Source organism: Pelomonas sp. Root1217 (assembly GCF_001425705.1).
Classification (GTDB): domain Bacteria; phylum Pseudomonadota; class Gammaproteobacteria; order Burkholderiales; family Burkholderiaceae_C; genus Pelomonas.
This window is the reverse complement of sequence record NZ_LMDC01000030.1, coordinates 1-114,565: the sequence shown is the minus strand read 5'-3', so window position 1 is coordinate 114,565 and position 114,565 is coordinate 1. Positions and strand designations below refer to the sequence as shown.

Genomic DNA, 114,565 nt, shown 5'->3' with positions numbered 1-114,565 from the left:
CAGGGCCAGCGCCTCTTCATAATCGCGGGCTCGCAGCACGCTGACGACGGGGCCGAAGACCTCCTCGCGGTTGATGCGCATGGCCGGCGTCGTGTCGGTGATGAGCGCCGGCGTTAGGTAGAAGCCCGGCGCGCCGGCGGCATTGGTCTCGATGCGCTCGCCGCCCTGGGCCAGCTTGCCGCCCTCGGTCTTGGCGATGCCGATGTAGTCGGTGTCCTGGCCGAGCTGGCTGGCGTCGACGACGGGGCCGATGTCGGTGCCGGCCTTGCGGGCGTCGTCCACCTTCAGCGTCTTCATCTTGTCGACCATGGCGGCGACGAAGCGGTCGTGGATGCCTTCGGTGACGATGAGGCGGCTCGATGCGGTGCAGCGCTGGCCGGTGGAGAAGAAGCCGCTGTTGACGGCGGCATTGACGGCCACGCCGAGGTCGGCGTCGTCCAGCACGATCATCGGGTTCTTGCCGCCCATCTCGAGCTGGAACTTGGCCATGCGGGCGACGCAGGCCGCCGCGACCTTCTGGCCCGTGCCCACCGAGCCGGTGAAGCTGATGGCTGCCACGCGCGGGTCGTTCAGCAGCTTCTCGCCGACCACCGAACCGCGGCCCATGACGAGGTTGAAGACGCCGGCAGGCAGGCCCGAGCGCGACAGGATTTCGGCCAGCGCCCAGGCTGAGCCCGGCACGAGGTCGGCAGGCTTGAAGACGACGCAATTGCCCCAGGCCAGGGCCGGTGCGATCTTCCAGGCGGGAATGGCGATGGGGAAGTTCCACGGCGTGATGAGGCCGACGACACCGACGGCTTCGCGCGTCACTTCCACGCCGACGCCGGGGCGCACCGAGGGCAGGCTCTCGCCGCCCGGGCGCAATGCCTCGCCGGCGAAGAACTTGAAGATGTAGCCGGCGCGCCCGACCTCGCCGATGGCCTCGGGCAGGGTCTTGCCTTCCTCGCGGGCCAGCAGGTCGCCCAGCTCGGCTCGGCGCGCCAGGATCTCGGTGCCGATGGCGTCGAGGATGTCGAAGCGCTGCTGCGGTGTCGACAGGCTCCAGGCCGGGAAGGCGGCGCTGGCGGCCGTGATGGCCAGCTCGGCCTGGGCGGCATCGGCCTGGGCGTATTCGCCGACCAGGTCGCGCGTGTCCGAGGGGTTGATGTTGCGGGAGACGCCGTGGCCGTCCAGCCACTCGCCGTTGATGAGGTTCTTGAACATGAATGCTTACCGATCCAGCGCGGGGCGCTTGGGGTTGAAGGTCCAGTTGGGGATGAGGTATTGCATCGCAATCGCGTCATCGCGGGCGCCAAGCCCATGCTGTTTGTAGAGGGCATGGGCCTTTTCCACCTCAGCCATGTCGAGTTCGACGCCGAGACCCGGCTTGGCCGGCACCTTGACGTGGCCACCGATGATCTGCAGCGGTTCCTTGGTCAGGCGCTGGCCGTCCTGCCAGATCCAGTGCGTGTCGATGGCCGTGACCTTGCCCGGCGCGGCGGCGCCCACGTGGGTGAACATGGCCAGCGAGATGTCGAAGTGGTTGTTGGAGTGCGAGCCCCAGGTCAGGCCCCAGTCGCGGCAGGTCTGCGCCACGCGCACGCTGCCGGCCATGGTCCAGAAGTGCGGGTCGGCCAGCGGAATGTCCACGCTCTGCAGCGACAGCGCGTGCGAGAGTTGGCGCCAGTCGGTGGCGACCATGTTGGTGGCCGTGGGCAGGCCGGTAGCGCGGCGGAATTCGGCCATCACCTCTCGGCCCGAGAAGCCATCCTCGGCACCACAGGGATCTTCCGCATACGCGAGAACGCCCTTCATGTCGCGCATCAGGCGGATCGCGTCCTTCAGCAGCCAGCCGCCGTTGGGGTCCAGCGTCACACGGGCATCGGGGAAGCGCTCGTGCAGCGCGCGGATGGCTTCGACTTCCTCGTCGCCGCGCAGCACGCCGCCCTTGAGCTTGAAGTCGTTGAAGCCGTAGCGCTCGCGGGCGGCCTCGGCGAGCTTGACGACGGCCTCGGGAGTCAGCGCCGCTTCATGGCGCAGGCGGCTCCAGGCGTTGTCGGCGCCGGGCTCGCTGTTGTACGGCAGGTCGGTTTTCGTGCGGTCACCGACGTAGAAGAGATAGCCCAGCATCTCGACCGCATCGCGCTGCTGGCCTTCGCCTAGCAGGGCCGCGACCGGTACGCCCAGGTGCTGGCCGAGCAGGTCCAGGAAGGCCGATTCGATGGCCGTGGCGGCGTGGATGGTGGTGCGCAGGTCGAAGGTCTGCAGGCCGCGGCCACCAGCGTCGCGGTCGGCGAAGCTCTGGCTGACCTGTTGCAGCACCTTTTGGTGCGAGCCGATGGGCTGGCCGACCACCAGCTGGCGCGCGTCCTCCAGCGTCTGGCGGATCTTCTCGCCGCCCGGCACTTCGCCAACGCCGGTGTGGCCGGCGCTGTCGGTCAGGATCAGCAGATTGCGCGTGAAGAAGGGCGCGTGGGCGCCGCTGAGGTTGAGCAGCATGCTGTCGCGCCCGGCGACGGGCACGACGCGCAGCTCTTTGATGACAGGAGTGGAATTCATGATGTCCAGGGCTTAGTGGCTTCCCAAGTGGCACCCATGGAACTGTCGTTGCCAGGCCATCGGGTGCTGCCAAGGCCAGAGGCCTTGTCCTTCGCTAGGCACAAACAGTCCTCAGGACTGTTTGTGTCCGAGCTCAGCCCCCTTGAGGGGGAGGCGCGTGAGCGCCTCGGGGGTGGGCTTAGTCCGCCGTGATCTTGCGCTCTTCGATGACCTTCTTCCAACGCGCAAACTCCGAGGCTTGAAAGGCGGTGAACTGCTCGGGCGTGTTGGCGACGACCTCGAAACCCTGTTCCAGCAGCTTGGGTTTCACATCGGGCGCGTTCAGGGTCTTGACGATGGCGGCGTGCAGCTTGGCCTTGATGTCCGCGGGCAGGCCCTTCGGAGCCGCCACGCCTTGCCAGGAGTAGACCTGCAGCCCCTTGATGCCCAGCTCGTCCATGGTCGGCACGTCGGGCTGCACCGGCGAGCGCTGGGCGCTCGTGATGCTCAGCGCGCGCAGCTTGCCGGCCTTGATCTGTGGCAGCGCGGTGTTGATGTTCATGAAGCTGGCGTCCACCTGGTTGCCCAGCAGGTCGGTCATGACGGGGCCGCCGCCCTTGTAGGGGATGTGCAGGCCCGAGGTGCCGGTCTGCAGCCAGAACAGCTCGGCGGTGATGTGGTCGCTGCTGCCGTTGCCGCTGGAGCCGAAGCTCATCTTGCCGGGGTTGGCTTTCTCATAGGCCAGCACGTCGGCCATGCTCTTGTGCGGTGACGCGGCGGGCACCACCAGCACATTGGGCGCCTGCACGGCGACGGTGATGTAGTCCAGGTCCTTGGTCGGGTCGTACTGCAGGTTCTTCAACAGGTGCGGGCCGATGACCAGCGGGCCCAGCGACGAGACGAGGACGGTGTAGCCGTCCGGCGCCGCGCGCTTGACCATGCCCGTGCCGATGGTGCCGCCCGCACCGCCGCGGTTGTCAACGACGAAGCTGCCGCCGAGCGTCTCCTGCAGCTTGTTGCCCAGCAGACGGGCGATGGCGTCGGTGGAGCCACCGGGGGGAAAGGGCACCAGCAGCGTCACGGGCTTGGCGGGCCAGGTCTGTGCCAGCGCTGCGGTGGTGGCAGCGGCGCCGAGCAGCAAGGCGGTCAGCAGTTTCTTCATGGCTTGTCTCCAGTGGGTCTTGTGGGATGGCTTACTGCGGGCCGAGCTTGGAGATCAGCGCGCCGAGCGCGTCGACCTCGGCTGCAGCCAGGTCCGACAGCGGCGGACGCACCGGCCCGGCCGTGTGGCCCACCAGCGCCGCGCCGGCCTTCACGATGGACACGGCATAGCCCTCGCCCTTGTTGCGCAGCGCCACATAGGGAATGAAGAAGTCGCGCACGAGGCGGTTGCAGGTCTCGGTATCGCCCGCGGCGTGAGCGTTGTAGAACTCCATCGCCGTCTTGGGGATGAAGTTGAAGACGGCGGATGAGTAGACGGGGCAGCCCATGGCCTTGTAGGCGCCGGCGAAAAGTTCCGCCGTGGGCAGGCCACCCAGGTAGGCGAAACGGTCGCCCAAGGTCTGGCGGATGGAGACGAACTTCTCGATGTCGCCCAGGCCGTCCTTGAAGCCGATGAGGTTGGGGCAGCGGTCGGCCAGGACCTGCAGGCTCTGCGGCGTCAACTTGCAGGCACCGCGGTTGTAGACGACGACGCCGAACTTGACGCTCTTGCAGACGGCCTCGACGTGAGCGATCAGTCCTTCCTGGCTGGCTTCGGTCAGGTAGTGGGGCAGCAGCAGCACGCCTTGAGCGCCCAGGCGCTCGGCCTCCTGCGCGTACTGGATGGCCACGCGGGTGCCGCCGCCGGCACCCGCCAGGATAGGCGTGCGGCCGCGGCAGGTGTCCAGGGCGACCTTGATGATGTCGCTGTATTCGCCCGGCTCCAGCGAGAAGAACTCACCCGTGCCTCCGGCCGCGAACAACGCCGACGCGCCGTAGGGCTGCAGCCACTCCAGGCGCTCCGCGTAAGGCTTGGGCGCGAAGTTCAGCTGTGCGTCGAAGTCGGTCAGCGGGAAGGACAGCAGACCGGCTTCGAGGACGGCTTTGAGTTCTTGGGGCGACATGGGCGGATCTCCAGGAAAGGTGGATGAGCGGTGGATCGGTGCGCTCGGCTTCCGTCCAGTTGTAGGTCATCGTACAACCTGCATCAGGCTTCGGCAAGCCTAGGGTATTCGCGTAGAAATGCTCCACTTGTAAAGCATGCTTGACATCGCCTTTGCCGAGGCACCATAGTCAAGCATGCTTTACATCCAGGACCAGGAATGCCTTTGACCCGATTCAGCCGTTCCGCCCTCGGTGCGATCTTTTGGAGCCAATGGGCGTATTGGTGCACTTTGGGAATGGCCCTCTGGGCCTACTTCGTCATGCCCGGCGGAAGTGTGCGCACCGCGCTCATCCTGACGCCTGTCATGCCGGGCGTGCTCATCTTTGCCGTCTGCTACTGGTTGTACCTGTCCTGCGACGAGTACATCAGGCTGCGGACGCTGCAGGCGGCCACCCTGACCGCTTGCGCCGTCGCGCTGTTGTGCCTGGTCTATTTCCTCCTCGAACTGGCCGGCCTGCCCAAGCTGAGCATGATGTGGGTCCACGTCGTGGGCTGGAGCCTCTTCAATGCCCAGATGCTGAGGCTGGTGTTGCAAGCCCGATGAAGAACCTCCTGCCCGAATTGCGCGCTGAACGCGGCTGGACGCAGGGTGAGCTGGCGACGCGCCTGGGCGTGTCCCGGCAATCGGTGAATGCGATCGAGACCGAGCGCTACGAGCCAAGCCTGGCGCTGGCTTTCACCATCGCCGAGTTGTTTGGCCAGCCCATCGAGGCGATCTTTCTCTTCAAGCCTGGTGGCAGCCGCTGAGCTGCCCGCCGCTCAGGCGGATTGAGCCTGGGCGCGGCGGCGGCGTTCGCGGCTGTTGCTCAAGTGAGTTCGCATGGCCGCGCGGGCCGATTCGGTATCCTGGCTGGTGATGGCGTCGAGGATGCTTTCATGCTCTGCGTTCACGCGCCGCATATAGGCCAGGCGCTCGGCGCTCATGTCGACGCTCGGCTCCAGGCGGGCCCGCGGGATGATTTGGCTGCCCAGCGTCGACATCAGCTCGGCGAAGTGGCCGTTTTGCGTCGCACGGGCAATCTCGAGGTGGAACTGGAAGTCCGCTGCGACTGAGTCCTGACCGGCCTCCACCGCAGCGATCACCATATCCAGCGCCCTGCGCAAGGCGACAAGATTGGCTTCGCTGCGGCGCTGGGCAGCCAGACCCGCGGCCTCGGTCTCCAGGCCGATACGCAGCTCCAGCACGGCGATCACATCTTGCAGCGTGCTGAACTGCTCCGGCGAAATCTTGAAGGAGGGTGCGTCGCCCGGGCCGATGACGAAGGTGCCGATGCCATGGCGCGTCTCGACCAAGCCAGCCGCCTGCAGCTTGGAGATGGCCTCGCGGACGACGGTGCGGCTCACCTCGAACTCGTCCATGATGGCCGCCTCGGTGGGCAGCTTGTCACCCGCTTTGAGCTGACCGGCCCGGATGCGATCCCCCAGCGAGTCGACCAGTTCAAGGGCCAGCGTGCGGGGCCGGCGGCGGGCGAGAGGGGCGTGCATTCGCGGGTTTTCCCGGAGTTTTGAAATGATCGCGCCATCTAAAGTGACGTAAGTTGTACGACAACTAGACGACATACAACATCAACTGTAGCTCCTGCACGGCCCACCATGACTGCTGTTTCCACCCGTCCACCCCTGACCATCCGTATGCGTGCCGAGGACAACGTCGCCATCGTGGCCAACGACGGCGGGCTGCCAGAAGGCACGAGCCTGCCCGAGGGCGTGCCAGGCGCTGGCCTGGTGCTACGCGACAAGGTGCCGCAGGGCCACAAGGTCGCGCTGCGCGACATCGCCGAGGGCGAGGTGGTGCTGCGCTATGGGGTGCCGATCGGCTACGCGGTCAAGCCCATCCCGGCTGGCAGCTGGGTGCACGAGCGCTTGCTGCAGATGCCGGCCGCCCGGGCACTGGAAGGACTGCCCATCGCCACCGTCAAGCCGCCCGTTGCCGAGCCGCTGGAAGGCTTCACCTTCGAGGGCTATCGCAACAAGGACGGTTCCGTCGGCACACGCAACATCCTGGCCATCACTACGACGGTGCAATGTGTCGCCGGTGTCGTCGCCCAGGCCGTGGCGCGCATCAAAGCCGAGCTGCTGCCGCGCTACCGCAACGTGGACGACGTCATCGGCCTGGAGCACAGCTATGGCTGTGGTGTGGCCATAGACGCGCCGGATGCCGTCATCCCCATCCGCACCCTCAAGAACATCTCGCTGAACCCCAACTTCGGCGGCGAGGTGATGGTGGTCAGCCTGGGCTGCGAAAAGCTGCAGCCCGCGCGCCTGCTACCGCCGGGGTCTTTCCCGATCACCGACGAGCGCGACCCGGCGAGCGGCCCCGAGACCATCTGCCTGCAGGATGACGTGCATGTGGGCTTCATGTCCATGCTCGACGACATCGTGCAGAGCGCGCGGCCGCACCTGGAGCGCCTCAACGCCCGCAAGCGCGAGACCGTGCCGGCCAGCGAGCTGGTCGTCGGCGTGCAGTGCGGCGGCAGCGACGCCTTCTCCGGCGTGACCGCCAATCCGGCGGTGGGCTTCTGCGCCGACCTGCTGGTGCGCGCCGGCGCCACCATCATGTTCAGCGAGAACACCGAGGTGCGCGACGCGGTGGAGCAGCTCACCAGCCGCGCCGCCACGCCCGAGGTGGCGGACGCGATCATTCGCGAGTTGGGTTGGTACGACCGCTACCTCGACCGCGGCCGCGTCGACCGCTCCGCCAACACGACGCCGGGCAACAAGGCCGGCGGCCTGTCTAACATCGCCGAGAAGGCGATGGGCTCCATTATCAAGAGCGGTAGCTCGGCCATCTCGCATGTGCTGGCTCCCGGCGACAAGCTGCGGCTCGACCAGCGCGGCCTCGTCTACGCCGCCACGCCCGCCAGCGACTTCATCTGCGGCACGCTGCAACTCGCCGCCGGCATGAATCTGCACATCTTCACCACCGGCCGCGGCACGCCCTACGGCCTGGCCGAATGCCCGGTCGTCAAGGTCGCCACGCGCACGGACCTGGCCCGCCGCTGGCACGACCTGATGGACGTCAACGCCGGCCGCATCGCCGACGGCGAGGCGACGATTGAAGAGACCGGCTGGGAGATGTTCCACCTGCTGCTCGACGTCGCCAGCGGTCGCAAGAAGACCTGGGCCGAGCACTGGAAGCTGCACAACAGCCTCGTGCTGTTCAACCCCGCACCGGTCACCTGAAATAACGCTGCCCCTCGCCCAGTCTTGCCCTGCTAAACGCGGGCAAGCCCAGTCGGTCTTGCAGACCGCGCTGCGGCTCGCGCCGCAGCTCTTCGGCAGGCACATGCCGCCCACTGGGCGCCATGTGTCCGGCCTCAGCCCCCGAGGGGACGGCGATGCTCGCGGCATCGAGCCGCGAGCACATCGCCAACCGGGCCGGCTAGAACCGCGCCGTCCACGATGTGCACCCTCTCGTTCTATGCTTGGTCGCCATGACGACCCAGCAGCAACCGACAGTGGACCCAGCCGAACCTGGAACCGCGCTTGACGACGTCACGCAAGTCGTCGCCGAGCCCTTGCGCTTCAAGGCCAGGCTGGCCATCGGCGAGAACGCCTACAAGTCCCTGCGCATGATCAACCGCACCCGCGAGGTCTGGGACGTGCTGGGTGCCGCGGGCGCGGGCGCCGCCGTCGTGAAATCGGGTGTGCTGGGCATCGGTGCCGCCACCACACCCATCGGCTGGGTGGCGCTGGCCGCACTGGCCTCGGGTGGCGCCTGCTACGGCCTGTACCGATGGCTGGGCGACACCAAGGGCTCGCGCATCATCGAGATTCCCAAGTTCCTGAACACGCCGCTGGACACCCTGGGCCTGGCTCTCTTCGACCTGATCGCGCCGCTGGCGCTGCGGCTGGCCGCGGTGGACGGCCGCATCGAACCCGCCGAGCGGCGGGCGCTGGTGCAGCATCTGGTGGACGACTGGGGGCTGGATGCCAGCTTCGTCGCGCAGGCCATCGCGCAGATCGAGCCGGGCGTGATGCAAGGCTCGGTCGAGGAGATGGCCGCTGAGCTGTCGGCCTTCCTGCATGCCAACCCCGACTGCAACCACAAGGCCATCGCCACCGATCTCGGCCAGTTCCTGCGCCGGCTGCTGGAAGCCGGCGGGCCGCTGTCCGAGGCCGAGGAGGCGGCATTGGCAGCCAGCCTGACGCTGTTGCTGCAAGAGCCTGACGGCCCGCTCACCAAGGCCTGGGTCACCGCCAGATCGGGCGCGGGCAAGGCGGCCGAACAGCTGGGCGCTTCGGCCAAGGAGGCAGCCGGCTGGACGCGCGAGCGCCTGCCTTCGCCCGAGCAGCTGCAGGCCGCGGCCGGCACCGCAGCGACCAAGGCGTGGCATGGCACCAGGTCGGGTGCCGAGCAATTGGGCGCGTCGGCCAAGGACGCCGCTGACTGGACACGTGAGCGCTTGCCCTCGCCCGAGCAGTTGCAGGCCGCGGCCGGCACGGCCGCGACGCAGGTCCAAAAGTCCGTGCAAAAGGCTGCCTCATGGGCTCAGGACAAGCTGCCCGCCGCAGCCCAAGTCCAGGATGCGGCCAAGCGCTCGGTGAGTTTTGCCAAGACCGGCATTGGGCGAATCAAGAAACGGTCTGGCCGTTGAGACGCCGCGCGCCAGTTGAGTTGCCTGTAGGTCGGGGCCTGCAAGCCTGTGTGCCGATGTCCGGCATCGTGGTCACGCCATGCTGGCAGTATGGTCTCACCGAAGAACGGGAGAGCCCCGAACGATGAGTGCTGAACGCCACCCCCTTGCCGGCAAGCCCGCGCCACCCGATGTCCTCATCGACGTCGAGGCCTTGCGCGAAGCCTATTTTTCGCGCCAGCCCGACCCGAGCTGTGTCGAACAGCAGGTCAGCTTCGGCACCTCGGGCCACAGGGGCTCGGCGCTGGATGGCTCGTTCAATGAATGGCATGTGCTGGCCATCACGCAGGCCATCTGCGATCACAGAAAGCGGAGCGACATCGCAGGCCCATTGTTTCTAGGCGCCGACACGCATGCGCTGTCGGAACCCGCCGTGGTCAGTGCGCTGGAGGTGCTGGTCGCCAATGGCGTAGACGTGATGCTGGCGCCGGCGGGGCAGTTCACGCCGACCCCGGCCGTGTCCCTGTCCATCCTCGAATACAACCGCGGCCGCCAAGGCTGGCAGCGGGCCGACGGCATCGTCGTCACGCCGTCGCACAACCCGCCGCGTGACGGCGGCTTCAAATACAACCCGCCACATGGTGGCCCGGCGGGCAGTGATGTCACGGCGGGCATCCAGGCGGCTGCCAACGAGCATCTGAAGCAGTCGCTCAAGGGGGTGCTGCGCAAGGACGCCGAGCGGGCGTTCGCGACATCGGCCTGCCACGAGTACGACTTCCTTGGCGGCTATGTGGCGGCGCTGGGGCAGGTCATCGATTTCGAGCTGATCCGCGCGGCCGGCCTGCAACTGGGCGTGGACCCGCTGGGAGGCGCGGGCGTGGCCTACTGGCCCGCGATCGCCGAGAAGTACGGCCTGCCGCTGACGGTTGTCAGCAACGAGGTGGATCCGCGGTTCGCCTTCATGACGCTGGACTGGGACGGCCAGATCCGCATGGACCCTTCATCGCCCTGGGCCATGCAAAGGCTGACGAGCCTGCGCGATCGCTTCGACGTGGCCTTTGCCTGTGACACCGACCATGACCGCCACGGCATCGTCACGCGCAGCGCCGGGCTGATGTCGCCCAACCACTATCTCAGCGTCGCGGCGGACTATCTGTTCCGCCACCGGCCCGGCTGGCGTGCGGACGCGGCCATCGGCAAGACCGTTGTCACGACCGCGCTTATCGACCGCATCGCGCGCCGTCTGGGCTGCCCGCTGTTTGAGGCGCCCGTCGGCTTCAAATGGTTTGCGCCGGGTTTGGCTGAAGGCAGCCTGGGCCTGGGCTGCGAGGAGAGCGCGGGCGCATCCTTGCTGCGCCGCGACGGCCGCGTTTGGACGACTGACAAGGACGGTATCGCCGCTGCGCTCTTGGCGGCTGAGATCACGGCGCGCACCGGCAGCGACCCGGCGGTGTACTACCAGGGCCTGACGGCGGCCCTTGGTACACCGCATTCCGACCGCGTCGAGGGCCCCGCCACGCGCGAGCAGAAAGCCCGCCTGGCCGCGCTGACGGCAGCGAATGTCCAGGCGACGTCGCTGGCCGGCGAGGCGATCACGGCCGTGCTGACCCAGGCGCCAGGCAATGGCAGTCCAATAGGTGGCATCAAGGTGACGACGGCCAGCGGCTGGTTCGCCGCACGGCCGTCGGGCACCGAGAACATCTACAAGGTCTACGCGGAGAGTTTTCGCGACGAGGCGCATCTGCAGCAGTTGCTGCAGGAGGCGCGCAGCCTCGTGGACGAGGCCTTAAGCGGCGGCTAGGGCAGCGACGCCTTCGCTGACGAACACGCAGTCGCCGCCTTCGAACACCCGTACCTCGCCGGCGGAGAAAGCCTGCCAGTCCTCGCCGTGGGTCAAGGGCTCGGTGGAGACGAGGGCCATGCGGTCGGCCGGGTTGTTGACGGTGGCGAGGTCCACGCTGAGGTCACCGTCGCGCAAGGACACATGGCCGAAGGGCGGGCGGCGCTGCAGCCAGTGCAGCTTGGTGCTGGCATGCGCCAGCATGGCGCGGCCATCGGTCAGCAGCAGGTTGAAGCGGCCGTGCTCGGCGACTTCGTGGATCCAGGGCGTCAGCGTGGCGGCCAGCTCGGGCCAGGCGGGCAGGCGGTTGCCGAAGTGCTGCTCAAGCCGCTGCATCAGCCAGCAGAAGGCGCGTTCGCTGTCGGTCTGGCCGGTCGGCGTGAAGCTGCCGTTCAGGCTGGGATGGAAGTCCTTCAGGTCGCCGTTGTGGGCGAAGACCCAGGTGCGGCCGGCCCAATCACGGCGAAACGGGTGGCAGTTTTCCAGGGTGCGGGCGCCCTGGGTGGCTTTGCGGATGTGGGCGAGGATGTTGCGCGCCTGCACCGGATGGTGGCCGAAATGACGCGCCAGCTCCGATTCGGCGGCGGGGCTGTCCTCGACCGTCACCTCGCAACGCTCGCCATCGTGGAAGGCCACGCCCCAGCCGTCGACATGGTCTGCGGTGCGCCCGCCGCGGGCGGCGAAGCCGCTCAGGGAGAAGGTGGCGGCGGCCGGCTGGCGGCTGTTGAGGGCGAAGAGCTCACACATCGGTGGGGCGGAAAGCTGTCGGTGAGGTGGGGAACGCCGCCAGTCTGCCGGCGGATGACAGAAAGCCCAACAAAGCTTTTGTCATGAGCTCATGCCTGTGCGGGTTCTCACGTTCCGCCGACCTCCAGTGGGCGTTAGGCTTGGCCGCTGACACCTTCAGGAGACGCCCGTGCGCAAATGCCTTCTTCCCGCTGCAGCCCTGCTGCTCACCTTGGCTGCCCAGGCGCAGGACACCTGGCCGAGCAAGCCGCTGCACTTCGTCGTGCCCTTCGGCCCGGGCGGGGCGAATGACATCGTGGCGCGCACGGTGGCCGAAGCGACGGCCAAGCAGCTGGGCCAGCCCATCATCATCGAGAACAAGCCCGGCGCCGGCTCCATGATCGGCGCGGCGTATGTGGCCAAGGCGGCGCCGGACGGCTACACCTTCCTGACGCCGGCGGCCGGCGTCATCACCAATGCGCTGATCAAGACGCGCATGCCCTATGCCGAGGACGACCTCGTGCCCGTCGTCATGATGGCCGTCAGCCCCTCCGTCATCGTCGTGCCGGGCGACTCGGCCATCAAGGATATGAAAGGCCTGATCGCGGCGTCCAGGAAGGGCCAGGGGCTGAACTTCGCGACGGCCGGCACCGGCAGCACGCCGCATTTCGTGGCCGAGATGCTCAAGCTCAAGGCCGGCGCCAAGCTGCAGATCGTGCCCTTCAAGAGTGGCTCCGAGGGCATGGCCGCGGTCGTGGGCAAGCAGGTCGACGCGACCTCGGAGGCCAGCCCGGTCGTGATGTCCATGGTCAAGGCGGGCAAGCTCAAGGCCATCGCCTCGACCTGGAACCGCCGCATCGCCGCGCTGCCGGACCTGCCCACCGCCCAGGAGCAGGGCTTCAGCGACGTCTTCATCGGCCACTGGTCGGGCGTGTTCGCACCCAAGGGCACGCCCGAGGCCATCCTCGACAAGCTCAACGCCGCCGTCAACGCGGCGTTGAAGTCGAGCGAGCTGCGCGCCAAGCTGATCCCGCTGGCCATCGATCCGACGGGCGGCAGCCGCGAGGATTTCCGCAAGTTTCTGGCTGCCGAGAAGGCCCGCCTCGCGCCCGTGGCCAAGGCGGCGCAGATGAAGGAAGACTAGCCAGCGGCCGCGACAAGGGCGCGCATCGCGCCCAGCAGCACGTCCGTGGCTTCATCTGGCGTCAGCAGCTCGGCGCTGACGAAGGCGCCGTTGACGAGCAGGGCCAGCTGGGCAGCGAGCGCAGTCGGCTCGCGTGCGTTCAGGCGTTGGGCGATCGTCGTGAGGCGGGACCGCAGCGCGCGCATGTGGGCGCGCGCCACGCCACGGGCCGGGTGGTCCTGCTCGGCGAATTCGGCCGCCACGTTGATCTGCGGGCAGCCCCGGTAGTTGGCGCGTCCCAGGCGCTCGCCGATCCAGTGCATCTGCGCGTCCAGCTCGGCCATCGCGTCGCCCGCGTTCTCTGCAGCAACCCGGTCCCAGGTCGCCCAGAAGTCCACGTCCTCCCTTTCCAGGAAGGCCACGATCAGGTCGTCCTTGGTTCGGAAATGGCGGTACAGGCTGCTCTTGGCGACGCCAGCCCGCTCGATGACGAGGTCGATGCCCACGGCCCGGACGCCGTTCTTGTAGAACAGCTCGGAGGCAACGCCCAGTAGGCGCTCGCGGACGTTCTGTGCTTCGGGGGCAGTTTCGGCAGGCATGTTCATCACGGCGGTCGATTCGGTGTTGACACGATACAGACCATTCTGTATCGTTCAAAGAACAGACAGGTCTGTCTCGTTCAAAAAGGATGATCATGGCGAAGCGAAATGGCAAGGCGATTGCGGTCTACGGCGCGGGTGGGCACACCGGGCGCTTTGTCGTCAAGGAAGCGTTGAGGCGCGGTTTGACGGTGGTCGCCATCGGCCGTGATGCGTCCCGCCTCCCGGCCGGCGTTCAGGCGCGGGTGGCGGCCATCGACGACGCAGGTGCGCTGGACGAGGCGCTCCAGGACTGCGGTGTGGTCATCAATTGCGCCGGGCCGTTTCTGGACACGGCCGCACCGGTCATCGAGGCGGCGCTGCGGGCCGGCTGCGGCTATATCGACGTGACGGCGGAGCAGGCCAGTGCCGAGGCGGTCTTCGAGAGGTTCGATGCGCGCGCCCGCGAAGCCGGCGTTGCCGTCATCCCGGCGGCAGGCTTCTATGGCGGCCTGGCCGACCTGCTCGCCAGCGCGCTGGCTAGTGACGGCCTGGTGGCCGACCTGGCGGTTGCCATCGCGCTGGACCACTGGTGGCCGACCGAGGGCACCCGCAAGACCGGCGAGCGCAACCAGGTGCCGCGCGTCGTGCTGCAGGAGGGCCAGCTGGTGCGCATGCCGACGCCCGCGGCCCAGCGCGACTGGGCGTTCAGCACCGAACATGGCGCTCAGGCGGTGGTCGAGCTGCCTTTCAGCGAGGTCATCACCATCGCTCGCCATCTGCCCGTGCGCAACCTGCGCTCATGGCTGACGCTGTCGTCTCTGCAGGAGATTCGCGACGCAACCACCCCGCCGCCCGTGGCCAGCGATGCGCAGGGGCGCTCGGCGCAACGCTTCGAGATGGTCGTGCAGGCGGGCGATGGCAGAAGCGCTGTTGCCCGCGGTCAGGACATCTATGCGGTGTCCGCCCCGTTGGTCGTCGAAGCCGCCGAGCGCATGCTGCAGCCGTCTTTCAATCGCAGCGGCGCGCTGGCCCTGGGCGAGGCTTTCAACGCCAAGGACTTCCTGAACGCCATCAAGGACGTCGAACTGCAGTGGGGCTGAGGAAGGGCTCCAGCCAGCGCATCTGCGGCTTGTCCTTGCCGTCTGACGCCGGCTCCAGCGACAGGAAATAGTCGCCCCAGGTCGGGCCGCCGGCCCACCACAGCCAGCCGTCCCAGACGTCCGCGTTCGCCCGCAGATGCTTGAGTGCGCCGGCTACCGCCTGCTCGCAAACGGCGTTGGCGCCGCCGCCTAGCTCGCCCAGGATGGCGCGGCGCTTGTTGGCCTTGAGCCAGGCGGTGAAACGCTTCAGGCGCTCGACGCCGATCTCGGGGCTGACGCATTCGGCATTCGTGCCCGAACCGTCCTTGTCGAAGTACTGGTGCACCTCGAACACCATGTGGTCCAGTGGGTCCCGCACCTTGCCCATCACCTCGGCGTTGGGGGTGCCGTACCAGCTGCTCTCGAACCAGCTCCAGGCGCCGGTGTAGCCATTGCCCGGCACGGTGACGAGGTTGGTCGCGCCAGTCTTGCGGATGGCGTCGATGGCGGCCTGGGCAGCCTGGCCCCAGGTCTCGGTGGGCATGTTGCGCGGCTCGTTGACGAGGCCGAACTGGACTTTCGGGTTGTCCTTGAACTGCAGCGACAGCCGGCGCCAAAAGTCGGCGAAGGCAGCGATGGGTACTTCCGGTTTGCCGACATGCACCTCCTTGTAGGCGGCGTAGTTGTGCGGGTCCAGCAGCACATGCAGGCCGCGGGCGGTCGCGCCGTCGACAAACTCACGCAGGCGGGCCAGCTCGGCCGCGTCGAACTCGCCGTTCAGCACGGGCTGCAGGCGCTCCCAGCGGAAGGCAATGCGCATGAGGTTCATGCCCTTGGCCTGGTAGTAGGCCGTGCTGGCCACCGTCGGGTAGACGAAGTCCTTGCCGTAGACGCCGGGGAAGGGCAGCTTCTCGCCCCATTCGGCGCTGGACAGGCTGATGCCGCGCCAGGGCAGCGGCTCGGCGGCGGCGACCGCGGGCAAGAGGACCGCCAGCAGGGCGGCGGCGGCGAGGGAGGGCAGCTTCATCGGGTCAGGTCTTTCGTCAGAGCGTGTTGCCGTACAGCGCCTGGACCAGGTCGGTCCGCCAGGCGTGGGTCTGCGGGTCGTAGAGGCCGAAGCCCGAGGCCAGCTCCCAGTACATCCAGGGCAGTTGCCGCGCGGCCATCTCGGAGCGCATCGCCTTCAGGTAGCGCACCCGGGCGCCGAGCGCCGCGCGGCTGTAGGCGCCGAACTCGCCGACGACGACCGGGTAGCCCAGGCTCTTGCCCGCGTTAGCAGCGAGGTCCAAGCCCTCGCGGATCTTGGCCAGCTGGGTGGCGTCGCAGCAGTCCACGCCCACGGGCGGCGAGGGGCTGATCCATTCGGCGCCCTGGTGCGTGAAGGTGAAGGGCTCGTAGTGGTGGACGGTCAGCAGCAGGTTGGCGTCCGCTGGCAGCTGCAGCTTGGCCAAGGCGTAGGGACTGTTCCACTGCACCGGCCCGATCATGACGACGCGGTTCGCGTTGCTGGCGCGCACCACGCGCAGGGCGCGCGAGGCCAGCGTGTTCCAGTCGGCCTCGAGCTTGTTGTGCGGCTCGTTGTAGAGCTCGAACACCAGGCCTGGCCCAGCAGCCGCGAAGCGTTCGGCGATCTGCTTCCACATCGCCAGGAAGCGCAGCTGCACCACGTCGGCCGCAACGCTGGCCTCGCCCGCCTCGACGGCGTCGCCGTCGAGCTGGTGGTAGTGGTGCATGTTCAGCACGACGGTGACCTTGCGCGCCAGCAGCTTGTTGACGATGCCCTCGACGCGGGTCATGAAGGCCGCGTCGATGGTGGCCGTCGCGTCGACGCTGGCGTGGTTGCTCCAGCGCACCGGCAGGCGCACCGCGTTGCTGTAGCCGGCGCCCTGGCCGAAGAGCTGGATGAACTCGTCCTCGACCTTCAACCCCCAGGCGCCTTCGCTGGGCGCCTCCAGCATGTTGCCAAAGTTGATGCCGCCGCCCAGCGCCGCGGCGGCAGTGCGGGCCTGCGCCGAGGCGCCGGGCGGTGTTCCGGACGGCATGGTCGGGTAGGCGGCCCAGGGGTCGACGGGCGGGGTCGGCGTCGGTTCGGCGGCGGCGCCGCCCCCGCCACCACAAGCGGCGAGCAACGCGATCAGCAGGGCAGTGGCAAGGCGGCCCATGGCGTCAGCTCCGCGCCGGCGGTTGCACACCGAGCGCGGCCAGCACGTCCTGGCAGGCCCCCATGGTGTGGTAATCGGTCTTGCCGGCGGGACTCTTCTCGTCGGTGACCTTGCGGTTGTCGGGCGCCAGGATGCGGTACCAGGCGCCGTGCTCGTGGTCGACGAAGTGCTGCCAGGCGTAGGCCCAGAGCCGGTCGTACCAGGCCCAGTAGGCGTCGTCGCCGGTGCGCACGGCCAGCCAGGCGGCGGCGGCGAGGCTTTCGGCCTGGACCCAGAAGTATTTGTCGCCATCGCAGACCTCGCCCTCAGGGGCGAAGCCGTAGACCAGGCCGCCGTGGGTGGTGTCCCAGCCGCGCTGCATGGCGGTGTCGAAGAAGTGGCGCGCCGTCGGCACAAGCCACCCGGGTGCCGCATCGCCCAGGCGCCGCTCCAGCATCAGCAACAGCTTGGCCCACTCGGTGAGGTGGCCGGTCTGGAAACCCCAGGGGCGGAAGATGTTGGTCTTGTCGTCGCGGTTGTAGTCCCAGTCGGGCGTCCAGTCGGTCTTGTAGTGCTCCCAGACCAAGCCGCCGGCCAGCGCAGCCTGGCGTTGGGCGATGGACGTTGCCAGCGTCAGTGCGCGGTCCAGGTAGCGGGCCTCGCCGGTGGCGCCGTGGGCGGCCAGCATCGCTTCGCAGGCATGCATGTTGGCGTTCTGGCCACGGTAGGAGCCGACCTGCCAGTCAGGCGTCGCCTCGTCGGCGTAGAGGCCGTGGGCGGGCTCCCAGAAGTGCTGCTCCATCAGCTCGAAGGTGGTGGCGATGCCTTCGCGGCCACTCGGCACGCCGGCCTCGGCGGCATGCGAGTTCGCCAGCAGCACGAAGGCCAGGCCGTAGCAGTGGTTGGTGCCGTCGGTGACGGTGGCACGGCCGTCTTGCCAGTCCAGCACCCAGGCATAGCCGCCCTGGGGTTGCGCGTGCGCTTGGTTCACGAAGGCCAGCGCATGCGCAACGTCGGCGACCGGCCCGCCGAACCAGCGCCAGGCCAGCGCATGGTTGAAGACGAAGCGCGTGCTGCTGACCAGGTGGCGGGTGCGGCGGTCGTAGACGGTGCCGTCGTCCTTGAAGAACTGGAAGCAGCCGCCGCTCGGGTCTTTCACGTGCGGGGCGTAGAAGGCGAGGGTGTGGCGCATGTGCGCCCACAGCGACTCGGGCAGGCGCATGTCGGGAATGGTCTTCATTTCAGGACCTCGGTCTGCAGGAAACGGGTCAGCTCGTCGGCCATCAGTGCGTGCACGTCGATGCGCGGGTGCGCCCAGGAGAAGGCCTCGAAGCGGTAGCTCCACACCCGGCTGTCGCCCTCGCCGTGCAGCGTCTGCACGGCGCCTAGCACGGCGCGCGGAATGGCCGGCTGTTCGCGCGGCGCTGACATGCCGCCCATCAGCAGCACGATCTTGGCGTACGGGTAGCGGCCGCGCAGCTGACGTACGAAGGCGAGGTAGCGGGGGCCGAAGTCCGCCGCGATCGGCTGGCCCTTGGACGCGGGGAAGCCATGGTCGTTCTGGCCGAGGTTGAGCAGCACGACGTCGGGCGCGCGCGGGTCCGGCGGCGCGACCGGCGCGTCCAGGCGCGGCGCAAAACGGTTCCACACCTCGGGCATCAGCAGCTGGTCCCAGGTGGCGGTGATGCCGATGCCGCTGATGGCGATGCCGACATAGTCCGCGCCCAGCTTCGCGGCCGTCACGGCGCCATAGGCCCGCGTACCGTCGTGGCTGGACAGGTCGGCGTACTGGTCCTCGCCGATGTCGCCATTGCAGGCGCCGGCGGTGATGGAGTCGCCGTAGAACTCCAGCTTCAACGGGCGCGGCGGTGGCGGGTCGAGCAGCTGACCGCCTTTGGCCAGGCGCAGGCCGAGGAAGACGCTTTCCGCCTGCGACGCCTCGGTGCGCTTGACGAGGCGCAGCTCGTGGGTGCCGGCCGGCAAGGGCAGCCGCCAGTCGGCCGGGCCGGCGCTGCGCAGCGCGAGCGCGTGGCGACGGCCGTCAACCTCGACGGTGAAATGGTTGATGCCGCCGCGCGAGGGCGCCAGGCGCAGCGCGAGCTGGTCACCGGTGAAGCGGGCGCGCAGCTCGCTGCCGCTCCAGGCCAGCAGCCTGCCACCGGGCGCGGCGCCGATGCGGCCGATCCAGCGCAGCTTGGGGTCGTCGGCGCTGATCAGCCCGGCCTGGCTCGACGGCGCCTCGCGAATGAAGTCGCTCGGGTGCGACTCGGGCGGGAAGATGCCGGCCGACATGACGGCCAGCAGGCTCGCCGGGCGGCCGCTGCCGGTCCATTCGTCCTTCTTCACCCGCACATGTAGCAGGTGAGCGCCGGGCTCGAGGTCGCGGCCGACGACGCTGTAGTGCCAGCCCAGATAGCCCTGGCGCTCGGGCACCTGGCCGCGCAGCGTAACGACGGGGCCGTCGTCCACCCAGGCCTCGAGGTTGCGGTAGCCCGCGCTTTCGGCATGGAAGACGGCGATCTCCCGGCCCCAGACGAGGAAGTGCGCTTCGGCATCGTCGGCGGTCGTTACCCAGCCGGGCTGCTGGCCTGTCCACTCGGGGTGCACCTCGCCGCCGCGCGCGAAGCCGTGCAGCTGGTAGGGCTTGAGGGTCTCGCCGGCCAGCATGCGCGTGAACTCGTGGGCACGGCCGTAGACGGGCTCTGGCAGGGCGCCGCCCTTGCCGGGCGTGGTGGCCCGCAGCGTCTCGGCCAGTGCGACCGCGATGCGTTGATGTCCGGTCGAGTTGGGATGCACGGGCTCGTCGTAAAGCGCCGCCCAGCGGTCCTGACCGGCATCGACGCGCGCCTGCATCCAGTGGCCGAAGTCCAGCGCTGTGAGACCGTAGTGGGCCGCCAGTTTCAATTGAATGTCGACCGCGTCACGCGCCTGGTTGCCCTGCTGCGTCAGGCCGAGCACCACGACTGCGGGCGGCTTCCTGGCGGTGAGCAGCTTGCGCAAGATGGCCTCGTAGCTGCTGTCGCGCACGGCAGGGTCCAGCCATTGGTCGTTGACGCCGAACTCGATGATGACGAGGTCGGGCGACTTGTCCAGCACCTGGGCCTGCAGCCGGTGCACGCCGGCGGCCGAGTCGGTGCCGCTGACGCCGGCGTTGACCAGCTTGACCTTGGGGCCGAGCGACCTGGCCAGCAGCGCCGCCCAGCCGCGCTCGCGCGGCGGCTGGGCAGCGTAGCCGGTCGTGATGGAGCCACCGATCGTGGCCAGGGTGATCGGCTCACCGGCATCCAGCTTCTGCATGACGGCTTGCAGCCGCGCATCCGCGTGGCCCAGCGTCGGGAGCGTCAAAGACAGCGCCAACATCAATCCTTTCAACAGCGACCTCATATCAACCTTTGGTGGCCCCGGCCTGCAGCCCGGCGACGAACTGCTTCTGGAAGATCAGGAACAGCACGACGGCCGGCAGCGACGCGAGCAGCGAGCCCGCCATCAGCACCGCGGCCGACTGCGGGTTGAAGCTCAGGTCGCCCGCCATCTTGCCGAGTTGCAGCGGTAGGGTCAGCGTGGCCGCGTCGTTGACGACGAGCAGCGGCCACAGGAAGTTGTTCCACTCGCCCACCGCCACGGGAATGGCGATGGCGGCGAGCGCCGGGCGCAGCATGGGCAGCACGACGCTCCACCAGATGCGCAGCGTGCCGGCGCCATCCAGCGTGGCGGCGCTGATGAGTTCGTCGGGCACGCTCAGCATGGCCTGGCGGAAATAGAAGACGACGAAGGCCTTAGCCAGGCCCGGCACCAGCAGGGCGGCGTAGGTGTTGATCCAGCCCAGCTGCGCCACGGTGACGAAGTTGGGCACGATGGTCACCTCCCAGGGCAGCATCATCGACACCAGCAACGCACGGAACAGCCAGCGGCTGCCGGGGAAGGGCTTCTTGGTCAGCACGAAGGCGACGAGGGACGCGGCCAGCAGGCTGACGACCGTGACGACGACGGTCACGAGCAGGCTGTTGGCATAGAAGCGCAGGAAACCATGGCCTTCGACCTGCACCTGCAGGATGCCGGCGAGCTTGTCCGGGTCGGCCGTGGTGCCCGTCCAGTCGGGGTTGAAGAAGTTGCGCGTGGTGGGGACCTGGGGCAGCAGCGTGGGCGGCTGGCGCAGCAGCTCGGCCACGCTCTTGAAGGCGCCGATGGCCATCCAGTAATAGGGCAGCAGCATGGCCGGCACCAGCAGCCACAGGGGCAGGCGAAGCCACTTCATCTTTCGCGCCCCACGAGCTTGAGGTTCAACCAGGTCAGGCCGAACAGCAGCGTCGTCAGTACCCAGGCGGCCGCCGAGGCCAGGCCGAGGTCGAGCTGGCGAAAGCCCCGGTCGAACAGGTAGGTGACCAGCATCAGCGCCGAGTCCAGCGGGCCACCCAGCGTCTCGACCGCGCCGTAGAGAAGATAGGGTTCGTAGAAGACCTGGAAGCTGGCGATCATGCCGGTCACGCTCACGTAGACCAGCGTGGGACGCAGGTTGGGCAGCGTGATGTGCAGCAGCTGTTGCCAGCGTGAGGCGCCGTCCAGCCGCGCGGCCTGGTAGAGCTCTTCGGGGATGGCGCGCAGGCCGGCGACGAAGATGACGAGGTTGTAGCCCAGCACCGACCACACGCCGACGAGCACGAGCACGGGCATCGTCCATTGCGGGTCGCCGAGGAAGCGCGCCGGCTCCAGGCCGACGGCCGCGCGGATGCTGTTGAACAAGCCATAGGCCTCGGAGTTGGCCAGCCACTTCCAGGCCGAGATGGCGCCCACGCCGCCGGCCACGGCCGGCAGGAAGAAGGCCACGCGCACGGCCTGGTGCAGGCGCGAGTTGCTGCCGAAACTTAGTGCCAGCAGCAGGCCCAGCAGCACGGCGATGACCGACACCGAGGCCATGTAGGTGGCGGTGTTGGCGAGCGCCGTCCAGAACCGTTCGTCGGCGAAGAGCTCTGCGTAGTTGCGCAGGCCGATCCAGTTCGGCGCGTCGGTGGCGTGGTAGTCGGTGAAGCTCAGCCAGGCGGAGCGCAACACGGGCCAGACGCCGAACAGGCCGAACAGGGCGAAGAAGGGCGCGACGAGCAGGATGTCGCGGCCATGGCGGCGCCAGATCATGGTTGCGCTTCCAAGGCCGCCAGCGCGCGGTTCATGACGGCGGCGGCGCGGCTCAGCTCCGCCTGCGGGTCGCCGCCGGCCAGCACGACGCGCTGCACGGCGCGCGTGACGATGTAGTCCTGGCGCATCCACGCGGGGCAGGGCGGCGGGCCCTCGGCGTCGGCGAGCTGCGTCAGCAGCGCCTCGCGGTTGGGCAGGGGCAGGCTGGCGATCTGGTCCTGCCGGCCGGACGGCAGCCACATGCCGCCGTAGGCCAGCGCCGCCTCGGCCATGCGCCGCGTGACCTCGGGCTGGTAGACGGTGCGCATGAAGTCCAGCGCCAGCGCGCGGTTGGGCGAGAAGCGCGTGATGGCCAGCACCGTGCCGCCCAGCACGGCGGTGCGCTTGCCCGTCGGCCCGACAGGCAGCGGCGCCGCCGCCCATTTGCCGACCAGGCCCTTGTGCACCATGTCCATGCGCGACAGCAGCCAGGTGCCGGACTGCATCAGCCCGTAGGCGCCGCTCTCCAGGCCACCGTCGGCATCGGGCCAGCCGTCGGTGGGCGCCTGCAGCTCGCGGTACAGGCGTGCGTAGTAGGTCAGGGCACGCACGGCCTGCGGGCTGTCGATGACGGCGCGCTGGCATCGCGCGTCGTAGACCGTGCCGCCAGCCTGGCGCAGATAGGGATAGAAGCCCAGCCAGCTGGTGTTGCCCCACTGCTGCGCAAAGCCGTGGCCCTGGGCGCGCAGCGTGCGGGCGGCGGTGATGAAGCCCTCCCAGTCGGCCGGCGCCCCGGTAGCCAGATCGCTGCGGTAGTACTGCAGCTGCACATGCATGTCGAAGGGGGCGCCGTAGAGCCGGCCGTCCGGGCGGCGGATGGCGCGCAGCGCACCAGGGTTGGCGTGCTGTTCAAGCTGGCGGGCCAGGTCGGGCGCCGCCTGGTTCAGGTCGACCAGCGCGCCCTTGGCGCCCAACGCAATCGCGTAGGAGGTGCTGCCGGTGACGAGATCGGGCCCGCGCCGGCTGGCCAGCGCCGCGGAGTACTTGGTCATGGCGTCGGCCCAAGGCACGTCGCGCACTTCCACGGCGACATCCGGGTGGGCGGCGCGGAAGGCGGCGACCGCCGGCTGCATCACCTGGGGTGTCTTGTCGTCGCCCACCATCCAGATGACCAGGCGAGCGGCATGGGCGAGCGGCGCGCCGGCCGCGAGACCGAGGACCAGCGCCGCCTGGGTGAGCAGGGCTTTCATTGCGGGAACGCATGGCCGGCGGGCCATCATGTCTCTTTGTTGTTTACTAAACGGCGAGGATTATGTGCGTCGGTTGAGCGTCTGTGTTGACTGTCTCTTCCAGAAAACATCAGGAATATCCCCGAGTGCTCGCTTTGTCGTAGAGAAACAGAATGCGCAACAAAACAATGTTTAGCTTTGCTTGTGGCGAAGCTGGAGACAGGCCGCAGCCGCATTGAGGCGCGGCGCAGGGGCGGATCGGCGATGCGTGCCGGTCGGCCCAGGGGTCTCCCGCCGCGGGCTGATGTGCAACGCAACCGCAACGACTCCAACACGTGAGCCCTGAACGACTGATCAATCTGCACGACGGCTGGCTGCTGGCCGAGGCGCCCGAGGGCCTGAGCGGGCCGGCGCTGTCGGCGCTGCCCGCCGATGACTGGCTGCCGGCCGCCGTGCCCGGCACGGCCCATGGCGCGCTGCTGGCGGCCGGTCGCATCCCCGATCCTTTCTACGGCATGAATGAGGCCGAAGTGCGCTGGGTCGGCGAGCGCCGCTGGGCGTGGCGGCTGGACTTCGAGGCCGGCGCACTGGCCGACCACGAGGACCTGGTCTTCGAGGGCCTGGACACCTATTGCAGCGTCTGGCTCAACGGCGAAAAGCTGCTGGCATCGGACAACATGTTCGTGCCGCGTCGTGTCGACGTGCGCCGGCGCCTGCAGCCCGGCCGCAACGAACTGCTGCTGTGCTTTGAGCCGCCGCTGCGCCGAGCCCGCGAGGTGGAGGCCGTGCATGGCAAGCGCCAGCTCTGGAACGGCGACAGCGCCCGTCTGCATGCCCGCAAGGCGCAGTACCACTTTGGCTGGGACTGGGGCCCCGAGCTGCTCGTCAGCGGCCCTTGGCGCGCCGTGCGCCGGCATAGCTGGTCGGCGCGCCTGGACGATCTGCATTGCCGCAGCGAGGTGGACGTGGCCGGGCGGCGCGCGACGCTGCAGGTCTCGGCGCGGCCCGCCGGTGCCGCTGGCTTGCGCTGCGCCTTCGAACTGCTGGACGCCGACGGCCGCAGCGTGGCCCGCCAGGTCGTGCCAGCCGATGCGGCGTGTGCGACGCTGAATGTCAGCCAGGCCCAGCTGTGGTGGCCGCGCGGGCTGGGCGGGCAACCGCTGTACACGCTGGTGGCCCAGTTGCTGGACGGCGATCAGGTCGTAGCGCAGGACAGGCGCCGCATTGGCCTGCGCACACTGCGCCTGGTGCAGGCGCCCGTCGAAGGCGAGGCGGGCAGCAGCTTTCATTTCGAGGTCAACGGCCAGGCCTTCTTCGCCGGCGGCGCGAACTGGATTCCCGACGACAACCTGCTGGAGCGCATCACGCCGGCGCGCTACCGCGAACGCGTGGCCCAGGCGGCCGCCGCCAACATGAACATGCTGCGCGTGTGGGGCGGCGGCGTCTATGAGCACGAGGCTTTCTACGAGGCCTGCGACGAACTCGGCCTGCTGGTCTGGCAGGACTTCCTGTTCGCCTGTGGCCTCTACCCCGCCAACGCTGACTACCTGGCCAGCGTGCGCGCGGAGGCTGAAAGCGCCGTGAAGCGCCTGCGCCACCACGCCTGCATGGCGCTTTGGTGTGGCAACAACGAGGACTACATGCTGGCCGAGTCCGTCGGCCTGGCCGGCCCGGGCGTGCCGGCCGAACGCTTCGAGGCGCGGGCGATCTACGAGGGCTTGCTGCCGGAGGTCTGCGCGGCGCTGGACCCGGACACCGTCTACTGGCCGGGCAGTCCTTTCACGCCAGGCGATGGCGTCAAGTCCTCCGACGCGACCGTGGGTGACCGCCACAGCTGGGAGGTCTGGCACCAGCAGATGCTGCCCTACCAACGCTATGGCGACGTGCAGGCGCGCTTCGTCAGCGAATTCGGCATGCAGTCGCATCCCTCGCTGGCGCTATTTGAATCGGTGCTGCCCAAAGCCGAGCGCTTCCCGGAGAGCCGCACGGTGCAGTGGCACAACAAGGCCGGCTCGGCAGCGGGGCCGGACGGGCATCGGCGCCTGTCGGTCTATCTGGCCGACAACTTGCGCGTGGGCGGCACGCTGGCGGATCACGTCTACGCAACGCAATTCGTGCAGGCCGAGGCCATGCGGGTGGCCTACCAGGACTTCCGCCGCCGCTGGCAGCGGCCTGGCGCGCGCGCCGTGGGCGGCGCCCTGGTCTGGCAGCTCAACGACTGCTGGCCGGTGACGAGCTGGGCCCTCATCGACTCATCGGGCACCGTCAAGCCCGCCTGGCACGCCGTGCGTCGTGCCTTGGCGCCGCTGGCCGTGGCCGTGCGGCTGGAGGCAGGGCAGGCGCGGCTGTCCGTCATGAACGGCGAGGCTCAGCCCCGTGAACTGGCGCTTCAGCTGCGCCTGTTCACGATGGACGGGCGCCAGCTTGCCAGCACCCGCGTCTTGCAAGCGGTTCCAGCGTCGACCAGCGTCGAGATGACCCAGCCTCTGCCGGGCTTTGACGAGCCCGTCGTTGCCGAGCTGTGTGCCTTTGGTACGGACGACCGCGAGCTGGCGCGGGATTGCGCGTGGACCGAGCCCTTCAAGTTCTACCGCCTGGCCGGCGCGCGCATCGCCATCGAGGCCGAGGGCCAGGCCTTGCGGCTGAGCTGCGACCGACCTGTCAAAGGCCTTTGGCTCCAGCACCCGGGCCTGGATCTGGCGGACAACTTCATCGATCTGGTGCCTGGCGCCGAGCGCCTCGTTGGCTCAAGGATGGCGCTACCGACATCCTTGGAAACCGTGGCACTCGAGCTGCCAGCACAGCACATCCATCTACGGAGAAAGGAGGGTTGAATGCAGGAGCCATGCGTATATCCCCTATCCCTTGTAGTCCGGATGTCCGATTTTTTGGACATCGTTAGCGTTACCAAATACCTGCGGCATAGAAACCAGCAGGACCGGCACGAGGCCTTCAGGGGCTGAGTGTTTCCCACCGAAGAGGAGCAAAGAGGATGAGACATTTCAAGAGGACAACGCTGTCCCTGGCGGCCGTACAGGCGCTGGTTTGGGCAGCCACACCGGCGCTGGCGCAGAACACGCCAGCGTCAGCCCCGGCCGCAAATGCGCCACAAGCATTGGAGACAGTCGTTGTGTCGGGGCAGCGCGCCGCGTTGCAGTCAGCTCAGAAGATCAAGCAGAACTCTGACGAGATCGTTGACTCCATCGTCGCCGACGACATTGGCAAGCTTCCGGACCGCTCCGTCAGCGAAGTGCTGCAGCGCATCGTCGGCGTGACGATGGACCGAGTGATGGCTCGCGGCGATCCGGGGCGCTTCTCGGCCGAAGGCTCGGGCGTGATCATCCGCGGCCTGACCTATGTGTCGTCGCAACTGAACGGCCGGGAGACCTTCTCGGCCAACGGCGGCCGCGGCCTTAGCTTCGAGGACGTGCCGCCCGAACTGATGGCCGGTGTGGACGTCTACAAGAACCCCTCGGCCGAGCAGATCGAAGGCGCCATCGGCGGCCTGGTGAACCTGCGCACGGCGCTGCCGTTCGACTACAACGGCTTCAAGGCCGGGGTCAGCGTTTCAATCACCAACAACCAGCTCGGCAACAAGAGGAAGCCTTCGGTCTCGGCGCTGCTGTCCAACACCTGGAACACCGACATCGGCAAGCTCGGCCTGTTGATCGACGTGGCCCACTCGGAAAGCGCCACGCGCACCGACGGCATGTTCGTCGACCCGTATTTCCAAACCGTTCAGAAATCGACCAAGACGGACGCCGACAACAACACTTATTACGAGCCGCTGCCCGGCAACCATTGGTTCCCGAAGGCCGTGGGCTGGCGCTCGCTCGAGTTCGATCGCACGCGCCAGGGCACCTATATCGCCGGCCAGTGGAAAAACGACACCCTGGCGGCTTCGCTGACGCATTTCAGTTCCAAGTACAACAACTTCTGGGACGAAAGCTCGATCGACAGCCAGGCCGATCCGTACACCTCGATCGTGGCGGCAGACGCGAAATGGGGTCCCAGCGGGGCCCTGCAGACCGGCACGATCACGGACCCGGGACACGGCGGCATTCCCTTCAACGCGAACACGCGCTTCTCCAAGCGCAATTCGCTCACGAAGGAAACCACCTTCAACCTGGTCTGGACGCCGACTCCCGCTCTGCGCGTGTCCAACGACTTCCAGTTCATCGAGTCCACCACGAGCAACTTCGACTCCACCGTGGCCACCGGCATCAACATGCCGAAGGAAACCGTGGACCTGTCGGGGAACATGCCGCGGCTGATCCTGGATGACACGGACAAGGCCTTCCTGCAAGACCCCTCCAAGTACTACTGGGGTTTCACGATGGAGCACCTGGACAGGAGCCGGGCGACCCAGAAGGCGTGGAAGGGCGACATTCGCTATGTGTTCGACCATCCGGTGCTGCACGACCTGCGCGTCGGCCTGCGCCTGACGGACCGTGACACGAACAACGTCGTCAGCAACCCCGGCTACAACTGGAAGGCCGTCACGCAGAGCTGGCAGTCGGCCGAGTTTGATGCCGGCGCCCGGGACCAGTCCTGGGATTGGCACCCGATCAGAAGCCTGGCCTACCTGTCTCGCTTTGGAGGCGAGACCCAGGTCAAGAACTTCAACAACTTCATGAACGGCAAGAACTCGGTGGCGTCGCTGGTGCTGCCGAAGATGGCCGTCGCGTCGAACTACCCGGAGTCCTACGCAACGCTGCACAGCTACTACGACACCCTGTGTACCGAGTACCGGCGGCAGCTGCAGGGCCCGAATGCTGCGGCCTGCCCGGTGTCCTGGCAGCCGGCGGACTTCGGTGAGAACTCGCCCAACAGCAACAAGCAGCACGAGAACACCAAGACGGCCTACGCCCAACTGCGCTTCGGCCTGGAAGAGCACGGCGTGCCGATCGACGGCAACGTCGGTCTGCGCGTGGTGGAAACCAAGTACGACACCACCGGGTACCAGACGCTGGTTTTCAACTCGACAGCTGCGGCAACGGCTCCGAATCTCAGCCGTCCCATCCCGACGTTCACGCCGTTCCTGACGCCGGTCGTCGTTGAAAACAAATATGTCAATGTGTTGCCGAGCTTGAACCTGCGCTGGAAGGCCAACGAACAGATGCAGTTGCGCTTTGCCTATGCCAAGGCGGTGGCGCGGCCTGACTTCAGCGACCTGCAGCCCAACCTGCAGCTGACGGCGGGTGCAGCACAGACGCGTACGGTGGTCAATGCAGACTCGTCGCGCACGATCTTCGTCGACGATCTGCGCAACGTCGGCTCGGCGCTGGGCAACCCGATCCTCAAGCCGGTCAAGTCGGATCAGTTCGACCTGTCCGGTGAGTGGTACATCGACCGCGCCAGTTCCATCACGGTGGCCGCCTTCAACAAGCGGCTCAAGGATGTGATCGTCAACCAGACAGGCGTGGCGACGGCGGCCGACACGACGGGCAAGTCCTACGACTTCGCCTACTCGACCAAGGTCAACGGAGCCAAGGGTTGGGCACGCGGCGTGGAGGTCGCGGTGCAGCACTATTTCAATGGGCTGCCGGGCTTGCTCGCTGGCCTGGGTGTGCAGGCCAACGCCACGTATGTGGACAGCCGCCAGACGCGCTACAACTCGGTGGGTGCGGCCTGGTGCAGCAGCAATGCGGACGGCACCAACCTGAACCTGTTCGTCAACGGTTGCGACACCAACGGCCAGTCCTACGGGGACATGCCGCTGCCCAACCTGTCGCGCAAGGCGTTCAACCTGGCACTGCTGTATGACCATGGTCCGTTCTCGGCGCGCGTGGCCTATGCCTGGCGCGGCAAGTACCTCAACGGTGTCGCCTTCCCCGACAACACCGGCCCGAACCAGACGAACGGCTTGAACGGCAACCCGGATAGCCCGCAACAAGGCCGCAACAACATGCCGTTGGGCCTGCCGATCTGGACGGACAACTACGGCCAGCTCGATGTCGGTGTGCACTACAAGGTCACCGAGAGCCTGCAACTGGGTCTGGAAGGTCAGAACCTGACCGACTCGATCTACAAGCAGCTCATGCAGCAGCACGTCGGCTTGATGGGGCGCACCTGGTTCGCGTCGGGTCCGCGCTACACCATGACGGCGCGCTACACCTTCTGATCGAACGGCCGGGTTTGTCCCGGCTCCAGACAGGCCTGGCGCTCCCGCGCCGGGCCTTTTTTTTGGGGTAGCGTCGTGAGACAACACATCAACGCCCAGGGCCACCGGCGCTCCCGGGCGCCAAGAGGAGATTGACAGCATGCGTGACGACCAAGCCATCCGCCGCATCGTGATCGTGGGCGGCGGTACGGCCGGGTGGATGACCGCGGCGCCGCTGGGCCAGTTGATGGGCCGAGGCGAGCACGCGGCCAGCTGCGAGATCGTGCTGATCGAGTCGCCCGAGATCGGCACCGTGGGCGTGGGCGAGGCCACGCTCCCCACCATCCGCTTCTACAACCGCACGCTGCAGCTGGACAACGTGGAGTTCATCCGCAAGACGCAGGCGAGTTTCAAGCTGGGCATCGAGTTCAAGGACTGGGGGCACCTCGGCAACCGGTTCTTCCACGGCTTCGGCGAGTTCGGGCCGGCCGTCTTCAACCGCTCATCGGTGATGCACTGGCTCAGGCTGCACCAACAGGGCGGCATGGACAGCCACGAGGAATGGTCGACCGCCACCGTGATGGCGCAGCGCAACCGCTTCGTGCCGCCCGAGGGCGATCTGCCGTCGGCGGCCAATGCCTATTCCTACGCTTTTCACTTCGACGCCGGCCTGTACGCGGCTTTCCTGCGCGAGTACGCGATGGAGCGTGGCGTCAAGCGCGAGGAGGGCACCATCGTCGACGTGTCGCTGCGCCCCGGCGACGGCTTCGTGACCGCCGTGACCCTGGCCGACGGCCGGCGCATCGAAGGCGATCTCTTCATCGACTGCTCGGGCTTTCGCGCGCTGCTGATCGAGGGTGTCATGAAAGCCGGGTATCACGACTGGACGCACTGGCTGCCCTGCGACAGTGCCCAGGCCGTGCCCTGCGACAAGGTGCAGCCGCTGACGCCCTACACCACGTCCACGGCGCGCAGCGCCGGCTGGCAGTGGCGCATCCCGCTGCAGCACCGCACCGGCAACGGTCATGTCTACTGCAGCGGCTACATGAGCGACGAGGCCGCCGGGCAGATGCTGATGCAGAACCTGGACGGCGCGCCCCAGTCCGACCCGCGCCAGCTGCGCTTCAAGACCGGCATGCGCAAGAAGGCCTGGGACAAGAACGTCGTCGCCATCGGCCTGTCGTCGGGCTTCCTGGAGCCGCTGGAATCCACCAGCATCCAGCTCATCATGGATGGCGTCGGTCGCCTGATCGAACTCTTCCCCGACAAGCGCTGCGACCGCTACCTCGCCGACGAATACAACCGCCGCATGACGCAGCAATACGAGTCCATCCGCGACTTCATCGTGCTGCACTACAAGCTGACGAAGCGCGACGACAGCGAGTTCTGGCGCTACTGCGCGGCCATGTCGATCCCGGACGCTTTGAGCCACCAGATCGAACTCTTCCGCCGCAGTGGCCGTGTCGCCATCCTCGACCCGGACAGCTTCGCCGAGCCTTCCTGGGTGTCGCTGTTCCTGGGCCTCGGCTGCTGGCCGGAGCGCCACGACCCGTTGCTGCGACAGGTGGACGAACAAGCGCTACGCGCGCACTTCCAGCGACTTCGCGCGGCCATCTCGCAGACCGTGGACGGCATGCCTGACCACGGCGCCTTCATCGATCGGCACGTCCGTGCCCCAGCCATGGAGGCAGTCAAGCCATGAACGACCAAGCCATTCGCCGCATCGTCATCGTCGGCGGCGGCAGCGCCGGCTGGATGGCTGCCGCGCCGCTCAGCCAGGTGTTCGGCACGCTGCCGGGCGGTCCGGCCAACCCGGTCGGTTGCGAGATCGTGCTGATCGAGTCACCCGAGATCGGCACCGTGGGCGTGGGCGAGGCCACGCTGCCCAGCATCCGCTACTACAACGACGCGCTGGAGCTCGACAACGCCGAGTTCATGCGCAGGACCCAGGCAAGTTTCAAGCTGGGCATCGAGTTCAAGGACTGGGGTCACGTCGGCAACCGCTTCTTCCACGGCTTCGGCGGCTTCGGGCCGCCCATTGTCAACCGCTCGTCGGTGGCGCATTGGCTGAGGCTCGACCGCGCGGGCGCCATGCCCAGCTACGAGGAGTGGTCCACCGCGGCGGTGATGGCGCAGCGCAACCGCTTCGTGCCGCCGGAGGGTGGGCCGCCGTCGGCCGCCAATTCCTACTCCTACGCCTTCCATTTCGACGCCGGCCTTTACGCGGCTTTCCTGCGCGAGTACGCGATGGCGCGCGGCGTGAAGCGCGAGGAGGGCACCATCGTCGACGTGTCGCTGCGCCCCGGCGACGGCTTCGTGACCGCCGTGACGCTGGCCGACGGCCGGCGCATCGAGGGCGATCTCTTCGTCGACTGCTCGGGCTTTCGCGCGCTGCTGATCGAGGGCGTCATGAAGGCCGGGTATCACGACTGGACGCACTGGCTGCCCTGCGACAGCGCCCAAGCCGTGCCCTGCAGTCACGCCAGCCCCCACGCAGCCGCTGCGCAGCTGCTGCCCGCCGAGGGGGACGGGCAGGCTAGGGGCGGCCCGTCGCCCTCCCGGGTGCCGCCGCTGACGCCGTACACCACGTCCACGGCACGCAGCGCGGGCTGGCAGTGGCGCATCCCGCTGCAGCACCGCACCGGCAATGGCCATGTCTACTGCAGCAGCTACATCAGCGACGAGGCAGCCGGCCGCGTGCTGATGAGCAACCTCGACGGCGCGCCCCAGGGCGAGCCGCGCCAGCTGCGCTTCAAGACTGGCATGCGCAAGCGCATCTGGGAGAAGAACGTCGTCGCGGTGGGCCTGTCGTCGGGTTTCCTGGAGCCGCTGGAGTCCACCAGCCTGTCGCTCGTCATCCATGGCATCAGCAGCCTGGTGGAGCTATTCCCCGACCGCAAGTGCGAACCGCATCTGGTGGACGAATACAACCGCCGCATGACGCGGCAGTACGAGTCCATCCGTGACTTCATCATCCTGCATTACAAGCAGACGCAGCGTGACGACAGCGAGTTCTGGCGCTACTGCGCGGCCATGCCCATCCCCGACACGCTGGCGCACCAGATCGAAACCTTTCGACGCAACGGTCGCGTCGTCATCCTGGACCGCGACAGCTTCGGCGAGGACTCGTGGTACTCGCTCTACCTCGGCCTGGGCCTGAAGCCCGAGGGCCTGGACCCACTGTTGAAGCAGGTGAACGAGGTGACGCTGAGGGAGCACTTCCAGCGTCTGCACACTGCCGTAGCCCGGACGGTGGACGGCATGCCAGACCACGCGGCTTATCTCGACCGCCTCGTCAGTGCGAGCTGAGTTTTAGCGCCCAGCGCGTTTCCGCAGGAAGTCCGCATACGCCAGCGCGCTGCGCTTGAGCGTGCGCTGCTGGGTCTCGAAGTCCACATGCACGAGGCCGAAGCGGCGCTCGTAGCCGAAGGCCCATTCGAAGTTGTCCAACAGCGACCAGATGAAATAGCCGTGCACATCCACGCCGTTGTCCATGGCCCGGGAGCATGCCGCGAAATGCGCCTTGATATAGGCCTGGCGTTGCAGGTCGTCGACCTCGCCGGCGCTGACCTGGTCGTCGCTCGACATGCCGTTTTCGGTGATGTAGAGGGGCGGCAGGTTGGCGTAGTCGCGCTTGAAGGCTTCAAACAGGTCCTGCAAGCCTTGCGGATAGACCTCCCAGTCCATGGTCGTGCGCTCGACCTCGGGGTGGCGCACCCAGTCGATGGTGTCGGGGCCCTTGGAGCGCAGCACGGCGCGGCTGTAGAAGTTGATGCCCAGGTAGTCGATGGGCTGCTTGATGAGGTCCATGTCGCCGGGCAGCACCAGGGGCTCGCAGCCCTTCCACAGCCGCCACAGGTCGGCCGGGTATTCGCCCTTGAGCAGCGGGTCCAGCACCCAGCGGTTCTGGTAGGTCTCGAACAGCGAAGCGGCGTCGCGGTCTTCGGCTGTGTCGGTGTCGGCATAGCCCGGCGCGCAGTTGGCGACGATGCCGTGCAAGGCCGCAGGGTCGTTGGCGCGCAGGATGGGCAACGCCAGGCCGTGACCCAGCAGCAGATGGTGCATGGCCTGGGCGGCCCAGCGGTTGGACTTGAGGCCGGGCGCGTGGTGCCCGTCGCCGTAACCGAGATAGGCCGAGCACCAAGGCTCGTTGTGCGTCGTCCAGGCCGCCACGCGGCCGCCGCCGAGTTCGCGGCTCATCAGGTCGGCGTAGTCGGCAAAGCGGTAGGCGGTCTCGCGGTTCAGCCAGCCGCCGCGGTCTTCGAGGTGCTGGGGCAGGTCCCAGTGATACAGCGTGACGAAGGCGCGGATGCCGCGTTCGGCCAGGCCGTCGAGCAGGCGCTTGTAGAAGTCGATGCCCTTTGCATTCGGCCGGCCGGCCGCGTCCATCACGCGAGGCCAGGCGATGGAGAAGCGGTAGGCATCCACGCCCAGGCGCTTCAGGATGTCCAGGTCTTCCTCGAAGCGGTGGTAGTGGTCGCATGCCACGTCGCCGTTCTCACCGCGCAGCACCTTGCCGGGCGTCGCGCAAAAGCGGTCCCAGATGGATTCGAGGCGACCGTCCTCGTGTGCCGCGCCCTCGATCTGATAGGACGACGTGCCGGCGCCGAAGATGAAGCCGGGGCGGCGCATGGGCGAGCCCTGCGGCGGCGCGACAAGGTCGGCCAGGGAGGTGGGAGGCGGAGTCAGGTCCATGTCGGGCAGTCGTTCAGGCAGAGGTCGGCAGCGCATGCAAGGCGGTGCGCCAGGGTTGCAGGGCAAGGGGTTCAGCGGGCAGCGGGCCCCGCACGCCGCAGATGAAGGAGGCGTAGCGATTGGCCAGGGCCAGCGTGGCGGTCAGGTCACGGCCCAGCGACAGGCCGGCCAGCAGCAGTGCGGTGAAGGCATCGCCGGCGCCGACGGTGTCGACCATGTGCGGCTGGATGACGCCAGCCCCCTGTGCCAGCAGCACGCCGCCCGGCGCGTAGAAGCGCCAGCCTCTGGCGCCGCAGGTCAGCACCAGGCGCTGCAGCGCAAAGCGTGCCATCAATGCGCTGGCCCGGCCGGCGTCGTCCGGTGCGGCGGCATCGAACCAGCCGGCCAACTGGGCCAGTTCCTCGTCGTTGACCTTGACCCAGTCGGCCAGCATCAGCGACTCGGCGGCCAGCAATCGGGTTTCGGCGCCGGCCCGCAGATTCAAGTCCAGGAAGCGAGTGCCGGTGAAGGGCTTGGCGAGGGCGCGCAAGGCCGAGCGGGACTGCGGTTCACGCTGGGCGAGGCTGCCGAAATAGAGCCACGCCGGGGCGGCCTCGGTCAGATGCGGCAGGGCGGCTGCGGCGTCGATATGGTCCCAGGCGGCGTCGCCATGGATCTCGAAGCGGTGGCCGCCCGCGCCCTCGTGCACGCTGACACGGCCGGTGGCATGCCGCGGGTCGCGCTGCACGCCTGCGCTGTCCAGGCCGTAGGCACGTGCGCTGTCGAGCACGAGGCGGCCGTTGTCGTCGTCCACTCCGATGCGGCTGATGAACAGGGCCGGTGCACCCACGGCCGCGAGCGAGCGTGCCACGTTGAAGGGTGCGCCGCCTGCGACGGGCCCGTCATGGAATTCGTCGACCAGGGCTTCGCCGAGGACGGCAATGGGGCAGAAGGGCATCTCAGCGGCGCTCGGTGCGTAGTTTGGAAATATTCTATGCAACACCGATTGTTTAGTGAACAATCCTCAAACTAGGTTTTGCCCCCGATCCAGGGTGTACCCGGGGGCGCTGGGGTGCCGATGACACAATCGCGCCCGGTGCGGCGGTGCTAAACAACAGCGGGAGCTCGGGTGATGGCCGACAAGGCAGTGACGATTCGCGAATTGGCCGAGGCCGCAGGCGTGTCCATCGGCACGGTGTCGCGCGCACTGAAGGGCCAGCCCGGCCTGTCCGAGCAGACCCGCGCCCAGGTGCTCGGCGTGGCCCAACAGATGGGTTACGACGTTGGCAAACTGCGCACCGGCAAGCCACGCCGCATGCTCTTCCTGTACAGCCGCAGCCTCGGCTCGCTGGCCAACAACCCCTTCTATTCCTATGTGCTGCATGGCGCAGAGACGGCCTGCCGCGAGGCGGGCGTGCCGCTGAGCATCATGTCGGTGCTGGCGGGCGACGACGTGGCCGGCCAGGTGCGCCGCCACGAGGCCGAGGCACTGCTGGGTGCCGGCTATTTCGACCCCGAGGCGATGGAGTCCATCCGCCGCTGCGAACTGCCGCTGGTGCTGGTGGATCACTTCTACCCTGGTGTGCGCTGCGTCAATGACGACAACCAGCTTGGCGCGTGGCTGGCGACTCGCCATCTGCTGGAAGGCCAATCCCAGCGCATCGCCGCCATATTCGGGCCGCTGGCGCATTACTCGACGTCGCTGCGCGCCAAGGGCTTCCGTCGCGCCTTGTTCGAGGCTGGCCGCCTGTTCGACCCCGACTACGAAGTCACGCTGGACCCGGCGCTGGAATACGGCGACGCCGGTCGTGATGCGATGAGCCGCCTGCTGGCCCTGCCCAACCCCCCGGACGCGGTCTTCGCGTACAACGACTCGACGGCCATGTTCGCCATCGAGGTCTGCCTTGAGCGAGGCCTGCGGGTGCCGGAGGACATCCGCTTCATCGGCTACGACGATATCGAGGAGGCCGCACGCAACAAGCCGCCACTGTCGACGGTGAAGATGGACAAGGAGGCGCTGGGTAACGTCGCCGCGCGGGCGCTCATCGAGGGCGATATTGCGCCCAATGACGCGTCGCTGCCGGTGGAGCTGGTCGTGCGCGAGAGTTCGCGTTTCGTCGCGGCGCCTGACGCCGAGGCTGCGCCGCGCAAGGCCAAGCGCAAGACCGCAGCTGTCTAGAGGGCTGCCTAGGTAGTTGCACCGCCTTTCGTTTGTGTGATCGACGAACGAAAATAGGGCTGTTTACTAAAATACCGCCTCGCTCAGTGCCAGGCGAAGGAGACAGTCTTGATCGCCGATCCCGAAGGGGCCGCCATGCCGCCCGTGCAGCGCCCGTCCGCCTCCGCGCCGCCGGCGGCCACACTTGCGGCCGACCACGTGCCCGTGCCGCAGAAGATCGGCTTCGGCCTCGGCTCCTTCCACGACATGTGGGGCCACTGGCTCTACCAGTCCCTGGTCTTCCACGTCTTCAACATCGGCCTGGGTGTGGCGCCGCAGCTGATCTCGATGGCCATGGGCATCAAGATCTTTGCGGACGCGGTGTCCGACGCGACGTTCGGCTGGATCTCCGACAACACCCGCAGCCGCTGGGGGCGCCGGCGCCCCTTCATCCTGGTCGGCGGCATCCTGACGGGCATCGGTCTGCCGCTGCTGTTTGCCGTCGGGCGGGGCTGGAGTGATACCGAGTACTTCATCTTCCTCCTCGTCTCGACCTGCCTCTACGCGCCGGTCATGAGCTGCTTCGCGATGCCCTGGAACAGCCTAGCTGCCGAGCTGACGCCGGGCTACCACGAGCGCACGCGCGTGATGTCCATCAAGAACGCGATCCAGAAGATTCCCGAGCTGGGCATGTTCGTCGCTGCGCAGTTCACGACGCTTTACTTCTTCCACGACGCCAGCGGTAAGCCCGACATCCTGCTGGGTGCCCAGGTCTACACCGCCATCCTGGGCGGCATCCTGGTGGTGCTGGCCATTGTGATTTTCTCGCTGACGCGCGAGCGCTATTACGAGAGCTTCGTCGCCCAGAGCCGTCAGCGCGTGCCCTTCAAGGACACCCTCTACCGCACGCTGAAGAACAAGCCCTTCCGGCTGATGCTCGGCACCATGCTGACCTACAACATGGCAACGGCCATGGTGGGCCTGCTGGGCTACTACGCCACCGTTTACTACGTCTGCGGCGGCAACGTCGTGGAGGCCACGAAGTGGAACTCGCTGATGGGCGTGGCCGGCCTCATCAGCGGCCTGGTCGGCATCGCCTTCGCGGGCTGGGTGGCCAGGCGCTGGGGAAAGCGCAACGCGCTGATGACCGTGCTCTGGCTGGGCATCGCCGCCTTCATCGGCGACTGGTTCTTCTACAACCCGCAGCTGCCCTGGCTGCAGCTGTTCGCCAGCGGCGGCGTGGCCTTCATCGGCGCCGGCTTCTGGACGATCTACGGCTCGGCCATGGCCGACGTCATCGACCACGACGAACTCTCCAGCGGCCAGCGCCGTGAAGGTTCGTTCGCCGCCTGCGGATCCTGGATCTCCAAGGTCGGCCTGGCCCTTGGCAACAGCGCCTCGGGCTGGGTGCTGGCCTTCACGGGCTTCAACGCCAAGCTGCCCGTCCAGGGCGAAGACGCCATTTTTCTGATCCGTCTCTGCCTCTCGAGCATCCCCATTGTGGGCCTGCTGATCGCGCTGGTCGTCGTGTCACGCTACTTCCTGACCGAGCAGCGCATGAACGAGATCCGCGCCGAACTGGAAGCCCGCCGCGGCACCGTCTAACACCAACGGAGATTTTTCATGACCTCAACCTGGTTGCGCCGCGTATTGCTGGCCGTGTCGGCCTGCGTCGCAGCGGCTGGCGCGGTGGCCGCCCCGCACGAAACCCTCAAGCTCGACGCCCGCAAGCCCAACCTCGCGCCGACGCCGCCGATGGGCTGGAACTCGTGGAACAAGTTCGCCTGCAACGTCAGCGAGAAGCTGATCCGCGAACAGGCGGACGCGATGGTCGCCTCCGGCATGAAGGACGCGGGCTACCGCTACATCGTCATCGATGACTGCTGGCAAAAGAGCCGCGATGCGGACGGCAACATCCAGGCCGACCCCGAGCGCTTCCCGAGCGGCATCAAGGCGCTGGCCGACTATGTCCACTCCAAGGGCCTGAAGTTCGGCCTTTATTCCGATGCCGGTGCTGCAACCTGCGGCGGCCGCCCGGGCAGTGCCGGCCACGAGTTCCAGGACGCGCGCCAATACGCCAAATGGGGCGTGGACTGGCTGAAGTACGACTGGTGCTACACCGGCCCGCGCAACCCCGAGGCGGCCTACACCATCATGGCCAAGGCGCTGCGCGAATCGGGCCGTGACATCGTGCTGTCCATCTGCGAATGGGGCGGCAGCCAGCCGGGCCGCTGGGCCCATCCCGTCGGCCATCTGTGGCGCACGACCGGCGACATCTGGGATGCCTGGAAGGGCAAGAAGGAGTGGTCGCACGGCCTGCTGGACATCATCGACATGAATGCCGACCTGTGGGCCGACGCCGCGCCCAACGGCTGGAACGACCCCGACATGCTCGAGGTCGGCAACGGCGGCATGACGACGACCGAGTACGAGAGCCATTTCTCGATCTGGGCCATGCTGGCTGCGCCGCTGGTGGCGGGCAACGACATGGCCAAGATGGATGCGGACACCCGCCGCATCCTGACCAACGCCGAGGTCATCAGGGTCGACCAGGACCCGCTAGGCCGGCAGGGCCGGCGCGTCTGGCGTCAGGGCAACCTGGAAGTCTGGGTGCGCACCTTGGCCGGTGGCGAACGCGCGGCGGTGCTGTTCAACCGCGGCGAAACCGCGGCCGACATCAAGGTGACGTGGGAGCAGCTGGACCTCGCGCCGCGCATCAAGGCTGAGGTCCACGACTTGTGGTCGGGCAAGAAGACCCGCGGCGCGTCGGGCGAGGTCGGCGGCAGCGTGAAGCCTCACGGCGTGTTGATGCTGCGCGTTACGCCCTCGCCCTAGCCGCAGGAGATCAGGCGGCCTTGACCCGCTCGGCCACGAAGGCCTGGTAGGTCCGCAGCGGGCGGCCCAGGATCTTTTCCAGCGTGCGGGTGGCGCCGGCGGCGGGAATCTGGCCGAGCTGCTGGATGCGGCTCATCATCAGGCGCAGGTCGTAGGCCATCCAGGCGGGCACGTGCTGTGCTGTCAGTTGGGCCTCGAAGGCCTGCACGTCGTCGCCGCCGTAGCGGATCTCGCGATTCAGCGCCTGGGCCCAGACGGCGGCAGCCGCCTCGCCGGTGAAGACCTCGTTGCCGGCCACTTCCAGCGTCAGGCGGGGCAGGGGCTCGGCTGAGCGGTCGCGACGCAGCAGCTCGGCCACGGCGATGTCGGCGATGTCGCGCACATCCACCATGGCGCAGCCCTTGGCGCCGATGGGCATCGGGAAGACGCCATACCCTTCGATGACCGACTGGATGGCGGCGTCGTTCTGCATGAAATAGGCCGGCCGCAGGATCGTCGCCGGCAGGTCCAGGCTTTCGATCATGCGCTCCACCGTGTGCTTGCCGGTGAAGTGGGGCACGTCGGTGTAGAGATCGGCGTGGATGACCGAAAGGTAGACGATGCGCTGGATGCCGGCTTCGCGGGCGACGCTGAGCGCCTGCAGCGACTGCGTGACCTCGTCGGGAGCGAGGGCGTTCAGCAGGAACAGCGTGCGCACGCCGCTCATCGCCAGGCGCAGGGAGTTCACGTCGCCGAGGTCGGCGACGACGCCGTCGACGCCGGCGGGCAGGGACAGAGTGCCGGTGCGGCGGACCATCGCCTTGACCTGGGCGCCTTGCTTGGCCAGACCTTGGACGACGAGGGAACCGACGGTGCCGGTGGAACCGATGACGAGGATGCTCATGATGGACTCTCTTGAAAACGGGTTGAGGGGAGGGATCAGGGGCCGCGCGTTCGTTTCGCTTGGCTTGGACGAAAGATAGATCGTTGCAATCCATAAACACAGACGCCAAAATCAGGACAATGTGTCTTCGAATCGAGACGATATGGACCTGAACGCCCTGACCGACTTCAACCTCGTGGCCACCCACGGTGGCTTTGGCCGAGCCAGCCGGGCCAGCCGGCGCTCCAAGGCCACGCTGTCCAGGCGGGTGGCCGACCTGGAGGAGCAACTGGGCGTTCGCCTCATCGAACGCGGCGGCAAGGGTCTGGAGCTGACCGAGGCCGGTCAGCTGCTGCTCAGCCGCACCGAAGGCCCCATGCACGAGGTGGCCGATGCCATCGGCGCGGCGCGGGAAGGCAGCGGCAAGGTGGCCGGGCGCCTGCGCGTGGCGGCGCCCATCCTGTTTTCACAGCTGGCGATGGGGCGGCTGTGCGCGGAGTTCCGCCGGCTCTATCCCGACGTCACGCTGGAGGTGGTGGCGGAGGACCGGGTCGTCGATCTCGTCGACGAGCAGTTCGACGTCGCCATCCGTCCCAACCCGCGGGTGGACACGGCGCTGGTGGGCCGCTGTTTCGCGAAGGACCGCCTCGTGGTCGTCGCCGCGCCGTCCATCGCCAGGCCCGCACCTGGCGCTGCGGCCGTGCGCGTGCCCGCCGTCGTCAGCGCCTATCGGGACGGCGAGACCTGGTCTGTCGACGAGGGCCGCTTGCTGATCGAGCCCGTGCCGGTGCTCAGGCTCACGTCGATGCTGATGCTCAGGGACGCCGCGCTGGCAGGCGCCGGTGCCGCGCTGGTGCCGCGGTCCATCGTCGGGCAGCAAGTCAATGACGGCGGACTGCTGCAGTGGGGCAGCCTGGATGGCAAGGAGGTCGAGCTGTGGGTGCTGCACACCTCCCGGCGCCTGGCCAGCCCGAAGGTGAAGGCCTTCGTGGACTTCATGGGCAGCCGCTACCCCGAGGGCGCGCTGGTGCTGGCGGGCTAGCCTCCCCGCCGCCGTTTGACCTGGCTTCGGCCTCAAAGTAAGTCGTGGTTCACCAGTGGCGGCGACGAAGGCAGGGAGCAGTGTTCGGGGCGCCCGGGCTCAATCTGGCTCAGCTCAAGAACAAGATCGCGGGTGGATTCCAGAACCTGCCTGCCATGACTGTCGACATCGGCGATCCGAAGCGCCGTGTTTATGGCCCGCAGGGTTACCCGCATCAGGCGGGATCCCACGACCTGATCATGTCCATCGCGATTGGCAACCTCCGATTCGAACTGGGCGAGCACCGGATCTATTACGACGAGATGTACTGCCCGCCGGAAGCTTCGGGCAGGTCATGTATTCCGTTCTGATCTGACAACACACGGCAAGCCCCATCAAGGAAAAGCGCCCTGGATTGCTCCAGGGCGTTTGACTGAGTCGACCGACTGCGCCGCTGGCTCGGGTCGCCGGCCATCGAACGCCGGCGAGAGCCGATCAGTGGCCGAGGCGTCGCGACAGCAGCGAGGCGGCTTCGCGAAGTGAAACGGACAAGGCGCCGTTCAGCGTCGTGTCGAAGTTCGGGCTCGGACCGATAGCGGTGAGGGCCAGCACCAGGCGGCCCGATGCGTCGAAGATGGGTGCAGCAGCCGCGCTGACGCCGGGAACCACGCCGTCGCGCGAGGTCGCAAGCCCTTGCTCGCGCACCGCGGCAGTGACGGCGGGGTCCGGCAGCGGTTCACCGAGTGTCGCGGCCTCGTCGGCGCGCCAAGTGGCGAACAGCCGCCCCGACGCCGTGCCCGCCAGGCTCATCACCGTACCGTGGCGCATGCTGATGTGCACCGGCATCGGCCCCTCGGCCACGCGCACGATGGTGGGGCCGCGCGTGCCCCAGACCGCGATGGCCACCGTGTGGCCGAGTTGCAAGGCCAGTTCCTCAATGACGGGTGTGGCCAGGCGCACCGGGTCGTACTGCTGAAGACTGATCAGACCGAGTTGCAAGGCCAGCGGCCCCAGCCCATAGGGGCCGCTGCCGCCGTCCTGCTCCACCAGGCCCAGTTTGATAAAGCTGACCAAGTAGGGATGGGCCTTGGCCGGCGTCATGCCCGCCTCGCGAGCGAGGTCCTTCAACGCCATGGGCCGACCCTGATGGGCCAGGGCCAGTAGCAACTGGCCGCCGACTTCGATGCTCTGGATGCCTCTGGGGGTCTTGGGCTCAACCATCCCGAAAATTCTATATTGATGAATTGATTCGCAATAGGATAAATTTCGGCTCTCGATGCTGGAGAGTTGCATGACGTCCAAAGCCTTTGCCTCGCAAGCCGACCTGGAAGAGAAAAAGGTCACTTTCGAGCGCCTGTCTGAGCACGCCTGGGCGTACACGGCCGAGGGCGATCCGAACACTGGCATCGTGATCGGCCGAGACGCAGCGATGGTCATCGACACCCAGGCCACGCCTGTGATGGCGGCCGACGTCATCCGTCGCATCCGCGAAGTGAGCAGCGTGCCGATCAAGTACGTGCTGCTCAGCCATTACCACGCGGTGCGGGTGCTGGGTGCGTCGGCCTTCAAGGCAGAGGGCCTTGAGCAGGTCATCGCCAGCGACGCGACACTCGCGCTCATCAAGGAGCGGGGCGAGCAGGACAAGGCCAGCGAGATTGGCCGCTTCCCACGGCTGTTCCGCAGTGTCGAGTCCGTGCCGGCTGGGCTGACCTGGCCGACGTTGACGTTCTCGGGCCGGCTGACGCTGGACCTGGGTGGCGTGAAGGTCGAGATGTTCTCGCCGGGGCGCGGGCACACGGCCGGTGACACAGTGGCGTGGTTGCCAGAGGAGCGCGTGCTGTTCAGCGGCGACCTGGTCGAGTTCGACGCGACGCCCTACTGTGGCGACGCGCACTTTGCCGACTGGCCTTCGACGCTGGACGCCATTGCTGCATTAAACGCCACCGCCCTCGTTCCCGGCCGCGGGCCGGCATTGAAGGGCGCAGAGCAGGTTGCCGCGGGCCTGGCCGGCACGCGTGCCTTCGTCAGCGAGCTGTACGGCGCCGTGCAGGCCGGCGTTGCTGCTGGCGAAGAGCTCAAGCCGGTCTATCAACGCACGATGGCCGCTCTGCGGCCCAAGTACGGCCACTGGGTCATCTTCGACCACTGCATGCCTTTCGACGTGACCCGCGCCTTTGATGAAGCCGGCGGCATCGCGCACCCGCGCATCTGGACGGCCGAGCGCGACGTCGACATGTGGAAGGCGCTTGAAGGCGCTTGAGTGGGCATGGACCTGCCGCACTACCCCTATCACCAGAGCCTCGAGCAACGCTCCGGCCAACCGCAACGGCGGCCCGTCATCATCGTCGGCGCGGGCCCGGTGGGATTGACGCTGGCGCTGGATCTCGCCAAACGCGACGTGCCGGTCGTCGTCATCGACGACAGCGACCGCATCGGCGAGGGTTCGCGCGCCGTTTGCTGGGCCAAGAAGACGCTGGAGGTATTCGACCGCCTCGGCGTCGGCGAGGCGGTCGCCCGCGAAGGCGTGCGCTGGCAGCGCGGCCGCGTCTTCCACGGCGAGCGCGAGGCTTATGCCTTTGACCTGCTGCCGGAGAGGCATCACAAGATGCCGGCGATGGTCAATCTGCAGCAGGACCTCGTCGAGGCCAAGCTGGTACGCGCCGCGCAGCTGGACCCGCGCATCGAACTGCGTGGCAGGCATGAGCTGATCGGGCTGGAGCAGGACGAAGGTGGCGTGACACTGAACGTGCGCACGCCCGGTGGCCTGTTCGACATGCGCGCCGACTGGGTCGTCGGTTGCGACGGCGCGCGCAGCCCCACGCGCACGCTGCTGGGCCTGAGCTTCCAGGGCCAGGTCTTTGAGGATCGCTTCCTGATTGCCGATGTTCGCCTCGCGCCCGATGTGCGCCCGCGTGGGCTGGACCCCGCCAAGCCCGAGCGGTGGTTCTGGTTCGATCCGCCTTTCCACCGCGGCCAGTCCGTGCTGCTGCATGCGCAGGCCGAGGGCCTGTGGCGCATCGACTTCCAGCTCGGCCGCGACGCCAACGTCGAGGCGGAGCGCGACCCGGAGCGCATCAAGGCTCGTGTGGCCGCGATGCTGGGCAGCGATGGCTTCGAGCTGGTGTGGTCGTCGATCTACCAGTTCTGCTGCCGCCGGGCCGAGCGCTTTCGCGTCGGTCGCGTGCTGCTCGCCGGCGACGCGGCCCACCAGGTTTCGCCCTTCGGCGCGCGCGGCGCCAACAGCGGTGTGCAGGACGCCGACAACCTGGGCTGGAAGCTGGCCGCTGTGCTCAAGGGGGAAGGGGGCGACATGCTGCTGGACGCCTATGAGTTCGAGCGCATCGAGGCGGCGGACGACAACATCGGCCACTCCACGCGGGCGACCGACTTCATCAGCCCCAAGAGCGCGCTCAGCTTGCGGCTGCGCAAGGCGGCGCTGGACCTGGCCGCACGCACCGACTTCGCCAAGCCCTTGGTCAACAGCGGCCGTCTGTCCGCGCCGACCGAGCATGTCGACTCGCCGCTGAGCACGCCGGACACCGAGGCCTGGGCGGGTGGTCCTGCACCGGGTTGCCCGGCGCCAGACGCACCGTTGAACGAGGGCTGGCTCAGCGAGCTGTTCGGCTCGGAGTTCGTGCTGCTGGCCTTCGGCTGGCCGGCGCCGGCAGCCGGTGTGCGTGTTGTCACGCTGCCGGCTGAGGGCGTTGCGGCCACTCGCTACGGCGCACGGCCCGGCAGCGTTCATCTGATCCGTCCCGACGCTATCGTGGCCGCGCGCTGGCACCGCTTCGATGCCGACGTGCTGCGCGCCGCGCTGGCCCGAGCTCAAGGGAAGCCCGATGCATAAATTGACACTGACCCCAAATTTCGGGGGCGAGGCGGATGTTTTCTACGCCGAGCTCATTGCCGCCCAGGCCGGCCTCACCGACGCCGCCGCGGTCGACTGGCTGGCGCGGCTTGCGTTGATCCTGTGCAACCACATTGGCGACCGTGAGGTGCTTCGGCAAGCCTTCGCGTTGGCGCACGAACACCATGACTGAACTGAGCTCCATGAAGTACCTGACGGGCTTTGGCAACCAGCACAGCAGCGAAGCCGTGCCCGGCGCACTGCCCATCGGCCGCAACAGCCCGCAGAAAGCGCCGCACGGCCTTTATGCCGAGCTGCTGTCCGGCAGCGCCTTCACCGCCCCTCGCGCGGACAACCAACGCACCTGGATGTACCGCCGTCGGCCGTCCGTCGTCGTCGGTGGTTACCAGCCGCTGGCGCATGCGCTGTGGAAGAGCGGCGCGGCGCAAGGCGAATGTGCGTCACCCGATCCGCTGCGCTGGGGGCCGACGCCGCTGGAGGGCGATGGCGACTTTATCGACGGCCTGCGCAGCTACGCCGTCAACGGCGAAGTGGGCATGACCGGCATGGGCGCGCACGCCTATGTCGCCACCCGGTCGATGGGCCGCCGCGCGCTGGTGAACGCCGACGCCGAGATGCTGATCGTGCCGCAGCAGGGCCGCCTGCTCGTGACGACCGAGCTGGGGCGCCTCGAAGTCGCCCCAGGTTCCATTGCGCTGCTGCCGCGCGGCATGGCCTTCAAGGTCGACCCGCTCGACGTGCCGGCCCGCGGCTATGTCTGCGAGAACTTCGGCGCGGCCTTCCGCCTGCCTGAACTCGGTCCCATCGGCTCCAACGGCCTGGCCAATGCGCGCGACTTCGAAGCGCCAGTCGCCTGGCACGAGCAAGAAGCGGGCGACTACGAAATCGTCAAGCGCTATGGCGGCAAGCTCTGGCGCGCAAAGCAGGCGCACAGCCCCTTCAACGTCGTCGCCTGGCACGGCAACCTCGTGCCTTATCGGTACGACACGTCACGCTTCATGACGATCAATACCGTCAGCTTCGACCATCCCGACCCCAGCATCTTCACGGTGCTCACCAGCCCCAGTGACACGCCCGGCTGGGCCAATGTCGACTTCGTCATCTTCCCGCCGCGCTGGATGGTGGCGGAGGACACCTTCCGCCCGCCCTGGTACCACCGCAACGTGATGAGCGAGTTCATGGGCCTGGTGCTGGGCCAGTACGACGCCAAGCCCGAGGGCTTCAAACCCGGCGGCGCCAGCCTGCACAACAGCTATGTGCCGCACGGCCCCGACACCGAGGCCTTCGACAAGGCCAGCAATGCCGACCTGAGGCCGCACAAGCTGGACGCCACGCTGGCCTTCATGTTCGAGACGCGTTGGCCGCTCAAGCCCACCGCCTGGGCGTTGAACGACGCGCCGCTGGAGACGACCTATGCCAACTGCTGGCAGGGCCTGAAGGACGAATTCAAAGCATGAGCAACATCGACCACACCCACGACGCCGCGGCCCTTTCCTGGGTCGCCTCCGCCAACGACCCGGCCACCGATTTCCCGCTGCAGAACCTGCCGTTCTGCAGCTTTCGCCGCGCCGGCACCCTGGAGCCCTTCCGCGTCGGCGTCGGCATCGGCGACCAGATCCTGGACCTGACCGGCTGGGGCATCGCCGACCTCAACGCCCTGATGGCCCGCCCGGGCAGCGAGCGCCGCGCGCTGCGCCATCGCCTCTTCGACACCTTGAAGGCCGGCGCCCCCGAGGTCGAGCTGGTGCCGCAGGCGCACGCCGAATACACGCTGCCCTGCCGCATCGGCGACTACACCGACTTCTACACCGGCATCCACCACGCCCGTGCCATCGGCAAGCTGTTCCGCCCCGACAACCCGCTGCTGCCCAACTACCAGTGGGTGCCCATCGGCTATCACGGCCGCAGTTCCTCCATCGTCGTCAGCGGCACGCCGCTGCGGCGCCCCAAGGGCCAGGTCAAGCCGCCGGATGCCGAGGTGCCGGTGTTCAAGGCGAGCGCCCGTATCGACTGCGAGCTGGAGCTGGGCCTCTTCGTCGGCCCCGGCAACGCGCTAGGCGAGCCTTTCGGCATCGACGAGGCGGACGAGCACGCATTTGGCCTGACGCTCCTGAACGACTGGTCGGCCCGCGACATCCAGCCCTGGGAGTACCAGCCCCTCGGCCCCTTTCTGGCCAAGAACTTCGGCACCACCATCTCGCCGTGGATCGTCACGATGGAGGCGTTGGAGCCCTTCCGCATCCCCTTCACGCGGCCCGAAGGTGATCCGCAGCCGCTGCCCTATCTCGATTCACCGGCGCACCGCGCCAACGCCAGCTTCGACATCGAGCTGGAGGTCTGGTTCAAGACACCGTCGATGAGCGAGCCGACGCGGCTGTCGCGCTCCAACCTGCGCCACGCCTACTGGTCACTGGCGCAGATGCTGACCCACCACGCCAGCAACGGCTGCAACCTGCAGCCGGGCGACCTGCTCGGCACCGGCACCATCAGCGGCCCGGCGCCCGAAGAGGCCGGCTCGCTGCTGGAGCTGACCGGCGGCGGCAAGCAGCCCATCACGCTGCCCAATGGCGAGACGCGCACCTTCGTGCTCGACGGCGACACCCTCGGCCTGCGCGCCTTTGCGGAAAAACCCGGATACCGGCGCATCGGTTTCGGGGCCTGCGACGGGCAAATCACGGCCGCGACCTGACCCAGCATTGCGCCAACGTAACGTCGGCGCAATGAAGTCCAACAAAGCGCAACGCCTTGCTCCAGGTGTGAGCGCCGCCGCTAGATTGCGGGCACTGGCCAGGGTCTGACGACAAGAGACAACGCAGCCCTGGCCTTCTGAGTTGAGCCCCACCCGATGGCACATCCGCCATGGGCGAGGCCCCTTGTTGTCCAACAAAACTCGTTGCCCAGGAGCACCTACGTGGCCAAGCCTCACTTCAAGCCCCTTCTCTTGCCCCGACTCATCGGCCTGGCACTCGGCGCGACAGCGCTTGGCGCCATGGCCCAGGACGCCGCCCAGCAGCTCGACACCGTCGAGATCCGCGGCGTGCGGGCCACGCTGAAGAAGAACCTCGCCGAGAAGCGCGAGTCGCAGAACATCGTCGACTCCATCAGCGCCGAGGACGTCGGCAAGTTCCCCGACAAGAACGTGGCCGACTCGCTGCAGCGCGTGCCCGGCATCTCGGTGGACCGGATCTGGGGCGAGGGCAAGGCCATCTTCGTGCGCGGCACGGACAAGAACCTCAACATGACGCAGCTCAACGGCCAGGCCGTCGCATCGTCGGAGTGGTGGCTGAACGAGCCGCAGACGCGCAGCTTCAACTACGACGTGCTGCCGTCCGAGATCGTCGGCAGCTTGGACGTGTTCAAGAGCCCGTCGGCCGACCTGGACGAAGGCAGCATCGGCGGCCTCGTGATCGTCAAGACGCGCAAGCCGCTGGCCTTCAAGGACCAGCTCACGCTACAGGCTTCGGCCGAGGCGATGTACAGCAAGCTGCCCGGCAAGACCGACCCGCAGGTGTCGGGCCTGTTGAACTGGAAGAGCGACGACAAGAGCTTCGGCGTGCTGCTGGCCATCAGCAGCCAGAAGCGCCACATGCGCCGCGACGGCCTGGAGCAGTTCTCCGACGGCAAGTACGACGTGAAGGACCAGAACGGCGCGGTCACCAACGCCTATGCCTCCTGGGGCGGTGGTTCGGCCATCTTCCGCCAGGAGCGCGAGCGCACGACAACCAACCTCGCCCTGCAGTTCCAGCCCAATCCGGCCACCGATCTCGTCCTGAATCTGATGGATTCGGACATGAAGATGAACAACAACAACCAGAACTACCTCTGGCAGGCCGGCGGCCTGGCGGTGGGCGGCGTCATCAGCGCTGTCGACCCGAAGTTCATCACCGTGGCCGATGGCAGCAAGGCGCTGGTTGGCGGCACGGTCGGTCCCAAGACCGGCGTGTCCTTCGAGCCCATCTATCGCGAGAGCTACATCAAGAGCCGCGTGGCGGACCTGGACGGTACTTACCAAGGCGGCAACTGGCAGCTGCACGGCCAGGTCGGCACCACCAACAGCTCGGGCGGCAGCTCGCATGACCGCCACTTCTGGATGGAGGGCGACACGCGCACGACGATCTCGCTCGGGCCGGATCACTACGGCGTGAAGTACCTCGACATCAACCCGCTGGACGCCAAGGCGCTGACACTGAAGGCTGGCGACGACCGCATCCGCCGCATGGAGGCCAAGGAGAACTACGCCCAGGGCGACGTGACCTTCGATCTCGACAGTGGCGTCATCAAGGCCGTGAAGCTGGGTATCAAGCTGCGCGACAACACGCTGAAGAACACCCGCATCCAGGGCACCGCCGGCCCAGGCTCCACGGGCTGGCAGTCCTTCAGCCTGTCTGACCTGTCCACCGGCCCCTCGCCGCTGCTGAGCCAGGCGGCGGCCACGTCCGACGCGCTGACCCAATACGCCTGGTATGACGACGCGCTGGTTGCGAGCAAGGGCATCCCGATGTTCGACAAGGCCATGACGTACAAGGATGTGCTCAACGAGAACTACCAGATCAAGGAGCGCATCAGCGCCGTCTACGCCAAGGCCGACTATGCGATGGGGCAGTTGCGCGGTGATTTCGGCCTGCGCTTCGTGCGCACGCAGCAGACCTCGGACGGCTACCTCGGCAACGCCAGCGGCGGCTTCTCGCCCACCAGCGTCGGCAACAACTACACCGATGCGCTGCCCAGCCTGAACGTCGTCTACGACCTCAGCAAGCAGCTCATCCTGCGCGGTTCGGTCTCGCGCGCCATGGCCCGCCAGACCTTCGACCTGCTCAGCCCGGGCATGCGTCGCGATGGCACCGTGCTGTCCAAGGGCTATGCCGGCAACCCGCTGCTCAAGCCGGTGCACGCCAACCAGGCCGAGATCGGCGCAGAGTGGTACTACGCCGATGCGGCGCTGATCTCGGGCACCTTCTTCATCAAGAAGCTCGACACCTTCACCTACAAGGCTTCCAAGTCCGAGCAGGTGGGCAGCGAGACCTTGACCATCGAGCGCCCCTACAACGCCGACAACGGCGCCGACATCAAGGGCTTCGAACTGCAGTGGCAGCAGCCCTTCGGCAACACAGGTTTCGGCACCGTCGTGAACTACACCTTCACCGACGCCAAGGCCGGCGCCGTGGCCGGCCAGCCGCGCCTGAAGGTGCTGGGAAATTCGCGTGACCAGTTCAACTTCAGCGGCTACTACGAGCAGGGGCCCATCACGCTGCGCGTCTCGTACAACTACCGCTCCAAGAGCTATGGCAACGTGGAGATGGGCGGCCAGGTCGTCAACAGCGCCTACGGCCAGTGGGATGCGTCGGCCAGCTGGGACGTGACGCCGAAGATCGCGTTGTATGCGAGTGCGGTGAACCTCAACAACGAGGTCATCAAGTCCAACACCGTGGATGGCATTCCTGTTGGCGTCTATGAAAACGGCGCCCGCTACAGCCTCGGTATCCGAGCCAAGTTCTAAGGTTCGACCTCTGTTGCGGTTCCCGGCGGCGGTGTACACCCACCGCTGCCAGCCCTTGCCTGACGCCTTCTCACATGCACACCAAAACCCTCACACCCACGGCAGGCCAGGGCGTGCTGCTGCCGATGATCTTCATCGGGCTGATGTTCTTCATCCTCGGCTTCGTCACCTGGTTGAATGGCTCGCTGATTCCCTTCCTGAAGATCGTCTGCGAGCTGAACAACTTCCAGGCGCTGTGGGTGGCGTTTGCCTTCTACATCGCCTACACGGTCATGGCGCTGCCGAGCGCGGCCGTCCTGGCGCGCATCGGCTACAAGAAAGGCATGACGGCTGCATTGGGCGTCATGGCCATCGGCGCACTGGCCTTCATTCCGGCGGCGCGCTCAGGCGCCTACCCAGTCTTCCTGCTGGCGCTGTTCACGTTGGCCAGCGGCATGACCTTGATGCAGACGGCCATCAACCCCTACATCGTCTGCATCGGTTCGCGCGAGAGCGCGGCCATGCGTATCTCGATCATGGGCTTGTTCAACAAGGGCGCCGGCATCGTCGTGCCGCTGGTGTTCTCGGCGCTGATCCTGTCCGGCATGGAGCGCTTCTCCGAGCCGGCCCTCGCGGCACTGGACGCCGCCGGCCGTGAGGCGCTGCGCAACGAGCTGTCGCAGCGCCTGGTCTTCCCGTACGCGGTAATGGCCGTGGGCTTGCTGGCCTTCATGGCCTTGATCCACTTTTCGTCGCTGCGCGAGCCCGAGCTGGAAGCAGCCGACGCGCCTTCGGGAACGGTCAGGCGCTGGGGCGTGTTCCAGTACCCGCAGGTGGTGCTCGGTGCCATCGCGCTGTTCGGCTACGTGGGGGTGGAGGTCATTGCCGGTGACACCATCGGCCTCTACGGCCGTCAGCTCGGCGTGGCCCACTACGGCGTGCTGACGTCCTACACCATGGGCTTCATGGTGCTGGGCTATCTGCTCGGCGTGGCGCTGATCCCGCGCTGGATGTCGCAACGGCTTGCCCTGATCTTCTCGGCAGTCAGCGGCATTGCCTTCGTGCTCGGCGTGGCCATGTCGTCGCCAACGGAATCCGGCATCTCGCAAGCTTTGCTGGGCTGGGCCGGTGTGCCTTCGGTCCCGAACACCGTCTTCTTCCTGGCGATGCTGGGCCTGTCCAACGCGCTGGTCTGGCCCTCGATCTGGCCGCTCGCGCTCGAAGGCCTGGGCAAGTACACGGCGGCCGGCTCGGCCCTGCTCATCATGGGCATCGCGGGCGGTGCGCTGATTCCCATGCTCTATGGCCACTTCGCCGATGTGTGGACGCCGCAGCGGGGCTATTGGGTCATGCTGCCCTGGTACGGGCTCATCTTGTTCTACGCGCTGTTGGGCAGCCGGCTCAGGAAGTGGTGAGGCTGTCGTCCAAGGCCCGCCGCGGCTGCTGATGTAGCCCTTGTTGGGAGAGCGAGGGCAGGGCAGCATGGCGATGGCCCTACGCTGTCGCGGTCGTCTGCTCGGCCAGATTGCGGATGACGTCCGTGAACGCCTGGACCGCCGTGCTGGGCGGCTCGTCTCGCAAAGTGATCAGGCCGAAGTCGGGCATTCGATCGGGCAGGTCGGCGGCAATCCGCGTCAGCAGACCGCGCCGCACGTACTTGTCCACCAGCGCAGCAGGCTGCAGTGACAGCATGTGGGTGCTCTGCATCAGCTCGATCGCAAACAGGAACGACGGCGTCTCGACAATGCCCGAGGTGAGTGACAGGCCCGTGCTGCTGAAGATGTCGTCCGACACCTTGCGCAGCGCCGTGGACGTTGGATAGAGGATCCACGGCCAGCGCGACAGTTCCAGCAGCCCCGGTGCCTGAACGCCGCGCAGCGGATGGTGAACGCCGGCCGTGATCTGCAATCCTTCGCCGGCCAGCCTTTCGTACTGGAACTGGTCGCTTTGGGATTTGTCGGTGAAACGGCCGATCATCACGTCGATCTTGCGCTCGGCCAGCCAGATGATCAGCTGGTCGCTGCTCTGTTCCAGGATCTTCAACACCAGCAGCGGACGCAGGCGCTGAAGCTCGGCCACCGCCGCGATCAACAGGTGCGCCGCCGAGCCCGAGATGGCGCCGATCGTCAAATGGCCGTGCCCGCCCTGCTTCAGGGTGCTGAACTCGTCGACGAACTTGCGATGGCTATCCAGCGCCGCGTGGGCGTAGCGCAGTGTGAACAGGCCCAGCTCATTGGGCCGCATGCCACGCGGCAGGCGATCGAACAGGCGCGACTCCAGCATCTCCTCGATGTCCATGAGCACCTTGGTCGCCGCCGGCTGGGTGATGTGCATCTGCTCGGCCGTCTGTCGCAGATTGCGCGTGCGTCCCAGGATGTCGAGGAAGTGCAGATGCCTGAAACGCAGCCGGGCCAGTTGCGCCACGGCCAAGGGTTTCCCAGGAGGCTTGTCGGAACTCATCAGCATTTGGAATGGATGCTAGCTAAAAAATTCAGTGGACCGGGCTCCTGGGCTCACCTAGCCTCCAGCTCCACCAAGAACCGCCCCCAGAGGGGCCGGCAGGTCGGAGCAAGGTGGCGCGCTCCGCACTTCACGATCCTGGAGACATCATGCAAATCAGATCACTTGGCCTCGCCGCAGCCCTGCTCGCGGCGCTTGCTGGCCCCGCTTCGGCGCAAATCAAGGAGCACGTGTTCAAGGTCGGCATCGGCCTCAGCGACGACCATCCTCAGGCGAAGGCGTTGAAGTTCTTCGCCGAACAGCTGGCAGCCAAGAGCGGCGGCAAGCTGGTGGCGCGTGTCTTCGCCAGCGGCGCACTGGGCAACGACATCAGCATGACGTCGGCGCTGCGCGGCGGCACCCTGGAGATGACCGTCCCCGACAGCTCGACGCTCGTGTCCCTCGTCAAGCCTTTCGGCGTGATCAACCTGCCTTTGACGTTCAACAACGAGCAGGAAGCCGATGCGGTGCTGGACGGCCCCTTTGGCCAGAAGCTGCTGGCCACGCTGCCCGAGAAAGGCCTGATTGGCCTGGGCTTCTGGGAGAACGGCTTCCGGCACGTCACCAACTCGCGCCGCCCAGTGCAGCGCGCAGACGACCTGAGCGGCCTGAAGCTTCGCGTCATCCAGAGTCCACTGTTCCTGGACACCTTCAACGCATTGGGTGCGAACGCCACGCCGATGCCCTTCACCGAGTTGTACACGGCGATGGAGCAGTCGGCGGTGGATGGCCAGGAGAACCCCGCCGCCACCATCCTGGCCAGCAAGTTCTACGAGGTGCAGAAGCACATGGTGCTGTCGCGGCACATGTACAGCGCCTGGGTGCTGCTGATGTCCAAGAAGACCTGGGACGGCCTCTCGGCGGACGAACGAAAGATCGTGCAGGACGCCGCACGCGAAGCCACGCTGTACGAGCGCAAGACCATCCGCGCGTTCTCCGAGACGGCCCTGGCCGAGCTCAAGAAGGCCGGCATGCAGATCACCGACTTGCCGGCCGCCGAGCAGGCCAAGATGCGCAGCAAGCTGCAGCCGGTGCTGGCCAAGTTCAGCAAGGAGTTCGGCGAGGACACGACGGCGGAGTTGAATGCCGAGCTGGCCAAGGTGCGCGGCGGCACTGCAGCCGCCAAGTAGTTTGTTTCGCCTGGCGGCGCAACCGCCCGCCTCGCGTTCCCCTTGTTCGCGACGGCCTGCCGACATCGCCACGCGCCCGGCATCCCACCTTTCACAACATCCGAGAAGCTGAATGACCGCGACAACGACCGCCCTGCCTGTGCGCGCTGAGGGCGTGCACCCCCTGCTGCCGCAAGACGGCCTGGCCGGCACGCTGGTAGGCCGCGTCTGGCGCGCTGGCACGCCGGGTGGCCCGGCCGTGGTGGTGCTGCGCCCGGAGGGCGTGTTCGACGTCAGCCGGCACTTCGCCACGATGAGCACGTTGCTCGAGACCGACGACCCGGCTTCGGCCGTGCGCTCGGTGGCCGGCGAGTTGCTGTGCACCATCGACGCACTGCTGGACAACAGCAAGGCCGAAGGCCGCGACGCCGCCTTGCCGTGGCTGCTGGCGCCGTGCGACCTGCAGGTGGTGAAGGCCGCCGGAGTGACCTTTGCCTCGAGCTTGATCGAGCGTGTGATCGAGGAGCAGGCGCGCGGCGACGCCAGTCGTGCCCAGGCGCTGCGCAGCCAGGTCCTGGCGCTGATCGGCGACAGCCTGGGCGACATCCGCCCCGGGTCGCCCCAGGCGCAGGCGCTGAAGACGCTGCTGCAGCAGAAGAACCTATGGTCGCAGTACCTGGAGGTCGGCATCGGGCCGGATGCCGAGGTCTTCACCAAGGCGCCGGTGCTCGCGGCCGTGGGGCATGGCCAGGACATCGGCATCCGCGCCGATTCCGCCTGGAACAACCCGGAGCCCGAGGTCGTGCTGGCTGTCAACAGCCGGGGCGTCATCGTCGGCGCGGCGCTGGGCAACGACGTGAACCTGCGCGACATCGAAGGCCGCAGCGCGCTGCTGCTCGGCAAGGCCAAGGACAACAACGCGTCGTGCGCCATCGGCCCCTTCATCCGTCTATTCGATGGTGCGTTCGGCCTGGACGAGGTACGCCGCGAGACCGTGCACCTGCACGTGAGCGGGGACGACGGCTACACGCTGCGTGGCATCAACACCATGGCAAAGATCAGCCGCGATCCGGTCGACCTGGTGGCCCAGACGATGGCCAGCCACCAATACCCAGATGGCTTCATGCTGTTCCTGGGCACGCTGTTTGCGCCCACCGAAGACCGTGACGAGCCCGGCAGCGGCTTCACCCACAAGCTGGGCGACGTGGTCACCATCCACAGCCATTGGCTGGGCAGCCTGCAAAACCGCGTGACCCATTGCGAGACGGCGCCGCCCTGGCGCTTCGGCCTGCGCGCCCTCATCGGCAACCTGGCTGAACGAGGCCTGCTGCAGGGGGCGCGGCTGTGACCGCCGGGCGTCGCACGGGGAAGGCGCCTTGATCGACGCTGCCATCCAGCGGCTTTGCCGCGCCATTGACCTGCTGATCGGCGCTGCGCTCGCCGTCATGGTGGTGCTGGTGTTCGGCAACGTCGTGCTGCGCTATGCCTTCAACTCCGGCATCGCCGTCAGCGAAGAAGTCTCGCGCTGGCTGTTCGTCTGGCTGTGCTTCATGGGCGCCGTGGTGGCGATGAAGGACGGCGCGCACCTGGGCACCGACATGCTCGTGTTGCGCCTGCCCGTGGCGGGCAAGAAGGCCTGCATGGTGCTGGGCCACGTTCTGATGCTTTACCTGACCTGGCTGTTCCTTCAGGGCAGTTGGCAGCAGGCGCGCATCAACCTGGACGTGGCAGCGCCGGTGACCGGCGCGTCCATGGCCATCTTCTATGCGCCGGGCGTGGTCTTCTCTGTCTGCGCCGGCGCCCTGCTGCTGTTGCAGCTCGCGCGCCTCTTGACCGGCAAACTCGAGGAGAGCGACCTCGTGATGGTCACGGAGTCCGAAGAGCAGGCCGAGCTCGAAGCCCTGCAGGCCGAGTTGGCGCGCAGCGAACCGCAGCGTGATCGGCCACCTGCCCACGGTGCCGGCGACACGCCCGGTCGCCCACGTCCATGACCGTCCTCATCTTCCTCGGCAGCCTGCTCGGCGCCATGGCGCTGGGCATCCCCATCGCCTATGCATTGCTGGCCAGCGGCGTCGCGTTGATGTGGCACCTGGACCTGTTCGACGCGCAGATCCTGGCGCAGAACTTCATCAACGGTGCGGACAGCTTCCCGCTGCTGGCGGTGCCGTTCTTCATGCTGGCCGGCGAGATCATGAACGTCGGCGGGCTGTCGCAGCGCATCGTCAACTTCGCGCTGGCGCTCGTGGGCCACGTCAAGGGTGGGCTGGGGTATGTCGTCATCCTCGCGGCCTGCCTGCTGTCGGCACTGTCGGGTTCGGCGGTGGCGGATGCCGCCGCGCTGACGGCGCTGCTGCTGCCGATGATGATCAAAGCCGGGCACAAGCGGGAAGTGTCCGGCGGGCTGATCGCGGCGGCGGGCGTCATCGGTCCCATCATTCCGCCGAGCATCGGCTTCGTCATCTTCGGCGTTGCTGCCAACGTGTCGATCAGCAAGCTGTTCATCGCCGGCATCGTCCCGGGCATCATGATCGGCATCGGCCTGGCGCTGACCTGGTGGTGGGTCGGCCGCAAGGAGGCGCTGGCCTTGCCGCAACGCAAGACGCGCGCGGAAGTCTGGGCCGCGGCACGGGAGTCGGTGTGGGCGCTGATGCTGCCCGTCTTCATCCTGGTGGGGCTGCGGATGGGCGTGTTCACACCTACTGAAGCGGCGGTCGTGGCCGCCGTCTACGCGCTGTTCGTCAGCACCGTGCTGTACCGCGAGCTGAAGCTGCAGGCGCTGGTGCGCATCTTCATCACGGCCGCGCGCACCACGGCGGTGGTCATGTTCCTGGTGGCGTCGGCCATGGTGTCTGCATGGCTGGTGACGGTGGCCAACCTGCCGGTGCAGATGGTGGACCTGCTTCGTCCGCTGCTGGACAACCAGACGCTGCTCCTGACCGCCATCATGGTGCTCGTGATGCTCGTGGGCACGGCCATGGACATGACGCCCACCATCCTGATCCTGACCCCGGTGCTGATGCCATTGATCAAGGCGGCCGGCATCGACCCGGTCTACTTCGGCGTGCTCTTCATCATCAACAACTCCATCGGCCTGATCACGCCGCCGGTCGGCACTGTCCTCAACGTGGTGGCCGGCGTGGGCCGCATGAAGATGGACGAGGTCACGCGCGGGGTCCTGCCCTTCATGGCCGCCCAGTTCGCGGTGATGTTCATGATGGTCCTTTTTCCGCAGACGGTGCTCGCACCTCTGCGCTGGTTCTATTGACGCCTCGGCTGCTGCCAGCTCCGTGAGCACCCAGTTTCTGATCAATTCGGCGTCGGCGTGCTTGCGGGTCAATGAACCCTCAGCACCTCGAACCGCTGTCGGATCGGAGCCACCTGTATCGATACCTCATCACCCTCAAATTTACCCAGCATGGCCCTGCCCAACGGGGATTCGCTGCTGATGACCTGAACGGGCTGAGCGTCGCTGACCAACTTCATGCTGCCTCCAGCCGGGCCGAGAAAGAGCTGTTGCTGCTTGTCGTCGGCATCGACCAGGCAAACCAGCGCGCCGAGTTGTATGCCTTTGCTGGCGTCGTATGGCTGCGGGCGGAACTGGCGCCAATTGGCCATCGCCTGGCGGATGGCTTCGGCACGACGAGCTTGGCCGGTGGCCAGGTAGGCGGCTTCGAGACCCAAGGTGTCGTATTTGTTCTCGGCGATATTTTCTTCGTGAGTTGCCGTTTCATGGGCCGCCCGCGCTGCCTGTTCGGCTTGCAGCAGGTCTTCGGCGAGCCGTTCCAACACCTGCTGCTGGAGCAGGAATTTATCCATGATGAAGATAGACATCTCGAACAAGCGGGGTCAGATTTCGATTATCAAGGGCTCGACCAATTTCGAAGCTTCTGTTGGCGCCGCCACACTTCAGCTACCCATGCACGCATCGACCCTGACACCGCCCGCACCCCTCACCACCCCCGGTCCGCTGTTGCCGCGGCTCTACACCTTTCGCCGCTGCCCCTATGCCATGCGCGCACGGATGGCGCTGCTGCACGCCGGGCGGGCCTTCGAGGCGGTGGAGGTCAGCTTGCGCGACAAGCCCGCAAGCTTGCTGGCCCTGTCGCCCAAGTCGACGGTGCCAGTGCTGCAGTTGCCCGAAGGCAGCGTGATCGAGGAGAGCTGGGACATCATGGGCTGGGCACTGGCCGCGCCCGATCCGCAGGGCTGGTGGGCGCGGGCGCAGTCGCCTGCGAACCTTGACCTGTTAAACCGGAACGACGGCGCCTTCAAGCATCACCTGGACCGCTGGAAGTACCCCCAGCGCTACGTGAGCGAGACCCTCACGCCAGACGCACACCGCGACAGGGCGCTGGATGTGCTGCTGCGACCGCTGGAGGCACGGCTGCACAGCGCGCCCTGCCTGGGCGGCGCCACGCCATGCGCCACCGACTTGGCGATCATGCCCTTCGTCCGCCAGTTCGCTTCGGTGGAGGCGGGGTGGTTTGCAACGCTGGACTTGCCATCGGTGCGGGCCTGGCTGAACGGCTGGCTCGTCAGCCCGCTGTTCGTTGCGTGCATGTACAAGCTGCCTACGGAAGGTGCGATTCGCTTTCCGCCGCTCTGAAGCTTGCTTGGCTGCCGATCGAAGCTTGGTTTACTCGCCCGCCAGGTAGCGACGGTGTGAGCGGAACTCTCGAACCATGCGGGCCAGGCTTTGTCTTGCGACCGCGGCAGTGACGGCCTGGGGTGTCGCGCGCAGCTCCGCAGGGAAGCGGCCCATGCCCGCAAACAGGCAGTACCAGGAGGGGCGCAGATACATCAGCCCGGCGCCATGGCGCTCCAGCTCCACCTCGAAGTCGCCGCCGCGGTCCCAGATGTCGAGCAGGCTGGCGAGCCGGGCAGAGATGTTCCTGTTTGCCCGGTTGGTGCGCCAGTAGTCGGTGTCGCGGCGCGTGTTGAGCTGGTAGTGGGCGACGACGTAATCACGCACGCCCTCGAACATCTCGCTGACGCGGTGGTTGAAGGTGTCTTGATGGTGGCGCTCGAAGTCGCCACTTTCCAGCGCGGCGATGAACTGCTCCACGCTGAGCTGGATCAGCATCAGCGCCGTCGCTTCCAGCGGTTCGATGAAGCCTTGCGACAGGCCGATGGCGACACAGTTCTGCCGCCAGTGCCGCTTCACGCAGCCGACGCGCATGCGCAGGCGTCGCGCGCTGGCGCCCTCAGCCGCGGCGCCGAGGTGCTCACGCAGCTCACGCTCGGCCTCGTCATCGCTGACGAAGTCCGAGCTGTAGACATAGCCATTGCCATAACGCGTCGTCAGCGGGATCTGCCAGGCCCAGCCGTGGCGCAGGGCGGTCGAGACGGTTTCGCAGGGAATGTCTTCGCCATCGACCAGCGGCGTCGGGATGGCGATGGCGCGGTCATTGAAGAGGTTGTCGCGGTAGGTGTGAAACGGCTCGCCCAGCGTCTCGGTGATCAGCAGGCCCTTGAAGCCGCTGCAGTCCACGAAGAGGTCGGCGTCGATTCGGGCGCCGCTCCTCAGGTGAAGCGCGGCGATGTCGCCGTTCTCGTGCTGCTCCACCCGCGCCACCGTGTCGACGACGTGTCTCACGCCGAGGCCCACGGCGTGGCTGCGCAGGAAGGCGCCGAGCTTGCCGGCGTCGAAGTGATAGGCGTAGTCCGTACCGACGGGCGCGCGCCGCTGCCTCGCCAGCTCGGCGGCGAGAAAGAAGTCCTGCGGGTTCGCATCCGCCGCCTGGCCGCGCCGGCGCAGGCAGGCGTTGGTGAAGAACTGGTTGCCCAGTTGACGGTCTGCTTCGCAGAAGAAGGGGTGGACGTAGCTCTCGTAGCCCGCCACGCTGCTCCAGCCGGGGAAGCGGATGCTGCTCTTGAATGTCGCGTCGCAGGCCGGCATCCAGTCGCGCTCTTCGATGCCGAGGGTGCGGAAGAAGTGGCGCAGGAAAGGGGTCGAGCCCTCGCCAACGCCGATGGTGGCGATGTCGGCCGACTCGATCAGCGTGACCTCGACGTTGAGCGTGGCCCAGCGGTGGCGCAGCAGGTTGGCCGTCATCCAGCCGGCCGTGCCGCCGCCGACGATGGCGATGTGTTTTGGGGATGTCATGTCAGCTGCAGAAATGCAACCACGGAGGCACGGAGGCACAGAGAAATTCGTTCTCTGTACGGCCTCTGTGTCTCCGTGCCTCTGTGGTTGCCTTTGAGCTTCACTTCAGCCTGCGGGTAGAGCCACGCGCACTTCGAAGCCGCCCTCGGGGTGGTTCTGGAAGCGCACCGTGCCGCCATGGTCCGCGACGATCTCGCGCACGATGGACAGGCCCAGGCCCAGCCCCTCCTTGCGCATCGCGGCGCCATGCTCCAGCCGTGTGTAGGGCTGGCCCAGCCGCGCCAGTGCGCTCTCGGGCACGCCGGGGCCGTGGTCGCGCACGGTCACGAGCACGAGGCCGTCCTCGTGGCTGCCCACGCTGACCTCCACCGGCTGCTGCTGGCTCTCGCCGTAGAACATCGCGTTGTCCAGCAGGTTGCCGATGGCCCGCTTGAGGGCCAGCGGTTTGCCGAACACGGTCAGCGCCTCGTTCTGCAGCTCGATCTTGTGGCCGCCCATGCGTGCGTCGCGCACCATCTTCTGTAGCACGAGGTCGATGCGCAGTGGCGCACGGTTCTCGTGAATGTCGGTGTCCTTCACGATCTGCAGCGCGGTCTTCACCATCATGTCCAGCTCGTCCAGGTCCTCATGGAACTCGTCCTGCACGGCGGTGTCGTCCAGCAGCTCGCTGCGCAGCCGCAGCCGCGTGATCGGCGTGCGCAGGTCGTGCGAGATGGACGCGAACAGGCGCTCACGGTCGCCGATGTAGCGGCGGATGCGCTCCTGCATGTCATTGAAAGCCTCGATGGCCTGGCGCACCTCCTGCGTGCCGCTGACCGGCAGCGGCTTGGGCGCCACGCGCCGGCCTACGCGCGCGGCCGCCTGGCTCAAGCCCGCCAGCGGCCGCGTGATGGCGCGCACGGCGACGAGCGTCAGCAGCACTGCCAGGCCGAGCGCCAGCAGCTGCGGCGTCAGGCGCTGCCAGGTGAAGAACTCCAGTTGCTCCAGGAAGTAGGGATCGGGCAGGGTGCTGCTCAGGTAGAGCCACTGGCCCGGCTCGGTCTCGGCCTGGATGACGAGGAAAGGCGCCGGCCGTTCGGCGGCGATCAGCGAGGGCTCGACCCAGCTCTCGGGCAGGTCGCTGAGCAGGGCGCCGCCGGGCGACACGGCCAGGCCGATCGGCGAGGCCAGCACCGCGCGCACCGGCGTGCCCTTGGGCAATTGGGCGCTCAGCTCCTGCATCACCTGCTGCTCCAGCATGCGCGCCATGGGCTGGCCAGGCAGCGGTGTCACCGTTACCGCGGCGTTGTTGAAGAACACCAGAAAGCGCGTGCCGCCCATGGTGCGCAGCTGCTCGATGAGCAAGGGGCGATAGGCCGCTGGCAGCTCGCGCAGGGCGCGCACCGCGCCCATGGCCCCGCTTGCCACGTGATGGGCGGCCAGCTCCGTCTGCCGCCGCACGCGTTGCTCGACCTGGCTGTACCAGACGAGGTTGACCGCCAGCTGCACCAGGGCCAGGCCGCCGAGCATGGCCAGCACGAAGCGGCCCTGCAGGCTGTCGAAGAGGAAGCTGCCGAAACGCTGGGGCCAGCTGCGCAAGCGCGCTGGCGGGCCAACGTCTTCGGCCACTTCAGAGAGCATGCCGCGGCGTCACCGTGGTCGAGAACACATAGCCCGAGCCGCGCACGGTCTTGATCAGCGCCGGCTGCTTGCCGTCGTCCTGCAGGCGCTGGCGCAGGCGGCTGACCTGCACGTCCAGCGAGCGGTCCAGCGGCCCCAGGTCGCGGCCACGCGTGACCTCCGCCAGGCGGCTGCGGTCCAGCACCTCGCCGGGGTGTTCCACCAGCAGCTTGAGCAGCTGGAAGTCCATGCCCGACAGCGCCGTGGCCGTGCCGTCGGGGTCGATGAGGCTGCGCTCCAGCAGGTCCAGCGTGAAGCCGTTGAAGGCGTAGTAGCGCGGCTCCTTGGCCTTCTCCTGACCGGTGCGGCGCGTGATGGCCTTGATGCGCGCCAGCAGCTCGCGCGGGTTGAAGGGCTTGCCGAGGTAGTCGTCGGCACCCAGCTCCAGGCCGACGATGCGGTCGGTTTCATCGGCGCTCGCGGTCAGCATGATGACGGGCACCTCGGAGCGGCGGCGCACCGACTGGCACAGCGTGAAGCCTTCGGTGTCGGGCAGCATCACGTCGAGGATGCACAAGCTGATCTCGTCGCGGTGGCGTTCGAACTCGGCCATGAAGCTGGCGCCGTCGTGGGCGAGCAGCACCTCGTACTGGTTCTTCTCGAGATAGGTCTTGAGCAGGCTGCGGATTTTCTGGTCGTCGTCGACGATCAATATCTTGCGCGGGGTCATGGGACAGCTTTCTTGGGAGCGAGGGCGCGCAGCAGGCCTTGCAGCTTGCGCTGGGCGGCGGCCGGCGTCTGGCTCGGATCCAGCGCAAAGCGGTGGACGGTTTCGATGATGGCGTTCTTGCCGACCTCGCCAAAGGCCATGCGGTGCACGAGGCTGGGCACGCGCGGCGTGCTGGGGTTGGCGAAGAGGTGGAAGGACGCCTGCGCGCAGGGGTCCAGCTCGTCCACCGGCACGTCGCGGCGCACGGGGATGGAACCCTTGATGCGGTTGTAGCCCAGCTGCAGCGTGGCGCTGCCCAGCAGCTCGGCCATCTTTTCCTGGTCGGCCTGGCTGCCGCCGTTGCCGGCCAGCATGGCCAGGGTGTCGATGCTGTAGAGATGGGCCTGGGCGGTGCCGGGCACCGCCTTGCAGCTGAAGTCCCGCTCGCCCTCCAGTCCCATCGCGCCCAGTTCGCCACGGGCCCAGTCGCCCATGATCATCATGGCGGCGCGCTCGTTGGCAAAGTCGGCGACGACGTCGGTCCAGGGGCGCTCGCCGGGGGCTACACCGTTGACCGGCAGGGCCAGGTTGCGCCAGTTCCGCAGGCGCTTGAGCGCGCGCTCCAGCGCCGGGTCGTCGAAGGCGCTGAGGTCGCGCTGCTCCAGCATGCGCCGGTACAGCGCCGGGCCGGCCTCGCTGAGCAGCATGGCCTCGAAGATGGTGGCCACCTGCCAGGGCTCGTCGCTGAAGGCCACCGGCGTGATGCCGGCCGCGCGCAACTTGACGGCGGCGCGCTCCAGGCCGTCCCAGTCGCTGGGCGGCTCGATGCCTTGGCGCTTGAGCAGCGCCTTGTTCAGGTAGAGGTTGTTGATGCGCTGGATGCCCAGCGGCGCCGCGACGATGTGGCCGCGTACGGTGACCTGGGCCATGACCTGCGGGAACATGACCTTGGCCCAGTTGCGCTTCGCGGCGACGCCGTCGAGTTCGAGCAGCAGGCCCATGTCGGCCCACTCGTTCATGGAGGCGCCGTTGAGCTGGGCCACCTTGGGCGCCATGCGGCGCAGGATGCGTTCGTTCAGCACCTTGATGGCCGGGCCGCCGCCGCCGCCGGCCACGGCGCCGTCCACCCATTTGAGGCCGTTCTCGGCCATGCGCGCGGCGACGTGGTTGGCGGCGGCGCGCTCGCTGGCGGACGTCCACCAGTGCAGCACGTTCAGCTCACCGGTGCCCTCTGAAGGCGGGGCGGCCACCGTCGGCCCGGCCGCCATGGCCGCGCAACTCCAGGGCAACACCGCCAACGTCAGCATGCGGCGCATCTTGCGGGCCGCCCGACAGCGCCAACCTTGCGTTGTGTACGACTTCTGTAATGTTGTGTGACTCAAGGAGATCGCCACCTGCCGGGAGGCCGCGATTGTCTTGAGAAGTGCTTCAAATGGCGATTGGGGCTTACCGTGACTCAGGCGTAGGCAAGGGCTTGGGCGGCCGGAATTCGCAGCGCACGCCGCGCGGGAAGCGCGCAGGCGATCAGTGAGATCAGGGCCATCAATCCGAGCCAACCGAACGCCGTGGCGGCACTCGGCACCAGCCGCCAGGGCACGCTGAACATGATGCGGCCGAAGGCCACTTCCAGCAGGGCGCTGATGGGCAGGGCCAGGGGCAGCGAGGCCAGCCAGGCCAGCACGACCAGCGTCAGCCCTTCGACCTGAACCATAGCCAGGATGGCGCCGTCGCGCGCACCGATGGCACGCAGCACACCGATCTCGCGCCGGCGCTCCAGCACCGCCAGGCCCATCGTCGAGGCCAGGCCCATCGCGCCGACGGCAATCATCACCAGGCCCATGGCGCCGAGGAAGTCCACGACCATCAGCAGATGGTCCTCGACGACGCGGCGGTTGTCGGCCTGGGACTGGCTCGCGGCGATGCCGATGCCGGCTTCGGTGAGAGCCCCACGCAGTTGTTGCACGGCATCGAGCAGGGCGATCGGCGAGTCCGGTCGCTCCAGCTTCAGGACCAGGCTGGTCGCCAGCTCGTTGCTGGCCAGTGCGTCCAGCGCGGCGCGTGAGGTGTAGGCCAGGGCTTGTGGGCCGGCATCGACGAGGCCGACGACGGTCCAGTCGCGCTCGGCGATGCGGTGGCGGCTGCCGACTGCCAACCCGGGCTGCTGCCGCTGCAACAAGCGGCTGACGACGAGTTCCTGCGCCGCACCGTCGCCCAGCCAGCGGCCTTCGATCAGCCGCGGTGCCAGCAGCCGGCCGGTGGACGGCACGCCGAGCAGCGTCAGCGGTTCGGCACCAAGGCTGGTGCGCAGCCCGCGCCAGGCCTCGGCTGCGGTGACGCCGGGCACATCAAGGGCGATGGCTTCGAGCTTTGAGGCGGATGTGGCGACGGCCACGCGGACTTGCAGCTGATACCGCTGCGCGCTGAACAAGTCGTCCACCGAACCGCGCACGGCGCTGCGCAGATTGGCCGCACCCAGGTACACCGCGCCGCCGGTGGCCAGCGCCAGGACGGTCAGCACCATGCGTTGGCGGCGGCGAAAGGCATTGCCCATGGACAGCAGCAGCGGCCGCGCCCAGCCACCGAGCAGCGGCACGAGGCGCGCAGCCAGCGCGCCGCGCTGCAGGCCCAGTGCCTGGCCTTCGCGGGTGATGCCGATGTCGCGCAGCGCCTCGCCCACCGGCCGGCGCAGGGCCGCGCGGACGGGCAGCGCGGCCGCGGCCAGCGGCAGTGCCAGACCCACCGTGAGCTGCAGCACGACGCCCCAGGCCGGCGTGGCGATGCCGTCGAGCGGGAAGTTCAGCAGCTCGGCCTTGAGCCCGCCGTAGATGCGGCCCAGCCACAGCGCTGTCGGCAGCGCGATGGCAGAGGCCAGCAGGCCGAGCGCGCCGGCCTGCGCCAGCACCATCGCGCCGATCTGCCGGGGCGAGCCGCCGAGCACCTTCATGACGGCGATCTCGCGCGTCTGCCCGGCCAGCATGGCGCTGACGAGGTTGACGACGAGGAAGCCGCAGGCCAGCAAGGCCAGCAGGCCGAAGGCGCCCTGAGTCATCAGCAGCGAGTCCATCTGCGCGGCGTGGATGTGTTGGCCGGGCTCGGGTACGTCGACGCTCTTGACGACGTAGCCGCCGGCGGTCAGCGCGGCTTTCAAGGTATCGACGACGCCGCGGACGTCGGCTCGCGTGGCGTGCTCGTCGCGCATGCGGACCTGCAGCTCGTTGAAGCCGGCCGTCGCACCCAGCCGCGTCAGCGTGGCCTCCGTGCCGTAGAGGTAGACCAGGTTCTCCATCCAGCCCGGTGCCTGGCTGACGTCGCGCACCAGGCCGCTGATGTCGACGGATTGCGTCTCGCCGCCGGCCAGCCGCAGCGACACCGGTTCGCCGACGCTGGCGCCAGAGAAGTCCAGCGACGAGCGCTCCATCCACAGGCCGCCATCGGTTGGCGGCGCATCGAGCTGCAGCCGGCCGATGTTCTCGCGACGGAAGTCATCCAGCGAGACGACGACGGCATTGCGCGAGCGGCCGTTGGCCTGCACGGCAGCCATCACGCTGCGCCGCAGCCGCGCGGCGGCGATGCCGGGCTGCGCCTGCGCCATGGCCAGCGCCCGTGCGTCGGCGCGGTCCAGCGCCAGCGTGGCCGACACCGGCCGACTGGCGCGGTAGCCGTCGTCGGTCGCACGCTCGACCAGGGTCCAGGCGTTCAGGATGGTGCCGGCGGCGGTCAGGCCGAGGGCGACGGCGAGCACGACGAGCAGGCTGCGCGCGCGGTGCTGCCAGAGGTCGCGCCAGCTCTTCAGCGCCTTAAGCATGGCGGCGATCCTCGACGAGGCGACCGTCGCGCAGGCGGAGGCTGCGCCGCACCTGGCCCAGTGCCGCTGCCTCGTGCGTCACCATGACGATGGTGACGCCCTGTTCGCGGGCCAGCTCGGCCAGCAGGGTCAGCAGGGCCTCGGCGTTGGCGGAGTCGAGGTTGCCCGTCGGCTCGTCGGCCAGGATCAGCGCCGGCGCATTCGCCAGCGCGCGGGCGAGGGCCACGCGCTGCTGCTGGCCGCCGGACAGGGCCGATGGGAACTTGTCCGCCTGGTCGGCCACGCCGAGTCTTTCAAGCAGCGCACGCGCTCGCTCGGGCCGCTCGGCCGCCGGCCACTGGTCGCAGAAGTCCATCGGCAGCATGACGTTCTCCAGCGCCGTCAGCGTGGGCAGCAGCTGGAAGAACTGGAAGACGACGCCGACGGCCTTGCCACGCCAGCGCGACAGGGCGCGCTCGGACAGCGCGCGCAGGTCCTGGCCGGCGATGCGCAGCTCGCCGCTGCCGGCGCGGTCGATGCCGGCGAGCAGGTTGAGCAGCGTCGACTTGCCACTGCCCGACGGGCCGACCACGGCGACGAACTCGCCGGCGTGGATGTCGAGATCGAGGGCGTCGAGCGCCTGGAAGTCGCCGCCCGCAACCGGGTAGCTCTTGCCGACGCCGCGCAGGCGGATGAGGGAGGTGTTGGGGTCCATGGCGGCCAATGTAGGAAGCCGGCGGCCGTCTGGCGCACCGTTGGACGGCACCGTTGTGCCACTCGGCGATTTGGCCCTCGCCAGGCGGCCCGCGCGTCGCGATGCTGGCGCCATTCCTCAACTGGAGACGCCATGAAAGCCCTTGTCCTGTCCCTCGCGCTGACCTTCGCTGGCATCGCCCACGCCCAGCACGGTGGCGCCGCACCCGGCGGGGCGGCCGCCGTGCCGGCCGAGGCCGCGCAGTTCGACTTCCTCATCGGCCAGTGGGAGTTGGAGGTGGCGCCCAAGGTCAGCGGCCTGGCCGCGATGATCCACGGCGCGCCCAAGCTGGTGGGCAGCTGGAAGGCCTGGAAGTCCTTCGACGGCTATGGCGTGGATGACGAGCTGCGCATCGTCGACGCCTCCGGCAACCCGATGTCGCTGAATCACAGCCTGCGCGTCTTCGACGCCAAGGCCAGGCGCTGGCTGGTCAGCGGCCTGGACGTCTACCGCGCGCGCTTCGGCAGCAGCAACGGCCAGTGGCAGGGCGGTGAAATGATGCTGGAGGGCAGCGGCCAGAACGCCGAAGGCAAGCCGGTGCTGACGCGCACGCGCTTCACCGAGATCACGCCCGACCGCTTCAAGATGCGCCAGGACCGCTCGCTGGACAATGGCGCCAACTGGGAGGAGGGGACGCTGACCATCGTCGCCAAGCGCGTGTCGCGCAAGGCAACTCGATAGTCGCGGAGCGGGAATGGGCAGAGCCTGGATCTGGGTGCAATGGCTGATCGGCTGGTTGCCGGTGGCCGCGCTGTTTGCGGTGCTGATGATGACCGTGCATGGCGCCGGCATTCACGAGGCACTGCACTACTCGCTGCGGTTGATGGCGACGGCGGCGGTGCTCGGCCTTGTCGTGCACCGGGTGACCGGGCGCCTGCCCTGGCCGCATCCGATGCGCCTGGCTTTCCTGGCCAAGCATGCCGTCGGCGCCGCCCTGTACGCCGTGGCGTGGGTGACGGCCAACAGCCTCGTCGAGAGCCTGACGGTCGGCCGTATCGTGCTGGTGGTGGGCCCCGGCATCGCGGCCTACCTCGTCACCGGCGTCTGGTTCTACGTGATGATCGCCGGCGTCGCCTATGCCCAGCGAGCCGCCGCCCGCAATGCGCAGCTCGAAGCCCTGCAGGCGCGCAGCCAGCTGGCAGCGCTGCGCGCCCAGCTGCATCCGCACTTCCTGTTCAACGCGCTGCACACCGTGGTGCAGCTGATCCCCCTCGACCCCGAGCGCGCGACGCGGGCGGCCGAGCAGCTGGCGGCCCTGCTGCGGGCGAGCTTCGACAATCCGCGCGAGTTCGTCACGCTGCGCGAGGAGTGGGCCGTCGTGCAGCTCTACCTGGACATCGAGGCCATCCGCTTTGGCGAGCGCCTGCGTGTCGTCACCGAGTTCGAGGACGCGGCGCTGAACGAGCTGCTGCCCAGCTTCGCGCTGCAGACGCTGGTGGAGAACGCGGTGCGCCACGGTGCCGCGCCGCGGGTGGAGGCGACGACGGTGCGGGTCACGGCAAGCGTCGAAGGCGAGACCTTGCTCATCGCCGCGGTTGATGACGGCATGGGCGCCGAGCCCGCCGCATTGGAATCGGGCGGCACCGGCCTGCGCCGGCTGCGCGAGCGACTGGGCTGGCTCTACGGTGCCAGCGCTTCGCTGACGGTGCAGACGGCGCCTGGCCGGGGCCTGCGCGCCGAACTGCGCCTGCCGGTGAAGGACGAAGCATGACGGCCGCTGTCACCGCCCTGATCGCCGACGACGAGCCCGTCGCCCGTGCCGGCCTGCGCCATCTGCTACGCGGCCTGCCCTGGCTGCATTGCGTGGGCGAAGCGGCCGATGGCCCGGCGGCGCTGGCGGAGATCCAGCGGCTGAAGCCCGAGCTGGTCTTCCTGGACATCCAGATGCCAGGGCTGCTGGGCACCGTGGTGCTGCGCCGTCTGGCCGAGTCCGGCACGCCGCCGCTCGTCATCTTCACGACGGCCCACGCCGAGCATGCGATCACGGCCTTCGAGCTGGGCGCGCTGGACTATCTGCTCAAGCCCTTCGGCGCCGAGCGCCTGAACGCGACCTTGGAGCGCGTGCGGGCAGCCCTTGGCGAGCCCGTGCCGCCGGCGCTGGAACGCCTGGCCGAGTTGCTGGAGCGGGGGCCGCTGACGCGGCTGTTCGTGCGCAGCGGCGCGGCCATCGTGCCGGTGGCCGTCAGCGACGTCAGCCATTTCGAGGCGGTGGGCGACTACGTGGCCGTGCACACCGGCGGTGCCGAGCACCTGCTGCATTTGGCCCTGGCGCGGCTGGAGGAGAGGCTGGACGCGCAGCGCTGGGTGCGCATCCACCGCGGCTGCATCGTCAACCTGGACGCGGTGGCGCGTTTCCGGCGCCTGGCCAACGGCCAGCTCAGCGCCGAACTGAAGGATGGCCGGGCACTGATGGTCAGCCGCAGCCGGTCCCAGGTCTTGCGGGGCCTGGCAGGCTAGGGTCTACCCGCAAGCCACAAATCGGGGCATGGCCGGCCCGTTTCCGTGCAATTGGCCAATGCTGCAGTACACCAACGGTGCGAGCCGCACCGTGACAGGGCTGTCATGGGCCGTAAACGTGCGGCCCGATGGTCCATCGCAGGGTGTGACGAAGTGCACGAAGCTGGCACGGGGCTTGCGCTCATGCCCTCCGGCTACCCGACCTCTCACATCCAACCCGGAGGAATCCCGATGCTTCGCCGTTCCGCTCTTGCACTGGCCACCGCTGCCACCCTGCTCCCCCACGCCGCCTTTGCTGCCGACACCATCAAGGTCGGCGTGCTGCATTCGCTGTCCGGCACCATGGCCATTTCCGAAACCGTGTTGAAGGACACGGTGCTGATGGCCATCGACGAGATCAACGCCAAGGGCGGCCTGCTCGGCAAGAAGCTGGAGCCGGTGGTGGTTGACCCGGCCTCCAACTGGCCGCTGTTCGCCGAGAAGGCCAAGCAGCTCATCTCGCAGGACAAGGTCGCCGTCGTGTTCGGCTGCTGGACCTCGGTGAGCCGCAAGTCGGTGCTGCCGGTCTTCGAGCAGACCAACTCGCTGCTGTTCTATCCCGTGCAGTACGAGGGCGAGGAACTGAGCAAGAACGTGTTCTACACGGGTGCCGCGCCCAACCAGCAGGCCATCCCCGCTGTCGAATACCTGATGAGCAAGGACGGCGGCGGTGCCAAGCGCTTCGTGCTGCTGGGTACCGACTACGTCTACCCCCGCACCACCAACAAGATCCTCCGCGCCTTCCTGCACAGCAAGGGCATCAAGGACGAGGACATCATGGAGGACTACACCCCCTTCGGCCACGCGGACTATCAAAGCATCATTGCCAAGATCAAGAAGTTCTCCGCCGAAGGCAAGAAGACGGCCGTGGTGTCCACCATCAACGGCGACTCCAATGTGCCCTTCTACAAGGAACTGGGCAACCAGGGCCTGAAGGCGACCGACGTGCCGGTGGTGGCCTTCTCGGTGGGTGAGGAAGAGCTGCGCGGCGTGGACACCAAGCCGCTGCAGGGCCACCTGGCCGCATGGAACTACTTCATGTCCATCAAGGCGCCCGCCAACGACGCCTTCATCAAGAAGTGGAGCGACTACGCCAAGGCCAAGGGCATTGCCGGACACAAGGACAAGCCGCTGACCAACGACCCGATGGAAGCCACCTACATCGGCATCAACATGTGGGCTCAGGCCGTCAAGAAGGCCGGCAGCACCGACACCGACAAGGTCATCGCGGCAATGGCCGGCCAGACCTTCACGGCGCCGTCGGGCATCACGTCCAAGATGGACGAGAAGAACCACCACCTGCACAAGTCGGTCTTCATCGGCGAAGTGAAGGGTGACGGCCAGTTCAACGTGGTGTGGAAGACGCCCGGCCCGGTCAAGGCCCAGCCGTGGAGCCCGTACATCCCTGAGAACAAGGGCAAGAAGGACGAGCCGACGAAGTAAGCCGCAGCGAAGCTGCGGCGCGCCGTCCGACCGGCCAGGCCGGGTTGGGCGGCGCCCCGCTGGGGAGGCGCGCGTGCTGTCGCACCGCGCTGGTTTTGACTCGGCTGGGCCTTCATGATCAAGCGACTTCTTTTGGGTTGGCTGCTGGCGCTGTGTGGCCTTCAAGCCTGGGCTGCGTTGCCACCCGAGCTGCTCACGCGCATTGCGGCGGGTGAAGGCGACGAACGCGTCGCCGCTCTGAACGAGGCCGTGGCCCAGGCCGACCCTGCGCTGGCGGACTATCTGCATGCCTTGCTCGACGGCCGGGTGCGGCTGCGCGAGGGCAAAGCGGTCGTGGCCGCCGAAGGCGCCGCGCCGCCCGACGGCGACGAGCCGATGCTGAACAACCGCCTGCGCCGCGAGATCGACTCGGCGTTGGCTGGGCTGGCCCTGCTCTCCAAGGACCGGGATACGCGAGCCAAGGCGCTGGCGACGCTGCGTGAAGACGCCAGCGCGGCCAAGCTGCCGCTGTACGAGCGTGCGCTGGCGGCCGAGACCGACGCGGACCTGCGCAGCCAACTGGGCGCGCTGGTGGCGGGTGCCAAGCTGTCGTCCACCGACGCCGCCCAGCGCCTTGCGGCCGCCACCGAGCTGGCGGGCAGCGCAGACCCGGCGACGCGCGCACTGCTGCTCGAACGCGCCGGCACCGAAACAGACGCCGCCGCCAAGGCCGCGATGAAGCGCGCCATCGACGCCATCGGCGACCGCCTGGCCTGGGGCGAGCGCGCGCAGCTGCTGTTCTCGGGCCTCAGCCTGGGCTCTGTGCTGCTGCTGGTGGCGCTGGGCCTGGCGATCACCTACGGCCTGATGGGCGTCATCAACATGGCGCACGGCGAGCTGCTGATGGTTGGCGCCTACGCCACCTACTGCGTGCAGCAAGGCTTTCGCGCCTGGCTGCCCGCGGCCTTCGACTACTACCTGTGGCTGGCGCTGCCGGCCAGCTTCATCGTCGCGGCCCTGGTCGGCGCGGCGATGGAACGCACCGTGATCCGCTGGCTCTACGGCCGGCCGCTGGAGACGCTGCTGGCCACCTGGGGCATCTCACTCGTGCTGATGCAGGCCGTTCGCACGCTGTTCGGCGCGCAGAACGTGGCGGTCGAGAACCCCACCTGGCTGTCCGGCGGCTGGGCGCTGCTGCCCAATCTGACGCTGCCCTACAACCGCCTTGCCATCCTGGGTTTCGCCGCGTTGGTGCTCGTCGGGATGGGCCTGCTGCTCGCCAAGACGCGCCTGGGCCTGATGGTGCGTGGCGTCACTCAGAACCGCCGCATGGCGGCCTGCGTGGGCGTCAACACGGCCAAGGTCGACACACTGGCGTTCGCGCTTGGCTCGGGCATCGCGGGCCTGGCCGGCTGCGCACTGAGCCAGATCGGCAACGTCGGCCCGGACCTCGGCCAGAGCTACATCGTCGACGCCTTCATGGTGGTGGTGCTCGGCGGCGTGGGCCAGCTCGCCGGCACCGTCTACGCGGGCCTGGGCCTGGGCGTGCTGTCCAAGCTGCTGGAGGGCTGGCAGGGCGCGGTGCTCGCCAAGATCGCGCTGCTGATGCTGCTCGTGCTCGTCATCCAGAAAAAGCCGCAAGGCCTGTTCGCACTGAAGGGCAGGTCGGTCGAATGAAGAAGCCCCTCCTCATCACCGTGGCGGTCCTGATGCTGCTAGTGCCGCTGCTGCACCTGGCCTTCCCGCCTGGCCACGCGCTGCACCTCAGCGAGTTCTACGTCGGGCTGCTCGGCAAGTTCCTGTGCTTTGCCATCTGCGCGCTGGCGCTGGACCTGATCTGGGGTTTCGGCGGCATCCTGTCGCTGGGCCACGGCCTGTTCTTTGCGCTGGGCGGCTACGGCATGGGCATGTATCTGATGCGCCAGATCGGCCGCGAAGGCCAGTACCAGTCGGACCTGCCAGACTTCATGGTCTTCCTGAACTGGAAGGCGTTGCCCTGGCACTGGATGCTCAGCGATTCGCTGGTCGGGCAGATCTTCCTGGCCTTGGCGGTGCCCGGCCTGCTGGCGGCGGTGTTCGGCTACTTCGCATTCCGCTCGCGCATCCAGGGCGTGTATTTCTCCATCATCACGCAGGCGCTGACGGTGGCCGCCATGCTGCTGTTCTTCCGCAACGAGACGGGCTTTGGCGGCAACAACGGCTTCACCGACTTCAAGCGCATCGCCGGCATGCCGCTGAACACGCCGGGCATGAAGGTCGGCCTGTGCGTGGCAAGCGGCGTCGCGCTGATCGTCTGCTATCTCGTCGCCCGCGCACTGACGCAAAGCCGCTGGGGCCGCATCCTGCAGGCCATCCGCGACGCCGAAGGGCGTGTGCGCTTCCTCGGCTATGACCCGGTGGCTTTCAAGCTCAGCGCCTATGTCATCTCGGCGGTGATGTGCGCGCTCGCCGGCATGCTTTATGTGCCCCAGGTCGGCATCATCAACCCCGGCGAGATGAGCCCGGCAGCCAGCATCGAGATGGCCATCTGGGCGGCCGTCGGCGGGCGTGGCACGCTGATCGGGCCGGTGCTAGGCGCCTTCTTCGTCAATGGGACGAAATCGGTCTTCACGGCCTGGTGGCCGGAGGGCTGGCTCTATATCCTCGGCGGGCTTTTCATCGCGGTGACGCTGTTCCTGCCGCAAGGCCTGATGGGCCTGGCGCGGAGGTTCAAGAAATGACACCAGAACTTCTTGAGGCGGGCGCTGAAGCACGCTCCCGTGCCATTACCCGCTTCGCAACGTCCGGCGAGCCTGTTTTCAACCAAGGTGTTGCGCTCTACGTCGAAGACCTCAAGGTCGCCTTCGACGGATTCCAGGCGCTGGGCGGCCTGAGCTTCACCGTCGGTGTCGGCGAGTTGCGTTGCGTCATCGGCCCCAACGGCGCCGGCAAGACGACGACCATGGATTGCCTCACCGGCAAGACGCGGCCGGACAGCGGTCGCATCTTCTTCGGCAGCAATCTCAACCTGCGCCTGATGAGCGAGCAGCAGATCGCCCGCGCCGGCATCGGCCGCAAGTTCCAGAAGCCCACGGTGTTCGAGGCGCTGACCGTCGCGGAAAACCTGGAGTTGGCTCTTGCCGGTGATCGCCGCGCGCGCTTTGCAATGCGCGCCAAGCTGAATGGCGAACAGCGTGATCGCCTGGATGAGCTGTTGAAGACGGTTCATCTCGCCGACGAGCGTGAACGTGTCGCCGGCCTGCTGAGCCACGGCCAGAAGCAGTGGCTGGAGATCGGCATGCTGCTGGCGCAAGACCCCAAGCTGCTGCTGCTCGACGAGCCTGTCGCCGGCATGACCGACGAGGAGACCGAGCGCACCGCCGAGCTCTTCCTAAGCCTGGAGGGCAAGCACTCGCTGGTCGTTGTCGAGCACGACATGAACTTCGTCGCGGCGCTGGCGGGTGCGCATCGCACGGTGACGGTCCTGCACGAAGGCAAGACGCTGGCCGAAGGCACCATGGCCGCCGTGCAGTCCGACGAGAAAGTGATCGAGGTGTACCTTGGCAGATGACATCCTCAACGTCCAAGAATTGCACAAGCACTACGGCGGCTCTCACATCCTGCGTGGTCTCAGCTTCGACCTGAAGCCCGGCGAGATCACTGTCGTGCTGGGCCGCAACGGCGTCGGCAAGACGACGCTGTTGAAGAGCCTGATGGGCGTCGTGCCCGTCACGTCCGGCAGCATCACGCTGGCCGGCGAGCCCATCAACAAGCTCAAGACCCACCAGCGCGTGCGCGCCGGCCTCGGCTACGTGCCGCAGGGCCGCGAGATCTTCGGCCGCCTGTCGGTCATGGAGAACCTGCAGATGGGCCTCTCCAGCCAGCCCGCCGGCACGCCGTTGCCCAAGGAGCTGTTCGAGCTGTTCCCCGTGCTAGACAAGATGCGCTCACGCCGCGGCGGCGACCTGTCCGGCGGCCAGCAGCAGCAGCTCGCCATCGCGCGGGCGCTCGCGCCGGGGCCGAAGGTGCTGCTGCTGGACGAACCGACCGAAGGCATCCAGCCCAACGTCATCCAGGACATCGGCCGCGTCATCAAGCACCTGGCCCACGACAAGGGCCTGTCGGTGGTCCTCGTCGAGCAGTTCTATGACTTTGCTGAGGAGCTGGCCGACCAGTACCTGTTGATGCAGCGTGGCGAGATCGTCATGCGCGGGCGGGGCAAGGACATGGCGGCGGATGGGGTGCGGGAGCGGCTGGCGATTTGAGATCGCTGCCAATCGATTCCGTGTTCTGACGCGGCAGAACGCTGTGTCGCCGGGCTCCAGTAGGTTGGGGTGAACGCAGTGATCCCCAACGTTGGCCGCGTCATGCATCGTTGAGGTTCGCGGCGCTCACGCCAACCTACCGAGCTTACATTCGCCTATCGCCGCGGCGGCCGACGCACGGGTGGGAAACCCTGCCCAACCGCGACTGATCGACCCGGCATATCTAACAGCGAGTCAAGCGAATGCGCCTTTCTCCTCGAACCGCGAGGCTAATTCGCCAGTCTGGACACACCGAGCAGCAGCTTCGCGACCTGTGCAATTTGGCAATGGCCAATGACCCGAGTGCCATGAGGGCAGTCCACGCGCTGGTCTCCGATATGCCGGATATTCGGCAAGTCCTTGCAGGCTTCGGCCGTTCGGTGTCGAAGAGCAGAACGACCGCAGGTGGCGCGGGGCGAATGAAGACGGCGAAGACTAAGGGCAACTGGCAATTACTGACCAGCAAGGCAATAGGTCGCGTAAGCATCGTATCCGGCGGGCTGCCCAGTCTGGGCAAGCGGAAGTGAAGATCCATAACCACTTTAGCGAGTGGAAATCTACCGACGTGGCCCGGCGTCGCGTTGCGCTTCATCCTCGCTGCGAGCGCGGTAGGTCGGGGTGAACGCAGTGAACCGCATCGCCGACCGCCTCATGCTTCGTTCGGGTTCGCAGTGCCCGAACGGAGTTGTGGCAAGCTACCCGAACTGCCCAAGCTTCGGGCCCCAGGGGATGCTCATGACGACCGCTCTCGAAACCCTTCAAGCAGAAGTACTGCGACTATCGCCAGCCGATCGCGCGAAGTTGCTGGATCGATTGATCGCCAGCCTGGACGTGGACGCTGGCGTTGAGGCTGCTTGGGACAAGCTGGCCGACGAACGCGAGCAAGAGCTTGAAGTCGGCACCGCCAACGCCGTGCCCGTCGATGTGGCCGTCGCCAGACTGCAAGCCCGCTTTCCCGGATGAAGGTCACACTGCATCCGGCCGCAGAGCAAGACGTCCACGAAGCCGCCGCCTTCTACGAGCGTGAGGGCTCGCCCATCGTGGCAGCCCGTTTCGTTGCGGAGTTCAAACGGCTTGCTGCCCTGCTCCTTGAGCATCCCGACATCGGCTCGCCACGCTCAAATGGCCAACGCGGTTTCGCCATGAGCGTCTTTCCATACACTGTCGTCTATCGCGTGATCGCGGACGAGGTGAGGATCCTCGTCGTCAAGCACGACAGCAAGCGCCCGGGCTTTGGTGGGCGACGCGCGTAGCAGGTCGGCCTATTCGCCGCTCTCCGCTTCCAGCCACAGCACCGCAAACCATGCGTTCTCATCCGTCCAAACCTTGCCCGGCTTGAACCCCGCCCGCGTGGCCAGTGCCTGGAAGCCCTCGACCGTGTACTTGTGTGAGTTTTCCGTGTGCAGCGTTTCGCCCTCGTGGAAGCTGTAGACCTCGCCGCCCAGCTGCAGCTCCAGCGGCCGGGTGGCGCGCAGATGCATCTCGATGCGACGGTAGGCCGGGTTGTAGAACGCCAGGTGCTCGAAGCCGTCCGGTGGAAACTCGGCGCCCAGTTCCTGCCGGGCGCGGTGCAGCAGGTTCATGTTGAAGGCCGCCGTCACGCCGGCCGCATCGTTGTAGGCCGCATGCAGCGTGCCGTGGTCCTTCACAAGGTCGATGCCGATAAGCAGCCCGCCGCCCGTCAGCTCGGCCGCAGCCAGGCGCAGGAAGGCGTCGGCCTCGCTCGGCGTGAAGTTGCCGATGCTGGAGCCGGGAAAGAAGCCCACGCGGCGGCTGCCGGCCGGGCAAGGCGGCAGCGTGTGCTGGCGCGTGAAGTCGGCCACCAGCGGCTGGATGGCCAAGCCGGGGTAGTCGCCAGCCAGGCCATCACACGCCGCCAGCAGATGCGGGCCCGAGATGTCCACCGGCACGAACTGCACGCTGTCTCGCGGCATGGCGTCCAGCAGCAGCCGCACCTTGCGCAGTGCACCGGCGCCGTACTCGACGAGCTGCACCTGGCCGCCCATCTGCGCGGCCATGTCGTGCGCATGCGTCTGCAGCAGCGACAGTTCGGTGCGCGTCGGGTAGTACTCCGGCAGGTCGCAGATCTGCTCGAACAGCTTGGAGCCGGTCTCGTCGTAGAAGTACTTGGGCGAGATCGCCTTGGGCGTGCGGGCGAGCGCCGCATGCAGGTCGGCGGCGAACTGCTCGTTGTCTGCCGAGGCGCGGGGCTGGCGCCATTCGATTCCTGGTTTCATCTTGCGAGCCTCACTCCACTGAACTGCCAACGCGCGGCCGGCGGGAAAAAATTGCGGTAACTCGGTCGTGCGTGGCCCAGCGGCGTTGCGAGGCTGCCGCCTCTCAGCACCTGCTGCCCCACCATGAACTTGCCGTTGTATTCACCAACCGCACCCGCTGCAGGCTTGAAGCCGGGGTAGGGCGCATAGCTGGAGCGTGTCCATTGCCAGGCCTGATCGGCGGCCAGCGCGAAGCCGGGCAATCCGCATGCCGCCTCCCATTCGAACTCGGTCGGCAGCCGCGCGCCGGCCCATTCGGCAAAGGCGCAAGCCTCGTAAAAGCTGAGCTGCATGACAGGCGCGTCGGCGTCCAGCGGCTGCACGCCGTGCAGGCCGAAGACGCTGCCGTCCTCCAGCCAGTAGGCCGGCCGCTGCCAGCCTTGTGCCTGTGCCGCGGCCCAGCCGTCGGACAGCCAAAGCAGCGGCTCGCGGTAGCCGCCCGCATCGATGAAGTCTGCGTACTCGCCGCAGGTGACGAGGCGGTTGCTGATCTCGAAAGGCGCAAGCAGGACCTGGTGGCGCGGGCCTTCGTTGTCGAAGGCAAAGCCATCGGCGCCATGACCGATGTCGACAATGCCGCCCTCGTGCTTCAGCCAGACTTGCTGCGGTGCAGTCGCTTTCTGGGGCGTTGACGCGTCATACGCGGGCAGCAGCGGGTTGCAGGAGAAGGCGTGCAGGATGTCGGTGAGCAGCAATTCCTGATGCTGCTGCTCGTGCTGGCAGCCCAGCTCGATCAACGATTGGGCGTCGGCCGAAGCATGCGGCAGCAGGTCAGCCAGCGCGGCGTCGACGTGGGCGCGGTAGGCCTTGACTTCGTTCAGCGAAGGTCGGCTCAGCAAGCCTCGTTGCGGCCGTGCATGACGCGGGCCGAGGCTTTCATAGTAGGAATTGAAGAGGCGCGGCCAGCGCTCGTCGAAGACTTCGTAGTCGGGCAGATACGGCGCCAGCACCAACGTCTCGAAGAACCAGGTCGTGTGCGCCAGATGCCATTTGGCGGGGCTGGCATCGGGCATGGACTGCAGCTGCGCGTCCTCGTCCGACAAGGGCGCCGCCAGGGCCAGCGATTGGGCGCGGATGGCGCGGAGAAGGTCGGTCAACATGGGGTGGAACCCTAGCGCAAGCTGCTGCCAACGGTATGTCAGTGCAGGGCCTTTGGCTGTAGGACGAGGCCGGTGGGCCTACTTTCGGCCTAGGGTGGGTGCGGGGGTCTTGGCGTTTTCACTTCCCCTAGGATGAAGGCACACAACAAGGAGACCGGGCATGAAAGCAATCGTCTTCATCGCCGGCCTGCTGGCCGCGACCGCGGCGCAGGCCAACGAGCCGATCACGCTCAAGGTGCATCACTTCTGGCCGCCCGGTGCGATGCCGCCGACACAGATCCTTGCGCCCTGGTGCGACAAGATCGCGGCGGACTCCGGCAACCGCCTGAAATGCCAGGTCTACCCGGCCATGCAGCTGGGTGGCACGCCGGCCCAGTTGATCGACCAGGTCAAGGACGGCGTCGTCGACGTCGCCTTCACGCTGCCGGGCTACACAGCCGGGCGCTTTCCCATCATGGAGGTGTTCGAGCTGCCCTTCATGACGAACTCCGCCGAGGCGGCGTCGCGCGCAGCCTGGGACTTCTATGGCAAGTACGCCGTCAAGGAGTTTGCTGCCGTCAAGCCGCTGATGTTCGCGACGCATGATGAGGGTTACCTTCACACGCGTGACAGGCAGATCAAGACGTTGGCCGACTTCAAGGGGCTGAAGCTGCGCGCGCCCACGCGCCAGACCAACAAGCTGCTGAGCAGCCTGGGTGCGTCGCCCGTCGGCATGCCGCTGCCGGCCGTGGCTGATGCTGTCAGCAAGGGCACCATCGACGGCTTTGCGCTGCCCTGGGAGGTCATCCCGTCGGTCAAGCTGCACGAGATGGTCAAGTTCCACACCGAGACCGACCCGAGCCGGCCGGCGTTGTACAGCGCGGTATTCGTGCTCGCCATGAATCCGGCGCGTTATGACAGCCTGCCGGCCGACCTCAAGGCCGTCATCGACAGGAACTCCGGCGCCGCACTTTCGCAGGCTGCCGGCCGCACCTGGGACGCCAGCCAGGCGCCCGGCCGCAAGCCCGCCGTAGACCGCGGCAACGTCTTCTATACGGTGCCGGCCGCCGAGGTGGACAACTGGATTAAGGCCAGCCACCCGCTTTACGACGACTGGGCCGCCGACATGGACAAGCGCGGCCTGCCCGGCAAGCAGATGCTGAGCGAAGCCCAGGCGCTGCTGGCCAAGTACAAGAAGTGAAATGGCTTGAGAAGCTGGCGGGAGTATTTGCGCTGCTGGGCGGCGTCTGCGCGCTGCTCGTCGCCGGCATGACGCTGTGGAGCGTGATCGGGCGCAACCTGCTTGCCAGCCCCGTGCGCGGTGATGTGGAGCTGAGCCAGATCGGCATCGCGCTGGCGATCGCGCTGTGCCTGCCCTGGTGCCAGCTGCGGCGCGGCAACATCATCGTGGACTTCTTTACCCAGGTCGCGCCCGAGCGCGTCAATGGCGTGCTGGACCGCTTCGGCGCGCTGCTGCTGGCCGTCATGCTGGGGTTGCTGGCCTGGCGCACCGGCATGGGAGCGGCGGCGGTGGACGAGGCCGGTGAGCAGACCATGATCCTGGGCCTGCCTATGTGGTGGGCCTACGCCATCCTGGCGCCGGGGTTGGCGTTGACGGCGGTCATCGCCGTCGCGCAAGCCGTCAGGCGAGGGGATGCTTGATGGGTTGCTGTTTGTTGTTGGTGAGGCCCAGCCGGGAGTTCGCCCCGGCGGGCGACCTACTTTTTGGGCGACCAAAAAGTAGGCAAAAAGTCGCCCCCGAACCGCCCGCCCCTCGCACAGCGAGGGGTCCCCTGCGGTGCGCCGTCCTTGAGGCCCCGCGCAAAACTCCCGTCGCGGCCCAAGGGCCGCTGTGGTCAAACAATTGCGCGGAGTCAGAGCTTGAAGCGTGCTGGCGCACGCGGCCTCAAGGCCGTGCGCTCCTCGGCGGGACTCAAAGGGGGAGTGAACGAACAGCCCGCACCAGCCGTCTGATGCGTTTGGCGGTTGGTTGTTCGGCTGTTTGGGATTCCCCCTTTGAAACCGCCGAGAAGCACAGGAGACCGAGGCGCGCGCCTTGGCGCGCTTCAACAACTGATTCCGCGCAACTGTTTGACCAGAGCGTAGCGGCGGGAGTTTTGCGCGGGCCTCGGTCTTCGAGCATCGCAGGGCACCCACCCGCCTTGCGGGTGGGCGGTTTCGCAGGGGCGATTTCTTTGCCTACTTTCTTGTTCGCACAAGAAAGTAGGTCGCCCGCCCGGGCGAACTCCGGGCATGGGCCTATGCATCAAGCCAACTTCGGGAACAGATGACCAGCGGCCTCATCATCTTCGGCCTGATGCTCGCGCTGATGGCCCTGCGCGTGCCTATCGCTGCGGCCATGTTCATTCCCGGTGCCCTGGGCTATGCCTGGATGAGCAATGACGCGGCCCTGCTGAATCTCATCAAGGGTTCGGCCGTCGCGCGGCTGACGGTCTACGAACTCTCCGTCATCCCGCTCTTCCTGCTGATGGGTCAGTTCGCCACGCAGGGCGGGCTGTCCAGGGCGCTGTTCCGTGCCGCATCTGCCTGGGTCGGCCACTGGCGCGGCGGCCTGGCCTTTGCGGCCATCCTGGCGTCGGCCGCCTTCGGCTCGGTCTGCGGCTCGTCGGTGGCCACCTGCGCCACCATCACCCAGGTGGCCTATGGCGAGATGAAGGCCGCGGGCTATCACGGGCGCCTGTCCACCGCCGTGCTGGCGACAGGTGGCACGCTGGGCATCCTGATCCCGCCATCGGTGCCGCTGATCGTCTACGCCATCCTGACCGAGCAGAACATCGCCAAGCTGTTCGCGGCCGCCTTCATCCCCGGCCTGATCGCGACGGCGGGTTATCTCGCCGTCATCGCCATCACCTGCAGGCTGAGGCCGCATCTGGCCGTGCCGGGACCGCGCCACAGCTGGAGCGAGCGCTGGCACGCTTTGTTGGGCGTATGGCCGCTGCTGGCGATCTTTGTCGTCGTCTTCGGCGGTATCTATGGGGGCTGGTTCAGCCCGACCGAAGGTGCATCCATCGGTGCGCTCGCGACGCTGACGAGCGGACTGCTGTCCGGCGAGTTGCGCGGCGATGGACTCAAGCGCGCGCTGCTGGGCACGGCCGAGACGACGGCCATGGTCTTCATGATCTTCCTCGGCGCCGACATGATGAATTCGGCGCTGGCTCTCACGCTGATGCCCACGCACTTGGCGCAGTGGGTCGGCGGGCTGCCCGTGCCGCCGCTGGCCATCGTCGCCGGCGTGCTGGCCTTCTATGTGGTGCTCGGCTGCGTGATGGACGAGCTGTCCATGCTGCTGCTGACCATCCCGGTCATCTTCCCGACCATCATGGGCCTGGACCTGTTCGGCCTTGCGCCGGAGCCCAAGGCGATCTGGTTCGGCATCCTGGTGCTGATGACGGTGGGCATCGGCATGCTGGCGCCGCCGGTAGGCCTGAATGTCTATGTCGTCAACGGCATGGCGCGCGACGTGCCGATGAACGAGACCTACAAAGGCGTCATGCCCTTCCTGGCCAGCGATGTGCTGAGGCTGCTGCTGCTGCTCTTCGTGCCCGCCGTCACCGTCGGCGTGCTGCGCTGGCTGTGATGGGCCAGGCTGCCAGCAGACCCAGGGCGATGCCGACGCTGTCGGCCACCACGTCGTGCCAGTCGGCCTCGCGCGGCGGCAGAAAGCTCTGTGCAATCTCGATGGCGATACCGTAGCCCACCAGGGTCATGGCCAGCCAGATCCACTGCCGCGGCCGCTGCCACAGCGCCCAGACGCCACTGAAGGCCAGCGCGGCGAAGGCGAGGGCATGGTTGGACTTGTCCCAGCCGGTGGTGATGGTCTTGGGGGGGGCCGGGCTCAGGGCCAGGCAGGTGATGACGATGAGCATGACGGCGAGCAAGGCGCGCCAGAGCGCGCGGCGCTGCGGCGCGCTGCAAAGGTTGAGGATGAAGCTAGGCATGGCGGGCGGCATTGTGGCCGGCCCGCGTGTCGCCAGGCTTCACTTCATCTGCAGCATCCAGCCTTTGACCTGACGCAGATGGGCCACCAGCTGGGCCTGCGCCGCGCCGACGGCCGGGTCGGTGGCATTGAGCTTCTCCAGCAGGGCCGCGTCGATCAGCTCGCGCGAGGCCGAGTTCAGCATCCAGTTCATTGACGGCTGGCGCCGGCCCGGCAGCGCAGGCATGCGCAGCTCTGCCACCTGGCCGCAGCCGCCAATGCGCTTGATGAGCTCGACTGCCGAGTCCCGTGCGCGGGCGCCGTTGCTGTTCAGGATGCCCTGCGCTGGCGCCACGACCTCGTTCAGGCCCATGTGGGTGGCGCGGTAGCGGCGCCCGTCCAGCGGCTGCGCATCGGCTGCGGTGGGCGCGTCGCGGCACAGCCAGTCGTCGACCTGCGAGCTGCTGTTGACCAGCAGCAGCAGGCGCAGCCGCGAGCGGTCCAGGATGCCTTGGGCGGCACAGTTGTCCTCGGGCTTGCAGGCCTTGAGCCGCCCGCTGGCTTCGAGGTCGCGCAGCAGGTCGGAGAGCAGCAGTGTCGCGCTGGCTTCGACGTAGCCGCCATCGCCCAGACGGTCCCAGACGCGGCCGGTGTCGCCGTTGTCCTCATCCTTGTGCGCCTCCTTGAAGAGGACGGCTGCGGCAGGGCTGATGTAGGGAAAGCGGGCACTGTTGTGCACGGCCTGGGCCAGCGTCATGCGCTCGACCTCCAGGCCGAGCGAGGGGTCGAGCAGGTCGATGCCATCGCCACCGGCCAGCAGGAAGTCGGACTGGTAGACCCGCTGGCCGCGCGACAGGGCCGTGGTGTTCATGGCGAGCAGCGGCAGCCATTCGGCGTCGGTGGCGCGGCCATGCAGGGCCGTCATGGCCGCTGACCAGGGGTTGGGATGGGCGGTCGGGCGCAGCGGACATTGCTGGGCCAGGCTCCTGGGCCAGTCATGCGTCCAGACCTTCTCCAGGCCGAGAGATCGGTCCGCACCGGCGACGGCCAAGGGCAGGAAGCGCTGCACCAGGTCGGGGTAGAGCATGTCGCCCACCGGCGTGGCGAGATGGTCGCGGCCAGTGAAGTCGCGCACCAGCTTCCAGGGCGTGCAGTTGGCAGCATCGACTGCCTGGCGGCGCGCGTCCACGGCGGCGACGAAGCTGGCCGCGCCCAACGCCCCACCCGAGGTGCCGCTGATGGCGAAGACGGAGTCGGCGAAGTTGACGCCTTGTTGTTCGCCGAGATCCTGCAGACGCGCAAGCGACGCGCTGCCCCAGTAGGCCGCGCGCGAAGCACCGCCGGCCACAGCGACGATCACGAGCGGCCGCTTGCCGTCGGCGCCGGCGGTGCGCAGCCAGGTCTGGACCCAGGCGTCTGCCGGCTGGCGCTGCACGATGGCGTTGGCCGCGCTGCGTTCGGGGTCGGCCACGCGGTGGTTGTCGTTCAGCGGCGCGAAGGCGACGAAGAGCAGCAGCGGCAACGGCGTCAGCGGCATGCGGATCAAAGCCTTGGGCACATAGGTCAGCAGGATGCCGCCAAAGACGATCCAGCTGCCCATGGCCAGCAGCACCAGGGCCGGTGAGCCGATGGCGCGCGCCGTGCCCTCGGGCCAGGCCACGAGGGCGGCGAACACGCCCCACTGCAGCAGCAGCACCAGGGTGACAAGCACGCGCGACGGCGTGCTCATGCGGTCTTCGCGCTCCAGCAGCGCGATGGCCTCGCGCCGGCCATCCAGCGCGAGCCAACGCGCCAGCCGCGAACCCGTGCCGAGCTTGAGCAGCCAGGCGCGCCGCTTCCAGACAAAAAGTGCCAGCCCCGCCGTGACGCCCAGCAGCGCGACGCCGATCAGGCGCTCGCGCGTCTGCATCAGGAAAAAGATCGCGATGGGCAGGCCGCCGCCAAGGATGAGCCCGCGCGGCAACCAGCGACGCAGCCCGTCGGCAAAGCGCGGGTTCATGCACTCACCCAGCGTGTCGGGCTTGAAGCGGCGGTCCAGCAGCAGCCGGCTCACATACCAGGCCAGCAGCAGCCACAGGCCGAAGGCGAAGACGAGGATGGCGGTCTGTGCACTGCCCACTTCCAGCGACAGCAGCGTCTCGCGAGCCTGTTCAAGGCCGAGCAGCACCACGATGCCGGCGATGACGATGCCGACCGGAAAGGCGCACAGCCCCAGCACGCGCAGCAGATAGAGCATCCACGGCACGTCGCCCTCCGTGGCCGGCGCTGTGGAGGGCAGTTCCGGCGGCGGTGGCGGCGCAGGCTCTTCGGATTTCGGCGGTGGCGGCGGCGAAAACTGCGGCGGCGGCGCGGGATCGCGGGGTGGGTAGACGACCGGAATCAGCATGGCCCGCACTCTAGCCCCGGGGCGCATGGTGACCAAGGTCGGTACAGGGGCGTAGCCCCTCGTGGGAAACCCTTGCAGGGCAGGCGCTACGCCTTCAGATCGATACAGTCCTCAGGGACAACGGTGTCAGGGGAGAGAAAAATGGACAACGGTCAACTGTTGCAGTTGGTGGGCGGATTCGCGGTGGGCGGCCTGGTGGCGGGAGGTGCCGTCTACGCCTGGGCGGCCAAGCGGCTCAAGCGCGAGCACGAGCGTGTGACGCATGTCGAGCAGGCGCGCCAGCTGGGTGCCCAGCAGCTCACGCAGGCGCGCAAGCAGGTCGAGCAACTGCAGCGCGAGAACCATGAATTGAGGCTGGCCGTGCGGCCCGCGCCGCGCCAGGCTCCAGCGCCGGAAGTGGCGGCGCCGGACCCCGCCGAGGCAGCTCGCCTTTACGCCGAGTCCAAGCTGAACCCGCCGACGGCCGAGCCAGCACCGAAAACGTTCAAGGACACGGTGGTGATGCCGCGCTCCCAGTACTAGGGGCTCCCACGGCTTTGTCACTGCCGGGACAAGACTGCGGCAAGCCGGCTGCCTAGAATCGAACGGTCGTTCTATTCTGGGCCGGCTGCGGGAGACGCGGCATGGCCCGCCAACCGAGGTCGTGCCCATGACAGCCCATTACGAAGTTCGCGGCAGCGTTGCCGTGATCACGCTCGACAACCCGCCGGTCAACGGCCTGGGTTTTGCCACCCGTGCCGCCGTTGCGGCCGGCGTGGAACGTGCCGAAGCCGATCCGGCCATCACGTCGCTCGTCATCACCGGCGCCGGCAAGGCCTTCTCGGGCGGCGCCGACATCAAGGAGTTCGGCTCGCCCAAGGCCCTGGCCGAACCGAACCTGCTGAGCCTGATTTCCGTCGTCGAGAGCTGCAGCAAGCCGGTGGTCGCGGCCATCCACACGGTGTGCATGGGCGGTGGCCTTGAGCTATCCCTGGGCTGCCACTACCGCGTCGCGCAGACCGGCACCAAGGTCGCGCTGCCCGAAGTGAAGCTGGGCCTGCTGCCTGGCGCCGGAGGCACGCAGCGCCTGCCGCGCGCGCTGGGCGTGGAGCCCGCGCTGAACATGATCGTCAGCGGCGAGCCGGTCGAGGCGCAGATGCTGGCCATGGTCCCGGGCCAGAAGCTGTTCGACAAGATCGTCGACACCAACGTGATCGACGCGGCGGTCAAGTTCGCTGAAGAAGTCTCCGAGAAGCGCCCGCTGCCCAAGGTGCGAGACCTGAAAGCCCGCCACCCCAACGCCGAGGCCTACTTCCAGTTCGCCCGCAACATGGTGGGCGGCATGAGCAAGAACTTCCCGGCACCGTTGCGCTGCCTGGAGACCGTGGCCAGTGCCGTCAACATGAAGTTCGACGACGGCATGCGCGCCGAGCGCGAGGGCTTCATGGCGTTGATGCTGACGCCCGAGTCCAAGGCGCTGCGCCACCTGTTCTTCGCCGAGCGCGTGGCCAGCAAGATCTCCGACGTGCCCGAAGACACGCCGCTGCGCACCATCGCCAAGGTGGGCGTCATCGGCGCCGGCACGATGGGTGGCGGCATCTCGATGAACTTCCTGAATGCGGGCATCCCGGTCACCATCCTGGAGACCAAGCAGGAAGCCCTGGACCGCGGCGTCGCGACGATCAAGAAGAACTACGAATCGCAGGTCAAGAAGGGCAAGCTGAAGGAAGACAAATACGCCCAGCGCATGGCGCTCTTGAGCACGACGCTGAACTACGCCGACCTGGGCGATGCCGACCTCATCATCGAGGCGGTGTTCGAGGAGATCGGCGTCAAGGAGGCCGTCTTCAAGCAGCTGGACGAAGTCGCCAAGCCCGGCGCCATCCTGGCGTCCAACACCTCGACGCTGGATGTCGACAAGATCGCTTCCTTCACCAAGCGCCCGCAGGACGTGGTGGGCATGCACTTCTTCAGCCCAGCCAACGTGATGAAGCTGCTGGAAGTGGTGCGCGGCAAGGAAACCGCCAAGGATGTGCTGGCCACGGTCATGGCCATTGGCAAGAAGATCAAGAAGACGGCTGTCGTGTCGGGCGTCTGCGACGGCTTCATCGGCAACCGCATGATCGAGCAGTACAGCCGCCAGGCCGGCTTCCTGCTCGATGAAGGCTGCACGCCGCAGCAGGTCGACAAGGCCGTCGAGAAGTTCGGCTTCGCGATGGGTCCGTTCCGCATGGGTGACCTGGCGGGCAATGACATCGGCTGGGCGATCCGCAAGCGCCGCGCTGTCGAGCGCGCCAACATGAAGTACTCGGCGAGCGCCGACCGTCTGTGCGAGCTCGGCCGCTTCGGCCAGAAGACCGGCGCCGGCTGGTACGACTATCTGCCCGGCAAGCGCGACGCCATCCCGTCGCCGGTCGTCGACGAGATGCTCGCCAAGCACCGCGAAGCCATCGGCGCCAAGAAGCGCGACATCAGTGATGAGGAGATCGTGCACCGCCTGGTGTTCGCTCTCGTCAACGAGGCCGCGCATCTGCTGGAAGAGGGCATCGCCCAGCGCGCGTCGGATGTGGACATGGTCTACCTGACCGGCTACGGCTTTCCCATCTTCCGCGGTGGCCCGATGTGCTACGCCGACACCCTCGGCCTCTTCAACGTCGTGCAGGCAATGAAGCGCTTTGCCAAGAACCCGATGGATGACGGTGCGTTCTGGACGCCCGCCCCGCTGCTGGCCCGCCTCGTGGCGGAAGGCAAGAGCTTCACTTGATCGCAGCGCGCGACTGACAAGGAACAAGACATGAGCAACGCACTGATCGTCTCCACCGCCCGCACGCCGCTCGCCAAGAGCTGGAAGGGCGCGTTCAACATGACCCATGGCGCGACGCTGGGTGGCCACGCCGTCAAGGCAGCCGTCGAACGCGCCGGCATCGATGGCGGTGCCATCGAAGACGTGCTGATGGGCTGCGCCACGCCCGAAGGCGCCACCGGCTCCAACATCGCGCGCCAGATCGCGCTGAAGGCCGGCCTGCCCATCACGGTGAGCGGCGTCACCATCAACCGCTTCTGTTCCAGCGGCCTGCAGACCATTGCGATGGCCGCGCAGCGCATCATTGCCGGCGAGGGCGACGTCTACATCGCCGGCGGCGTCGAGAGCATTTCCTGCGTGCAGCAGGAGGCCAACAAGCACATGCTGGTCGACCCGGCGCTGATGAAGCTCAAGCCTGAGATCTACTGGAACATGCTGCAGACCGCCGAGAACGTGGCCAAGCGCTACAACATCTCGCGCGAGCGCATGGACCAGTACGGCGCCGGCAGCCAGCAGAAGGCCTGCGCCGCCCAGGCCGCCGGCAAGTTCGCCGACGAACTGATCTCGGTCACGACGACCATGGGCGTGGCCGACAAGGTCATGGGCCTGATGAGCAAGGAAGTGACCATCAGCGCCGATGAGGGCCTGCGCGAGGGCACCACTTATGACGCCATCAAGGACCTGCGCTCCGCCATGCCCGGCGGTCTGATCTCGGCCGGCAACGCCAGCCAGTTCAGCGACGGTGCCGGCGCCTGCGCGCTGGTCAGCGAGCAATACGCGTCCACGCACAACCTCAAGCCCATTGGCCGCTTCCTCGGCTTTGCCGTGGCCGGTTGCGAGCCCGACGAGATGGGCATCGGCCCGGTGTTCGCCGTGCCCAAGGTGCTCAAGAAGCTGGGCCTGACGGTTGCCGACATCGACCTGTGGGAGCTGAACGAGGCCTTCGCCGTGCAGGTGCTGTACTGTGCCGACACGCTGGGCATCCCTATGGACCGCCTGAACGTCAACGGCGGCGCGATTGCCGTCGGCCACCCCTACGGCGTGTCGGGTCAACGCTTGACGGGCCATGCCCTCATCGAAGGCAAGCGCCGCGGTGCCAAGCGCGTCTGCGTGACGATGTGCATTGGCGGCGGCATGGGCGCGGCGGGCGTTTTCGAGGTGCTGTGAGCGTCAGTCCTGAACAGTTCCTTGCGATGGGCCGTGAGGTCCTTGCCAAGCAGCCGTTCAGCGTGCTGCTCGGCGCGGAACTCGTGGCGCTCACGCCGGGCAAGGTCGACCTGCAGCTGGCGCTAAAGCCCGAGCACCGGCAGCAGGACGGCTTTGCCCATGGCGGGATCGTCAGCTACCTTGCCGACAACGCGTTGACCTATGCCGGCGGCACCGCGATGCAGGTGCCCGTGCTGACCTCGGAATTCAAGATCAACTACGTCCGCCCGGCTGTGGGCGAGCGTCTGATTGCTCGCGCCAGCGCCGAAGCCGTCAGCAAGACGCAGGCGGTGTGCCGCTGCGAGGTCTTCGCGGTCAAGGACGGCGCCGAGAAGCTTTGCGCGCTGGCGCAAGGCACCATCGTCCGCAGTTCGGGCGACTGAGCCATGCAGGTCGACCTCGACACGCTGCGCGGCTTCTTCCGTTCGGCGCCCTTCATGGCCGACCTGGGCGTGGAACCGACGGCCGTGGAGCCCGGCCGCGTCAGCACGCAGCTCGTCATCGCCCAGCGCCACTGCCAGCACACCGGCGTCGTGCATGCCGGCGTCATCGCCGCGCTGGCCGACCACACGATGGGCGCTGCGGCACAGACGATGGCTCCCGATGGCCATTGGGTGCTGACGGCCGAGTTCAAGACCAGCCTGTTGCGCGGCGCTGCCGGCGAGCGGCTGGAATGCGAGGCTTGGGTTCTAAAACCCGGCCGACAAGTTTCTTTCACCGAGGCCGAGGTGTACGCGGTGGCGACGGGCGGCGAGCGCAAGCTGGTCGCCAAGGCCAGCGGCACCATGGCCATCACCAAAGCCTAGCCATGCGCGAGACCCTCGAGTTCCTGCTCTACGACTGGCTTCATGCCGGCGAGCTGACGGCGCGTGAGCGCTTTGCCGACCATTCACGCGAGACCTTCAACGCGGTGCTCGACACCAGCGAACGCATCGCCCGCGAGAAGTTCGCGCCCATCTATCGGTTGCTCGACACCGAGGAACCCCGCTTCGACGGCGAGCGCGTGCACCTGCCCGCGGCGACGCTCGACGCGGTCAACGCCCACGTGGCCTCGGGCCTGCTGGCGGCGGCCAAGGACTACGACGTCGGCGGCATGCAGCTGCCCTGCCTGGTCGAGACGGCGGCGCATGCCTTCCTGAGCAAGGCCAACGTGGCCGTCGGCTCCTATGCCGTGCTGACGACCTGCAACGCCAACCTGCTGATGGAACACGGCAGCGAGCGCCAGCGCGAAGTGTTCGCCAAGACGCTGCTGGCCGGCCAGTGGTTCGGCACCATGTGTCTGTCGGAGCCGCAGGCGGGCTCGTCGCTGTCCGACGTGGTCACCCGCGCCGAACTGGAGAACGCCGACGATCCGCTCGGCCCGCGCTACCGCTTGCGCGGCAACAAGATGTGGATCTCCGGCGGCGAGCACGAGCTGCGCGAGAACATCGTGCACCTGGTGCTGGCCAAGATCCCGGGGCCGGACGGCAAGCTGATCCCCGGCACCAAGGGCATCTCGCTGTTCATCGTGCCCAAGCAGATGGTGGGCACCGACGGCCAGCTGACCGGCGAGCGCAACGACATCGCACTGGCCGGCTTGAACCACAAGCTCGGCCACCGCGGCACGACCAACTGCCTGCTGAACTTCGGTGAAGGCAAGTTCCAGCCGGAAGGCAAGGCGGGCGCCGTCGGCTACCTCGTCGGCAAGCCTCAAGAGGGCCTGCGCTGCATGTTCTTCATGATGAACGAGATGCGCATCGGCGTGGGCCTCGGCGCCGTCATGCTGGGCTATGCCGGCTATGAAGCCAGCCTGGAGTACGCCAAGCAGCGGCCGCAGGGGCGTGCCATGACGACGGCCGGCAAGGACGCGGCCAGCCCGCAGCGGCCCATCATTGAACACGCCGACGTGCGCCGCATGCTGCTGGCGCAGAAGAGCTATGTCGAAGGCGGCCTGGCGCTGGAGCTGTACTGCGCCCGCCTCGTCGACGAGCTGAACACGGGCGACGCCAAGGCCGAGGCGCAGGCGCTGCTGGACGTGCTGATCCCCATCGCCAAGAGCTGGCCGAGCGAGTGGTGCCTGGAGTCCAACTCCCTGGCCATCCAGGTGCTGGGCGGCTATGGCTACACGCGCGACTTCCCCGTCGAGCAGCTCTGGCGCGACCAGCGCCTGAACATGATCCACGAGGGCACGCACGGCATCCAGGCGCTGGACCTGCTGGGCCGCAAGGTGGTGCAGCAGGGCGGGGCGTCGCTGGCCGCGCTGGCCGCGCGCGTGCAGCAGACCATCGAGCGAGCCATGCAGACCGACTGGGCGCCGCAGGCCAATCAGCTCGCCGCGGCGTTGGCGCAAGTCGGCGGGGCCACCAAGAAGGCCTGGAGCACAGGCGAGCCCGAGGAGGCGCTGGCCAACGCCACGCCCTACATGCAGGCCTTCGGGCACACCGTGCTGGCCTGGTTGTGGCTGGACGTGGCGCTGGCCGTCAGTGACGGCAGCGACTTTGCCCACGGCAAGCGCGCCGCCGCCCGCTACTTCTTTGCCTACGAGCTGCCCAAGATCGGCGCCTGGCTGGACGTTGTCGCCCGCCGCGAGCCGCTGTGCCGCGACATGAAAGCCGAATACTTCTAAGGAGACTTTTGATGAGCACCAAGGTTCAAGACCTCTTCGACCTGAGCGGCCAGGTGGCCCTCGTCACCGGCGGCTCGCGCGGCCTGGGCCTGCAGATCGCCGAAGCGCTGGGTGAAGCCGGCGCCAAGATCATGCTGACGTCGCGCAAGGCGGCCGACCTGGAGGAGGCCGCGGCCCACCTGCAGGCGCGCGGCATCGACACGCGCTGGGTGGCGGCCGATGCGTCCAAGCCCGAGGAGGCGCAGCGCGTCGTCATGGAAACCATGGAGCGCCTGGGCCAGATCGACATCCTCGTCAACAACGCCGGCGCGAGCTGGGGCGCGCCCGCTGAGGAGCACCCGATCGAGGCCTGGGACAAGGTCATGGACCTGAACATCCGCAGCCTCTTCGTCTTCGCCCAGGCGGTGGCCAAGGCCAGCATGATCCCGCGCAAGTCGGGCCGCATCATCAACGTGGCCTCCATCGCGGGCCTGGGCGGCAACTCGGCCGTCATGAAGACCATTGCCTACAACACCAGCAAGGGCGCGGCCGTGAACTTCACGCGCGCGCTGGCCGGCGAGTGGGGCCAATACGGCATCACCGTCAACGCGCTGGCGCCGGGCTTCTTCCCGAGCAAGATGACCAAGGGCCTGATGGCGACCATCGGTGAAGAGCAACTCGCTTCCCACTCGCCGCTGAACCGCATCGGCGATGACGACGATTTGAAGGGCGCGGCCCTGCTGTTTGCGTCCAGGGCCGGCAAGCACATCACCGGCCAGATCCTGGCGGTCGACGGCGGCGTGTCGGCCATCCACGGGGGATGATCGGGCGATGGAGTTCCCGGTCCACATCCCTTTCGTCCAGCAACTCGGCTTCACGCTGCATTCCGTCGGCGACGGCGAGGCCGAGCTGCGGCTGACGATCAGCGAGCAGCACCTGAACTCCTGGCGCGTCGCCCACGGCGGCGTGGTGATGACGCTGCTGGACGTGGCGATGGCGCATGCCGCCCGCAGCGTGAACCGGCACCTGCCGGACCTCGGGCCTGGCGTCGTCACGGTGGAGATGAAGACCAGCTTCATGCGCCCCGGCGAGGGCGAACTGCGCGCGATGGGCAAGCTGCTGCATCGCTCCACGACCATGGCTTTCTGCGAGGGCTCGGTATTCGGTGCGGGTGACAAGCTCTGCGCTCATGCGACGGGCACCTTCAAATACCTGCGCGCTCTGCCGGCGGGCCGGCAGTTGAAGCCGCTGGGTGGTGAAGGCGACTGAGGCGCTGCGGCAGGCCTCACCCGCCTTCGATCAGTTGGACGCTTTGCACAACTTTGCGGCACGACGGGCGCTTGTCCGACCACCGCGCGTCGGGGCCAGTCGTTGAATGACCTCCTGCAACTTGGAGATCGTCATGCTCAACAGAACCATCATCGCTTCGTGCCTGGTCGCCAGCTGTGCCTTTGGTGCAGCAACACTCCCGACCGCAGCCGCGGCACAGGTCAGTGTGTCCATCCGGACCGCTCCACCGCCTCCCCGTCATGAAGTGATGCCGGCTGCACGCCGGGGCTATGTTTGGGTGCCCGGCTACTGGAATTGGAACGGCCGCCGCCACGTCTGGCAGCAGGGCGTCTGGGTGAAGGAGCGCCGCGGCTATCTGTACAACCAGCCCGCCTGGGTGGAACGCGGTGGCCACTGGGAACTGCGGCGCGGCGGTTGGGCCCGCGGCGACGCGGACCGCGACGGCGTGCCCAACGGTGCCGACCGCCGGCCCAACGATCCCTATCACCGCTGATGCTGCGGAGCCCGCCTCTGCCGCGGGCTTGAGTGGCTTTATGAAACGGCGTTCCAATATTTGACGCAAGTGGCACAATGGCGCCAGCGCCAGCGCCTCCCTTCCGGGGTGCGCGGTTGGCCAGGTTGCTCCATCGGGACCATGCAGTCCCGGCCTTTCGAGGCGGACGCCTGGCATGACGGCCCGCGCTCGAGCCCCTCTGGCTCGGGCAGCCGCGGCCCATGCAACCGGGGTGGCCTGTGCCGCTCCAGCCCCCATTCCGCTACCGAAAGCCACCCGCCATGAAGATCGCCCTCATCATCGAGAACAGCCAGGCCGCCAAGTCCGAGATCGTCCACAGCGCCCTCAAGACCGTCGCCGAGCCGCTGGGCCACAGCGTCCACCACTACGGCATGTACACGCCCGAGGACAAGGCCTCGCTCACCTACGTCATGAACGGCCTGCTGGCCGGCATCCTGCTGAACTCCAAGGCCGCCGACTTCGTCGTCACCGGTTGCGGCACGGGCATGGGCTCCATGCTGGCCTGCAACAGCATGCCCGGCGTGTTCTGCGGCCTCGTCATCGACCCGACCGACGCCTTCCTGTTCGGCCAGATCAACGACGGCAACTGCATGTCCATGCCCTACGCCAAGGGCTTCGGCTGGGCCGCCGAGCTGAACCTGCAGGACTGCTACCGCAAGCTGTTCGAGAACGAGCGCGGCGCCGGCTACCCCAAGGAGCGCGCGGCCATCATGGCCAAGAACCGCGGCATCCTGAAGGACCTGAAGGCCGCTTCGTGCAAGGACATGCTGACGACGCTGAAGGCCGTCGACCAGGACCTGCTGAAGGCCGCCGTGTCGGGCGAGAAGTTCCAGGAGCTGTTCTTCACGAACTGCCAGGACGACGCCATCGCCGCCCACATCAAGGGTGTCCTGAAGTCTTGAGTTCGACTGCGACGGTCTCGCGGGCTGCGAGACTGTCGTGATGTCCGTTTCTCCCCCGCACCTCACGCTGCGTACCCTGACGCGCGGCGACGGCCTGCTCGGCCTGCGGCCGCGCGGCGCGCTCGGGCCGCGAGGGGACCAGGTGACGGTGGCGACGCTGGCGCGGCGGGATGCCGACGCCGAGCAGACGCTGCTCAAACTCGGCCTCGTTGCCCTGGACCCCCCCTTGCTGCAATGGCGCGGCGCGCCGCTGCCTCTGGGCGGAGCGTCCCTCTGGACCCTCGTCCAGGAAGAATTCTTCGGCGACTTCCATGCCGAAAAGGTGCCCGAACTGTTGGCCCAGGGCTGGCAGGTCACCACCGAGCCCGGTTTCGCCCACCACAGCCAGTTTGTCAGCGGCTGGCAGCTCGGGCTGACCGAAACCGAAGCCGAAGCTCCCAAGCCGAGCCGCCGCGTCGAAGGCCTGGGGCTGGAGCGGCGCACCGGCGCCTGGCTGGTCAGCCTGGGCATGGAGGTCGACGGCCAGCGCATCGACCTTGCGCCACTGATCGCCAACCTGCTGCGCAAGGACAAGCGCTGGCTGGACGCGGTGGCCATCGCGTCCATCGAGGACGACGCCATCGTCTCGCTGCGCGCGCCCGGCGGCCGGCGCTATCACGCGGTGGCCGCGCCGCTGAAGGCCATGATGCTGGCGCTGCTGGACCTGCTCAAGCCGGTGGAGCTGGAGAAGGGCAAGCCGCTCAAGCTCAACGCCTGGGACGCCGACCGCATCCGCTGCATCGAGGAGGAGTCGCGTGGCCGCTGGCAGATCCACGGCGATGCTGGGTTGAAGGCACTCGGCCAACGACTGCTGGCGGCCGGCACGCCGACTTCGATGGCGCAGCCCGACGGCCTCGGCTTGCAATTGCGCCCCTATCAGCTGCACGGCTTGACTTGGCTGCAATACCTGCGCGAACAGGGCCTCGCCGGCATCCTGGCCGACGACATGGGCCTGGGCAAGACGGCGCAGGCCCTGGCCCACCTCTGGACCGAGAAGCAGGCCGGGCGCCTCGAACGCCCGGCCCTCGTCATCGTGCCGACGTCGCTGCTTTTCAACTGGCAGCAGGAGGCCGCCCGCATCGCGCCTGGGCTCAAGCTGATGACCTGGCACGGCGCCGACCGCGAAGCCGCGCAGCTTGCGAACGTGGATGTGGTGCTCAGCACCTACAACCTCGTCTGGCGCGACCTGCGCACGCTGTCCGCCCAGCGCTGGCACTTGCTGATCCTCGACGAAGCCCAGGCCGTCAAGAACGCCCAGGCTCGCGCCGCCCGCGCCCTCCTGCGGCTCGACGTGCGCCACCGCCTGGCCCTGACCGGCACGCCGCTGGAGAATCACCTCGGCGAGCTGTGGTCGCTGTTCGACCTGCTGATGCCCGGCTTCCTCGGCGACTCGCGCAGCTTCGCCCGCCACTGGCGCAAGCCCATCGAAGTGAACCGCGACGGCGCGCGCGCCCGTCTGCTGGCGGCCCGCGTGCGGCCCTTCATCCTGCGGCGCATGAAGACCGAGGTGGCCACCGAGCTGCCGCCGCTGACCGAACTGGTCAAGCGCGTCACGCTGGTCGGCCAGCAGAAGCAGCTTTACGAGAGCGTGCGCGTCGCGGCCGACCACATGGTGCGCCGCATCCTGGCCCGCGACGGCTTCAACGCGACGAGCCTGATCAGCGTGCTGGACGCGATGCTGAAGCTGCGCCAGGTCTGCTGCGACCCGCTGCTGCTCAAGGGCGTGGATATGCCGCCATACGTGGAGCGCGCCAAGCTCGAATGGCTGTGCGAGCACCTGCCCGATTTCGTCGCCCAGGGCCGGCGGCTGCTGGTGTTCTCGCAGTTCACCGAGATGCTCGACTTGATTGCCGCTGAACTGGACCGTTTGGAGCTGCCTCATCTGCGCCTGACCGGCCAGACCGCCGCGTCGGCGCGCGGCGAGGTCGTGCGCCGCTTCCAGGCCCGCGAGGAGCCCATCCTGCTGGCCAGCCTCAAGGCCGGCGGCGTGGGCCTGAACCTCACGGCCGCCGACACCGTCATCCACGTCGACCCCTGGTGGAACCCGGCAGTGCAGGCCCAGGCCAGCGCGCGGGCACACCGCATCGGCCAGGACCAGCCGGTCTTCGTCTACCAGCTGGTGGCCCAAGGCAGCATCGAGGAGCGCATGCTGGAGTTGCAGGCGCGCAAGAAAGCCTTGGCCGACGGCCTGCTCGGCAGCGACGACGGCAGCAGTCTGAGCAAGTTCAGCGCGAACGAACTGAGGCTGCTGCTGGCGCCGCTGCAGGAGGCCGAGCTTGGCCTGCGGCAGCCGGCGGCCGCCGACCTTCCCCACTTCTACGGATGACCCCGGCGCGGCCCGGCGGCCTACTCAGGCCCGGTCCATCTCGACCAGGAGCCCGCCATGACCACCCGCGAACACATCATCACCAACATCAAGGTCGACTTGGTCGTGAACACCAAGGACGACCTGCGCCGCATCGTCTTCGGGCTGGAGAAGGTCAGTGACGACGACGGCTTGCCAACCTGGACCATCCATTTCAAGCTGTTCCGCCGCGATGACAAGGCGGTGGCCTACGGCGACGCGCGCGTGAGCCTGGACGTGGTCGTCGACAAGGAGCTGCACAGCAAGGCCGCAGCGACCGCCACCAATGGCCTGACCGCGACGCAGGCCGCCTTCCTGGCCGGCCCGGCGTCCAGCGCGGCTCTCGCGAGCCAGCAGCCCGGCGGCCCGCCTGCGGATGCTGTGATCCAGCGCACGCTGATCAAGCGGTGAGACGCCCGCCACTGGGCGCGTGCTGGGCGCTGGCCCTGCCCGCCCTGCTGGCGCCCGCCGTCGCCAGCGCCGGCCCGCAAGCCGGGCAGGCTGCGGTGGTCGTCGGTGATGCCTGTCCGGCCAACGGCGCCTTTGGCGGCATGCCCATCCACGCCGTGGACGTGCAGACGCCGCTGGCCTTCCTGCCCTGGATCCGGGCTGACCTGAACCAGGCGAAGGCCTTGGCCGAGCCGCTGCGCGGCACGCCCTACAGCGCCAGCCAGGTCACGGCCGTGTGGAACCAGATCGCTGCGCTGCCCTTTGCCAACCTGGATGTCGAAGCCCGTGTCGGCGGCCGCGTGCTGCCCGTGATGGTCAGCTGCACGCCGCAGGGCCTGGACTTGGTGTTCTTTGTCTACGCCATCAAGGCCTCCTTGTCGGTAGGGCTGACCTGGGAGTCGCGCCAGCGCGAGACGGCTGCCCCGGAGCGCCAGTCCGGGCAGGAGGCCTTGCGCCCGGGCATGCGCCTGCAACCGCGCCTGGGGTATCGGGGGGGCGAGGGCGCCGGGGCCGGGCTGGCGGCCCTCTACAACCGCAGTGGTGCGGGTGCCGACGCCGACACCCTCTATTGGCGCTCCGTCGCCGTCGACGCCTACGCCAGTGATCGGCTGCGGGACATGGCGCTGGCGCTGGAGGGAGGGCGGGAGCACAGCGACGGCATCTGGGCCCACACGGCCTGGCGGCTGGGCTATGCCGACCAGTCGGTGCCCGCCAAGTCCGTGTCGCGGCTGGGGCAGAGCAACCTCGAGGCTCAGGCCTTCGCTCAGACGCATCCACTGGGCAGTTGGGCGCTGGCGCTACGCCTGGGAGCGGCGCTGGATGCCGGCCAGCACCGCAGCCGCGGCCAGGACGACCCCGCCGCAGGCCTGGTGGCGGACCAGCGCTACCAGTCGCTCAAGCTGATGGCGGGCACCACGGCACGGCTGGCGCGGCAGAGCCTGGCCGCGAGCTATGCGGTCGAGTTCGGCGCCGGCAGCGGCGGCGCGGGCCTGGACTGGGTCAAGCAGATCATCGACATCGCGCATGAGGGCCGCTGGCCGGTGGCCGACCACCGCAGCCTGTCGCTGGAAACGCGTCTGACGCTGGGCCATCTGCGCGAGCAGGGCCTGGTGCCACATGGCGCGCGCTTCTTCGCTGGCGGGCGCGAGCAGCAATTCATCGGCGGCGAGGAGTGGCAGATCCGCGCGGCGCCGCTGCTGCGCAGCCTGGGCACCAATGCACTGGCCGGTAGTCCGGCGAGCCCGGGCTACCAGCGCTTTGCGGCGCTGAGCCTGACGGCGGCGCTGCCGGTCTTCAACCAGCCGCTGGTGCCGGCCGAGGCATACCGCGACGCCCAGGTCCGCACCGCGTTGAACGGCCAGCTGGACTCCGCCGTCGGCGGCCTCGCGGCGGACAACCGCACCACCCTGCCGACCTATCTGCAGGCCATTGCGCAACTGCCGACAGTGCAGCGGACCTTGGCCGCGCTCGATGCTGCCCTTGCTGCCGTGGCGCCCGCCGCCGGCAGCGCCGACAGCGATTTGTTCGCCGCATGCAAGGCGCAGCTCGGCCAGGCCCAGGACGAGATCACGCAGGTGCTGCTGGAGTCCAGCCTCACGCAACTGGGCCTGTTCACCGAGCTGCTGCCTGGTGAAGACACCGCCAACACGGTGGGGCAGGTGGTGGCGCTGTGTGTGGAGAGCTTCAACGCCGGCCCGCGCCACCCGCAGGTCACGCAGCAAGGCGCCGCGCTGCGCGCTGCCGTCAAGGAGCTGGTGCGCTTGTTCGTAGCAGCAGACCCCAAGCTGGCCGAGCAGGACGCGCGCCGCGAGATCGAACCGGTGCGCCATATCGTCGACACGCTGATGGACGAGATCAATGCCGTCGCCATCAGTCCGCTGCTGATGCTGGACGCGGTGAATCCCAGCCCGCGCCTGAGCGGCCCCCGTACCCGCCTTGCCGTGGGCACCGGCCTGCGCGTGACGCTGGTGGACAGCGTGGATTTCAGCCTGGGCTATATGGCCAACCTGCGCCGCCAGGCCGGCGAGGCGCGGGGTGCGTTCTTCGTGACGATGCAGTTCAAGGACCCGTTCTGATCGGCCGATGACGCGTGTGTCAGCCCAGGCCGTCAGCGGGCTCGACCTCAGCCGGCTGACTTCTCGAGCGTCAGCGCGGCGTCCACCGCCGCCAGCTCAGCATCGGTCAGTGGCGCCGCCGCGACGATGCCCAGCGCGTCGTCGATCTGGCCTAGCCGGCTGGCGCCGACCAGGATGGACGTCATGCCGGGCTGCCTCAGCACCCAGGTCAGGGCCAGTTGAGCCAGCGTCTGCCCACGCGCATCCGCCAGTGCCTTGAGTGCGCGCAGCGCCTCCAGCCGGCCCGGCGTGATGTCGGTGGGTTTGAGGAAGCCACCCAGGGCAGCGCGTGAGTCGGCAGGGATGGACGAGAGGTATTTCTCCGTGAGCAGGCCCTGGGCCAGTGGCGAGAAGGCAATGCAGCCGATGCCTTCCTCGGCCAGCACCTCCAGCAGACCGCCCTCGACATGGCGGTCCAGCATGCTGTAGCGTGGCTGGTGGATGACGCAGGGCGTGCCCAGCCGGCGCAGGATGGCGCTGGCTTCGCGGGTCTGAGCCGCCGAATAGTTGGACAGTCCCACATACAGCGCCCGCCCGCTGCGCACGGCGTGGTCCAGCGCACCCATCGTTTCCTCCAGCGGCGTGTCGGGATCGGGGCGGTGCGAATAGAAGATGTCGACGTAGGGCAGGCCGAGCCGCTTCAGGCTCGCATCCAGGCTGGCTAGCATGTACTTGCGCGATCCCCATTCACCGTAGGGCCCAGGGTTCATGCGGTAACCGGCCTTGGTCGAGATGATCAGCTCGTCCCGGTGAGCCTGCAGGTCCTCGCGCAGCACGCGGCCCATGGTCAGCTCGGCCGAGCCCGGCTGTGGGCCGTAGTTGTTGGCAAGGTCGAAATGGGTGACGCCGCGGTCGAAGGCGCCCAGCAGCATGGTGCGGGCGTTGTCGTAGCGGTCGACGTCGCCGAAGTTGTGCCACAGGCCGAGCGACAAGGTCGGCAGCAGCAGGCCGCTGCGCCCGCTGCGACGATAAGGTTGGCGGTCGTAGCGAGAGGAATCGGGCGTGTGGCTCATGCGTGATGCGCGGCACAAAGCCGCTGAAGATGGCGGTGAAGGTAGGAGCGGGATGGTAGTCGCCGCTTCCTCAAGCGTGCGCCGCTTCGAGCGCCTGCACCAGCGTCGCCGCGGCCCGGGTGGGCGCGGGGTCGTGGCGGTAGATGCAGGCGAAGCTGCAGTCGTAGCTCAGCTCATCGACGGACACGGCGCGCAGGCGGCCGGCCTCGACAAAGGGCTGGGCGTAATGGTCGGGCAGGAAGCCGACGAAGCAGCCGGTCAGGATCAGCGTCGCAACCCCTTCCTGGTCAGACGCCGTGGCCGCCCGCTCCAACTGGCGTCGATGCGTGAGCACGAGGTTGGGTGAGTGATAGCCGAGACCGGCCAGTTGCTGGTTTCTCAGGTCGGCCCAGCTCCAGCGATGGTCGGCCGCGAACCAGGCGTGGCCGTTGCCCGCGTACAGGTGCATGACCTCGCCAAACAGCGGGCGGTAGGCGAGGCTCTCCGACCTCCGGTGCTCGGGGATGACACCGACCTGGAACTGCCCCGACAGCACGCCCTGCTCGATGTCGGTGATGGTGCCGACATGGATGTGCAGCTTCACGCCGGGTGCGGCCTGGTTGAACTGGGCCAGGGCTCGGTCGATGTGGCAGGCGGAGTTGCTGACGGTCTTCTCGAACAGTGCCAGATGCAGGTCGCCGCCGATCTGGTGGTGGATCTCCTCCAGCCGGGCGCGGAAGTCGGTGGTGGCGGACAGCAGTTGCAGCGCCGCCGCGTAGAGCTCGGCGCCCTCGGCCGTCAGCGCAAATCCGGCGCGGCCGCGGCGGCACAGCACCAGGCCGAGGCGCTCCTCCAGGTCCTTGATCTGCCGGCTGATGGTCGGCATGCCGACGTTCAGTTCCAGCTCCGCCGCCGCCATGCCGCCGCATTCGACGACGGCTTTGAACACCCTGAGCAGGCGCAGGTCCACGTCTGCAATCTGGCCGGGAAGACGTGCGTCATTTGGTTTCATTGACCGGCAAGTAGACATGGCGATGTTGTCATTGTCTACAAGCATTGGCCCGGGCACGATGCGGCGCAAACCACTTGCACGAGACGCCATGACTCAGACCGCAGACCGACCTGCCAACTGGATGGACGCCCACTGGATGCCCTTCACCGGCAACCGGCAGTTCAAGGCCAACCCCCGCCTGCTGACCGGCGCCGCCGGCGCCTATTACCGCACCGACGACGGCCGGCAGATCTTCGACGGCCTGTCGGGCCTGTGGTGCACGGGCTTGGGGCATGGGCGCCAAGAGATTGTCGAAGCCATCAGCCGCCAGGCGCGCGAGCTGGACTATTCGCCGGCCTTCCAGTTCGGCCACCCGCTGTCCTTCGAGCTGGCCAACAGGATCGTCGAGAAGATGCCGGCCGGCTTGAACCGCGTGTTCTTCACGGGCTCGGGCTCGGAGTCGGCTGACACGGCGCTGAAGATGGCGCGGGCCTACTGGCGCGCCAAGGGCCAGGCGGGCAAGACGCGGCTGATCGGCCGCGCCAAGGGCTATCACGGCGTCAACTTCGGCGGCATCTCGGTCGGCGGCATGGTGGGCAACCGCAAGACTTTCGGCCAGGGCATTGAGGCCGATCACCTGCCGCACACGCAGCCGCCCAACGGCAGCTTCTTCAAGGGCATGCCGCCGCAGGACGGCCCGATGGGCGCCGCGCTGGCCGACGACCTGCTGCAGCTGATCGCGCTGCACGACGCGAGCAACATCGCCGCCGTCATCGTCGAGCCCTTCTCCGGCTCGGCCGGCGTCGTCATCCCGCCGGTGGGCTATCTGCAGCGGTTGCGCGAGATCTGCACGGCGCACAACATCCTGCTGATCTTCGACGAGGTCATCACCGGCTTCGGCCGCGCCGGCGCATGGACAGGCGCCGAGGCCTTCGGCGTGACGCCCGACATCCTGACCGCCGCCAAGCAGATCACCAACGGCGTGCAGCCGCTCGGCGTGGTCGTCGCCAAGCAGGAGATCCACGACACCTTCATGGCCCAGGGCGGGCCGGACTACATGCTGGAGTTCCCGCACGGCTACACCTACTCGGCGCACCCGGTCGCCTGCGCGGCCGGCCTCGCCTCGCTGGACCTGCTGGAGCGTGAGCACGCGCTGCAGCGCGTGAAGGAGCTGGCGCCGATGTTCGAGACGGCCGTGCATGGCCTGAAGGGCGCCAAGCATGTGGCCGACATCCGCAACTTCGGTCTGGCCGCCGGCATCACCGTCACGCCGCTGCCCGGCGAGCCCGCCAAGCGCCCCTTCGACATCGCGATGGCCATGTACGCCAAGGGCTTCTACGTGCGCTACGGCGGCGACACCATCCAGATGGCGCCGCCCTTCATCAGCACGCCCGCCGAGATCGACTCGCTGGTCTCCGCTTTAGGCGACTGCTTCGACGCGACTCTCTGAACTTTTACTCCCAAACATCCCGTGATCACCCATCTCATCAACGGCCAGCAGGTCGACGGCGGCAGCCGTTCGGCCGACGTCTTCAACCCCGCCACCGGCAAGGTCGGCGCGCAGGTCCGCCTGGCGGACCGCGCCACCGTCGAATCCGCAATTGCCGCCGCGCAAGCCGCATTCCCTGCCTGGCGCAACACGCCGCCGCTCAAGCGCGCCCGCGTGCTGACCCGCTTCAAGGAGCTGCTCGAAGCGCATGCCGACACCATCTGCCGCCTCATCACCGACGAGCACGGCAAGGTGCTGGCCGACAGCCTGGGCGAGCTGCAGCGCGGCATCGAGAACGTCGAGTACGCGACCTACGCGCCCGAGCTGCTGAAGGGCGAGCACAGCCGCAACGTCGGCCCGGGCATCGACGCCTGGTCGGAGTTCCAGTCGCTGGGCGTCTGCGCCGGCATCACGCCGTTCAATTTCCCGGCCATGGTGCCGCTGTGGATGTGGCCCATGGCCGTGGCCTGCGGCAACACCTTCATCCTGAAGCCGTCCGAGCGCGACCCGAGCAGCACGCTGTTCATCGCCCAGCTGGCCCAGGACGCCGGCCTGCCGCCGGGCGTGCTTAACGTCGTCAACGGCGACAAGGAGGCCGTGGACACGCTGCTGGCCGACCCACGCGTGCAGGCCATCAGCTTTGTCGGCTCGACGCCGATTGCCGAATACATCTACGCGACGGGTACGAAGCACGGCAAGCGCGTGCAGGCGCTGGGCGGCGCCAAGAATCACGCCGTCGTCATGCCCGACGCCGACATCGACAACGCCGTGACGGCGCTGATGGGCGCGGCCTTTGGCTCCTGCGGCGAGCGCTGCATGGCCATCCCGCTGGTGGTCGCAGTGGGCGACGCCACGGCCGACGCCGTGCGCGAGAAGCTCATCGCCGAGATGGCCCGCATGAAAGTCGGCTCTGGCCGCGAGGCCGGCTGCGACATGGGCCCGCTGGTCACGAAGGCGCACCTGGAGAAGGTGCGTGGCTATGTCGATCAAGGCGTGGAAGAGGGCGCTGAACTCGTCGTCGATGGCCGTGGCCTGACGGTGGCCGGGCACGAGGCCGGCTACTTCCTCGGCCCCTGCCTGTTCGACCGCGTCACGCCCGGCATGCGCATCTACGAGGAAGAGATCTTCGGCCCCGTGCTCGGCATCATCCGCGTCGACAGCCTGCAGGCCGCTATGGCGATGGTCGACGCGCATGAATACGGCAACGGCACCTGCATCTTCACGCGCGATGGCGAGACGGCGCGCCACTTCACCGACCACATCCAGGTCGGCATGGTGGGGGTGAACGTGCCGCTGCCGGTCCCGGTGGCTTACCACTCGTTCGGCGGCTGGAAGCGGTCGCTGTTTGGCGACCTGAACGCCTACGGCCCGGACGCGGTGCGCTTTTACACGCGCCGCAAGCAGATCACGCAGCGCTGGCCTTCGTCGGGCGTGCGCGAGAACGCGGTGTTTGCGTTTCCGTCCAGCAAATAAGGCCGCAAGGGTTGTTCGGCCAGGGTCGTGGTTCGCGGCCCGCCATCACTGCCGGCGCGCGCCAACACCGTGCGCTACATCGGCTTGAACCGGGGTTGGAAGCTCTGGCTCACCGGCAACCTTGTCTTGCCGTCCTTGAGTAGCACTTCCATGCTGCCCAGGCTGCGATCCACGCGAGCGACCTGGGCCACGTTGATGACGACGGCGCGGTGAATCTGCCAGAACTGTTCCGGGTCGAGTTGCTGCAGCAATTCGCGCAAGGACAGGCGCAGCAGGTAGTCGCCTTCCGCAGTGAAGGCGCAGGTGTATTTGTTGTCGCTGCGGAAATGGCTCACATCCGCCACCATCACAAGGTGCAAGCGTTCGCCCTGTGAGGCCTGCAGCCAGCGCAGCGGTGCGCTGGGCGCGGGAGGGGCGCTGGATGGCAAGGAGGGCGGCGCCCACTGCTGCAACCAGCGCGCCAGCTCGGCAGGTGGCAACTGCAGGCGCTGCTGCAGGCGCTGCACAGTCTCGCGCAGGCGCTCGGTGGCCAGCGGCTTGAGCAGGTAGTCCACCGCGCCCTGGTCGAAGGCGGTGACCGCATGCGCGTCGTAGGCGGTGACGAAGACGATGTGGCACAGGCCCTTGATGCGCCGCGCCAGCTGCAGGCCGTCCAGCCCGGGCAGGCGGATGTCGACGAAGACGATGTCGGGCCGCAGTTCCAGCACCAGGGCCAGGCCGCGTTCGCCGTCCTCGGCCTCGGCCAGGACGTGCAGCTGCGGCCACAGCTCGGCCAAGCCCTCGCGCAGGCGCTGGCGCGGCAAGGCTTCGTCTTCGATCAGCAGGGCGGTGGGATGCTTCATCGGGTCTCGGGAATGTTCCAGGGCAGCTCGATGCGCGCGCACACGCCGCCGGTGGATCGCTGTTGAACACTCAGGCGTGCCGCCTCGCCGTACAGCCCCGCCAGGCGGTCGCGCAGATTGGCCAAGCCCAGGCCCTGGCCGCTGGCCGGGCCCGACTCAGCGGCCTGCAGGCCGATGCCATCGTCGCGCACCTCCAGCACGAGGCGCTCGCCCTCGCGCCGTGCATCGAGTTCGATGCGGCCGCCTTGCGGCTTGGGCTCGATGCCGTGGCGCACCGCGTTCTCCACCAACGTCAGCAGCATCAACGGTGGCAGCCCTTGGCCGTTGCAGCGGGGCTCGGGATGCAGGTCGAAGCGCAGGCGCTCGCCCAGCCGTGTGGACATCACCGTGAGGTAGGCGCGTGCCAGCTCGAACTCGCGCTCCAGCGTGCTCATGGGCTTGCGCAGCGACGGCAGGGCCAGGCGCAGGTAGTCGTGCAGCTCGCCGAGAAAGCGCTCGGCCGTGGCCGGCTGGCTGCGGATGAGCTGCTGCAGGCTGGCCAGCGCGTTGAACAGGAAATGCGGCTCGACCTGGGCCTGCAGCGCCTTCAGTTCGGTCAGGCTGACCTGGCGCGACAGTTCGGCCATCGCCGCGGTGTGCTCGGCGTGCGCCAGGCGCAGTGCCAAGGCCTGCTCCTCACGCCAGCGCCACCAGCGGGTCGGCAGATGCATCAGTAGCGCGAAGGCGAAGGCCGGCAGCCAGGGCCGCCACATGGCCAGCGGGTTCTGCCATTGCGCCAGGTCGATGGCCGGCAGCAGCAGCGTCCCCGCCGCCGCGCCCAGAGCGGCGGCCAGCGGCACCGCCAGCGGCCACCAGCGCCAGTTGAGCGTGAACCAGGCGGCGCTGTAGGCCAGCCAGAGTTGGGCGGCCGGGGCCAGCCAGCGGGCGTAGGGCCAGATCCAGTGCAACAGGGCCCAAGCCGCCCAGAACAGCAGGGCGGGGAGGAGGGCAGGCAGCAAGGCGCGGCGCAGGGGCGGGCGTGGCATGGCCAGCCTTCAGTCCAGCGCCGCGTTCAGCAGCGGCGAGGGCGGCTTTTTCGCCATCTCCGCCATGTGCTCTGCATCGGCACGGCGCGCCGACTGCAGGTCGACGCCGATCTTCGTCGTGGTCGTCGGCACCTCGTTGCCGACGACCTGGAACTGCAGGTTGCGGGCCCAGACCTGGCCCTCACCGACCAGGCCGATGCCGAGGATGACTTGCGGTGCGTCGGCTGGCACGTCGAACACGACACTGGCGTCGTGCCAGTTCCCGTCGGTCGCGACGGCAGTGCCAGCGGGCAGCAGCGCCTCGACACCGGGCCTGGCCGCGTTGATCCGGTACAGCAGTGTCCCATCGCCCTGGCCGAGAAAGAGCCCGGCCCATCCCTTCACAGCGTCGGTCCGCAACTGGCCACTGAAGCGCAGCCGCTTGCCCGCGTAGCCGTACAGGTTTTGGTGCGCCGCACCCATGTCGACAACCCAGGGCTTCGTGGGCTCCACGAAGCGGACTGTCAGATTGGGACTGCCGGCCGCGTCGCTGGCGGGATCGATGCCGACTTCATAGCCGTTCGAAGCCGACAGCGTGGCTTCGGAGAAGATGAAAGTGTTGTGCGCGATCCAGCCAGAGGGCATGCGCGGCGGGGTGGCGGCGCCGACACTGAGCACGATGGCGGCCAGCGGGGCGAGAAGGAGAGTGCGGTAGTCCATGTTCGGTGCCTTGGAGAGAGTTCTGGTGGAAGGGCAGCCTGCGCGTCGTTATTGCAGCGACAGGTTTTGCGGCGGCGTGGTTCCCCAATAGAGCATGTGCGCCTCGATCTGCTCCCTTTCGGCCTTGATGAGGACAGCGGCCTCGGCGCCGAAGCGGTGTGTGGTGACCGGTATTTCGGGCCCGACGATCTCCAGCTTGAAGCCTCGCGCCCAGACCTGGCCGTTGCCGATCAGGGCCAGGCCGACGCTGAACATGCCGCCGCTTGTCGCCGAGATGTCGGCCACCACGCTCACTTCGCACCACTCGAGACAGCCGGCAGCGCCACGCGGCGCCGTGGCATCAGCCTCGAATTCCTCGGAAGCCGGAGAGAACGGTATGACGCCCGAACCGACCACGAGCCCGGCCCACTGATCGACGCCAGCCGTCTTCACCTGCGCCGAAAAGCGTATGCGTCGGTCCGCATACCCCGTGAGTCCTTGGAAGATGCTGCCGATCTGGTGGGCCTTGCGCTCGCCGATGGCTTTGACGGTGAGGGCGCGCTGGCTGCTGTTCTCCGTCTCGGGGGCCACGCCGGCTTCGTGCGTCGGGCTGTTGAGTCCATCCCAACCGGCAAAGGAGACCCAGCCGGTCGGCTGGCGCAGCGTTTCGGCACCGCTGGCGGTCAGCGCCAAGGCAACCAGTGGAATGGTCAAAAGGGCTCGGTAGTCCATCGGTTCTTCCTTTCAGTTTGGGAGGGACGACCGCAGTGTGTTCAACCCGTGCCGGCGCGGCCGAGATGATGCGACAGGCCAGCGCAGCGGCTGACGAGGCAGCCTGCGCGGCGACGGGTGACTTCGACGCAAAGACCGGGGCTGCCCCCTCGTCGGGGGCGCCACGCGCGTCAGGCCTTCGGCGGCGCGGAGATCCTGTTCAGGAAGTCCGCGTGCGACGGCATGGATGCCACCGTGCGCGAGATCGAGCTGTGCACCGAATGAAGGTGCCGGCGGATCAGCTGCGGGTCCACCAGGTCGATATAGGGGTCGTACCTCTCGGGGTAGACGCCCAGGCCCAGCAGGATCGACGCCCACGACGGCTCGGCAAAGCCTTCCGGCTCGATCACGGCGACACGGCCGGTCTTGCGGAACAGGGCGATCTGGTGCGCGAGATCGTCGGGAATGGGCATGTCGGCGCAGTAGCGCCAGAACTCGCTGTCGCGCCGCTCGCCCAGCTTGTAGTGAAGGATGATGAAGTCGCGCACGGACTCGTAGCGATAGGCCATCTGCCGGTTGAACTCGTCCGCCAGCGCCGGCTGGAATGACTGGTCAGGCAGCATGGCCGTCAGGCGGCTGACGGCGTCCATGATGAGATGCAGGCTGGTGGATTCCAGCGGCTCCAGGAAGCCCGACGACAGGCCGACGGCCACCACGTTCTTGACCCAGCCCTGCTTGCGTCGCCCGGTGACGAAGCGCTGTTGCCGAGGCTCGTCGAGGGCCTTGCCGTCCAGGTTGTCCAGCAGCGTGCGCTGCGCTTCGTCATCGCTCAGGTAGCCGCTGCAATAGACCAGCCCGTTGCCCGTGCGGTGCTGCAGCGGGATGCGCCACTGCCATCCGGCGGTGCGGGCGGTCGACCGCGTGTAGGGCGTCATGGGGCCAGCGCTCTCGCAGGGCACGGCCAGCGCGCGATCGCAGGGCAGCCAGTGGCTCCAGTCTTCGTAGGGCGACTTCATGGCGCCGTCGATCAGCAGGGCGCGAAAGCCCGAGCAGTCGATGAAGAGATCGCCTTCCACGCGGCGCCCGTCGCTCAGGTGCAGTGCCGTCACGAAACCGTCTTCGGGCCGCGTCTCGACGCGCGTGATGGTGCCTTCGGTGCGCTGGGCGCCGTGCTTGAGGGCGTACTCACGCAGGTAGGCGCCGTACAGCGACGCATCGAAGTGAAAGGCGTAGTTGAAGGCATTGGAAGGCGCCGGCTCGCCGGGCGTCGGCGGCACAAAACGCATCTGCCGGGCCATCACCGTCGCAGTCGACCATTCCTCGTAGGAGGGGAGTTGGTCTCCCAGCGCTTGCAGGCGCAGCCAGTAGGCCCACAGCGGTCGGTTGTGGATGGCCGGACCGAACCCGCCAAAGCCGTGGAAGAAGCGATTGCCGATCCGGCCCCAGTCCTGGAATTCGATGCCGAGCTTGAAGGTGGCGCGCGTACGGCGGACGAAGTCTGCCTCGTCGATTCCCAGAAGCTGGTTGTAGAACTGGATGGTTGGCAACGTCGCTTCGCCGACCCCCACGGTACCGATGTCCGCCGACTCCACCAGCGTCACCTCGCAGTGCTGATCCGGTTGGTCAGGCCGGCACAGCATCCGCGCCAGCGGGGCGGCGGTAATCCAGCCGGCGCTGCCTCCGCCGACGATGACGATCCGCTGAAGTGGACGATTTCGCACAAAGTCTCCAAAAAAAAACAGATTTGGTCTGTCCGGGAGTTTGCCCTATGTCTCTTTGGTCTTACCAGTTGTACGCTTGGCGCAGGCATCGGAAAGCATTTCTGACAGACGGCGCGGTTCATGGTGCGCTCGCCAGCCTTGGCACATGGTGACCAAAGACGCAACAGGGCGGCTTTCTAACCTGCCAATAGTTGGTGCAACGACCGAACCAAGTCGCCGTCAGTGAGGCGGGGCGAGCCGATCAAGGAGCAGCGTCGCTGTAGAGAGAGCAAGTTCTGCAGTCAGGTGCCCACAGTCATTTCAGAACAGGAGACAAAACGTGACGAAAAAGTTGATTCCGCACACCCGGAAGTTGACCGTTATAGCGGCATGCGCTTTTTTGGCCGCCTGCGGAGGCGGAGGGGGTAGCGAGGGCGGAGGCTCAGAGGGCCGCTACCAGGTCATCACTTTCAAGTATCCGGGTGGCGGCACATTGCTGAATCCGCCGACGACCTTGTCGGCCACGGCCACATCCGGGTTGCCGGTCAGCTTCCGCAGCGGCACACCCACCACCTGCACGGTCGCCGACAACAAGCTGACGCTGGTAGCCGCGGGTGAGTGCCTGGTCATCGCCAGCCAGCCAGGCGGGGCCGGTTCGGATGGCACCAAATGGGCGAGTGCCGACGATGCGAGCCAGCTGTTCAATGTGTTGAAGCATGCGCAGGTGGTGGATTTCACCCCGCCGGACTACGCTCTCAGCGCGGCAACGAAGTCCATCGCGCTCAGCGCGACCGCGGACTCAGGGCTGCCGGTCACGTTCGCCAGCGACTCGCCTGCGGTCTGTACCGTCAGCGGCAGCACGCTCCAGTTGCTGACCAAGGGCTCCTGCGCGGTGTCGGCGAAGCAAGCTGGCAATGAGAGTTACAAGGAAACGACGACGCAGCGCTTCATCGCCGTCGACCCGCTGCTCGTTGCTGACGGGTTCCAGCCGGGGGGCGGGCGCGGAACCATGAACAACTTGCACACCAAACAGGGTGGCAACGTCATGGTCAATCCCTGGGACAGCGCGCTCAACGCTGGGTGGGAGTGGTGCGATGCCAGCGCGGGCGACTGGTGCTACAGCAAGGTCTCCAGCGATGGCTCCACGCTCGATTCGGCCCTGCATATCCCGGACACCATGTTCACCGGCGGCTGGCAATACGGCTTCAACCGCATCGACATCTTTGCGCCTGGCCTGAGCGGCTTCAATGGGTCGGGCGACACGGTGGGTGGTCTGCAGGTGACCACGGAGAAGGCGTTGGGCTTCACACTGGGCTTGAACGCCGATCTCCACGCATCGGCCAAGCCCATCGTCGTGCATCTGGACCTGGGCAAGCGCAACAACGGCTGCAACGTCACACTCAGCACCTTGGTGTGGGCCCCGATGTCTGGGTTGGTCAGCTACGGCGTGCCGCTGGACAACTTTGCGGTGACCGAGGCCTGCGGCCTTTCGGGTGTCACCACGGTGTCGCTGGACAACGACGTCCGAAAGCTGCCGAACCCCTATGACAGCACGGGCGCCCCGGTCAAGGCCGCCGAGTTCAAGGCGGCCCTGGACAAGATGGCGGCCTCGCGCGCCTCGGCTGCGACGCTGCTGCAGTCCTCCAACGTCGTGCGCACGCGCTTCTGGTTGATGGACGCAAACGTGGACAAGAAAACCGCGGGCATCTACGCCTCCGACTTGACCATCAAGGGCGCCATCACCATCCAGTAACCCAGGCCGCGAGCGGCGTTGCGTGTCAGCGACCGGCCCCGTGTTGGGGCGGTGACACCAGCATCGCGAGGGGCGGCCTCGGCATTCGGTGCCGGGGCACACGGCAGCCCTGAAGCCAGCTGCCGCCGGACACATCGAAGGAATACGGAGACACCATGAAAAAACAGTTCCGCACCACAGCCATCCATCGCGGCATGGTCCACATGATGCTGCTGACCGTCGGCAGCGCCGCAATGGCACAGACGGCGGCTGAAAAGCCGGCAAACCTGGAAACCGTTGTCATCACCGGGCAGCGCGCAGCGCTGCAGTCGGCGCAGAAGATCAAGCAGAACGCCGAGGAAATCGTCGACTCGGTCGTCGCTGAAGAGGCCGGCAAGCTCCCGGACAAGTCGATCACGGAAGTGCTGCAGCGCGTCGTCGGCGTCGTCATCGACCGCAACAAGTCGCGCGGCGACCCGGAGCACTTCTCCGTCGAGGGCTCGGGCATCAGCGTGCGGGGCCTCAGCTGGGGTTCTTCGGTGCTGAATGGTCGTGAGTCGTTCTCGGCCGGTTGGCCGGGCCGCGAGCTGAGCTGGGGTGACATCCCGCCCGAACTGATGGCCGGCGTGGACGTCTACAAGAACCCCTCCAGCGAGATCATCGAAGGCGGCGTCAGCGGCACAGTGAACCTGCGCACGGCCTTGCCCTTTGACTACAAGGGAACCAAGGCCTACCTGTCGGCGGGCAACAACTACGTGCAGCGTTCGGGCAAGAATTCGCCCAGCGTGTCGGGGCTGTACACCACCCAATGGAACACGGACATCGGGCGTGTCGGCGTTCTGCTGGACCTCTCCTACAACCACTCCAGCTTCCAGAACGAGAGCATCCAGCTGGATGCCTACTTCCCGCGCACCGACCTGATCGCCGGCAAGGTGGCCTGGGCGCCGAAATCGGCCTCCTTCCGCAACAACACCGGCGACACCGAACGCGCCGGCTTCTACGCCGCGCTGCAGTGGAAGAAGGACAGGATGGACTCGTCGCTGACCTATTTCCTGTCGGGCGCACGGGAGACGGGCAGCGAGCAGGGCATCTACACCGGTGTGGAGAGCCCGTACAAGTCGGTGATCAAGAATGCGACGTACGACGCCAACAACGTGCTGACGTCTGGCCTCTACACCTACCCCAGCGGCGGCCTCGGAGCGAACACCTTTGCCGATGGCGGCCTGGGCTTCAACGTCTCGCGCGGCTGGAATCGGAGCAATTCGAAGACCGGTGAACTGGCGTGGAACTTCAAGTGGGCCATCAACGACCAGTGGCTGGTGCAGAACGACGTCCAATGGGTTCATGCGAAGAACGATTCCATCGGCCGCAACATGCAGCTGGGCACTTACGTGCCAAGCATGAGCATCGACGTGTCCGGCAAGAACCCGGTGCGCATCGGGTTCGACCAGACCGCCACGGATTTCCTGGCCGACTCGAAAAACTACTACTGGAACCTGGTCATGCCGGGCATGAGCAAGGCCGATGCCGACCTCTACGCCTGGAAGGCCGACGCGCGTTACCGTTTCGACGACCCCATCCTGCGTGACATCCGTGTCGGCGTGAGAGCCACCTATCGCGTGGCACGCCACTACGATGCCTCGGGCAACGGCTGGACGTCCACTTCCGATCCCTGGGCCGTCAAGCAGACCTCCACGCCCGGCAAGCCGCCTGCGGTCACCGATGGGCTCGACTGGCAATCACGCGGAAGCTTCGGCTACATGAGCGACCCGCGCTACCAGACCGTGCCGGTCGAAGTGTTCAACTTCAACAACTTCTATGGCGGCAAGGCGGGCAAGCTGCCGAACATCGTCATGCCGACGATCGGTGCCGTGCGCGACTACCCGAACACCTACAAGACGCTGGCCAACGACTACCGCTACCAGCAATGCCTGGATGGCAAGGCGCTGTTCCCCACCATGAACATCACGTGCGATTACGCGAAGGACTATCAGAACTTCCAGGAGCTGGTTTTCGACGGTAACCCGGAAAAGACCAGCACGCACAGCGAACAGACCGACGCGGTCTACGCCACGCTGCGCTTTGGCTTCGACGACCTGAAGTTCCCGATCGAAGGCAACGCCGGTGTGCGTGTCGTGCTGACCCGCGACGTCTCGCACGGCTACACAGCTTTTCAGACGCAATACAACTCGCAGACGCCGCCCGATCTGCCGCGCTTCGACCAGCTCGGAGGGCCTCTGGACGTGCAGAACGAATTCGTCAAGGTGTTGCCGTCGCTCAACCTGAAGATGAACTTCACCGACAGGTTGCAGGCTCGCCTGGCGATGGCCCAGAGCATGAACCGACCTGGCTTCAACCAACTGGGCGAGTACATCAAGCTGTGGCAGGACTACGACGCCATCAACCAGAGGGTCTCCTACCGTGGCGAGAACTCCGGCAACGTCAAGCTCAAGCCGATCACGGCCAACAGCTATGACCTGGCGCTGGAGTGGTACCCGCGTGACGGCCAGTCCATCACGGGCACGGTGTTCCATAAGGACGTCAAGGACGTCATCATGAACACCTCTTACAGCCGCGCCTACAACAGCGTGGGTGGCAATCCGCAGATTTTCTCGGTCACGGGTCCCGCCAACGTGGGCAAAGCCAAGGTCAGCGGCCTGGAAGTTGCGGGCATGACCTACCTGGACAAGCTGCCCTTCCTGGACGGCATGCTGCCGGATTGGGCCAAGGGCATCGGCGTGTCGGCCAACTACACCTACATCGACGCCAAGCAAAGCCTGTACAAGCAGATCTACAACCCCTATTGCGATGCGGGCAGGACGCAGACGAATGGCACCTTGCACCTGTTCGGCTGCGACACCAACGGCGTGCCGTTCAACGATCTGCCGCTGCCCTACATGGCCAAGAACGCGGCCAACTTCGTCTTGATGTACGACCGCGGCCCGTTTTCAGCACGGCTGGCCTACAACTGGCACAGCCGGGTGCTGCAGGGGGCGGATGCCAATGGCACGCGCGGCGATGATGCGACGAGCGCGGACCCGACGCGCCCGGGTGCCCGGGATGTGGGCTGGGGCCTGCCGACCTGGCAGGAGGCGTTCGGCCAGTGGGACGCGGGCATGAACTACAGGTTCAGCGACCAGTTCAGTATGTCGCTCAACATGACGAACCTGAACAACGTCATCGTCCGCCAGACGCAGCAGCAGCACATCGGCACGATGGGGCGTGCGTGGTTCTACCCTGGCCGCAGCTACTCGATGAGCGCACGCTACGAGTTCTGACGCGGTCCCTGACGCGGCGTAACTGCATGCCGCCTGGACGGACTGTCCGGGCGGCATGCCCACTTGCGTGGGTCGGCGCCGCGTGGCCAGAGATGGAAATGATGGACGTCGGCGCAGATCATTGATGGCGCCCAAGAACTTGGCAGAGTCTCTATGACGCAGAAAATTGCTCGCATCGTCGTCGTGGGCGGTGGCAGCGCCGGCTGGATGGCGGCCGCGGCGCTGGTCACCGGGCTGAAGGGCCGCGCCACCGTCGAGGTGGTCGAGTCCGAGGAGATCGGCATCGTCGGCGTCGGCGAAGCCACCTTCCCGTCCATTCGCAACTACAACCAGCTGATCGGCATCGACGAGCGCGATTTCCTGCGCGCCACGAACGGCACCTACAAGCTGGGCATCCGGCCACTTCGGCAACCTGTTCGGTTCGCAGACCTTGTGGGGCCAGCACCGCCGCATGGGGCTGACCGAGCCGCTGGGCGTGCAGTGCGTGCCGACGGTGATGGCGATGAAGGGCCGTTTCGTGCTGCCCGACGACCAGGCGCAGTTCAAGTACGCCTATCACTTCGACGCCGTGCAATACGCCGCCTTCCTGCGCAAGCTGGCCGTGCAGCGCGGGGCGCGCCACACGCTGGGGCGCATCACCGACGTGTCACGCCGTGCCGATGGCGGCGTGGCCGCCGTGCAGCTGGAGGACGGCCGGCGCATCGAGGGCGACCTGTTCGTCGACTGCTCCGGCTTTCGTTCCCTGCTGCTGGGTCAGGCGCTGGCAGAGCCCTTCGTCGACTTCAGCCACTGGCTGCCCGTCGACGGCGCCTGGGCCTGCCCCACGGAGCGGGTCGGCGAAGAGCTGGCCCCGTACACCCAGGCCACGGCGCTGGAAGGGGGCTGGGCGTGGCGCATCCCGCTGCAAAACCGCACCGGTCATGGC

The 114,565-nt window shown here is 67.5% G+C and carries 96 protein-coding genes and 1 pseudogene (1 of these 97 cut by a window edge); 60 read left to right on the top strand and 37 right to left on the bottom strand.

All coding sequences use genetic code 11. The annotated features are described in order from the left end of the window. From ASC95_RS27410 to kdgD, 4 genes are all read right to left on the bottom strand, one after another. Positions 1 to 1,203, bottom strand: the 5' portion of a protein-coding gene (locus ASC95_RS27410) for an aldehyde dehydrogenase family protein (protein ID WP_057300876.1). It extends 237 nt beyond the left edge of the window; the window shows 1,203 of its 1,440 coding nt (coding positions 1-1,203); its start codon is at positions 1,201 to 1,203; its stop codon lies off the left edge, out of view. 6 nt (positions 1,204 to 1,209) lie between these two features. After that, positions 1,210 to 2,538, bottom strand: coding sequence for a glucarate dehydratase (gudD, locus tag ASC95_RS27405; RefSeq protein WP_057300875.1), 1,329 nt, complete (start codon positions 2,536 to 2,538; stop codon positions 1,210 to 1,212). 178 nt (positions 2,539 to 2,716) lie between these two features. Next, complete coding sequence (locus tag ASC95_RS27400) at positions 2,717 to 3,679, bottom strand: tripartite tricarboxylate transporter substrate binding protein (RefSeq protein WP_057300874.1); 963 nt, start codon at positions 3,677 to 3,679, stop codon at positions 2,717 to 2,719. A gap of 31 nt (positions 3,680 to 3,710) precedes the next feature. Beyond that, on the bottom strand, positions 3,711 to 4,622 hold the full coding sequence (gene kdgD, locus ASC95_RS27395; RefSeq protein ID WP_057300873.1) for a 5-dehydro-4-deoxyglucarate dehydratase: 912 nt from the start codon (positions 4,620 to 4,622) through the stop codon (positions 3,711 to 3,713). A gap of 276 nt (positions 4,623 to 4,898) precedes the next feature. On the opposite strand from kdgD, the gene ASC95_RS27390 reads away from it, so the two are divergent. Together ASC95_RS27390 and ASC95_RS27385 are read left to right on the top strand one after the other, a co-directional pair. Continuing rightward, the gene (locus ASC95_RS27390; RefSeq protein ID WP_057300872.1) at positions 4,899 to 5,207 is read left to right on the top strand and encodes a hypothetical protein; all 309 of its coding nucleotides are present in this window, start codon (positions 4,899 to 4,901) and stop codon (positions 5,205 to 5,207) included. Further along, entirely contained in the window at positions 5,204 to 5,410 is a 207-nt protein-coding gene (locus ASC95_RS27385; RefSeq protein ID WP_057300871.1) for a helix-turn-helix transcriptional regulator, read from the top strand. Before ASC95_RS27390 ends, ASC95_RS27385 begins: the two co-directional genes overlap by 4 nt. 12 nt (positions 5,411 to 5,422) lie before the next feature. Here ASC95_RS27385 and ASC95_RS27380 read toward each other — a convergent pair whose 3' ends face one another. Continuing rightward, entirely contained in the window at positions 5,423 to 6,148 is a 726-nt protein-coding gene (locus tag ASC95_RS27380; RefSeq protein WP_057300870.1) for a FadR/GntR family transcriptional regulator, read from the bottom strand. A 108-nt stretch (positions 6,149 to 6,256) separates the two neighbouring features. Here ASC95_RS27380 and garD point away from each other — a divergent pair, with 108 nt between their 5' ends. The 3 genes from garD to pgm all read left to right on the top strand — a co-directional run bounded on the left by garD (position 6,257) and on the right by pgm (position 11,041). Next, on the top strand, positions 6,257 to 7,846 hold the full coding sequence (gene garD / locus ASC95_RS27375; protein ID WP_057300869.1) for a galactarate dehydratase: 1,590 nt from the start codon (positions 6,257 to 6,259) through the stop codon (positions 7,844 to 7,846). A 251-nt stretch (positions 7,847 to 8,097) separates the two neighbouring features. Continuing rightward, complete coding sequence (locus tag ASC95_RS27370; RefSeq protein WP_057301097.1) at positions 8,098 to 9,261, top strand: TerB family tellurite resistance protein; 1,164 nt, start codon at positions 8,098 to 8,100, stop codon at positions 9,259 to 9,261. A gap of 124 nt (positions 9,262 to 9,385) precedes the next feature. After that, complete coding sequence (pgm, locus tag ASC95_RS27365; RefSeq protein ID WP_057300868.1) at positions 9,386 to 11,041, top strand: phosphoglucomutase (alpha-D-glucose-1,6-bisphosphate-dependent); 1,656 nt, start codon at positions 9,386 to 9,388, stop codon at positions 11,039 to 11,041. On the opposite strand, the gene ASC95_RS27360 is transcribed toward pgm, so the two are convergent. Continuing rightward, positions 11,027 to 11,827 carry a class II glutamine amidotransferase gene (locus ASC95_RS27360; RefSeq protein ID WP_057300867.1) on the bottom strand — a complete coding sequence of 267 codons (801 nt, stop codon included), beginning with the start codon at positions 11,825 to 11,827 and terminating at the stop codon, positions 11,027 to 11,029. The genes pgm and ASC95_RS27360 overlap by 15 nt on opposite strands. Positions 11,828 to 11,996: 169 nt before the next feature. Between ASC95_RS27360 and ASC95_RS27355 the strand changes: the two genes are divergently transcribed. Continuing rightward, a complete protein-coding gene (locus tag ASC95_RS27355; protein ID WP_057300866.1) occupies positions 11,997 to 12,950 on the top strand; it encodes a tripartite tricarboxylate transporter substrate binding protein in 954 nt (317 codons plus the stop codon). On the opposite strand, the gene ASC95_RS27350 is transcribed toward ASC95_RS27355, so the two are convergent. Continuing rightward, on the bottom strand, positions 12,947 to 13,534 hold the full coding sequence (locus tag ASC95_RS27350) for a TetR/AcrR family transcriptional regulator (protein ID WP_157256534.1): 588 nt from the start codon (positions 13,532 to 13,534) through the stop codon (positions 12,947 to 12,949). The two genes, ASC95_RS27355 and ASC95_RS27350, sit on opposite strands and share 4 nt — an antisense overlap. Before the next feature lie 89 nt (positions 13,535 to 13,623). Here ASC95_RS27350 and ASC95_RS27345 point away from each other — a divergent pair, with 89 nt between their 5' ends. After that, on the top strand, positions 13,624 to 14,610 hold the full coding sequence (locus ASC95_RS27345; RefSeq protein ID WP_057301095.1) for a saccharopine dehydrogenase NADP-binding domain-containing protein: 987 nt from the start codon (positions 13,624 to 13,626) through the stop codon (positions 14,608 to 14,610). On the opposite strand, the gene ASC95_RS27340 is transcribed toward ASC95_RS27345, so the two are convergent. The 7 genes from ASC95_RS27340 to ASC95_RS27310 are packed head-to-tail and all read right to left on the bottom strand — an operon-like array spanning position 14,582 to position 23,089. After that, positions 14,582 to 15,616 (bottom strand): glycoside hydrolase family 5 protein, encoded by a 1,035-nt coding sequence (locus tag ASC95_RS27340; RefSeq protein ID WP_057300865.1) that lies wholly within the window; start codon positions 15,614 to 15,616, stop codon positions 14,582 to 14,584. The genes ASC95_RS27345 and ASC95_RS27340 overlap by 29 nt on opposite strands. 16 nt (positions 15,617 to 15,632) lie before the next feature. After that, positions 15,633 to 16,751, bottom strand: a complete 1,119-nt coding sequence (locus ASC95_RS27335; RefSeq protein ID WP_057300864.1) for a glycoside hydrolase family 5 protein — start codon at positions 16,749 to 16,751, stop codon at positions 15,633 to 15,635. Positions 16,752 to 16,755: 4 nt separating this feature from the next. Then, positions 16,756 to 17,970 carry an AGE family epimerase/isomerase gene (locus tag ASC95_RS27330; protein WP_057300863.1) on the bottom strand — a complete coding sequence of 405 codons (1,215 nt, stop codon included), beginning with the start codon at positions 17,968 to 17,970 and terminating at the stop codon, positions 16,756 to 16,758. Next, entirely contained in the window at positions 17,967 to 20,090 is a 2,124-nt protein-coding gene (locus tag ASC95_RS27325) for a GDSL-type esterase/lipase family protein (protein WP_057300862.1), read from the bottom strand. The genes ASC95_RS27330 and ASC95_RS27325 overlap by 4 nt, the downstream gene beginning before the upstream one ends. Before the next feature lie 25 nt (positions 20,091 to 20,115). Next, on the bottom strand, positions 20,116 to 20,985 hold the full coding sequence (locus ASC95_RS27320; RefSeq protein ID WP_057300861.1) for a carbohydrate ABC transporter permease: 870 nt from the start codon (positions 20,983 to 20,985) through the stop codon (positions 20,116 to 20,118). Continuing rightward, positions 20,982 to 21,860, bottom strand: a complete 879-nt coding sequence (locus tag ASC95_RS27315; RefSeq protein WP_057300860.1) for a carbohydrate ABC transporter permease — start codon at positions 21,858 to 21,860, stop codon at positions 20,982 to 20,984. The genes ASC95_RS27320 and ASC95_RS27315 overlap by 4 nt, the downstream gene beginning before the upstream one ends. Then, positions 21,857 to 23,089 (bottom strand): extracellular solute-binding protein, encoded by a 1,233-nt coding sequence (locus tag ASC95_RS27310; protein ID WP_057300859.1) that lies wholly within the window; start codon positions 23,087 to 23,089, stop codon positions 21,857 to 21,859. Before ASC95_RS27310 ends, ASC95_RS27315 begins: the two co-directional genes overlap by 4 nt. Positions 23,090 to 23,403: 314 nt before the next feature. Between ASC95_RS27310 and ASC95_RS27305 the strand changes: the two genes are divergently transcribed. The 4 genes from ASC95_RS27305 (at position 23,404) to ASC95_RS27290 (ending at position 32,480) form a co-directional block, all read left to right on the top strand. Then, complete coding sequence (locus ASC95_RS27305) at positions 23,404 to 25,902, top strand: hypothetical protein (RefSeq protein ID WP_057300858.1); 2,499 nt, start codon at positions 23,404 to 23,406, stop codon at positions 25,900 to 25,902. A gap of 158 nt (positions 25,903 to 26,060) precedes the next feature. Next, a complete protein-coding gene (locus ASC95_RS27300) occupies positions 26,061 to 29,192 on the top strand; it encodes a TonB-dependent receptor (protein ID WP_057300857.1) in 3,132 nt (1,043 codons plus the stop codon). Between the two features lie 139 nt (positions 29,193 to 29,331). Further along, a complete protein-coding gene (locus ASC95_RS27295) occupies positions 29,332 to 30,873 on the top strand; it encodes a tryptophan halogenase family protein (protein ID WP_057300856.1) in 1,542 nt (513 codons plus the stop codon). Further along, entirely contained in the window at positions 30,870 to 32,480 is a 1,611-nt protein-coding gene (locus tag ASC95_RS27290) for a tryptophan halogenase family protein (protein WP_057300855.1), read from the top strand. Before ASC95_RS27295 ends, ASC95_RS27290 begins: the two co-directional genes overlap by 4 nt. Before the next feature lie 3 nt (positions 32,481 to 32,483). On the opposite strand, the gene ASC95_RS27285 is transcribed toward ASC95_RS27290, so the two are convergent. Both ASC95_RS27285 and ASC95_RS27280 read right to left on the bottom strand, forming a co-directional pair. After that, a complete protein-coding gene (locus tag ASC95_RS27285; RefSeq protein ID WP_057300854.1) occupies positions 32,484 to 33,866 on the bottom strand; it encodes a GH1 family beta-glucosidase in 1,383 nt (460 codons plus the stop codon). A 13-nt stretch (positions 33,867 to 33,879) separates the two neighbouring features. Beyond that, positions 33,880 to 34,803, bottom strand: coding sequence for a PfkB family carbohydrate kinase (locus tag ASC95_RS27280; RefSeq protein WP_057300853.1), 924 nt, complete (start codon positions 34,801 to 34,803; stop codon positions 33,880 to 33,882). A gap of 174 nt (positions 34,804 to 34,977) precedes the next feature. Here ASC95_RS27280 and ASC95_RS27275 point away from each other — a divergent pair, with 174 nt between their 5' ends. The 3 genes from ASC95_RS27275 to ASC95_RS27265 all read left to right on the top strand — a co-directional run bounded on the left by ASC95_RS27275 (position 34,978) and on the right by ASC95_RS27265 (position 38,838). Further along, complete coding sequence (locus tag ASC95_RS27275; protein WP_057300852.1) at positions 34,978 to 36,024, top strand: LacI family DNA-binding transcriptional regulator; 1,047 nt, start codon at positions 34,978 to 34,980, stop codon at positions 36,022 to 36,024. A 108-nt stretch (positions 36,025 to 36,132) separates the two neighbouring features. Beyond that, positions 36,133 to 37,608 (top strand): MFS transporter, encoded by a 1,476-nt coding sequence (locus tag ASC95_RS27270; protein ID WP_057300851.1) that lies wholly within the window; start codon positions 36,133 to 36,135, stop codon positions 37,606 to 37,608. An 18-nt stretch (positions 37,609 to 37,626) separates the two neighbouring features. Continuing rightward, entirely contained in the window at positions 37,627 to 38,838 is a 1,212-nt protein-coding gene (locus ASC95_RS27265; protein ID WP_057300850.1) for a glycoside hydrolase family 27 protein, read from the top strand. Between the two features lie 10 nt (positions 38,839 to 38,848). Here ASC95_RS27265 and ASC95_RS27260 read toward each other — a convergent pair whose 3' ends face one another. Beyond that, the gene (locus ASC95_RS27260) at positions 38,849 to 39,721 is read right to left on the bottom strand and encodes an SDR family oxidoreductase (RefSeq protein ID WP_057300849.1); all 873 of its coding nucleotides are present in this window, start codon (positions 39,719 to 39,721) and stop codon (positions 38,849 to 38,851) included. A 142-nt stretch (positions 39,722 to 39,863) separates the two neighbouring features. Between ASC95_RS27260 and ASC95_RS27255 the strand changes: the two genes are divergently transcribed. Next, positions 39,864 to 40,742: a LysR family transcriptional regulator gene (locus ASC95_RS27255; RefSeq protein WP_057300848.1), complete on the top strand. Its 879-nt coding sequence runs from the start codon at positions 39,864 to 39,866 to the stop codon at positions 40,740 to 40,742. Between the two features lie 155 nt (positions 40,743 to 40,897). Further along, a complete protein-coding gene (locus ASC95_RS27250) occupies positions 40,898 to 41,092 on the top strand; it encodes a hypothetical protein (protein ID WP_157256533.1) in 195 nt (64 codons plus the stop codon). 124 nt (positions 41,093 to 41,216) lie between these two features. Here the strand turns inward: ASC95_RS27250 and ASC95_RS27245 are convergent, their stop codons facing one another. Further along, complete coding sequence (locus ASC95_RS27245; protein WP_057300846.1) at positions 41,217 to 41,942, bottom strand: IclR family transcriptional regulator; 726 nt, start codon at positions 41,940 to 41,942, stop codon at positions 41,217 to 41,219. Between the two features lie 70 nt (positions 41,943 to 42,012). Here ASC95_RS27245 and ASC95_RS27240 point away from each other — a divergent pair, with 70 nt between their 5' ends. From ASC95_RS27240 to ASC95_RS27210, 7 genes are all read left to right on the top strand, one after another. Next, on the top strand, positions 42,013 to 42,981 hold the full coding sequence (locus ASC95_RS27240; RefSeq protein ID WP_057301094.1) for an MBL fold metallo-hydrolase: 969 nt from the start codon (positions 42,013 to 42,015) through the stop codon (positions 42,979 to 42,981). Between the two features lie 6 nt (positions 42,982 to 42,987). Further along, positions 42,988 to 44,568: an FAD-dependent oxidoreductase gene (locus ASC95_RS27235; RefSeq protein WP_057300845.1), complete on the top strand. Its 1,581-nt coding sequence runs from the start codon at positions 42,988 to 42,990 to the stop codon at positions 44,566 to 44,568. Beyond that, positions 44,561 to 44,761 (top strand): DUF2783 domain-containing protein, encoded by a 201-nt coding sequence (locus ASC95_RS27230; protein WP_057300844.1) that lies wholly within the window; start codon positions 44,561 to 44,563, stop codon positions 44,759 to 44,761. The genes ASC95_RS27235 and ASC95_RS27230 overlap by 8 nt, the downstream gene beginning before the upstream one ends. Further along, complete coding sequence (gene hmgA, locus ASC95_RS27225) at positions 44,754 to 46,046, top strand: homogentisate 1,2-dioxygenase (RefSeq protein ID WP_057300843.1); 1,293 nt, start codon at positions 44,754 to 44,756, stop codon at positions 46,044 to 46,046. Before ASC95_RS27230 ends, hmgA begins: the two co-directional genes overlap by 8 nt. Then, positions 46,043 to 47,278 (top strand): fumarylacetoacetase, encoded by a 1,236-nt coding sequence (gene fahA, locus ASC95_RS27220; RefSeq protein WP_057300842.1) that lies wholly within the window; start codon positions 46,043 to 46,045, stop codon positions 47,276 to 47,278. The genes hmgA and fahA overlap by 4 nt, the downstream gene beginning before the upstream one ends. Positions 47,279 to 47,500: 222 nt before the next feature. Next, positions 47,501 to 50,086 (top strand): TonB-dependent receptor, encoded by a 2,586-nt coding sequence (locus tag ASC95_RS27215; RefSeq protein ID WP_057300841.1) that lies wholly within the window; start codon positions 47,501 to 47,503, stop codon positions 50,084 to 50,086. Between the two features lie 74 nt (positions 50,087 to 50,160). Next, positions 50,161 to 51,480 carry a sugar MFS transporter gene (locus ASC95_RS27210; RefSeq protein ID WP_057300840.1) on the top strand — a complete coding sequence of 440 codons (1,320 nt, stop codon included), beginning with the start codon at positions 50,161 to 50,163 and terminating at the stop codon, positions 51,478 to 51,480. A 79-nt stretch (positions 51,481 to 51,559) separates the two neighbouring features. On the opposite strand, the gene ASC95_RS27205 is transcribed toward ASC95_RS27210, so the two are convergent. Beyond that, positions 51,560 to 52,525, bottom strand: a complete 966-nt coding sequence (locus ASC95_RS27205; RefSeq protein WP_057301093.1) for a LysR substrate-binding domain-containing protein — start codon at positions 52,523 to 52,525, stop codon at positions 51,560 to 51,562. Between the two features lie 149 nt (positions 52,526 to 52,674). On the opposite strand from ASC95_RS27205, the gene ASC95_RS27200 reads away from it, so the two are divergent. The 4 genes from ASC95_RS27200 to ASC95_RS27185 all read left to right on the top strand — a co-directional run bounded on the left by ASC95_RS27200 (position 52,675) and on the right by ASC95_RS27185 (position 56,938). Then, positions 52,675 to 53,694 (top strand): TRAP transporter substrate-binding protein, encoded by a 1,020-nt coding sequence (locus ASC95_RS27200; protein WP_057300839.1) that lies wholly within the window; start codon positions 52,675 to 52,677, stop codon positions 53,692 to 53,694. Positions 53,695 to 53,806: 112 nt separating this feature from the next. Next, positions 53,807 to 55,021, top strand: a complete 1,215-nt coding sequence (locus ASC95_RS27195; protein WP_057300838.1) for a fumarylacetoacetate hydrolase family protein — start codon at positions 53,807 to 53,809, stop codon at positions 55,019 to 55,021. Positions 55,022 to 55,049: 28 nt separating this feature from the next. Next, positions 55,050 to 55,664: a TRAP transporter small permease gene (locus ASC95_RS27190; protein ID WP_057300837.1), complete on the top strand. Its 615-nt coding sequence runs from the start codon at positions 55,050 to 55,052 to the stop codon at positions 55,662 to 55,664. Further along, positions 55,661 to 56,938 carry a TRAP transporter large permease subunit gene (locus ASC95_RS27185; protein WP_057300836.1) on the top strand — a complete coding sequence of 426 codons (1,278 nt, stop codon included), beginning with the start codon at positions 55,661 to 55,663 and terminating at the stop codon, positions 56,936 to 56,938. Before ASC95_RS27190 ends, ASC95_RS27185 begins: the two co-directional genes overlap by 4 nt. A gap of 68 nt (positions 56,939 to 57,006) precedes the next feature. Here ASC95_RS27185 and ASC95_RS27180 read toward each other — a convergent pair whose 3' ends face one another. Continuing rightward, positions 57,007 to 57,489: a GreA/GreB family elongation factor gene (locus ASC95_RS27180; RefSeq protein ID WP_057301092.1), complete on the bottom strand. Its 483-nt coding sequence runs from the start codon at positions 57,487 to 57,489 to the stop codon at positions 57,007 to 57,009. Between the two features lie 100 nt (positions 57,490 to 57,589). On the opposite strand from ASC95_RS27180, the gene ASC95_RS27175 reads away from it, so the two are divergent. Next, positions 57,590 to 58,279, top strand: coding sequence for a glutathione S-transferase (locus tag ASC95_RS27175; RefSeq protein ID WP_057300835.1), 690 nt, complete (start codon positions 57,590 to 57,592; stop codon positions 58,277 to 58,279). A gap of 30 nt (positions 58,280 to 58,309) precedes the next feature. Here the strand turns inward: ASC95_RS27175 and ASC95_RS27170 are convergent, their stop codons facing one another. The 6 genes from ASC95_RS27170 to ASC95_RS27145 all read right to left on the bottom strand — a co-directional run bounded on the left by ASC95_RS27170 (position 58,310) and on the right by ASC95_RS27145 (position 66,586). Then, on the bottom strand, positions 58,310 to 59,779 hold the full coding sequence (locus ASC95_RS27170) for a tryptophan halogenase family protein (RefSeq protein ID WP_057300834.1): 1,470 nt from the start codon (positions 59,777 to 59,779) through the stop codon (positions 58,310 to 58,312). 105 nt (positions 59,780 to 59,884) lie between these two features. Next, complete coding sequence (locus ASC95_RS27165; RefSeq protein ID WP_057300833.1) at positions 59,885 to 61,399, bottom strand: ATP-binding protein; 1,515 nt, start codon at positions 61,397 to 61,399, stop codon at positions 59,885 to 59,887. Then, the gene (locus ASC95_RS27160) at positions 61,389 to 62,108 is read right to left on the bottom strand and encodes a response regulator (protein ID WP_057300832.1); all 720 of its coding nucleotides are present in this window, start codon (positions 62,106 to 62,108) and stop codon (positions 61,389 to 61,391) included. Before ASC95_RS27160 ends, ASC95_RS27165 begins: the two co-directional genes overlap by 11 nt. Next, entirely contained in the window at positions 62,105 to 63,394 is a 1,290-nt protein-coding gene (locus ASC95_RS27155) for an ABC transporter substrate-binding protein (RefSeq protein ID WP_057300831.1), read from the bottom strand. The genes ASC95_RS27160 and ASC95_RS27155 overlap by 4 nt, the downstream gene beginning before the upstream one ends. Positions 63,395 to 63,543: 149 nt before the next feature. Beyond that, a complete protein-coding gene (locus ASC95_RS27150) occupies positions 63,544 to 65,892 on the bottom strand; it encodes an FtsX-like permease family protein (protein ID WP_057300830.1) in 2,349 nt (782 codons plus the stop codon). Continuing rightward, positions 65,885 to 66,586, bottom strand: a complete 702-nt coding sequence (locus tag ASC95_RS27145) for an ABC transporter ATP-binding protein (protein ID WP_057300829.1) — start codon at positions 66,584 to 66,586, stop codon at positions 65,885 to 65,887. The genes ASC95_RS27150 and ASC95_RS27145 overlap by 8 nt, the downstream gene beginning before the upstream one ends. Positions 66,587 to 66,718: 132 nt before the next feature. Here ASC95_RS27145 and ASC95_RS27140 point away from each other — a divergent pair, with 132 nt between their 5' ends. The 10 genes from ASC95_RS27140 to ASC95_RS27095 all read left to right on the top strand — a co-directional run bounded on the left by ASC95_RS27140 (position 66,719) and on the right by ASC95_RS27095 (position 76,079). Beyond that, complete coding sequence (locus ASC95_RS27140) at positions 66,719 to 67,306, top strand: hypothetical protein (protein WP_057300828.1); 588 nt, start codon at positions 66,719 to 66,721, stop codon at positions 67,304 to 67,306. A gap of 13 nt (positions 67,307 to 67,319) precedes the next feature. After that, on the top strand, positions 67,320 to 68,336 hold the full coding sequence (locus tag ASC95_RS27135; protein ID WP_057300827.1) for a sensor histidine kinase: 1,017 nt from the start codon (positions 67,320 to 67,322) through the stop codon (positions 68,334 to 68,336). Beyond that, positions 68,333 to 69,082 (top strand): LytTR family DNA-binding domain-containing protein, encoded by a 750-nt coding sequence (locus ASC95_RS27130; protein ID WP_057300826.1) that lies wholly within the window; start codon positions 68,333 to 68,335, stop codon positions 69,080 to 69,082. The genes ASC95_RS27135 and ASC95_RS27130 overlap by 4 nt, the downstream gene beginning before the upstream one ends. Before the next feature lie 231 nt (positions 69,083 to 69,313). Beyond that, positions 69,314 to 70,564 (top strand): urea ABC transporter substrate-binding protein, encoded by a 1,251-nt coding sequence (gene urtA, locus ASC95_RS27125; protein WP_057300825.1) that lies wholly within the window; start codon positions 69,314 to 69,316, stop codon positions 70,562 to 70,564. A 114-nt stretch (positions 70,565 to 70,678) separates the two neighbouring features. Next, positions 70,679 to 72,220: an urea ABC transporter permease subunit UrtB gene (urtB, locus tag ASC95_RS27120; protein ID WP_057300824.1), complete on the top strand. Its 1,542-nt coding sequence runs from the start codon at positions 70,679 to 70,681 to the stop codon at positions 72,218 to 72,220. Next, a complete protein-coding gene (gene urtC / locus ASC95_RS27115; RefSeq protein ID WP_057300823.1) occupies positions 72,217 to 73,263 on the top strand; it encodes an urea ABC transporter permease subunit UrtC in 1,047 nt (348 codons plus the stop codon). Before urtB ends, urtC begins: the two co-directional genes overlap by 4 nt. After that, complete coding sequence (gene urtD, locus ASC95_RS27110) at positions 73,260 to 74,093, top strand: urea ABC transporter ATP-binding protein UrtD (RefSeq protein WP_057300822.1); 834 nt, start codon at positions 73,260 to 73,262, stop codon at positions 74,091 to 74,093. The genes urtC and urtD overlap by 4 nt, the downstream gene beginning before the upstream one ends. A gap of 1 nt (position 74,094) precedes the next feature. After that, a complete protein-coding gene (gene urtE, locus ASC95_RS27105; RefSeq protein ID WP_057301091.1) occupies positions 74,095 to 74,787 on the top strand; it encodes an urea ABC transporter ATP-binding subunit UrtE in 693 nt (230 codons plus the stop codon). 774 nt (positions 74,788 to 75,561) lie between these two features. Further along, positions 75,562 to 75,789 carry an addiction module protein gene (locus ASC95_RS27100; protein ID WP_057301090.1) on the top strand — a complete coding sequence of 76 codons (228 nt, stop codon included), beginning with the start codon at positions 75,562 to 75,564 and terminating at the stop codon, positions 75,787 to 75,789. Beyond that, positions 75,786 to 76,079, top strand: a complete 294-nt coding sequence (locus ASC95_RS27095; RefSeq protein WP_057300821.1) for a type II toxin-antitoxin system RelE/ParE family toxin — start codon at positions 75,786 to 75,788, stop codon at positions 76,077 to 76,079. Before ASC95_RS27100 ends, ASC95_RS27095 begins: the two co-directional genes overlap by 4 nt. A 9-nt stretch (positions 76,080 to 76,088) precedes the next feature. Here ASC95_RS27095 and egtD read toward each other — a convergent pair whose 3' ends face one another. Together egtD and egtB are read right to left on the bottom strand one after the other, a co-directional pair. Continuing rightward, on the bottom strand, positions 76,089 to 77,063 hold the full coding sequence (gene egtD, locus ASC95_RS27090) for an L-histidine N(alpha)-methyltransferase (protein WP_200960217.1): 975 nt from the start codon (positions 77,061 to 77,063) through the stop codon (positions 76,089 to 76,091). Then, positions 77,060 to 78,202, bottom strand: coding sequence for an ergothioneine biosynthesis protein EgtB (gene egtB, locus ASC95_RS27085; protein WP_057300820.1), 1,143 nt, complete (start codon positions 78,200 to 78,202; stop codon positions 77,060 to 77,062). The genes egtD and egtB overlap by 4 nt, the downstream gene beginning before the upstream one ends. 160 nt (positions 78,203 to 78,362) lie before the next feature. Between egtB and ASC95_RS27080 the strand changes: the two genes are divergently transcribed. The 3 genes from ASC95_RS27080 (at position 78,363) to ASC95_RS27070 (ending at position 81,779) form a co-directional block, all read left to right on the top strand. Continuing rightward, entirely contained in the window at positions 78,363 to 79,382 is a 1,020-nt protein-coding gene (locus ASC95_RS27080; RefSeq protein WP_057300819.1) for a TRAP transporter substrate-binding protein, read from the top strand. Continuing rightward, complete coding sequence (locus tag ASC95_RS27075; RefSeq protein ID WP_057300818.1) at positions 79,379 to 79,843, top strand: TRAP transporter small permease; 465 nt, start codon at positions 79,379 to 79,381, stop codon at positions 79,841 to 79,843. The genes ASC95_RS27080 and ASC95_RS27075 overlap by 4 nt, the downstream gene beginning before the upstream one ends. Positions 79,844 to 80,468: 625 nt before the next feature. Continuing rightward, positions 80,469 to 81,779 carry a TRAP transporter large permease gene (locus ASC95_RS27070; RefSeq protein WP_057300817.1) on the top strand — a complete coding sequence of 437 codons (1,311 nt, stop codon included), beginning with the start codon at positions 80,469 to 80,471 and terminating at the stop codon, positions 81,777 to 81,779. Here the strand turns inward: ASC95_RS27070 and ASC95_RS27065 are convergent. Both ASC95_RS27065 and ASC95_RS27060 read right to left on the bottom strand, forming a co-directional pair. Then, a complete protein-coding gene (locus ASC95_RS27065) occupies positions 81,751 to 82,140 on the bottom strand; it encodes a VanZ family protein (protein WP_057300816.1) in 390 nt (129 codons plus the stop codon). The genes ASC95_RS27070 and ASC95_RS27065 overlap by 29 nt on opposite strands. 39 nt (positions 82,141 to 82,179) lie before the next feature. After that, positions 82,180 to 84,504: a hypothetical protein gene (locus tag ASC95_RS27060; RefSeq protein WP_057300815.1), complete on the bottom strand. Its 2,325-nt coding sequence runs from the start codon at positions 84,502 to 84,504 to the stop codon at positions 82,180 to 82,182. Between the two features lie 141 nt (positions 84,505 to 84,645). On the opposite strand from ASC95_RS27060, the gene ASC95_RS27055 reads away from it, so the two are divergent. The 13 genes from ASC95_RS27055 (at position 84,646) to ASC95_RS26995 (ending at position 98,690) form a co-directional block, all read left to right on the top strand. Further along, positions 84,646 to 85,026 (top strand): hypothetical protein, encoded by a 381-nt coding sequence (locus ASC95_RS27055; protein ID WP_057300814.1) that lies wholly within the window; start codon positions 84,646 to 84,648, stop codon positions 85,024 to 85,026. A gap of 127 nt (positions 85,027 to 85,153) precedes the next feature. Next, positions 85,154 to 87,247: a 3-hydroxyacyl-CoA dehydrogenase NAD-binding domain-containing protein gene (locus ASC95_RS27050; RefSeq protein ID WP_057300813.1), complete on the top strand. Its 2,094-nt coding sequence runs from the start codon at positions 85,154 to 85,156 to the stop codon at positions 87,245 to 87,247. A gap of 30 nt (positions 87,248 to 87,277) precedes the next feature. Next, positions 87,278 to 88,453, top strand: coding sequence for an acetyl-CoA C-acyltransferase (locus ASC95_RS27045; protein WP_057300812.1), 1,176 nt, complete (start codon positions 87,278 to 87,280; stop codon positions 88,451 to 88,453). 26 nt (positions 88,454 to 88,479) lie between these two features. Beyond that, positions 88,480 to 88,875 carry a PaaI family thioesterase gene (locus ASC95_RS27040; RefSeq protein WP_057300811.1) on the top strand — a complete coding sequence of 132 codons (396 nt, stop codon included), beginning with the start codon at positions 88,480 to 88,482 and terminating at the stop codon, positions 88,873 to 88,875. Between the two features lie 3 nt (positions 88,876 to 88,878). After that, positions 88,879 to 89,298, top strand: coding sequence for a PaaI family thioesterase (locus ASC95_RS27035; protein ID WP_057300810.1), 420 nt, complete (start codon positions 88,879 to 88,881; stop codon positions 89,296 to 89,298). A 2-nt stretch (positions 89,299 to 89,300) separates the two neighbouring features. Continuing rightward, entirely contained in the window at positions 89,301 to 91,097 is a 1,797-nt protein-coding gene (locus tag ASC95_RS27030) for an acyl-CoA dehydrogenase (RefSeq protein ID WP_057300809.1), read from the top strand. Between the two features lie 11 nt (positions 91,098 to 91,108). Further along, complete coding sequence (locus tag ASC95_RS27025; RefSeq protein ID WP_057300808.1) at positions 91,109 to 91,900, top strand: SDR family oxidoreductase; 792 nt, start codon at positions 91,109 to 91,111, stop codon at positions 91,898 to 91,900. Between the two features lie 7 nt (positions 91,901 to 91,907). Continuing rightward, positions 91,908 to 92,345 (top strand): PaaI family thioesterase, encoded by a 438-nt coding sequence (locus ASC95_RS27020; protein WP_057300807.1) that lies wholly within the window; start codon positions 91,908 to 91,910, stop codon positions 92,343 to 92,345. Between the two features lie 268 nt (positions 92,346 to 92,613). Continuing rightward, positions 92,614 to 92,859 carry a YXWGXW repeat-containing protein gene (locus ASC95_RS32610; RefSeq protein ID WP_057300806.1) on the top strand — a complete coding sequence of 82 codons (246 nt, stop codon included), beginning with the start codon at positions 92,614 to 92,616 and terminating at the stop codon, positions 92,857 to 92,859. Positions 92,860 to 93,140: 281 nt separating this feature from the next. After that, positions 93,141 to 93,782: an RpiB/LacA/LacB family sugar-phosphate isomerase gene (locus tag ASC95_RS27010; RefSeq protein WP_057300805.1), complete on the top strand. Its 642-nt coding sequence runs from the start codon at positions 93,141 to 93,143 to the stop codon at positions 93,780 to 93,782. 40 nt (positions 93,783 to 93,822) lie between these two features. Continuing rightward, positions 93,823 to 96,147: a DEAD/DEAH box helicase gene (locus ASC95_RS27005; RefSeq protein ID WP_082568160.1), complete on the top strand. Its 2,325-nt coding sequence runs from the start codon at positions 93,823 to 93,825 to the stop codon at positions 96,145 to 96,147. Positions 96,148 to 96,204: 57 nt separating this feature from the next. After that, a complete protein-coding gene (locus ASC95_RS27000; protein WP_057300804.1) occupies positions 96,205 to 96,576 on the top strand; it encodes a hypothetical protein in 372 nt (123 codons plus the stop codon). Beyond that, complete coding sequence (locus tag ASC95_RS26995; protein WP_057300803.1) at positions 96,573 to 98,690, top strand: hypothetical protein; 2,118 nt, start codon at positions 96,573 to 96,575, stop codon at positions 98,688 to 98,690. Before ASC95_RS27000 ends, ASC95_RS26995 begins: the two co-directional genes overlap by 4 nt. Positions 98,691 to 98,737: 47 nt before the next feature. On the opposite strand, the gene ASC95_RS26990 is transcribed toward ASC95_RS26995, so the two are convergent. Both ASC95_RS26990 and ASC95_RS26985 read right to left on the bottom strand, forming a co-directional pair. Continuing rightward, positions 98,738 to 99,742: an aldo/keto reductase gene (locus ASC95_RS26990; protein ID WP_057300802.1), complete on the bottom strand. Its 1,005-nt coding sequence runs from the start codon at positions 99,740 to 99,742 to the stop codon at positions 98,738 to 98,740. A 70-nt stretch (positions 99,743 to 99,812) separates the two neighbouring features. Beyond that, positions 99,813 to 100,691, bottom strand: a complete 879-nt coding sequence (locus tag ASC95_RS26985; protein WP_235538070.1) for a LysR family transcriptional regulator — start codon at positions 100,689 to 100,691, stop codon at positions 99,813 to 99,815. Positions 100,692 to 100,821: 130 nt separating this feature from the next. Here ASC95_RS26985 and ASC95_RS26980 point away from each other — a divergent pair, with 130 nt between their 5' ends. Continuing rightward, positions 100,822 to 102,162 carry an aspartate aminotransferase family protein gene (locus ASC95_RS26980; RefSeq protein WP_235538069.1) on the top strand — a complete coding sequence of 447 codons (1,341 nt, stop codon included), beginning with the start codon at positions 100,822 to 100,824 and terminating at the stop codon, positions 102,160 to 102,162. 21 nt (positions 102,163 to 102,183) lie between these two features. Next, positions 102,184 to 103,674 carry a CoA-acylating methylmalonate-semialdehyde dehydrogenase gene (locus ASC95_RS26975; RefSeq protein WP_057300800.1) on the top strand — a complete coding sequence of 497 codons (1,491 nt, stop codon included), beginning with the start codon at positions 102,184 to 102,186 and terminating at the stop codon, positions 103,672 to 103,674. A gap of 74 nt (positions 103,675 to 103,748) precedes the next feature. On the opposite strand, the gene ASC95_RS26970 is transcribed toward ASC95_RS26975, so the two are convergent. From ASC95_RS26970 to ASC95_RS26950, 5 genes are all read right to left on the bottom strand, one after another. Beyond that, a complete protein-coding gene (locus ASC95_RS26970; protein WP_057300799.1) occupies positions 103,749 to 104,516 on the bottom strand; it encodes a LytTR family DNA-binding domain-containing protein in 768 nt (255 codons plus the stop codon). Continuing rightward, complete coding sequence (locus ASC95_RS26965; RefSeq protein ID WP_057300798.1) at positions 104,513 to 105,541, bottom strand: sensor histidine kinase; 1,029 nt, start codon at positions 105,539 to 105,541, stop codon at positions 104,513 to 104,515. Before ASC95_RS26965 ends, ASC95_RS26970 begins: the two co-directional genes overlap by 4 nt. Before the next feature lie 9 nt (positions 105,542 to 105,550). Then, the gene (locus tag ASC95_RS26960; protein ID WP_057300797.1) at positions 105,551 to 106,240 is read right to left on the bottom strand and encodes a hypothetical protein; all 690 of its coding nucleotides are present in this window, start codon (positions 106,238 to 106,240) and stop codon (positions 105,551 to 105,553) included. 48 nt (positions 106,241 to 106,288) lie between these two features. Then, positions 106,289 to 106,951 carry a hypothetical protein gene (locus ASC95_RS26955; protein WP_057300796.1) on the bottom strand — a complete coding sequence of 221 codons (663 nt, stop codon included), beginning with the start codon at positions 106,949 to 106,951 and terminating at the stop codon, positions 106,289 to 106,291. Positions 106,952 to 107,121: 170 nt separating this feature from the next. Then, positions 107,122 to 108,651: a tryptophan halogenase family protein gene (locus ASC95_RS26950; protein WP_057300795.1), complete on the bottom strand. Its 1,530-nt coding sequence runs from the start codon at positions 108,649 to 108,651 to the stop codon at positions 107,122 to 107,124. A gap of 472 nt (positions 108,652 to 109,123) precedes the next feature. Between ASC95_RS26950 and ASC95_RS26945 the strand changes: the two genes are divergently transcribed. The 4 genes and pseudogenes from ASC95_RS26945 to ASC95_RS26935 all read left to right on the top strand — a co-directional run. Further along, complete coding sequence (locus tag ASC95_RS26945) at positions 109,124 to 110,383, top strand: hypothetical protein (protein ID WP_157256531.1); 1,260 nt, start codon at positions 109,124 to 109,126, stop codon at positions 110,381 to 110,383. Positions 110,384 to 110,538: 155 nt separating this feature from the next. Next, on the top strand, positions 110,539 to 113,640 hold the full coding sequence (locus ASC95_RS26940) for a TonB-dependent receptor (protein ID WP_057300793.1): 3,102 nt from the start codon (positions 110,539 to 110,541) through the stop codon (positions 113,638 to 113,640). A gap of 153 nt (positions 113,641 to 113,793) precedes the next feature. Continuing rightward, positions 113,794 to 114,027 (top strand): annotated as a pseudogene (locus ASC95_RS32285) (tryptophan 7-halogenase); the annotation flags it as partial. A 43-nt stretch (positions 114,028 to 114,070) separates the two neighbouring features. Continuing rightward, positions 114,071 to 114,565: tryptophan 7-halogenase (locus ASC95_RS26935; protein ID WP_255355285.1), on the top strand; the 495-nt coding region annotated here is incomplete at its 3' end.

Coding starts and splice junctions, on each gene's coding strand:
- gudD (WP_057300875.1), bottom strand. CDS start 2,538: ATGAATTCCACTCCTGTCATCAAAGAGCTGCGCGTCGTGCCCGTCGCC.
- ASC95_RS27400 (WP_057300874.1), bottom strand. CDS start 3,679: ATGAAGAAACTGCTGACCGCCTTGCTGCTCGGCGCCGCTGCCACCACC.
- kdgD (WP_057300873.1), bottom strand. CDS start 4,622: ATGTCGCCCCAAGAACTCAAAGCCGTCCTCGAAGCCGGTCTGCTGTCC.
- ASC95_RS27390 (WP_057300872.1), top strand. CDS start 4,899: ATGGCCCTCTGGGCCTACTTCGTCATGCCCGGCGGAAGTGTGCGCACC.
- ASC95_RS27385 (WP_057300871.1), top strand. CDS start 5,204: ATGAAGAACCTCCTGCCCGAATTGCGCGCTGAACGCGGCTGGACGCAG.
- ASC95_RS27380 (WP_057300870.1), bottom strand. CDS start 6,148: ATGCACGCCCCTCTCGCCCGCCGCCGGCCCCGCACGCTGGCCCTTGAA.
- garD (WP_057300869.1), top strand. CDS start 6,257: ATGACTGCTGTTTCCACCCGTCCACCCCTGACCATCCGTATGCGTGCC.
- ASC95_RS27370 (WP_057301097.1), top strand. CDS start 8,098: ATGACGACCCAGCAGCAACCGACAGTGGACCCAGCCGAACCTGGAACC.
- pgm (WP_057300868.1), top strand. CDS start 9,386: ATGAGTGCTGAACGCCACCCCCTTGCCGGCAAGCCCGCGCCACCCGAT.
- ASC95_RS27360 (WP_057300867.1), bottom strand. CDS start 11,827: ATGTGTGAGCTCTTCGCCCTCAACAGCCGCCAGCCGGCCGCCGCCACC.
- ASC95_RS27350 (WP_157256534.1), bottom strand. CDS start 13,534: ATGAACATGCCTGCCGAAACTGCCCCCGAAGCACAGAACGTCCGCGAG.
- ASC95_RS27345 (WP_057301095.1), top strand. CDS start 13,624: ATGGCGAAGCGAAATGGCAAGGCGATTGCGGTCTACGGCGCGGGTGGG.
- ASC95_RS27340 (WP_057300865.1), bottom strand. CDS start 15,616: ATGAAGCTGCCCTCCCTCGCCGCCGCCGCCCTGCTGGCGGTCCTCTTG.
- ASC95_RS27335 (WP_057300864.1), bottom strand. CDS start 16,751: ATGGGCCGCCTTGCCACTGCCCTGCTGATCGCGTTGCTCGCCGCTTGT.
- ASC95_RS27330 (WP_057300863.1), bottom strand. CDS start 17,970: ATGAAGACCATTCCCGACATGCGCCTGCCCGAGTCGCTGTGGGCGCAC.
- ASC95_RS27325 (WP_057300862.1), bottom strand. CDS start 20,090: ATGTTGGCGCTGTCTTTGACGCTCCCGACGCTGGGCCACGCGGATGCG.
- ASC95_RS27320 (WP_057300861.1), bottom strand. CDS start 20,985: ATGAAGTGGCTTCGCCTGCCCCTGTGGCTGCTGGTGCCGGCCATGCTG.
- ASC95_RS27315 (WP_057300860.1), bottom strand. CDS start 21,860: ATGATCTGGCGCCGCCATGGCCGCGACATCCTGCTCGTCGCGCCCTTC.
- ASC95_RS27310 (WP_057300859.1), bottom strand. CDS start 23,089: ATGAAAGCCCTGCTCACCCAGGCGGCGCTGGTCCTCGGTCTCGCGGCC.
- ASC95_RS27300 (WP_057300857.1), top strand. CDS start 26,061: ATGAGACATTTCAAGAGGACAACGCTGTCCCTGGCGGCCGTACAGGCG.
- ASC95_RS27295 (WP_057300856.1), top strand. CDS start 29,332: ATGCGTGACGACCAAGCCATCCGCCGCATCGTGATCGTGGGCGGCGGT.
- ASC95_RS27290 (WP_057300855.1), top strand. CDS start 30,870: ATGAACGACCAAGCCATTCGCCGCATCGTCATCGTCGGCGGCGGCAGC.
- ASC95_RS27285 (WP_057300854.1), bottom strand. CDS start 33,866: ATGGACCTGACTCCGCCTCCCACCTCCCTGGCCGACCTTGTCGCGCCG.
- ASC95_RS27280 (WP_057300853.1), bottom strand. CDS start 34,803: ATGCCCTTCTGCCCCATTGCCGTCCTCGGCGAAGCCCTGGTCGACGAA.
- ASC95_RS27275 (WP_057300852.1), top strand. CDS start 34,978: ATGGCCGACAAGGCAGTGACGATTCGCGAATTGGCCGAGGCCGCAGGC.
- ASC95_RS27265 (WP_057300850.1), top strand. CDS start 37,627: ATGACCTCAACCTGGTTGCGCCGCGTATTGCTGGCCGTGTCGGCCTGC.
- ASC95_RS27260 (WP_057300849.1), bottom strand. CDS start 39,721: ATGAGCATCCTCGTCATCGGTTCCACCGGCACCGTCGGTTCCCTCGTC.
- ASC95_RS27255 (WP_057300848.1), top strand. CDS start 39,864: ATGGACCTGAACGCCCTGACCGACTTCAACCTCGTGGCCACCCACGGT.
- ASC95_RS27250 (WP_157256533.1), top strand. CDS start 40,898: ATGACTGTCGACATCGGCGATCCGAAGCGCCGTGTTTATGGCCCGCAG.
- ASC95_RS27245 (WP_057300846.1), bottom strand. CDS start 41,942: ATGGTTGAGCCCAAGACCCCCAGAGGCATCCAGAGCATCGAAGTCGGC.
- ASC95_RS27240 (WP_057301094.1), top strand. CDS start 42,013: ATGACGTCCAAAGCCTTTGCCTCGCAAGCCGACCTGGAAGAGAAAAAG.
- ASC95_RS27235 (WP_057300845.1), top strand. CDS start 42,988: ATGGACCTGCCGCACTACCCCTATCACCAGAGCCTCGAGCAACGCTCC.
- ASC95_RS27230 (WP_057300844.1), top strand. CDS start 44,561: ATGCATAAATTGACACTGACCCCAAATTTCGGGGGCGAGGCGGATGTT.
- hmgA (WP_057300843.1), top strand. CDS start 44,754: ATGACTGAACTGAGCTCCATGAAGTACCTGACGGGCTTTGGCAACCAG.
- fahA (WP_057300842.1), top strand. CDS start 46,043: ATGAGCAACATCGACCACACCCACGACGCCGCGGCCCTTTCCTGGGTC.
- ASC95_RS27210 (WP_057300840.1), top strand. CDS start 50,161: ATGCACACCAAAACCCTCACACCCACGGCAGGCCAGGGCGTGCTGCTG.
- ASC95_RS27205 (WP_057301093.1), bottom strand. CDS start 52,525: ATGAGTTCCGACAAGCCTCCTGGGAAACCCTTGGCCGTGGCGCAACTG.
- ASC95_RS27200 (WP_057300839.1), top strand. CDS start 52,675: ATGCAAATCAGATCACTTGGCCTCGCCGCAGCCCTGCTCGCGGCGCTT.
- ASC95_RS27195 (WP_057300838.1), top strand. CDS start 53,807: ATGACCGCGACAACGACCGCCCTGCCTGTGCGCGCTGAGGGCGTGCAC.
- ASC95_RS27185 (WP_057300836.1), top strand. CDS start 55,661: ATGACCGTCCTCATCTTCCTCGGCAGCCTGCTCGGCGCCATGGCGCTG.
- ASC95_RS27180 (WP_057301092.1), bottom strand. CDS start 57,489: ATGGATAAATTCCTGCTCCAGCAGCAGGTGTTGGAACGGCTCGCCGAA.
- ASC95_RS27175 (WP_057300835.1), top strand. CDS start 57,590: ATGCACGCATCGACCCTGACACCGCCCGCACCCCTCACCACCCCCGGT.
- ASC95_RS27170 (WP_057300834.1), bottom strand. CDS start 59,779: ATGACATCCCCAAAACACATCGCCATCGTCGGCGGCGGCACGGCCGGC.
- ASC95_RS27165 (WP_057300833.1), bottom strand. CDS start 61,399: ATGCTCTCTGAAGTGGCCGAAGACGTTGGCCCGCCAGCGCGCTTGCGC.
- ASC95_RS27160 (WP_057300832.1), bottom strand. CDS start 62,108: ATGACCCCGCGCAAGATATTGATCGTCGACGACGACCAGAAAATCCGC.
- ASC95_RS27155 (WP_057300831.1), bottom strand. CDS start 63,394: ATGCTGACGTTGGCGGTGTTGCCCTGGAGTTGCGCGGCCATGGCGGCC.
- ASC95_RS27150 (WP_057300830.1), bottom strand. CDS start 65,892: ATGCTTAAGGCGCTGAAGAGCTGGCGCGACCTCTGGCAGCACCGCGCG.
- ASC95_RS27145 (WP_057300829.1), bottom strand. CDS start 66,586: ATGGACCCCAACACCTCCCTCATCCGCCTGCGCGGCGTCGGCAAGAGC.
- ASC95_RS27140 (WP_057300828.1), top strand. CDS start 66,719: ATGAAAGCCCTTGTCCTGTCCCTCGCGCTGACCTTCGCTGGCATCGCC.
- ASC95_RS27135 (WP_057300827.1), top strand. CDS start 67,320: ATGGGCAGAGCCTGGATCTGGGTGCAATGGCTGATCGGCTGGTTGCCG.
- ASC95_RS27130 (WP_057300826.1), top strand. CDS start 68,333: ATGACGGCCGCTGTCACCGCCCTGATCGCCGACGACGAGCCCGTCGCC.
- urtA (WP_057300825.1), top strand. CDS start 69,314: ATGCTTCGCCGTTCCGCTCTTGCACTGGCCACCGCTGCCACCCTGCTC.
- urtB (WP_057300824.1), top strand. CDS start 70,679: ATGATCAAGCGACTTCTTTTGGGTTGGCTGCTGGCGCTGTGTGGCCTT.
- urtC (WP_057300823.1), top strand. CDS start 72,217: ATGAAGAAGCCCCTCCTCATCACCGTGGCGGTCCTGATGCTGCTAGTG.
- urtD (WP_057300822.1), top strand. CDS start 73,260: ATGACACCAGAACTTCTTGAGGCGGGCGCTGAAGCACGCTCCCGTGCC.
- ASC95_RS27100 (WP_057301090.1), top strand. CDS start 75,562: ATGACGACCGCTCTCGAAACCCTTCAAGCAGAAGTACTGCGACTATCG.
- ASC95_RS27095 (WP_057300821.1), top strand. CDS start 75,786: ATGAAGGTCACACTGCATCCGGCCGCAGAGCAAGACGTCCACGAAGCC.
- egtD (WP_200960217.1), bottom strand. CDS start 77,063: ATGAAACCAGGAATCGAATGGCGCCAGCCCCGCGCCTCGGCAGACAAC.
- egtB (WP_057300820.1), bottom strand. CDS start 78,202: ATGTTGACCGACCTTCTCCGCGCCATCCGCGCCCAATCGCTGGCCCTG.
- ASC95_RS27080 (WP_057300819.1), top strand. CDS start 78,363: ATGAAAGCAATCGTCTTCATCGCCGGCCTGCTGGCCGCGACCGCGGCG.
- ASC95_RS27070 (WP_057300817.1), top strand. CDS start 80,469: ATGACCAGCGGCCTCATCATCTTCGGCCTGATGCTCGCGCTGATGGCC.
- ASC95_RS27065 (WP_057300816.1), bottom strand. CDS start 82,140: ATGCCTAGCTTCATCCTCAACCTTTGCAGCGCGCCGCAGCGCCGCGCG.
- ASC95_RS27060 (WP_057300815.1), bottom strand. CDS start 84,504: ATGCTGATTCCGGTCGTCTACCCACCCCGCGATCCCGCGCCGCCGCCG.
- ASC95_RS27055 (WP_057300814.1), top strand. CDS start 84,646: ATGGACAACGGTCAACTGTTGCAGTTGGTGGGCGGATTCGCGGTGGGC.
- ASC95_RS27050 (WP_057300813.1), top strand. CDS start 85,154: ATGACAGCCCATTACGAAGTTCGCGGCAGCGTTGCCGTGATCACGCTC.
- ASC95_RS27045 (WP_057300812.1), top strand. CDS start 87,278: ATGAGCAACGCACTGATCGTCTCCACCGCCCGCACGCCGCTCGCCAAG.
- ASC95_RS27040 (WP_057300811.1), top strand. CDS start 88,480: ATGGGCCGTGAGGTCCTTGCCAAGCAGCCGTTCAGCGTGCTGCTCGGC.
- ASC95_RS27035 (WP_057300810.1), top strand. CDS start 88,879: ATGCAGGTCGACCTCGACACGCTGCGCGGCTTCTTCCGTTCGGCGCCC.
- ASC95_RS27030 (WP_057300809.1), top strand. CDS start 89,301: ATGCGCGAGACCCTCGAGTTCCTGCTCTACGACTGGCTTCATGCCGGC.
- ASC95_RS27025 (WP_057300808.1), top strand. CDS start 91,109: ATGAGCACCAAGGTTCAAGACCTCTTCGACCTGAGCGGCCAGGTGGCC.
- ASC95_RS27020 (WP_057300807.1), top strand. CDS start 91,908: ATGGAGTTCCCGGTCCACATCCCTTTCGTCCAGCAACTCGGCTTCACG.
- ASC95_RS32610 (WP_057300806.1), top strand. CDS start 92,614: ATGCCGGCTGCACGCCGGGGCTATGTTTGGGTGCCCGGCTACTGGAAT.
- ASC95_RS27010 (WP_057300805.1), top strand. CDS start 93,141: ATGAAGATCGCCCTCATCATCGAGAACAGCCAGGCCGCCAAGTCCGAG.
- ASC95_RS27005 (WP_082568160.1), top strand. CDS start 93,823: ATGTCCGTTTCTCCCCCGCACCTCACGCTGCGTACCCTGACGCGCGGC.
- ASC95_RS27000 (WP_057300804.1), top strand. CDS start 96,205: ATGACCACCCGCGAACACATCATCACCAACATCAAGGTCGACTTGGTC.
- ASC95_RS26990 (WP_057300802.1), bottom strand. CDS start 99,742: ATGAGCCACACGCCCGATTCCTCTCGCTACGACCGCCAACCTTATCGT.
- ASC95_RS26980 (WP_235538069.1), top strand. CDS start 100,822: ATGACTCAGACCGCAGACCGACCTGCCAACTGGATGGACGCCCACTGG.
- ASC95_RS26970 (WP_057300799.1), bottom strand. CDS start 104,516: ATGAAGCATCCCACCGCCCTGCTGATCGAAGACGAAGCCTTGCCGCGC.
- ASC95_RS26965 (WP_057300798.1), bottom strand. CDS start 105,541: ATGCCACGCCCGCCCCTGCGCCGCGCCTTGCTGCCTGCCCTCCTCCCC.
- ASC95_RS26960 (WP_057300797.1), bottom strand. CDS start 106,240: ATGGACTACCGCACTCTCCTTCTCGCCCCGCTGGCCGCCATCGTGCTC.
- ASC95_RS26955 (WP_057300796.1), bottom strand. CDS start 106,951: ATGGACTACCGAGCCCTTTTGACCATTCCACTGGTTGCCTTGGCGCTG.
- ASC95_RS26940 (WP_057300793.1), top strand. CDS start 110,539: ATGAAAAAACAGTTCCGCACCACAGCCATCCATCGCGGCATGGTCCAC.